The organism is Streptomyces sp. V1I1 (assembly GCF_030817355.1).
In the GTDB taxonomy this organism is placed as follows: Bacteria; Actinomycetota; Actinomycetes; order Streptomycetales; family Streptomycetaceae; genus Streptomyces.
In genome coordinates this window covers 1,017,592-1,130,520 of sequence record NZ_JAUSZH010000001.1, presented here as the reverse complement: position 1 = coordinate 1,130,520, position 112,929 = coordinate 1,017,592, and the positions used below count along the sequence as shown (strand labels likewise).

110 protein-coding genes, 2 tRNA genes, 4 pseudogenes and 1 riboswitch (2 of these 117 cut by a window edge) are annotated in these 112,929 nt (G+C 69.9%); of the genes and pseudogenes, 74 read left to right on the top strand and 42 right to left on the bottom strand.

What is annotated here, in order from left to right:
• The 7 genes from QFZ67_RS05610 to QFZ67_RS05580 form a co-directional block, all read left to right on the top strand.
• On the top strand, positions 1-247 hold the 3' portion of the coding sequence (locus QFZ67_RS05610) for a sporulation protein (RefSeq protein ID WP_307659975.1). The gene continues 1,151 nt to the left of window position 1, outside the view; only the last 247 of its 1,398 coding nucleotides appear in the window; its start codon lies off the left edge, out of view; it ends in the stop codon at positions 245-247.
• A 4-nt stretch (positions 248-251) separates the two neighbouring features.
• Positions 252-449, top strand: coding sequence for a hypothetical protein (locus QFZ67_RS05605; RefSeq protein ID WP_373429949.1), 198 nt, complete (start codon positions 252-254; stop codon positions 447-449).
• Positions 450-459: 10 nt separating this feature from the next.
• Positions 460-1,002 (top strand): NUDIX hydrolase, encoded by a 543-nt coding sequence (locus QFZ67_RS05600; protein WP_307659974.1) that lies wholly within the window; start codon positions 460-462, stop codon positions 1,000-1,002.
• A 92-nt stretch (positions 1,003-1,094) separates the two neighbouring features.
• Positions 1,095-3,071: a Xaa-Pro dipeptidyl-peptidase gene (locus QFZ67_RS05595; protein ID WP_307659973.1), complete on the top strand. Its 1,977-nt coding sequence runs from the start codon at positions 1,095-1,097 to the stop codon at positions 3,069-3,071.
• Entirely contained in the window at positions 3,068-4,348 is a 1,281-nt protein-coding gene (locus tag QFZ67_RS05590) for a M14 family metallocarboxypeptidase (protein WP_307659972.1), read from the top strand. The genes QFZ67_RS05595 and QFZ67_RS05590 overlap by 4 nt, the downstream gene beginning before the upstream one ends.
• Positions 4,349-4,470: 122 nt before the next feature.
• On the top strand, positions 4,471-6,153 hold the full coding sequence (locus tag QFZ67_RS05585) for a BCCT family transporter (protein WP_307665734.1): 1,683 nt from the start codon (positions 4,471-4,473) through the stop codon (positions 6,151-6,153).
• A 210-nt stretch (positions 6,154-6,363) separates the two neighbouring features.
• A complete protein-coding gene (locus QFZ67_RS05580) occupies positions 6,364-6,531 on the top strand; it encodes a hypothetical protein (protein WP_307659971.1) in 168 nt (55 codons plus the stop codon).
• 98 nt (positions 6,532-6,629) lie between these two features.
• Here QFZ67_RS05580 and QFZ67_RS05575 read toward each other — a convergent pair whose 3' ends face one another.
• Positions 6,630-7,583 (bottom strand): FAD-binding oxidoreductase, encoded by a 954-nt coding sequence (locus QFZ67_RS05575; RefSeq protein ID WP_307659970.1) that lies wholly within the window; start codon positions 7,581-7,583, stop codon positions 6,630-6,632.
• Positions 7,584-7,659: 76 nt separating this feature from the next.
• On the opposite strand from QFZ67_RS05575, the gene QFZ67_RS05570 reads away from it, so the two are divergent.
• Both QFZ67_RS05570 and QFZ67_RS05565 read left to right on the top strand, forming a co-directional pair.
• Complete coding sequence (locus tag QFZ67_RS05570) at positions 7,660-8,703, top strand: oxidoreductase (protein ID WP_307659969.1); 1,044 nt, start codon at positions 7,660-7,662, stop codon at positions 8,701-8,703.
• 760 nt (positions 8,704-9,463) lie between these two features.
• A complete protein-coding gene (locus QFZ67_RS05565) occupies positions 9,464-11,101 on the top strand; it encodes an ABC-F family ATP-binding cassette domain-containing protein (protein WP_307659968.1) in 1,638 nt (545 codons plus the stop codon).
• Between the two features lie 100 nt (positions 11,102-11,201).
• Here the strand turns inward: QFZ67_RS05565 and QFZ67_RS05560 are convergent, their stop codons facing one another.
• The 3 genes from QFZ67_RS05560 to QFZ67_RS05550 form a co-directional block, all read right to left on the bottom strand.
• Complete coding sequence (locus tag QFZ67_RS05560) at positions 11,202-13,634, bottom strand: Tex family protein (protein WP_307659967.1); 2,433 nt, start codon at positions 13,632-13,634, stop codon at positions 11,202-11,204.
• Between the two features lie 82 nt (positions 13,635-13,716).
• Positions 13,717-13,851 carry an LPFR motif small protein gene (locus tag QFZ67_RS05555; protein WP_307659966.1) on the bottom strand — a complete coding sequence of 45 codons (135 nt, stop codon included), beginning with the start codon at positions 13,849-13,851 and terminating at the stop codon, positions 13,717-13,719.
• 61 nt (positions 13,852-13,912) lie between these two features.
• Complete coding sequence (locus tag QFZ67_RS05550) at positions 13,913-14,776, bottom strand: hypothetical protein (protein WP_307659965.1); 864 nt, start codon at positions 14,774-14,776, stop codon at positions 13,913-13,915.
• 104 nt (positions 14,777-14,880) lie between these two features.
• Here QFZ67_RS05550 and QFZ67_RS05545 point away from each other — a divergent pair.
• Both QFZ67_RS05545 and QFZ67_RS05540 read left to right on the top strand, forming a co-directional pair.
• Positions 14,881-15,321: pseudogene (locus tag QFZ67_RS05545) on the top strand (DJ-1/PfpI family protein); the annotation flags it as partial.
• 22 nt (positions 15,322-15,343) lie between these two features.
• Entirely contained in the window at positions 15,344-16,006 is a 663-nt protein-coding gene (locus QFZ67_RS05540) for a DJ-1/PfpI family protein (protein WP_307659964.1), read from the top strand.
• Here QFZ67_RS05540 and QFZ67_RS05535 read toward each other — a convergent pair.
• On the bottom strand, positions 15,990-16,751 hold the full coding sequence (locus QFZ67_RS05535) for an enoyl-CoA hydratase/isomerase family protein (protein ID WP_307659963.1): 762 nt from the start codon (positions 16,749-16,751) through the stop codon (positions 15,990-15,992). The two genes, QFZ67_RS05540 and QFZ67_RS05535, sit on opposite strands and share 17 nt — an antisense overlap.
• Before the next feature lie 237 nt (positions 16,752-16,988).
• On the opposite strand from QFZ67_RS05535, the gene QFZ67_RS05530 reads away from it, so the two are divergent.
• Positions 16,989-17,459 (top strand): ATP-binding protein, encoded by a 471-nt coding sequence (locus QFZ67_RS05530; protein WP_307659962.1) that lies wholly within the window; start codon positions 16,989-16,991, stop codon positions 17,457-17,459.
• Between the two features lie 37 nt (positions 17,460-17,496).
• On the opposite strand, the gene idi is transcribed toward QFZ67_RS05530, so the two are convergent.
• The 4 genes from idi to galE form a co-directional block, all read right to left on the bottom strand.
• A complete protein-coding gene (gene idi, locus QFZ67_RS05525) occupies positions 17,497-18,090 on the bottom strand; it encodes an isopentenyl-diphosphate Delta-isomerase (RefSeq protein WP_307659961.1) in 594 nt (197 codons plus the stop codon).
• A gap of 142 nt (positions 18,091-18,232) precedes the next feature.
• Positions 18,233-19,480: a bifunctional class I SAM-dependent methyltransferase/N-acetyltransferase gene (locus QFZ67_RS05520; RefSeq protein WP_307659960.1), complete on the bottom strand. Its 1,248-nt coding sequence runs from the start codon at positions 19,478-19,480 to the stop codon at positions 18,233-18,235.
• Between the two features lie 191 nt (positions 19,481-19,671).
• The gene (locus QFZ67_RS05515; RefSeq protein WP_307659959.1) at positions 19,672-20,613 is read right to left on the bottom strand and encodes a cation diffusion facilitator family transporter; all 942 of its coding nucleotides are present in this window, start codon (positions 20,611-20,613) and stop codon (positions 19,672-19,674) included.
• A 142-nt stretch (positions 20,614-20,755) separates the two neighbouring features.
• Positions 20,756-21,739: a UDP-glucose 4-epimerase GalE gene (gene galE, locus QFZ67_RS05510; protein WP_307659958.1), complete on the bottom strand. Its 984-nt coding sequence runs from the start codon at positions 21,737-21,739 to the stop codon at positions 20,756-20,758.
• Between the two features lie 225 nt (positions 21,740-21,964).
• On the opposite strand from galE, the gene QFZ67_RS05505 reads away from it, so the two are divergent.
• The 19 genes from QFZ67_RS05505 to QFZ67_RS05415 all read left to right on the top strand — a co-directional run bounded on the left by QFZ67_RS05505 (position 21,965) and on the right by QFZ67_RS05415 (position 43,193).
• Entirely contained in the window at positions 21,965-23,917 is a 1,953-nt protein-coding gene (locus tag QFZ67_RS05505; RefSeq protein WP_307665733.1) for a DUF5941 domain-containing protein, read from the top strand.
• Complete coding sequence (locus QFZ67_RS05500; RefSeq protein WP_307659957.1) at positions 23,914-24,651, top strand: phosphocholine cytidylyltransferase family protein; 738 nt, start codon at positions 23,914-23,916, stop codon at positions 24,649-24,651. The genes QFZ67_RS05505 and QFZ67_RS05500 overlap by 4 nt, the downstream gene beginning before the upstream one ends.
• The gene (locus tag QFZ67_RS05495; RefSeq protein WP_307659956.1) at positions 24,639-25,700 is read left to right on the top strand and encodes an iron-containing alcohol dehydrogenase family protein; all 1,062 of its coding nucleotides are present in this window, start codon (positions 24,639-24,641) and stop codon (positions 25,698-25,700) included. Before QFZ67_RS05500 ends, QFZ67_RS05495 begins: the two co-directional genes overlap by 13 nt.
• Positions 25,678-26,457, top strand: a complete 780-nt coding sequence (locus tag QFZ67_RS05490) for a CDP-alcohol phosphatidyltransferase family protein (protein ID WP_307659955.1) — start codon at positions 25,678-25,680, stop codon at positions 26,455-26,457. The genes QFZ67_RS05495 and QFZ67_RS05490 overlap by 23 nt, the downstream gene beginning before the upstream one ends.
• Before the next feature lie 35 nt (positions 26,458-26,492).
• Positions 26,493-27,338 (top strand): glycosyltransferase family 2 protein, encoded by an 846-nt coding sequence (locus QFZ67_RS05485; protein WP_373430208.1) that lies wholly within the window; start codon positions 26,493-26,495, stop codon positions 27,336-27,338.
• Between the two features lie 96 nt (positions 27,339-27,434).
• A complete protein-coding gene (locus QFZ67_RS05480) occupies positions 27,435-28,364 on the top strand; it encodes an ABC transporter permease (RefSeq protein ID WP_307659953.1) in 930 nt (309 codons plus the stop codon).
• Entirely contained in the window at positions 28,357-29,163 is an 807-nt protein-coding gene (locus tag QFZ67_RS05475; protein ID WP_307659952.1) for an ABC transporter ATP-binding protein, read from the top strand. The genes QFZ67_RS05480 and QFZ67_RS05475 overlap by 8 nt, the downstream gene beginning before the upstream one ends.
• Positions 29,164-29,583: 420 nt before the next feature.
• On the top strand, positions 29,584-30,501 hold the full coding sequence (gene hpnC / locus QFZ67_RS05470; RefSeq protein ID WP_307659951.1) for a squalene synthase HpnC: 918 nt from the start codon (positions 29,584-29,586) through the stop codon (positions 30,499-30,501).
• An 8-nt stretch (positions 30,502-30,509) separates the two neighbouring features.
• Entirely contained in the window at positions 30,510-31,448 is a 939-nt protein-coding gene (gene hpnD / locus QFZ67_RS05465; RefSeq protein WP_307659950.1) for a presqualene diphosphate synthase HpnD, read from the top strand.
• A gap of 82 nt (positions 31,449-31,530) precedes the next feature.
• Positions 31,531-32,916 carry a hydroxysqualene dehydroxylase HpnE gene (gene hpnE, locus QFZ67_RS05460; RefSeq protein WP_307659949.1) on the top strand — a complete coding sequence of 462 codons (1,386 nt, stop codon included), beginning with the start codon at positions 31,531-31,533 and terminating at the stop codon, positions 32,914-32,916.
• A 38-nt stretch (positions 32,917-32,954) separates the two neighbouring features.
• Positions 32,955-34,022 carry a polyprenyl synthetase family protein gene (locus tag QFZ67_RS05455; RefSeq protein WP_307665732.1) on the top strand — a complete coding sequence of 356 codons (1,068 nt, stop codon included), beginning with the start codon at positions 32,955-32,957 and terminating at the stop codon, positions 34,020-34,022.
• Positions 34,023-34,163: 141 nt separating this feature from the next.
• On the top strand, positions 34,164-36,206 hold the full coding sequence (gene shc / locus QFZ67_RS05450; protein WP_307659948.1) for a squalene--hopene cyclase: 2,043 nt from the start codon (positions 34,164-34,166) through the stop codon (positions 36,204-36,206).
• Positions 36,206-36,865 (top strand): 1-hydroxy-2-methyl-2-butenyl 4-diphosphate reductase, encoded by a 660-nt coding sequence (locus tag QFZ67_RS05445; protein WP_307659947.1) that lies wholly within the window; start codon positions 36,206-36,208, stop codon positions 36,863-36,865. Before shc ends, QFZ67_RS05445 begins: the two co-directional genes overlap by 1 nt.
• Before the next feature lie 5 nt (positions 36,866-36,870).
• Entirely contained in the window at positions 36,871-37,893 is a 1,023-nt protein-coding gene (gene hpnH, locus QFZ67_RS05440; RefSeq protein ID WP_307659946.1) for an adenosyl-hopene transferase HpnH, read from the top strand.
• A 4-nt stretch (positions 37,894-37,897) separates the two neighbouring features.
• Positions 37,898-39,064: a flavodoxin-dependent (E)-4-hydroxy-3-methylbut-2-enyl-diphosphate synthase gene (gene ispG / locus QFZ67_RS05435; RefSeq protein ID WP_307659945.1), complete on the top strand. Its 1,167-nt coding sequence runs from the start codon at positions 37,898-37,900 to the stop codon at positions 39,062-39,064.
• 24 nt (positions 39,065-39,088) lie between these two features.
• The gene (gene dxs, locus QFZ67_RS05430; RefSeq protein WP_307659944.1) at positions 39,089-40,975 is read left to right on the top strand and encodes a 1-deoxy-D-xylulose-5-phosphate synthase; all 1,887 of its coding nucleotides are present in this window, start codon (positions 39,089-39,091) and stop codon (positions 40,973-40,975) included.
• Positions 40,972-42,384: an aspartate aminotransferase family protein gene (locus QFZ67_RS05425; protein WP_307659943.1), complete on the top strand. Its 1,413-nt coding sequence runs from the start codon at positions 40,972-40,974 to the stop codon at positions 42,382-42,384. The genes dxs and QFZ67_RS05425 overlap by 4 nt, the downstream gene beginning before the upstream one ends.
• 67 nt (positions 42,385-42,451) lie before the next feature.
• Positions 42,452-43,042 (top strand): helix-turn-helix domain-containing protein, encoded by a 591-nt coding sequence (locus QFZ67_RS05420; RefSeq protein WP_307659942.1) that lies wholly within the window; start codon positions 42,452-42,454, stop codon positions 43,040-43,042.
• A gap of 19 nt (positions 43,043-43,061) precedes the next feature.
• The gene (locus tag QFZ67_RS05415; protein WP_307659941.1) at positions 43,062-43,193 is read left to right on the top strand and encodes a DUF6126 family protein; all 132 of its coding nucleotides are present in this window, start codon (positions 43,062-43,064) and stop codon (positions 43,191-43,193) included.
• A 21-nt stretch (positions 43,194-43,214) separates the two neighbouring features.
• Here the strand turns inward: QFZ67_RS05415 and QFZ67_RS05410 are convergent, their stop codons facing one another.
• The gene (locus QFZ67_RS05410; RefSeq protein ID WP_307659940.1) at positions 43,215-44,027 is read right to left on the bottom strand and encodes a tyrosine-protein phosphatase; all 813 of its coding nucleotides are present in this window, start codon (positions 44,025-44,027) and stop codon (positions 43,215-43,217) included.
• 182 nt (positions 44,028-44,209) lie between these two features.
• Between QFZ67_RS05410 and QFZ67_RS05405 the strand changes: the two genes are divergently transcribed.
• From QFZ67_RS05405 to QFZ67_RS05395, 3 genes are all read left to right on the top strand, one after another.
• Positions 44,210-46,300, top strand: coding sequence for an alpha-galactosidase (locus QFZ67_RS05405; RefSeq protein WP_307659939.1), 2,091 nt, complete (start codon positions 44,210-44,212; stop codon positions 46,298-46,300).
• 696 nt (positions 46,301-46,996) lie between these two features.
• Positions 46,997-47,150: riboswitch (cyclic di-AMP (ydaO/yuaA leader) on the top strand.
• Positions 47,151-47,154: 4 nt separating this feature from the next.
• The gene (locus QFZ67_RS05400) at positions 47,155-48,117 is read left to right on the top strand and encodes a M23 family metallopeptidase (protein ID WP_307659938.1); all 963 of its coding nucleotides are present in this window, start codon (positions 47,155-47,157) and stop codon (positions 48,115-48,117) included.
• Positions 48,118-48,277: 160 nt separating this feature from the next.
• Positions 48,278-49,069 carry an SGNH/GDSL hydrolase family protein gene (locus tag QFZ67_RS05395; protein WP_307659937.1) on the top strand — a complete coding sequence of 264 codons (792 nt, stop codon included), beginning with the start codon at positions 48,278-48,280 and terminating at the stop codon, positions 49,067-49,069.
• A 52-nt stretch (positions 49,070-49,121) separates the two neighbouring features.
• Here QFZ67_RS05395 and QFZ67_RS05390 read toward each other — a convergent pair whose 3' ends face one another.
• The 5 genes from QFZ67_RS05390 to QFZ67_RS05370 are packed head-to-tail and all read right to left on the bottom strand — an operon-like array spanning position 49,122 to position 54,367.
• Positions 49,122-50,045, bottom strand: coding sequence for an STM4011 family radical SAM protein (locus QFZ67_RS05390; protein WP_307659936.1), 924 nt, complete (start codon positions 50,043-50,045; stop codon positions 49,122-49,124).
• A 9-nt stretch (positions 50,046-50,054) separates the two neighbouring features.
• Positions 50,055-51,404: an STM4012 family radical SAM protein gene (locus QFZ67_RS05385; protein ID WP_307659935.1), complete on the bottom strand. Its 1,350-nt coding sequence runs from the start codon at positions 51,402-51,404 to the stop codon at positions 50,055-50,057.
• The gene (locus QFZ67_RS05380; protein ID WP_307665731.1) at positions 51,401-52,207 is read right to left on the bottom strand and encodes an STM4013/SEN3800 family hydrolase; all 807 of its coding nucleotides are present in this window, start codon (positions 52,205-52,207) and stop codon (positions 51,401-51,403) included. The genes QFZ67_RS05385 and QFZ67_RS05380 overlap by 4 nt, the downstream gene beginning before the upstream one ends.
• Positions 52,208-52,262: 55 nt before the next feature.
• Positions 52,263-53,408: an STM4014 family protein gene (locus QFZ67_RS05375; protein ID WP_307659934.1), complete on the bottom strand. Its 1,146-nt coding sequence runs from the start codon at positions 53,406-53,408 to the stop codon at positions 52,263-52,265.
• A 5-nt stretch (positions 53,409-53,413) separates the two neighbouring features.
• Positions 53,414-54,367 (bottom strand): STM4015 family protein, encoded by a 954-nt coding sequence (locus QFZ67_RS05370; RefSeq protein WP_307659933.1) that lies wholly within the window; start codon positions 54,365-54,367, stop codon positions 53,414-53,416.
• A 219-nt stretch (positions 54,368-54,586) separates the two neighbouring features.
• Here QFZ67_RS05370 and QFZ67_RS05365 point away from each other — a divergent pair, with 219 nt between their 5' ends.
• Entirely contained in the window at positions 54,587-54,913 is a 327-nt protein-coding gene (locus QFZ67_RS05365) for a hypothetical protein (protein ID WP_307659932.1), read from the top strand.
• Positions 54,914-54,971: 58 nt separating this feature from the next.
• On the top strand, positions 54,972-56,024 hold the full coding sequence (locus QFZ67_RS05360; RefSeq protein WP_307659931.1) for a DUF6745 domain-containing protein: 1,053 nt from the start codon (positions 54,972-54,974) through the stop codon (positions 56,022-56,024).
• On the opposite strand, the gene QFZ67_RS05355 is transcribed toward QFZ67_RS05360, so the two are convergent.
• From QFZ67_RS05355 to QFZ67_RS05335, 5 genes are all read right to left on the bottom strand, one after another.
• Positions 56,015-56,872, bottom strand: a complete 858-nt coding sequence (locus tag QFZ67_RS05355; RefSeq protein ID WP_307659930.1) for a carbohydrate kinase family protein — start codon at positions 56,870-56,872, stop codon at positions 56,015-56,017. The two genes, QFZ67_RS05360 and QFZ67_RS05355, sit on opposite strands and share 10 nt — an antisense overlap.
• Positions 56,873-57,016: 144 nt before the next feature.
• A complete protein-coding gene (locus QFZ67_RS05350; protein WP_307659929.1) occupies positions 57,017-57,637 on the bottom strand; it encodes a TetR/AcrR family transcriptional regulator in 621 nt (206 codons plus the stop codon).
• A gap of 120 nt (positions 57,638-57,757) precedes the next feature.
• Positions 57,758-58,936 carry a Glu/Leu/Phe/Val dehydrogenase dimerization domain-containing protein gene (locus tag QFZ67_RS05345; protein WP_307659928.1) on the bottom strand — a complete coding sequence of 393 codons (1,179 nt, stop codon included), beginning with the start codon at positions 58,934-58,936 and terminating at the stop codon, positions 57,758-57,760.
• Entirely contained in the window at positions 58,933-60,732 is a 1,800-nt protein-coding gene (locus QFZ67_RS05340; RefSeq protein ID WP_307659927.1) for a thiamine pyrophosphate-dependent enzyme, read from the bottom strand. Before QFZ67_RS05340 ends, QFZ67_RS05345 begins: the two co-directional genes overlap by 4 nt.
• A gap of 286 nt (positions 60,733-61,018) precedes the next feature.
• Complete coding sequence (locus tag QFZ67_RS05335; RefSeq protein WP_307659926.1) at positions 61,019-61,588, bottom strand: carboxymuconolactone decarboxylase family protein; 570 nt, start codon at positions 61,586-61,588, stop codon at positions 61,019-61,021.
• A 139-nt stretch (positions 61,589-61,727) separates the two neighbouring features.
• Here QFZ67_RS05335 and QFZ67_RS05330 point away from each other — a divergent pair, with 139 nt between their 5' ends.
• The 7 genes from QFZ67_RS05330 to QFZ67_RS05300 all read left to right on the top strand — a co-directional run bounded on the left by QFZ67_RS05330 (position 61,728) and on the right by QFZ67_RS05300 (position 67,655).
• On the top strand, positions 61,728-62,177 hold the full coding sequence (locus QFZ67_RS05330; protein WP_307659925.1) for a PPOX class F420-dependent oxidoreductase: 450 nt from the start codon (positions 61,728-61,730) through the stop codon (positions 62,175-62,177).
• 165 nt (positions 62,178-62,342) lie between these two features.
• Positions 62,343-63,530 (top strand): MBL fold metallo-hydrolase, encoded by a 1,188-nt coding sequence (locus QFZ67_RS05325; RefSeq protein ID WP_307659924.1) that lies wholly within the window; start codon positions 62,343-62,345, stop codon positions 63,528-63,530.
• 306 nt (positions 63,531-63,836) lie between these two features.
• Positions 63,837-65,675, top strand: coding sequence for an ATP-binding protein (locus QFZ67_RS05320; protein WP_307659923.1), 1,839 nt, complete (start codon positions 63,837-63,839; stop codon positions 65,673-65,675).
• A 7-nt stretch (positions 65,676-65,682) separates the two neighbouring features.
• A complete protein-coding gene (locus tag QFZ67_RS05315; RefSeq protein ID WP_307659922.1) occupies positions 65,683-66,117 on the top strand; it encodes a roadblock/LC7 domain-containing protein in 435 nt (144 codons plus the stop codon).
• A gap of 2 nt (positions 66,118-66,119) precedes the next feature.
• Positions 66,120-66,491, top strand: coding sequence for a DUF742 domain-containing protein (locus QFZ67_RS05310; RefSeq protein WP_307659921.1), 372 nt, complete (start codon positions 66,120-66,122; stop codon positions 66,489-66,491).
• Positions 66,469-67,083, top strand: a complete 615-nt coding sequence (locus tag QFZ67_RS05305; protein ID WP_307659920.1) for an ATP/GTP-binding protein — start codon at positions 66,469-66,471, stop codon at positions 67,081-67,083. The genes QFZ67_RS05310 and QFZ67_RS05305 overlap by 23 nt, the downstream gene beginning before the upstream one ends.
• A complete protein-coding gene (locus tag QFZ67_RS05300; protein WP_307659919.1) occupies positions 67,080-67,655 on the top strand; it encodes a GAF domain-containing protein in 576 nt (191 codons plus the stop codon). Before QFZ67_RS05305 ends, QFZ67_RS05300 begins: the two co-directional genes overlap by 4 nt.
• Positions 67,656-67,745: 90 nt before the next feature.
• Here the strand turns inward: QFZ67_RS05300 and QFZ67_RS05295 are convergent, their stop codons facing one another.
• Positions 67,746-68,942 carry an acyl-CoA dehydrogenase family protein gene (locus QFZ67_RS05295; RefSeq protein ID WP_307659918.1) on the bottom strand — a complete coding sequence of 399 codons (1,197 nt, stop codon included), beginning with the start codon at positions 68,940-68,942 and terminating at the stop codon, positions 67,746-67,748.
• On the opposite strand from QFZ67_RS05295, the gene QFZ67_RS05290 reads away from it, so the two are divergent.
• Positions 68,910-69,101: a hypothetical protein gene (locus tag QFZ67_RS05290; RefSeq protein WP_307666124.1), complete on the top strand. Its 192-nt coding sequence runs from the start codon at positions 68,910-68,912 to the stop codon at positions 69,099-69,101. The genes QFZ67_RS05295 and QFZ67_RS05290 overlap by 33 nt on opposite strands.
• Before the next feature lie 336 nt (positions 69,102-69,437).
• On the opposite strand, the gene QFZ67_RS05285 is transcribed toward QFZ67_RS05290, so the two are convergent.
• Both QFZ67_RS05285 and QFZ67_RS05280 read right to left on the bottom strand, forming a co-directional pair.
• Positions 69,438-70,577, bottom strand: a complete 1,140-nt coding sequence (locus QFZ67_RS05285) for a mandelate racemase/muconate lactonizing enzyme family protein (RefSeq protein WP_307659917.1) — start codon at positions 70,575-70,577, stop codon at positions 69,438-69,440.
• Positions 70,577-71,614: a LacI family DNA-binding transcriptional regulator gene (locus QFZ67_RS05280; protein ID WP_373430207.1), complete on the bottom strand. Its 1,038-nt coding sequence runs from the start codon at positions 71,612-71,614 to the stop codon at positions 70,577-70,579. Before QFZ67_RS05280 ends, QFZ67_RS05285 begins: the two co-directional genes overlap by 1 nt.
• 144 nt (positions 71,615-71,758) lie before the next feature.
• On the opposite strand from QFZ67_RS05280, the gene QFZ67_RS05275 reads away from it, so the two are divergent.
• The 3 genes from QFZ67_RS05275 to QFZ67_RS05265 all read left to right on the top strand — a co-directional run bounded on the left by QFZ67_RS05275 (position 71,759) and on the right by QFZ67_RS05265 (position 74,553).
• The gene (locus tag QFZ67_RS05275; protein ID WP_307659915.1) at positions 71,759-72,622 is read left to right on the top strand and encodes an ABC transporter permease; all 864 of its coding nucleotides are present in this window, start codon (positions 71,759-71,761) and stop codon (positions 72,620-72,622) included.
• Positions 72,623-72,697: 75 nt separating this feature from the next.
• A complete protein-coding gene (locus QFZ67_RS05270) occupies positions 72,698-73,717 on the top strand; it encodes an ABC transporter substrate-binding protein (protein WP_307659914.1) in 1,020 nt (339 codons plus the stop codon).
• Positions 73,714-74,553 (top strand): ABC transporter ATP-binding protein, encoded by an 840-nt coding sequence (locus QFZ67_RS05265; protein WP_307659913.1) that lies wholly within the window; start codon positions 73,714-73,716, stop codon positions 74,551-74,553. The genes QFZ67_RS05270 and QFZ67_RS05265 overlap by 4 nt, the downstream gene beginning before the upstream one ends.
• Before the next feature lie 311 nt (positions 74,554-74,864).
• Here the strand turns inward: QFZ67_RS05265 and QFZ67_RS05260 are convergent, their stop codons facing one another.
• Positions 74,865-75,719 (bottom strand): sugar phosphate isomerase/epimerase, encoded by an 855-nt coding sequence (locus QFZ67_RS05260; RefSeq protein ID WP_307659912.1) that lies wholly within the window; start codon positions 75,717-75,719, stop codon positions 74,865-74,867.
• 13 nt (positions 75,720-75,732) lie between these two features.
• Positions 75,733-79,176: a ThuA domain-containing protein gene (locus QFZ67_RS05255; protein ID WP_307659911.1), complete on the bottom strand. Its 3,444-nt coding sequence runs from the start codon at positions 79,174-79,176 to the stop codon at positions 75,733-75,735.
• A gap of 225 nt (positions 79,177-79,401) precedes the next feature.
• Between QFZ67_RS05255 and QFZ67_RS05250 the strand changes: the two genes are divergently transcribed.
• Positions 79,402-79,767, top strand: a complete 366-nt coding sequence (locus QFZ67_RS05250; protein WP_307659910.1) for an MmcQ/YjbR family DNA-binding protein — start codon at positions 79,402-79,404, stop codon at positions 79,765-79,767.
• Positions 79,768-79,898: 131 nt separating this feature from the next.
• Here the strand turns inward: QFZ67_RS05250 and QFZ67_RS05245 are convergent.
• Positions 79,899-80,036 (bottom strand): annotated as a pseudogene (locus QFZ67_RS05245) (transketolase); the annotation flags it as partial.
• A gap of 276 nt (positions 80,037-80,312) precedes the next feature.
• On the opposite strand from QFZ67_RS05245, the gene QFZ67_RS05240 reads away from it, so the two are divergent.
• Positions 80,313-80,386, top strand: a tRNA-Pro gene (locus QFZ67_RS05240).
• Positions 80,387-80,494: 108 nt separating this feature from the next.
• Here the strand turns inward: QFZ67_RS05240 and QFZ67_RS05235 are convergent.
• Complete coding sequence (locus QFZ67_RS05235; RefSeq protein ID WP_307659909.1) at positions 80,495-81,313, bottom strand: rhomboid family intramembrane serine protease; 819 nt, start codon at positions 81,311-81,313, stop codon at positions 80,495-80,497.
• 249 nt (positions 81,314-81,562) lie between these two features.
• Here QFZ67_RS05235 and QFZ67_RS05230 point away from each other — a divergent pair.
• From QFZ67_RS05230 to QFZ67_RS05215, 4 genes and pseudogenes are all read left to right on the top strand, one after another.
• Positions 81,563-82,320: pseudogene (locus QFZ67_RS05230) on the top strand (sulfite exporter TauE/SafE family protein).
• A gap of 100 nt (positions 82,321-82,420) precedes the next feature.
• The gene (locus QFZ67_RS05225; RefSeq protein WP_307659908.1) at positions 82,421-83,644 is read left to right on the top strand and encodes a cytochrome P450; all 1,224 of its coding nucleotides are present in this window, start codon (positions 82,421-82,423) and stop codon (positions 83,642-83,644) included.
• Between the two features lie 93 nt (positions 83,645-83,737).
• Positions 83,738-84,481 carry an FAD-dependent oxidoreductase gene (locus tag QFZ67_RS05220; protein WP_373430206.1) on the top strand — a complete coding sequence of 248 codons (744 nt, stop codon included), beginning with the start codon at positions 83,738-83,740 and terminating at the stop codon, positions 84,479-84,481.
• Positions 84,482-84,522: 41 nt separating this feature from the next.
• Entirely contained in the window at positions 84,523-85,143 is a 621-nt protein-coding gene (locus QFZ67_RS05215) for a GntR family transcriptional regulator (RefSeq protein WP_307665730.1), read from the top strand.
• 19 nt (positions 85,144-85,162) lie between these two features.
• Here QFZ67_RS05215 and cobF read toward each other — a convergent pair whose 3' ends face one another.
• Positions 85,163-85,918: a precorrin-6A synthase (deacetylating) gene (gene cobF / locus QFZ67_RS05210; protein WP_307659906.1), complete on the bottom strand. Its 756-nt coding sequence runs from the start codon at positions 85,916-85,918 to the stop codon at positions 85,163-85,165.
• A gap of 72 nt (positions 85,919-85,990) precedes the next feature.
• Here cobF and QFZ67_RS05205 point away from each other — a divergent pair, with 72 nt between their 5' ends.
• Genes QFZ67_RS05205 through QFZ67_RS05195 form a run of 3 tightly spaced genes read left to right on the top strand, consistent with a single transcriptional unit; the run spans position 85,991 to position 88,754 of the window.
• Entirely contained in the window at positions 85,991-86,701 is a 711-nt protein-coding gene (locus tag QFZ67_RS05205; RefSeq protein WP_307659905.1) for a (Fe-S)-binding protein, read from the top strand.
• Positions 86,698-88,116, top strand: a complete 1,419-nt coding sequence (locus tag QFZ67_RS05200; RefSeq protein WP_307659904.1) for a LutB/LldF family L-lactate oxidation iron-sulfur protein — start codon at positions 86,698-86,700, stop codon at positions 88,114-88,116. Before QFZ67_RS05205 ends, QFZ67_RS05200 begins: the two co-directional genes overlap by 4 nt.
• The gene (locus tag QFZ67_RS05195; protein WP_307659903.1) at positions 88,113-88,754 is read left to right on the top strand and encodes an LUD domain-containing protein; all 642 of its coding nucleotides are present in this window, start codon (positions 88,113-88,115) and stop codon (positions 88,752-88,754) included. Before QFZ67_RS05200 ends, QFZ67_RS05195 begins: the two co-directional genes overlap by 4 nt.
• Here QFZ67_RS05195 and QFZ67_RS05190 read toward each other — a convergent pair.
• The gene (locus QFZ67_RS05190; protein WP_307659902.1) at positions 88,743-89,231 is read right to left on the bottom strand and encodes a DUF309 domain-containing protein; all 489 of its coding nucleotides are present in this window, start codon (positions 89,229-89,231) and stop codon (positions 88,743-88,745) included. The two genes, QFZ67_RS05195 and QFZ67_RS05190, sit on opposite strands and share 12 nt — an antisense overlap.
• Before the next feature lie 58 nt (positions 89,232-89,289).
• Complete coding sequence (locus QFZ67_RS05185) at positions 89,290-90,708, bottom strand: MFS transporter (protein WP_307659901.1); 1,419 nt, start codon at positions 90,706-90,708, stop codon at positions 89,290-89,292.
• Positions 90,709-90,882: 174 nt separating this feature from the next.
• Between QFZ67_RS05185 and QFZ67_RS05180 the strand changes: the two genes are divergently transcribed.
• The 10 genes from QFZ67_RS05180 to QFZ67_RS05135 all read left to right on the top strand — a co-directional run bounded on the left by QFZ67_RS05180 (position 90,883) and on the right by QFZ67_RS05135 (position 99,260).
• Entirely contained in the window at positions 90,883-91,407 is a 525-nt protein-coding gene (locus tag QFZ67_RS05180) for a helix-turn-helix domain-containing protein (protein ID WP_307659900.1), read from the top strand.
• Positions 91,408-91,773: 366 nt separating this feature from the next.
• Positions 91,774-92,592: a thioesterase family protein gene (locus QFZ67_RS05175; RefSeq protein WP_307665729.1), complete on the top strand. Its 819-nt coding sequence runs from the start codon at positions 91,774-91,776 to the stop codon at positions 92,590-92,592.
• Between the two features lie 57 nt (positions 92,593-92,649).
• Positions 92,650-94,479, top strand: coding sequence for a fatty acyl-AMP ligase (locus tag QFZ67_RS05170; RefSeq protein ID WP_307659899.1), 1,830 nt, complete (start codon positions 92,650-92,652; stop codon positions 94,477-94,479).
• Positions 94,476-95,513, top strand: a complete 1,038-nt coding sequence (locus QFZ67_RS05165) for an acyl-CoA desaturase (protein WP_307659898.1) — start codon at positions 94,476-94,478, stop codon at positions 95,511-95,513. Before QFZ67_RS05170 ends, QFZ67_RS05165 begins: the two co-directional genes overlap by 4 nt.
• Entirely contained in the window at positions 95,513-96,487 is a 975-nt protein-coding gene (locus tag QFZ67_RS05160) for an acyl-CoA desaturase (protein ID WP_307659897.1), read from the top strand. Before QFZ67_RS05165 ends, QFZ67_RS05160 begins: the two co-directional genes overlap by 1 nt.
• A gap of 122 nt (positions 96,488-96,609) precedes the next feature.
• On the top strand, positions 96,610-96,894 hold the full coding sequence (locus QFZ67_RS05155) for an acyl carrier protein (protein WP_307659896.1): 285 nt from the start codon (positions 96,610-96,612) through the stop codon (positions 96,892-96,894).
• A 33-nt stretch (positions 96,895-96,927) separates the two neighbouring features.
• Complete coding sequence (locus tag QFZ67_RS05150; RefSeq protein WP_307659895.1) at positions 96,928-98,031, top strand: fatty acid desaturase; 1,104 nt, start codon at positions 96,928-96,930, stop codon at positions 98,029-98,031.
• Positions 98,028-98,915 carry an alpha/beta hydrolase gene (locus QFZ67_RS05145; protein WP_307659894.1) on the top strand — a complete coding sequence of 296 codons (888 nt, stop codon included), beginning with the start codon at positions 98,028-98,030 and terminating at the stop codon, positions 98,913-98,915. Before QFZ67_RS05150 ends, QFZ67_RS05145 begins: the two co-directional genes overlap by 4 nt.
• On the top strand, positions 98,912-99,097 hold the full coding sequence (locus QFZ67_RS05140; protein ID WP_307659893.1) for a rubredoxin: 186 nt from the start codon (positions 98,912-98,914) through the stop codon (positions 99,095-99,097). The genes QFZ67_RS05145 and QFZ67_RS05140 overlap by 4 nt, the downstream gene beginning before the upstream one ends.
• Before the next feature lie 89 nt (positions 99,098-99,186).
• A tRNA-Pro gene (locus QFZ67_RS05135) sits at positions 99,187-99,260 on the top strand.
• Positions 99,261-99,367: 107 nt separating this feature from the next.
• Here the strand turns inward: QFZ67_RS05135 and QFZ67_RS39045 are convergent.
• The 6 genes from QFZ67_RS39045 to QFZ67_RS05100 form a co-directional block, all read right to left on the bottom strand.
• Entirely contained in the window at positions 99,368-99,850 is a 483-nt protein-coding gene (locus QFZ67_RS39045) for an HAD family hydrolase (protein ID WP_373429947.1), read from the bottom strand.
• Between the two features lie 49 nt (positions 99,851-99,899).
• Entirely contained in the window at positions 99,900-100,382 is a 483-nt protein-coding gene (locus QFZ67_RS05120) for a DUF6082 family protein (RefSeq protein ID WP_307659892.1), read from the bottom strand.
• A gap of 362 nt (positions 100,383-100,744) precedes the next feature.
• Positions 100,745-101,350, bottom strand: coding sequence for a bifunctional 2-polyprenyl-6-hydroxyphenol methylase/3-demethylubiquinol 3-O-methyltransferase UbiG (locus QFZ67_RS05115; protein ID WP_307659891.1), 606 nt, complete (start codon positions 101,348-101,350; stop codon positions 100,745-100,747).
• Positions 101,347-101,598 (bottom strand): hypothetical protein, encoded by a 252-nt coding sequence (locus QFZ67_RS05110; protein ID WP_307659890.1) that lies wholly within the window; start codon positions 101,596-101,598, stop codon positions 101,347-101,349. The genes QFZ67_RS05115 and QFZ67_RS05110 overlap by 4 nt, the downstream gene beginning before the upstream one ends.
• A gap of 130 nt (positions 101,599-101,728) precedes the next feature.
• The gene (locus tag QFZ67_RS05105) at positions 101,729-102,103 is read right to left on the bottom strand and encodes a hypothetical protein (RefSeq protein WP_307659889.1); all 375 of its coding nucleotides are present in this window, start codon (positions 102,101-102,103) and stop codon (positions 101,729-101,731) included.
• Positions 102,104-102,313: 210 nt separating this feature from the next.
• A complete protein-coding gene (locus QFZ67_RS05100) occupies positions 102,314-102,715 on the bottom strand; it encodes an ATP-binding protein (protein WP_307665728.1) in 402 nt (133 codons plus the stop codon).
• Positions 102,716-103,072: 357 nt separating this feature from the next.
• Between QFZ67_RS05100 and QFZ67_RS05095 the strand changes: the two genes are divergently transcribed.
• Entirely contained in the window at positions 103,073-104,209 is a 1,137-nt protein-coding gene (locus QFZ67_RS05095; protein WP_307659888.1) for a helix-turn-helix domain-containing protein, read from the top strand.
• 50 nt (positions 104,210-104,259) lie between these two features.
• Here the strand turns inward: QFZ67_RS05095 and cutA are convergent, their stop codons facing one another.
• Positions 104,260-104,586: a divalent-cation tolerance protein CutA gene (gene cutA, locus QFZ67_RS05090; RefSeq protein WP_307659887.1), complete on the bottom strand. Its 327-nt coding sequence runs from the start codon at positions 104,584-104,586 to the stop codon at positions 104,260-104,262.
• Between the two features lie 258 nt (positions 104,587-104,844).
• Between cutA and QFZ67_RS05085 the strand changes: the two genes are divergently transcribed.
• From QFZ67_RS05085 to QFZ67_RS39040, 4 genes and pseudogenes are all read left to right on the top strand, one after another.
• Complete coding sequence (locus QFZ67_RS05085) at positions 104,845-105,501, top strand: LuxR C-terminal-related transcriptional regulator (protein WP_373429946.1); 657 nt, start codon at positions 104,845-104,847, stop codon at positions 105,499-105,501.
• A 102-nt stretch (positions 105,502-105,603) separates the two neighbouring features.
• Complete coding sequence (locus QFZ67_RS05080; RefSeq protein WP_307659886.1) at positions 105,604-105,939, top strand: helix-turn-helix transcriptional regulator; 336 nt, start codon at positions 105,604-105,606, stop codon at positions 105,937-105,939.
• Positions 105,939-106,649: a cation transporter gene (locus tag QFZ67_RS05075; RefSeq protein WP_307659885.1), complete on the top strand. Its 711-nt coding sequence runs from the start codon at positions 105,939-105,941 to the stop codon at positions 106,647-106,649. Before QFZ67_RS05080 ends, QFZ67_RS05075 begins: the two co-directional genes overlap by 1 nt.
• Positions 106,650-106,787: 138 nt before the next feature.
• A pseudogene (locus QFZ67_RS39040) lies at positions 106,788-106,856 on the top strand (hypothetical protein); the annotation flags it as partial.
• On the opposite strand, the gene QFZ67_RS05070 reads toward QFZ67_RS39040, so the two are convergent.
• The 4 genes from QFZ67_RS05070 to QFZ67_RS05055 form a co-directional block, all read right to left on the bottom strand.
• The gene (locus QFZ67_RS05070; RefSeq protein ID WP_307659884.1) at positions 106,826-107,026 is read right to left on the bottom strand and encodes a hypothetical protein; all 201 of its coding nucleotides are present in this window, start codon (positions 107,024-107,026) and stop codon (positions 106,826-106,828) included. The pseudogene QFZ67_RS39040 and the gene QFZ67_RS05070 overlap by 31 nt on opposite strands.
• Positions 107,023-107,286, bottom strand: a complete 264-nt coding sequence (locus QFZ67_RS05065) for an SHOCT domain-containing protein (protein WP_307659883.1) — start codon at positions 107,284-107,286, stop codon at positions 107,023-107,025. Before QFZ67_RS05065 ends, QFZ67_RS05070 begins: the two co-directional genes overlap by 4 nt.
• A gap of 186 nt (positions 107,287-107,472) precedes the next feature.
• Complete coding sequence (locus QFZ67_RS05060; RefSeq protein WP_307659882.1) at positions 107,473-108,735, bottom strand: MFS transporter; 1,263 nt, start codon at positions 108,733-108,735, stop codon at positions 107,473-107,475.
• Complete coding sequence (locus QFZ67_RS05055) at positions 108,732-110,096, bottom strand: rhodanese-like domain-containing protein (protein WP_307659881.1); 1,365 nt, start codon at positions 110,094-110,096, stop codon at positions 108,732-108,734. The genes QFZ67_RS05060 and QFZ67_RS05055 overlap by 4 nt, the downstream gene beginning before the upstream one ends.
• Positions 110,097-110,184: 88 nt before the next feature.
• Between QFZ67_RS05055 and QFZ67_RS05050 the strand changes: the two genes are divergently transcribed.
• The 3 genes from QFZ67_RS05050 to QFZ67_RS05040 are packed head-to-tail and all read left to right on the top strand — an operon-like array spanning position 110,185 to position 112,336.
• Positions 110,185-110,853, top strand: coding sequence for a metalloregulator ArsR/SmtB family transcription factor (locus QFZ67_RS05050; RefSeq protein ID WP_307659880.1), 669 nt, complete (start codon positions 110,185-110,187; stop codon positions 110,851-110,853).
• The gene (locus tag QFZ67_RS05045) at positions 110,850-112,013 is read left to right on the top strand and encodes a cysteine desulfurase family protein (RefSeq protein ID WP_307659879.1); all 1,164 of its coding nucleotides are present in this window, start codon (positions 110,850-110,852) and stop codon (positions 112,011-112,013) included. Before QFZ67_RS05050 ends, QFZ67_RS05045 begins: the two co-directional genes overlap by 4 nt.
• Positions 112,010-112,336 (top strand): sulfurtransferase TusA family protein, encoded by a 327-nt coding sequence (locus tag QFZ67_RS05040; protein ID WP_307659878.1) that lies wholly within the window; start codon positions 112,010-112,012, stop codon positions 112,334-112,336. The genes QFZ67_RS05045 and QFZ67_RS05040 overlap by 4 nt, the downstream gene beginning before the upstream one ends.
• Positions 112,337-112,746: 410 nt before the next feature.
• Here QFZ67_RS05040 and QFZ67_RS05035 read toward each other — a convergent pair whose 3' ends face one another.
• On the bottom strand, positions 112,747-112,929 hold the 3' end of the coding sequence (locus QFZ67_RS05035; RefSeq protein WP_307659877.1) for a DUF418 domain-containing protein. It continues 1,041 nt past the right edge of the window; the window shows 183 of its 1,224 coding nt (coding positions 1,042-1,224); the start codon falls outside the window, past its right edge; its stop codon occupies positions 112,747-112,749.

Below are 112,929 nucleotides of genomic sequence, written 5' to 3'. Positions count from 1 at the left end.
CGGGGTGTTCACCCGCTCCGTCGGGATGCGGCTCGCGATCGTGGGGACCGCCCATCTGCAGGCCCGCGACCTCGACCACGGCCTCGAACTCGGCAATCGCAGCGTCGACATCCTCGTCCGCGTCCAGTCCACCCGCGCGAAGGACTACGTCCGCGAGTTCAACGCGGCACTGGCCCCCTGGCGGCGCGAGCCAGCCGTCCGCGAGTTCATCCACCGCACCCGCGCCGAACTCGGCGTCGTCGCCTAACAGAATGAGGCGCAACTACGCCGCAGTAAATTCCCGACTTTGTGATGAAAGTAGCCAGCCGTTCATCTTGCTCGTGCAGGCCGAGATACTCGCTGCTTCCGCCGCACTTGCCCGCGGCGGGTTCGACCCCGGCATGCACGAGATCAGTCCGACCGATCGCGCCGTCATCGCCGCGACCTGGCTCGACTATTTCAATCGGTGAGGAGCCCCCCGTGTCCATCACGCCCGACCATATCCGCGCGACCCTCGCCAATTACCTCGACGCCCACCCCGACGAGAAATGGCGGCTCGCAGCCATCCCGGAACTCCTCGACGCCGAGGCCAACCTCAGTAGCCGTAAGGAGTTCCGAGGCCATGTCACCGCCGGAGCGATCCTCGCCGACCCCGCTGGGCGCATCCTCCACGTCAAGCACCGCGCCCTGAACCGCTGGCTGCTGCCCGGCGGACACCTCGAAGGGGGCGACACCAGCCTCCTCGCCGCCGCCCAGCGCGAGTTGACCGAGGAAACCGGCATCCCGGCCTCGGTCGTCATCCCAGCCCGAGACCGACCGATTCACGTCGACGCCCACCACATCCCCGCCAACCCCGCCAAGGGCGAACCCGACCACCGGCACTTCGACTTCCGGTTCCTCCTCCGCACCTCGGCCGAGATCGTCGAGCTGCAAACCGAAGAAGTCACCGCCGCGGCCTGGCGATTCGCCGACACCATCGCGGACGAGATCTTGCGCAGCCGCGTCATGCAGGCGCTGCGCTGACGAGAGTGGCGGTCGCGTCGCATCCGCCGAGATCGATTGGGGCAGCCGAATGCCCTCTGTTGCACAGGAGTTGACCGGAGTACCTTCCGCCCATGCCGACACACGCGCGGGGCGCCCGCTTGACGTGCAGATCGCTGGTGGCGGCGGCCTCGGCCGCCCTGATGGCCATGACCCTGGCCCCGACAGGCGCACACAGCGCGCCCGTACGGGAGAGCAGACCCGTCTACTCGTACGAGAACGCCATCCGTGAGTCCATATGGGTGGACACCCGGCTCGACGGCGACGGAGACGGGCGGACCGATCGCGTCGCCGTCGACATCGTCCGGCCGCGTGAGCCCGCGCAGCAGGGCCGGAAGATTCCCGTGATCATGGACGCCAGTCCGTACTACTCCTGCTGCGGACGCGGCAACGAGAGCCAGAAGAAGACATACGACGCGAATGGCAACCCCGTCCAGTTTCCGCTCTACTACGACAACTTCTTTGTCCCGCGCGGGTACGCCTTCGTCGCGGTCGACCTGGCGGGCACCAACCGCTCCGACGGCTGCGTCGACGTCGGCGGCCGCTCGGACATCCAGTCCGCCAAGGCCGTCGTCGACTGGCTGAACGGCCGCGGCCGCGGCTACACCACCCGCACCGGCGGCGAGCGTGCCCGGGCCGGCTGGAGCACCGGCAGCACCGGCATGATCGGCAAGAGTTACGACGGCACGATCGCCAACGGCGTGGCCGCCACCGGAGTCGAGGGGCTCAAGACGATCGTCCCGATCGGCGCCATCTCCTCCTGGTACGACTACTACTTCGCCAAGGGCGCCCCGCTCTACAACTCGGGCCCCGACTGGCTCTCCAACTATGTCGAGAGCCCCGACGCCCGCGCCCGCTGCCAGGCCGTCCAGCAGCGGCTGGTCGACGAGGCGCCCCGCAGCGGTGATCTGACCCGGCTGTGGAGCGAGCGCGACTACGTTGCCGACGCGGACAATGTCGAGGCCAGCGTCTTCGCCGTGCACGGAATGCAGGACCTCAACGTCCGCTCCAAGCACTTCGGCCAGTGGTGGGACGCCCTTGCCGACGAGGGCGTGGAGCGCAAGGTCTGGCTCTCGCAGACCGGGCACGTCGACCCGTTCGACTTCCGCCGCGCCGAGTGGGTCAGCACCCTGCACCGCTGGTTCGACCACTACCTTCTCGGCTACGACAACGGCATCGACCGCGAGCCGATGGCCGACATCGAGCGCGCACCCGACCGGTGGTCCACCGACCGCGTCTGGCCGCCCCGGTCCACCGACACCACCAGCCTCCGCCCGGACAAGGGTGCGGCGGCGGGCGTCGGCACGCTGAGTCTGCAGCCCGCACGCCCCGGCGCGACCGAGACCTTCACCGACGACCCGACGCTCGACGAGACCGACTGGGCCGCCCAGATCGACCGGTCGACCTCCTCCAAGGCCGGGTTCATCACCAAGCCCCTCGGCCGTGACCTTCGGCTGTCCGGCTCCTCCAGGGTGACCATCACCGCCACGCCGTCCACCACCAGCGCCCATCTCTCCGCGGTCCTCGTCGACCTCGGCCCCGACACGATCCGCGACTACGCGGCAGCCGGCGAAGGCATCACCACCCTTGCCGAACGCAGCTGCTGGGGCGCGAGCACCCCGGGCGACAGCCCCTGCTTCAAGGCGACCAAGGCCCGCACGGCAGCCGTCGACTACACGGTCTTCAGCCGCGGGTGGGCGGACCTCGGCAACCACGCCTCCGACGCGAAGGGCCGCCCGCTGACCCCCGGCACGGCGTACACCATCACTCTCGATCTGCACGCAAGTGACCATGTCGTCCCGGCCGGGCACCGGCTCGCCCTGATCGTCGGCGGCACGGACAGGGACCTCATCGACCCGCCCGCGAGCACTCCGGCGCTCACCCTCGATCTGGCCCGTACATCGGCGAAGCTGCCGATCGTCGGCGGCCCCGCCGCCTTTGTGCGCGCCACCGCGGGGTCCACCGCGTCCGTCACCCCGCGCGGAGCCCGGCTCAGCGGTGTGGCCGAGCCGCGTCCCATCCGCCCGATCCCGGGAGGCGACAGCCGATGACGTCCCGTATCCGCACCCTGGCACTGACGGTCACGGCGGCAGCGCTTGCCGTGCCGCTGGTCACGGCGCCGGCCGAGGCGGCGCACAGCCTGCCCCGTACCGGCTTCGAGACCAGCCAAGGCGCGCGCTGGACCAGCCAGCCCGAGGAGCAGGCTTTCCTCGCCGCCGTCGACCGCGGCAGCGACCGGGTCTCGGTCGGCCGGATCGGCACCACGAAGCAGGGCCGGCCGCTCCAGCTCGTACACATCGGCGCTCAGCACGCCGCGAACACCGTCCTGCTGATCTGCACTCAGCACGGCGACGAGCCCTCGGGCCGCGACGCCTGTCTGACCACGATCCGCGATCTCGCGTACGCCAGGGACGGCGAAACCCGCCGGCTGCTGTCCCGTACGAGAATCCTCGTCGTCCCCACGGCCAACCCGGACGGGCGGGCGGCGGACACCCGCGGCAACTCCGACGGGGTCGACATCAACCGCGACCACATCGCCCTGAAGACCGCCGAGGCGCGGGCGCTGGCCGCCGTCATCCGGGACCAGCGCCCGGACATCGTCTACGACTTGCACGAGTACGGCGCCACCCCGCCGTACTACGACAAGGACCTCTTCGACCTCTGGCCGCGCAACCTCAACACCGACGCCAAGGTTCACCAGGAGTCGCAGACCCTCTCCGAGCACTACGTCCGCCCGGCCGCGCACGACAGCGGCTTCAGCACCGGCACCTACGGCATATGGACCGACCCGGTCACCGGCGACCCCGTCAAGCAGGTGGCGGGCGACGGCCAGGAGCGCATCCTGCGCAATGCCTCGGGCGTCAAGAACGCCCTGGGCCTGCTGATCGAGAGCCGCGTCGACCCCCTCACGGAGGAGGAGAAGGCCGACCCCGCGCTGAACAACCGTCGCCGGGTCGACAGTCAACTGACCGCCGTGGACGGTCTGTTGGTCTTCGTCGACGAACGGCGCGGCCGGATCGAGGTGGCGACCGGAGCCGCGAGGCTGGCCGGTTTCAAGGACCGCGGTCCGGTCTATCTGGGCGGCGCCGACAACGACCCGGCGACGGCGGAGGAGACCCTGGAGGATCCGCCCTGCGGCTACCGCCTCGACGCGGCGCAGTACGCGGACGTGCGGGACGAACTGGCGCTGCACGGCGTCGCGTCGAGGCCGGAGGGGGACGGGGCGTTCGTACCGCTGCGCCAGTCCCAGCGCGAACTGATCCCGCTGCTTCTCGATTCCCGTGCGGCATACCACCTCACAGCGGGGCAACCGGTCACCGCCTGTTGAGGAGGGTGGCGTGCATCACTTGTGGTAGGGGGTAGCGGAGGAGTGAAAGCAGGTCCAAACCTTGAAAGGTGCCACTCGTGTCGCACGACGAACAGCAACCGGGAAGCCGGGGAGAGCGGCCGGTGACGGCGGCTCTCCCCGGCCATCCTCAGGAGACCGAGCGCGCCAGGACAGACCGGGTGGTCTTCGGCGTCACTGCCATCCTCACCCTCGCCTTCGTGGTGTGGGGCGCCGTCGCCACCGACACCCTCGAGAGCGTCTCCAGCAAGATGCTGAGCGGGCTGATCCACAACGGCGGTTGGGCGTTCGTGCTCGCCGCCTCCGGCTTTGTGGTCTTCGCCCTCTGGCTCGCCATCAGCCGCTACGGCAAGATCCCGCTCGGGCAGGATGGCGAGGGCCCGGAGTTCCGGACGGTGTCCTGGGTCGCCATGATGTTCAGCGCGGGCATGGGCATCGGCCTGATGTTCTACGGAGTGAGCGAGCCGCTCGCCCATTTCATCAAGCCGCCGCCCGGCACCGCCCCCGCCGACTCGGCGCAAGCCATGCAGACGGCCATGGCCACCACGCTCTTCCACTGGACCCTGCACCCCTGGGCGATCTATGCCGTCGTAGGACTCGCCATCGCCTACAGCACCTTCCGCCGCCGCAGGCGACAGACCGTCAGCGCGGTCTTCGTGCCGCTCATCGGCAAGAAGAACGCCTACGGCGCACCCGGCCGGGTCATCGACATCCTCGCGATCTTCGCGACGCTCTTCGGCTCCGCGGCCTCGCTCGGCCTCGGCACCCTGCAGATCGGCAGTGGCGTCCAGGAGCTGGGCTGGATGGACAAGGTCAGCACCGGTCTGCTCGTCGGCATCATCGCGGTGCTGACCGTTGCCTTCGTCGCGTCCGCGGTCTCCGGCGTCGAGAAGGGCATCCAGTGGCTGTCCAACACCAATATGGTGCTGGCGCTGCTGCTCGTCGTCTTCGTCTTCGTCGCGGGGCCGACGATCATCGTCCTCGATCTGCTGCCGACGTCGATCTTCTCCTACTTGGGCGATCTGCCACAGCTCGCCGGCCGCACCGAGGCCACCGGCGGCGAGGGCGTCGCCGACTGGCTGGGCAGCTGGACGGTCTTCTACTGGGCCTGGTGGATCTCCTGGACGCCGTTCGTCGGAATGTTCATTGCCAGGATCAGCCGGGGGCGCACGATCCGTCAGTTCGTCGGCGGGGTCATCCTGGTGCCGAGCACCGTCAGCCTGGTGTGGTTCGCGGTCTTCGGCGGTACGGCGATGAAGCTGCAGGAGCGCAAGCAGCTAGGCGACGAGACGACGCCGGAGGGCCAGCTCTTCGCGGTGCTGCAGCAGTATCCGATCCCCACGGCGATGAGCCTGCTGGTGATGATCCTGGTCGGCATCTTCTTCGTGTCTGGCGCGGACGCCGCGTCCATCGTGATGGGGACGCTGTCGCAGAAGGGCTCGTTCGAACCGTCCAAACTCGTGGTCGTCTTCTGGGGCGTGGTGACAGGTGCCGTCGCGGCGATCATGCTGCTCATCGGGAACGGAAAGGGCGACGCACTGGCGGGACTGCAGAATCTGACGATCCTGGTGGCCGCGCCGTTCGTGATCGTCATGGTGGGCATGTGCGTGGCGCTGATGCGCGATCTGCGCCACGACCCGCTGATCGTGCGCGGCGAGATCGGGGTCGAGGCCGTGGAGTTGGCGGTGATCGCGGGTCACAAGAAGTACGACGGCGACTTCGAGATCCGGATCGGGCCGCCGGGCGCGGGCCCCGACGACCAGCGCAACCCGGTCGAGACCCCGTGATCACGTCGGCTAGGGTTACCGACTGGTATTGATCAAGTCTCTCAACGAGGCTGCACAGCCGTGCACTTGGAACGTGGTGCACGGGAAGGAAGAGGAACCATGCGTCGTACGACCACACTCGCCATCACCGCCGCCCTGGCCGGCGGTCTGCTGTTCACCGCCGCCCCCGCGTAGGCCGCCTCCACGGCGGATGTCCGCGCCGGCGGCATCGTGATCTGTGAGATCAACAAGATGCGCCACCAGGTCGATGAGCTCAAGTCGAAGGCGGCGAAGCTTGACCGGCTCGGCGCGCACGACGAGGCCAAGAAGGCGCGTGCGCAGGCCGCCGCGATCCAGCGCAAGATCAAGAACTGCCAGGACGCCGAGAACAACGCCTGACCCGGTCTCCGCCCCGGCCCCCGCATCCTCGGGAGCCGGGGCGGAGCTCGTCAGGTTCGTGACGGAGCCCCCGAGAGGTTCGTGACGGAGCACCCGGGCTACGAGGCGAGGGCCGCCGCAGCCTGGGCGCAGCCCCAGGCGACCGTCACCCCGGCGCCGCCATGGCCGTAGTTGTGGACCAGCAGACCGCCGTCCGGCAGCGGCTCGGCCTCGATGCGTACGCCCTGGGGCCTCGCCGGGCGCAGCGCCGCCCGGTGTCCGAGGATCCGCGCCCCGGCGATCTCCGGACGGATCCGCGCACAGCGCGCCACGATCTCCTCGGCCGTCGCCGGATCGGGCGCGAGGCGCCAGTCGCCGTCCTCCGCGGTGCCGCCCAGAATCAGCCGCCCGGGCTGCGGAAAGAAGTACGTCGTTGTGGCCGACGCATGGTCGGCCGCGGTGAACCACTCCTCGATCCCGGGGTTCTCCACCAGTACCAACTGCCCGCGCACCGGCCGCATTTGATCGTCCGGGGCCAGCTCGCGCGCGCCGAGCCCGGTGCAGTTGACCACGACCCGCGCCCGGTCCGCCGCCTGGGCGAAGGAGCTGACCGTACGCAGCTCCACTGTGCCGCCCGCGGCTTCGAACCGCCGCCGCAGCCAGCCCAGATGAACGGGCATGTCGATCAGCGGGATCCTGGCCCACAGCCCGTCGGCGTACCCCTCGGGCAGCTCGTCGGCCTCCGCCTCGCGCAACCCCTCGACCTGCGCGGCCCACGGCCCGAGATCCGACAGGCGTACATCGGCGTGTATGCCCGCGGCCAGCCGGACACCGGTCTCCTCGGGGCGATCGGCGAGCTTCTCGTACACCCGCAGCGAGGCGAGCGACCAGTCGCCGACCAACTCCTGCGGCTCGATGCGATACGGCCACCACAGCGCACCCGCCACCGCCGATGTCGTCTCCTCCGCCGGCTCCCGCGTCCACACGCGTACGCAAAGGCCACTCTCCGCAAGCACGATCGCGGTCGTCAGCCCGATGACCCCGCCGCCCACCACCAACACATCGCCGCTCATGCCGGGACGGTAGCGGAATGCCCGTTGCCGCGCTCAGCCGTGCTCAGAACACGGCACAGGTGGGGATACTCAGGATATGTCTGCCGTGTACGCGACCTTCGGGCTGGCGCCGGCGATGCGCGCCGGGGGAGTCCTCGCGGATGGTGGCTACCAAGTGCACCGGGACTTCATGGACTTCATCGTCGACGGGCGGCCGCTGCTGTTCCAGCTCTCCGACCTCGACGCCGTCTCGCCGCTGGCATCCGACGTGCCCCCGGCGATCTTCACCGCGCAGGTACGCACGCTGCTGCTGGACGCGGCGGCACCGCTGGAGGGCGGCCGCTGTGTGATCTACGGCTGCCCCGAGTGCGAGGACATCCAGTGCGGAGCGGTGACGGCCGTCATCGAGCGCGACGAGGACGACTTCGTGTGGCGGGACTTCGCCTGGCAGACGTCCGAGACGGCGGACCTGGAACTCAACGGCTACCACGGGATAGGGCCGTTCCGCTTCCGCGGTGATGCCTACCGCGTCGAGCTGGAACGCCTGCTGCCGGACGGCGACGGCGACGGCCACGACGACGCGGCGCCCGTCCGCCGCCGGGTCCTGCTGATCGGCGCGCGGGTCGCTGTACTGGCCAGGCTGGCCGCGGCCCTGCGGACCATCGGCATCGGCGCGGACATCACCGACGGCGCCACGGGGGTTCCGGCGGAGGAACTGCGCACGTATGGCGCGGTCGCGTTCGGCCGCGCGGTCACCGCGCGGGAGCGCGCGGGTGTGCGCGCGGCGTTCGAGGCGGCGGGCGTGGATGTGGCGTACGTGGACGGCCTCGCCCCGATAATCCCAGTACTGGTCGCCCAGATCGAACAGGCCCTGGACCGCGCCCCGTTGGAGTGTCGCAGGCTGACCCGACTGACGTCGACGGCCGGCACGGCGGACGTGGAGGTGACCTCGACGTGCCGGCTGCGACTGGTGGCGTACCGCCTGGACCGGCTGCACCGGACGCATACGCGGGAGGTGTTCGACGGGACGCTGGAGCCGGGCGAACACCGAGTCGCGGTGGACGGGCGGGCGGTGAAGGGCGAGGCGTTTCTCGTGGCGCGGACGACGGGGACGGTGCTGGTGACACGGGTGCCCCACTGACACGCGGCGCGGCGGGGGCGCGTCGCGGCGGGGGCGTCCCGCGCCCGCTGTACCGCGGCGAGCGCACGGGCCTCGCGTTCCCGCACGGGGGTGCGACCCTCTGCGGCGCGAAGCCGGTGCCCCCTGGGGGGCGCCCCGGCGTCTGGGGCTTGCCCCGCGTGCTGTTCCCGCACGGGGCGCAGCCCTCGCGCCGCGAAGCCGGCGGCCCGGGGGAGCCCGGTTCGGGAGGGGCATCATCCCGACGCCGTCCCCGCAGGGGAGCTGGCGCCCCGGGTCCGGGGGGCTTGCCCCGCGTGCTGTTCCCGCACAAGGGTGCGGCCTTCTGCGGCGCGAAGCCAGCGCCCTCGGGGGGCGGCCCGGGGTCCAGGGATTGCCGCGCCTGCTGTTCCCGCACCGGTGCGGCCCTCCGCGGCGCGAAGCCGGCGGCACCGGGGGGAATCATCCCGACGCCGTCCTCGCCGCGAACCAGGCGCCCCGGGGTCCGGGGATTGCCCCGCGTGCTGTTGCCGCACTGGTGCGGCCCTCCACGCCGCGAAGCCCGCGGCCCGGGGGCTCGGCCCACGCGTGCTGTTCCCGCACCGGTGCGGCCCTCCGCGCCGCGAAGCCGGCGGCCCCCGGGGGTCTGGGGGCTTGCCCCCAGTTCGGGAAGGGGCGGGGTGGGGAAAAGGCCCGCGCAGCGGCCCCCCGCACCGTCCCCCAGGCCCCCGCACCGTCCCCCGAAACACCCCCCCACCCCCGCGCGATTAGGATCAGCCCCCTCATGACTGCAACCCTCGTCGCCAAAGATCTCGCCGCCGGACACGGCGACCGCTCGCTCTTCTCCGGGCTCGACCTCGTCGTCGCCCCCGGCGATGTGATCGGACTCGTCGGTGTCAACGGCGCCGGCAAGTCGACCCTGCTGCGCCTCCTCGCCGGACTCGACCGGCCCGAGCAGGGCGAGCTCAAGCTCTCGCCGCCCGCCGCCACCGTCGGCCATCTCCCGCAGGAGCCCGGGCGCCGGGCGGGCGAGACCGTACGGGACTTCCTCGCCCGCCGGACCGGCGTCGCCGCCGCCCAGCGCGCCATGGACGACGCGACCCAGGCGCTCGTCGACGGCGCGCCCGGCGCCGACGACGCCTACGCCGACAGCCTGGAGCGCTGGCTCGCCCTCGGCGGCGCGGACCTCGACGAGCGCGCCGACGAGGTCGCCGACTCGCTCGGCCTGACCATCGGGCTCGACCTGCCGATGACCGCGCTCTCCGGCGGCCAGGCCGCCCGCGCCGGCCTCGCCTCCCTGCTTCTTTCGCGGTACGACGTCTTCCTGCTCGACGAGCCGACCAACGACCTCGACCTGGACGGCCTGGACCGGCTGGAGACCTTCGTCCAGGGCCTGCGCGCCGGCACGGTCGTCGTCAGTCACGACCGCGAGTTCCTGACTCGCACGGTCACCAAGGTCCTCGAACTCGATCTCGCGCAGCAGCAGATCACCCTGTACGGCGGCGGATACACCGCGTATCTCGAGGAGCGGGACACCGCACGCCGGCACGCCCGCGAGGACTTCGAGGAGTACGCCGACAAGAAGTCGGCGCTCGAAGGCCGCGCCCAGATGCAGCGCTCCTGGATGGACAAGGGCGTCAAGAACGCCCGCCGCAAGGCGACCGACAGCGACAAGCTCGGCCGCAAGTTCCGCAGCGAGGCGAGCGAAAAGCAGGCCGCGAAGGCCCGCCAGACGCAGCGCATGATCGAACGCCTCGACACCGTGGAGGAGCCCCGCAAGGAGTGGGAGCTCCGAATGGAGATCGCGTCCGCGCCGCGCTCCGGCTCGGTCGTCGCGACCCTCCGCGGCGCAGAGGTCCGCCGTGGCGACTTCACCTTCGGCCCGGCCTCACTCCAGATCGACTGGGCCGACCGGGTCGCCATCACCGGCGCCAACGGTGCGGGCAAGTCCACACTGCTCGCCGCCCTCCTCGGCAGCCTCCCCCTCGACGCGGGCCACGCCACGCTCGGCTCCGGCGTGGTGGTCGGCGAGGTCGACCAGGCCCGCGGGCTGTTCTACGGCACCGAGAAACTGCTTGACGCCTTCTGCGCGGCCGTCCCCGACACCGAACCGGCCGAAGTCCGCACCCTGCTGGCCAAGTTCGGCCTCAAGGCGGACCATGTGCTGCGCCCGGCGACCACGCTCTCCCCGGGCGAACGCACCCGCGCCGCGCTGGCCCTGCTCCAGGGGCGCGGCGTCAATCTCCTCGTACTCGACGAACCGACGAACCACCTCGACCTGCCGGCGATCGAGCAGCTGGAGTCCGCGCTGGACTCGTACACCGGCACGCTGCTGCTGGTCACGCACGACCGCCGGATGCTCGACGCGGTCCACACCACGCGCCGTATCGAGGTGTCCGCGGGCAAGGTAACCGAGGCCTGAGGCCCGAGCCGAGCACGGCCGCATACGTAGGCACTCATGCGTACGCACCCATGCGCGGGGCCCCGTCGCCGACCGGCAACGGGGCCCCATCTGTGCTTCCTCAGCGGCGCCGGTCGGGATCCGCGAGACCGGCCCGCCGCAGCGCGTCGGCCATCGCGCTGTTCGCCGGCGGCGGAGCCTGGCGGTCGCCGCCATGGCTCCCGCCGCGGTCCCCGCCACGGCTCCCGCCGCGGTCGCCACCGCGGTCCCCACCGCGATCGCCCCCGCGCCCGCCCTGCTGACGGCGCTGCTGCGGCGGACGCCCGCCGCGCTCACCCCGCTCCCGCTGCCTCGGGCCGCCGCCCTCCTGCTTGGGCGCGGCCTCGTCCTCCAGCCGCAGCGTCAGCGAGATCCGCTTGCGTGGAATGTCGACGTCGAGAACCTTCACCTTCACCACGTCGCCCGGCTTCACCACGTCCCGCGGGTCCTTGACGAAGGTCTTCGACATCGCCGACACATGGACCAGACCGTCCTGGTGGACGCCGACGTCCACGAAAGCGCCGAAAGCCGCGACATTGGTCACCACGCCCTCCAGCACCATCCCCGGCGCCAGGTCGCCGATCTTCTCCACGCCCTCCTTGAAGGTGGCCGTCTTGAACGCCGGCCGCGGGTCGCGTCCCGGCTTCTCCAGCTCCCGCAGAATGTCCGTCACCGTCGGCAGACCGAACGTCTCGTCCACATAGTCCGCCGGCTTCAGCGACCGCAGCACCGGCGCGTTCCCGATCAGTGAAGTGACCGCCTCGCCCGCCGTCTTCACCATGCGCCGCACCACCGGATACGCCTCCGGGTGCACGCTGGAGGCGTCCAGCGGGTCGTCCCCGCCCCGGATCCGCAGGAAGCCCGCGCACTGCTCGTACGCCTTCGGGCCGAGCCGCGCCACATCCTTGAGCGCCCTGCGGGAGCGGAACGGACCGTTCGAGTCGCGGTGCGCGACGATGTTCTCGGCGAGCCCGGTGCCGATGCCCGACACCCTTGAAAGCAGCGGCGTGGACGCGGTGTTGACGTCGACGCCGACGCCGTTCACACAGTCCTCCACGACCGCGTCCAGCGACCGCGACAGCTTCACCTCGGACAGGTCGTGCTGATACTGGCCGACACCGATCGACTTGGGATCGATCTTCACCAGCTCGGCCAGCGGGTCCTGGAGCCGACGCGCGATCGAGACGGCGCCGCGCAGCGACACATCCATGTCGGGCAGCTCCTGCGAGGCGAACGCGGACGCGGAGTACACCGACGCGCCCGCCTCCGAGACCATCACCTTGGTGAGGCTCAACTCCGGATGCTTCGCGCACAGTTCACCGGCGAGCTTGTCGGTCTCCCGCGATGCCGTGCCGTTGCCGATCGCGATCAGATCGACGGAGTGCTCCTTGGCGAGCCGCGCCAGTTTCGCCAGCGACTCGTCCCACTTGTTCGCCGGGACGTGCGGGTAGATGACGTCCGTGGCGACGACCTTGCCGGTCGAGTCGACGACGGCGACCTTCACGCCCGTACGGAAACCGGGGTCGAGCCCCAGCGTCGCCCGCGTGCCCGCCGGCGCGGCAAGCAGCAGATCCCGCAGGTTCGCCGCGAAGACCCGGACCGCCTCGTCCTCCGCCGCCGTACGGAGCCGCAGTCGCAGGTCGATCCCCAGATGCACCAGGATCCGCGTCCGCCACGCCCAACGCACGGTGTCGGCGAGCCACTTGTCGCCGGGACGTCCGCGGTCGGCGACGTCGAAGCGCCGGGCGATCATCCCCTCGTACGTCGAAGGGCCCGGCTGCTCGCCCGGCTCCTCCGGCTCCAGCACCAGGTCGAGGATGTCCTCCTTCTCGCCCCGGAACATGGCGAGTACCCGGTGCGAAGGCAGTTCCTTGAACGGCTCCGCGAAGTCGAAGTAGTCGGCGAACTTCGCGCCCGCCTCCTCCTTGCCGTCGCGCACCTTCGCCGCCAGCCGGCCGCGCGTCCACATCCGCTCGCGCAGCTCGCCGATCAGGTCGGCATCCTCGGAGAAACGCTCCGTCAAGATCGCCCGCGCGCCCTCCAGCGCCGCGGCGGCGTCTGCGACGCCCAAGGCTTCGTCCACGAAGGCCGCGGCGGCCGCGAGCGGCTCCACCGACGGGTCGCCGAGCAGCCCGTCGGCCAGCGGCTCAAGACCCGCCTCACGTGCGATCTGCGCCTTGGTACGCCGCTTCGGCTTGAACGGCAGGTAGATGTCCTCAAGGCGCGCCTTGGTGTCGGCGGCCCGGATCTGCGCCTCCAGCGCCTCGTCCAGCTTGCCCTGCTCGCGCACGGACTCCAGGATCGCGGTCCGCCGTTCCTCCAGCTCCCGCAGATACCGCAGCCGCTCCTCGAGCGTGCGCAGCTGCGCGTCGTCGAGCATCTCGGTCGCTTCTTTGCGGTAGCGCGCGATGAACGGCACGGTCGACCCGCCGTCGAGCAGCTCGACGGCCGCCGTCACCTGCCGCTCCCGTACGCCGAGCTCCTCGGCGATCCTGCCTTCGATGGACGTCGTCACGGTTCCCCGACTCGCCTTCTCATGCTGGCTGTGCTTGAGAGTGCATTGTGCCGGGTGGCCGGGGGCCGTGTCGCCTGCCGCTTCAGACGCGGCGAGTTCGGCCTCCGCCGCGCGAGGCTCCGCCGAAGAGTCGGGCGAGCATCCGGAAGGGCAGCGTCACCACGGTGGCGATCGCTGAGCCGATCATTCGGAGTGCGTCTGCGACTGCGCGGAACAAGGGCACCTCCAGGGTCGGTGACTGATGTCTCCCGGGTTGCCCTGGAGGGCCGTGGTAAACGTCAGCCCTTGCCGCTGAGGTCCGCGGGGAAGGCGCCGGAGGCCGCCGCGGTCGTCAGGAAGCCGCGCCCCAGCTCGGTCAGCCGCTCGACATCCTCGGCCCCCAGATGCTCGTACGGGGCGAGGTCGATGCGGTCCGTGTGCTCCTCCAGCTCCGCCCGCAGCCGTACGCCATCCTCGGTCAACTCGCCCTCGGCGTCCAGGATTCCACGCTCCCGCAGCCGCCCCTGGGCGGCCTCCCAGTCGGCGCGCCGCCAGCCGCGCGTGGCCAGAATCCAGCGCGGCGCCATGCCCTTGCCGGTGGCTGTGTGGCTCACCAGCGCCTCGACGGGGTCGAGCTCTGCGGAGAGCAGCGCCATGAGGTGGCCGTCGCCGCGGTGCTCGCGCAGCAGGGTCGCGGCATGCCAGTAGGCGAGATGCGGCTCCTCGGGGACCGTCAGGTCGGCATGCGCGGCGTACAGCGGCCGGGCGTGCCGCGTGCACGCCTCGGCGGCGCGCAGCGCGAGCCGCGCCGCTTCCGCCAGCTCCTCCGATGCGATGACCTCGTCGCCCAGCAGCCGCCGCAGCGTGCTGTCGGCGGCGCGCAGCCGGGCCTCCAGGACGGCCTCGGGGGACGCGATGTCCCACACGGCGGGCAGATGCCGGGCGACCAGTTCGTGGTTGAAGTTGTAGAAGGCCGCGGTGACCGCACCCGGCCCGACGGCGCCCATCGCGGCGCCGCGCCCGGCGAAGTAGGCGGCCCTCGCGTCCTCGATGCCGAGCTGCGCGAGCTGGTCGGTGAAGTCCGGCGAGAAGTAGACCGTCGAGTGCAGCGGGTTGAGGGCGTTGTGGCAGCGGCGTCCCGCGCGCGGAGGCAGAGAGGTCATACCCGGCACGTTACCGACTGGTCGGTACGCCGTGAAGACCGGGGCCCGGATGGCAGGAAAGGTGGGGTACTCCGTCATTGCGGCCATCTCCGCCGCCGCCAAGGATGGAAGCCATGACCCAGCGATCCGTACTCGTCATCCTCTTCGACGACCTGCAGAGCCTCGACGTGACCGTCCCGGTCGAGGTCTTCGCGGGCGCCGACAGGGCCGCCGGCCGCGCGTACGAGATCCGCACCGCGTCGCTGGACGGCGCCCCGGTCCGCACCTCGAGCGGCCTCACCCTCGTCCCGGACAGCAGCCTCGCCGAGGCCGCCGTCCCCCACACGCTGATCGTGCCCGGCGGCCCCGGCACCCGTACCCGCCGACGCCCGGGAAGCCAGGCGCAGTTCAGCGCCCAGCTGGCCGCCCAGACCGCGCGCCGAGAGCCGCTTCGCGACGTGCAGCACCACATCACCGAGCACCCGGAAGAGGATCTCTCCATCGAGGCTCTCGCCGCCCGCGCCAGGCTCTCGCCACGCCACTTCGCCCGCGCCTTCCGGGAGGAGACGGGCATGACACCGGGCCGCTATGTCGACCGGGTCCGGCTGGAACACGCTGGAGGAGACCGCCGACGGGGTCGAGGAGGTCTCGCGCGCGGCCGGCTACGGCACGCTGCTCGCCCGGCTGCCCGGAGCCGAGACCGTGTTCGTGGCGAAGGAGACCGGTCCGGTCCGGGGCGACCAGGGCAGCCTCGCCCTGGTCGCCGACCGCACCCTGGCAGAGGTGCCGCGCCCCGACATCGTCCTGGTGCCCGGCGGCCCCGGCTCCCGCGAGGCCATGCACGACGAGACGATCCTCAACTGGCTGCGTACGGCGGATGCCACCAGCACCTGGACCACCTCGGTGTGCACCGGCTCGCTGGTGCTCGCCGGCGCCGGTCTGCTGAAGGGGCGCCGCGCCACCACGCACTGGCTGGCGCTCGACGATCTGGCGCCCCTCGGCGCCGAGCCGACCGGCGAACGGGTCGTCTTCGACGGCAAGTACGTCACGGCGGCGGGTGTGTCCTCCGGCATCGACATGGCCCTGCATCTGCTCGGCCGGATCGCGGGCGACGAGGTCGCCCAGACCGTGCAGCTGCTCACGGAGTACGACCCGCAGCCGCCGTACGACGCAGGCTCGCCGGAGAAGGCGCCGGCCGAGATCGTCGCGCACTGGCGCGGCCAGGCGGAGAAGATCACACACTCCAGGTGAAACGGGGTGCCCTGCGCTCCAGGAAGGCGGCGACCCCCTCCGCGGGGTCGCCGCTCGCGCGCGCCAGCTCAGCCCAGTGGGCGTCCCGGTCGGTACGGCCCGTGGCGAACTCCTTCGCCGCGGCCTGGGTGAGCTGCGAGCGCGAGGTGACGACCCTGGTGAACTCCGCGGTGCGCTTGCCCAGTTCGCCCCTCGGCAGCACCTCGTCCACCAGACCGGTGCGCAGCGCCCGTTCCGTGTCGATCAACTCGCCCGAGAAGAGCAGATACTTCGCGGCGGCGGGACCCACCAGCGAGACCAGCCGCCGGGTCGTCGAGGCCGGATAGACGATCCCGAGCTTCGCCGGAGTCACCCCGAACAGCGCGTCCTGTTCCGCGAACCGCAGATCGCAGGCCGCGGCGAGCTGGCAGCCGCCGCCCACGCAGTAGCCGCGGACGGCGGCGAGCGTCGGCTTCGGGAACGCGGCGAGCGCCTCCTCGGCGCGTACGGCAAGGGTCTGAGGGGTCTCGCCGGGCTCCCGCAGCGAGGAGATGTCGGCGCCGGCGCAAAAAGTCGCGCCCTGGCCGGTCAGCACCAGCGCGCGTACCGCCGTATCCGCCGCCAGCCGCGCGAGCAGTTCGGGAAGCGCCCGCCACATCCCCGCGGTCATGGCATTGCGCTTGTCGGGATTGCTGATGACGACGGTGGCGACCCCGTCCGCAACGGTGTGGGTCAACTGCGGCTGCGACCGCTCCCTCTGCTCCATGCGCCGGATGCTATCCGCCGATCCGGCGGCCGCCGGATCGGCAGTATGGTCACAGAGCCGGAGAACCGGGCAGAAGAAGATCAGGAACAGTCGAACCACTGATGCTGTCATACGCACACGGCCAGAAAGCGTCGATAGGTGCTTACTTCTGTTCAGCGGGCCGGTCCGGACCAACCGACTCCCAACACTAATTACTCGAGGGTCGGGGGCAGTCGAGCCGAGGGTGGGTGCCGGACTATGGAGAGCCGCGGGAGCGTCCCGGCCCGGCCACTGTCGTACGAGGGCGTCTGGCGTTTCACCGCCCCTGCCCTCGACGTGTCCGTCCCGCAGGCCCGGCACGCCGTACGGGATCTGCTGAACCGCCAAGGCGTGCCCGCCGAGGACGATCTCGTCCAGGGGCTGCTGCTGATCGTCTCCGAGCTGGTCACCAATGCCGTACGGCACGCGGCCCTGCTCTCGCCCGAGATCGCCGTCGAGGTCGCCATCGGCGCGGAGTGGATCCGGGTGTCCGTGGAGGACAACCACCCCTACCGGCCCAAGGCGCTGGTGACCGATTACGGGCAGACCGGCGGCCGTGGTCTGCTGCTCGTGCGCGAGATCACCCTGGAAGCCGGCGGATCCTGCGACGTCGAGCACACCGCGAGCGGCGGCAAGATCATCTGGGCCGCACTGCCGCTGAGACCGACCGGCGGCACCACGCCGCTCTAGCCGCTCCAGCCGCTGTTGGGCGCCGTGCCCGTCCGTCTCACCAGCCGCCGGAGGGGCCCGTGAGCTCCTTGATCGCTGGGCGGGCCGCGTCCAGCACCGTCATGAACCACGCCGAGAACGGCGCCTCGGCATGCCGGTCCGTCAGTTCCTTCGGCGTCACGAAGGCCGTCTCACCGACCTCGTCCGGGTCCGGCCGCAGTGGAGCCTGCACCAGACCCACGAAGAGGTGGTTGTACTCCTGCTCCACCAGCCCCGAGTCCGGGTCCGGGTGGTTGTAGCGGACCGTGCCCGCCTCGGCGAGCAGTGAGGGCGAGACCCCGAGCTCCTCGTGCGTACGCCGGGCGGCGGCCGCGAAGGGGGCCTCACCCGGGAACGGATGTCCGCAGCAGGTGTTCGACCAGACGCCGGGGGAGTGGTACTTGCCCAGTGCACGGCGCTGCAGCAGCAGCCGCCCGTGCTCGTCGAAGAGGAAGACGGAGAACGCCCGGTGCAGCTGCCCGGGCGCCTGATGGGCGGAGAGTTTCTCCGCGGTGCCGATGGTATTGCCGTGCTCGTCGACCAGCTCGAGCAGGATCGCTTGGGGAGCGCCGTTCGACGAGCTGTTCGCCGCGGTGGCTGGTGAGATCGGCATAACCATCCTTCGCATCGGTCCTCGGCCCATCGGGGGCCTGCCCAGTGTGCCGTACAAAAGCGGCTTGTCCGCACTTCGGCAGCCTGGGCATGTCCCCCGCCGCGTCGGCTCGCGGCGGGGGGACATCACTCACCAGAACTCATCAGACACCGAAGGCCGCCGGATAGCGGATCGTGCCCTGCGGCACGCCTCGGGAACCGTCCAGCACAAGGGCCAGCATGGCCGCGTCGGGCACCTGGAAGGTTGGCCTGATTCCGTACCGTGACGCCGGCTCGAAGCCGAACCTCGGGTAGTACCCGGGATGCCCGAGGACCAGGACGAGCCGCTCCTGGCGGATTCTTGCCACATCGAGCACCGCCCGGACGACCGCCTGCCCCGCGCCGCCCCGCTGGTGTTCGGGAGCCACCGCGACCGGAGCCAGCGCCACCGCGGGGACGTCCCCGACATGGCAGCGGGTGAGCAGTGCGTACGCCGCGACCGAGCCGTCCGCCGCCTCGGCGACGTACGACATCCCGGGCAGCCACGCATCGCCGTCCCGGCGCAGCTCGTCGACAAGGCCCGCCTCCTCGGCGGTCGGGAAGGCCGCGGCATTGACGGCACGCACGGCCGGAATGTCGGCCGTCGTCTCCGGCCTGGTGCGCCAGCGCCGGTCGGCGGGCCGCAGGACATAGCCCGTGTAGCCGTACTCCGTGCCGTGGTCACGGCGCATCGCGATCTCCGCCCAGGTGGCGGCAAGCGCCTGCGCCATGCCCGGAGCCGAGGCGTCCGCCGCGTCGGCCCGCTCGCCGAGCGGGCCGTAGTACTCCTCCCAGTCGCTCTCGGGCTGCCGGTGCACCCCGAGGACGGTGTAGCCCGCCGCGACGGCCGCCGAGATGTTCGCGGCGCTCGTACGCAGCGCATAGTGCTGGTCCCAGAAGGCGCGGGCTTGGGCCGAGGGATCCCCGGCCGTCCACTCGCATTCGGTGATGACGAGCGAGCCGCCCGGGGCGAGCAGCCGCCGCCACTGCCGCAGAGCGGTGTCGAAGCCGATGTTGTACGCGGAGCTCTCCGCCCAGACGAGGTCGAACGAGCCGTCGGGGCAGGGGAGTTCGGCCATATCGGCCTTGACGGTGCGGATCGCGTCGCCGAGCCCGCGGGCCTCGGCGGTGTGGCGCAGTTCGTCGAGGAACGGCTCGTGCAGATCGACGGCCGTCACCTGTGCACCGGCCTCGTCGGCCAGCAGCAGCGCGCTGCGGCCGGGGCCGCAGCCCAGATCGAGCACGCGGGGACGCGCCGGCAGCGGCCCGGCGAGGGCGAGCAGCCGACGGGAGGTGGAGTCGGAGCCGGGACCCTGCCGCGGAAGGCCGTGGTGCAGGGCGAAGAAGGCGTCATGAAGAGCGTTGTCGGACAACGTGGGAACCCTTGAGTGTGTGCGGGCTCCGGCCGACGTACGAGAAGACGTACGAGCAAAGGGTCAGCCGGCAGCCCGGAAGCCGAGGATGGACCGGGCGCTGCGCTGGGCAGCGTTCGCCGCGACGGTCATCAACCTCAGCTCCTCTCAAGCGTGCTGGCAAGACTGGCCGGTAAGACTAACAGCCGCCCTCAGTGACAGAGCCTGGCCTCGTGCTCCGCATGGCCGACCGGCTCCAGCTGGAAGGTGCAGTGCTCCACGTCGAAGTGGCCCCCGATGCACCCCTGCAGATCGTGCAGCATCTTCTCGTGCCCGACCGCGTCCAGGATGTGCTGGCTCACCACCACATGCGCGGAGAGCACCGGCATCCCGGAAGTGATCGTCCAGGCGTGCAGATCGTGGACGTCCTCCACGCCGGGGAGCGCCACTATGTGGGCCCGTACCTCGCCCATGTCGACGCCCTTCGGAGCCGCCTCCAGCAGGACGTTGAGGGTCTCCCGCAGCAGCTTCCAGGTGCGCGGCACGATCATCAGGCCGATGACGAGTGATGCGATGGGGTCGGCCGGCAGCCAGCCGGTCGCGAGGATGATGGCGGCCGAGACCAGCACCATCAGCGAGCCGAGCGTGTCCGCGAGCACCTCCAGATACGCCCCGCGCACATTGAGGCTCTCCTTCTGACCCCGCACCAGGATCGAGAGCGAGACCATGTTGGCCAGCAGGCCGACCACGGCGAACGCGATCGTCAGCCAGCCCTTGGTCTCGGCCGGGGTGATGAAGCGCTCCACCGCCTCGAAGAGCAGATAGCCGCCGACGCCGAGCAGCAGCAGGCAGTTGGCGAGCGCGGCCAGGATCTCGGCCCGGGCGAAGCCGAAGGTGCGGTTCAGTCCGGCGGGCCGGTTGGCGAAGTGGATCGCCAGCAGCGCCATCGCGAGACCGACCGCGTCCGTCGCCATATGGGCGGCGTCGGCGATGAGGGCGAGGGAGTCGGAGAGGATGCCGCCGACGATCTCCAGGACCATCACGCTCAGCGTGATGGCGAGCGCGATGCGCAGCCGTCCCTTGTAGGCCGAGGCCGCGGTGCCGGTCGGCGGCGGCCCGCCGTGCGAATGCCCGTGGTCGTGCCCAGCCCCCATGCGAGACGCCTCCAGGTCGTCGGATGATCTGCCGAGACCTCAGTCAACTACGGGTGGGGGGTATCAGGCAACACGGCACTGAACACCGTTGTCGTAACGCCTGACCTGCGGAAACGACCTGCAGGTCAGGGCGCTGACAAGATCACTTGATGCGGGCTCCGGGGTGCCGCAGGCACCAGCCCTCCCAGGCCGACTCGACCATCTCGCGCACCCCGCGCGACGCCGTCCAGCCCAGCTCCTTGGCGATCAGATCTACCGAGGCGACGGCCTTGGCGGCATCGCCCGGACGGCGCTGCTCGATCACCGGCGCCTCGCCGTACCCCGTGACCTCGCCCACCAGATCGGCCAGTTCGCGCACCGAGACGCCGACGCCCCGGCCGATGTTGACCGTCAGATCCCCGGCCTCGTCCTGCTCGGCCAGCCGGCGGGCCACCGCGAGATGGGCGTCCGCCAGGTCCGCGACATGGATGTAGTCACGGATGCAGGTGCCGTCCGGCGTCGGGTAGTCGGCGCCGAAGATCCGCGGGGCCTCACCACGGGTGATCCGGTCGAAGAACATCGGGATGATGTTGAACACTCCGGTATCGGCCAGCTCCGGCCGGGCAGAGCCCGCCACATTGAAGTAGCGCAGACAGGCTGTGGCCATGGAGTGCGCGTGGCCTGTCGCCCGTACCAGCCACTCGCCCGCCAGCTTGGTCTCGCCATACGGACTGATCGGTTCGCACGGAGCGGACTCGGGGATCAGGTCCATCTCGGGCACGCCGTATACGGCGGCCGAGGAGGAGAACAGGAAGCGCCGCACACCTGCCGCGACGACCGCCTCGAGGAGCACCGTCAGACCGTGCACATTCTCCCGGTAGTAGCGCAGCGGCTGCTCGACGGACTCCCCGACCTGCTTCTTCGCCGCGAGATGTACGACACCGGTGACGGCGTGCTCGGCGAGGGTGCGGTCGAGCAGCTCCCGGTCCAGGACCGCGCCGCGGACCAGCGGAATCTCCTGGGGCAGTCGCTCGGGTATGCCCGACGAGACATCGTCGAGGACGACGACCCGCTCACCCGCCGCTGTCATGGCCCGCGCCACATGCGCGCCGATATACCCCGCTCCACCTGTGATCAGCCAAGTCATGCCGGTCAGCCTAGGCCCTGCGGACCCGCGGTTTGTGGGCCGAGGCACCGATCGACGATGATGATCTCGGCGGGCCCTCCTGGGCCCCGGCCATGTCGAGCGGGACGTAAACGGCCAGTGAACTCCCGCCTCCGTGCATCCGATAGCCTCTGCCGACGTGCCGCCGCCCGCATACGGGCCGAGCCGCCGCGCACCCGCACTGTCAGTTCCAAGGAGTGAGTTCGTCTGTCGACCGCCATCGTCACCGGTCCGCCGGTACCCGGATCGTCGCTCGAGGGCGATCTGCGGTCGCTGGGCTTCGACGTCCGGGTCGCCTCGGGCGCCCAGGACACCGCAGCGCTGGTCGCAGCGGTGCCGGGCACCGACCGCGTCGCCGTCGTCGACCCCCGCTTCGTGGGGCACGTTCACGCCCTGCGGCTGGCGCTGACGGACCCCCGCTTCCCGGCCGCCGCGGTCCCGGGCGCACTGACAGTGCAGCCTCAGGCACGGGCTGCTCTGACCCGGGCTCTGTCGGTCGCGGTGGGCACAGGGACCCCGTCCGGCGTGGCCGGACCCGCACCGTCCGATGCCGCCGAGGCGGCGATCGCCGCAGGGGCAGGCGACGCGGCCGACGACAGTGACTCCCTGTCGGCTGTCCGGGCCGCGGTGCGGCCCGCCGCAGGCAGCACGGGCGCGGGGACGCCGGTAGTGCCCGACGCGCTCGCCGACGCGCTCGACGCCGAGGGCACCGCCGTGCACCGGCCCGAGCTGGGGTCGCTCGTGGCGACTGTGCCCGCTGATCCCCAGACCCGTAACGAGGCCCGGCAGGCCGTCGCCGCGGTCGACGACGAGGCGGTACGGCTGCGCTCCGCCGTGAAGGCCCGCGACGGCTTCTTCACCACCTTCTGCATCAGTCCGTACTCCCGCTATCTCGCCCGCTGGTGTGCGCGGCGCGGACTGACCCCGAACCAGGTCACCACCGCCTCGCTGCTCACCGCCCTGATCGCGGCCGGCAGCGCGGCCACCGGCACCCGCGGCGGCTACATCGCGGCGGGCGTGCTGCTGCTCTTCTCCTTCGTCCTGGACTGCACCGACGGGCAGCTGGCCCGTTACTCGCTGCAGTACTCGACGATGGGCGCCTGGCTGGACGCGACGTTCGACCGCGCCAAGGAGTACGCGTACTACGCCGGTCTCGCCCTCGGTGCCGCCCGCGGCGGCGACGACGTATGGGCGCTGGCACTTGGCGCGATGGTGCTGCAGACCTGCCGCCATGTCGTGGACTTCTCCTTCTACGAGGCGAACCACGACGCGACGGCCGTTGGTAAATCCGTGACTGGCAGCCCCACCGCCGCGCTCTCCGAGAAGCTCGACAGCGTCGGCTGGACGGTCTGGCTGCGACGCATGATCGTGCTGCCGATCGGCGAGCGCTGGGCCATGATCGCCGTGCTGACGGCCGTGGCCACGCCCCGGATCGTCTTCTACGCCCTGCTCATCGGCTGCGCCTTCGCCGCCTGCTACACCACGGCGGGCCGCGTCCTGCGCTCGCTGACCCGCAAGGCGCGCAGGACCGACCGGGCCGCCCAGGCGCTCGCCGACCTGGCCGACTCGGGCCCGCTCGCCGAGAGCGCCGCGCGCGCCTTCACGACGGCCGCCCGGAAGCTTCCCGCGTTCGGGCCGCTCGCGATTGCGCTGGCCGGCGGCGCCGCTCTTGTGGCAAGTGCCACGTTCACCGACTACGGCTCACTCTGGCCGGTCGTCGCAGCTGTGGCGTATGTCATCACCTCGGGCACAGCCGTCGCCCGCCCCCTCAAGGGCTCCCTCGACTGGCTCGTCCCGCCGGTGTTCCGGGCCGCCGAATACTGCACCGTCCTGGCGCTCGCCGCCCGGGCAGAGGTGAACGGAGCGTTGCCCGCGGCCTTCGGACTGGTGGCGGCGGTCGCCTACCATCACTACGACACGGTGTACCGCATCCGCGGCGGAACGGGCGCGCCGCCGCACTGGCTGGTGCGGGCGACCGGCGGGCACGAGGGGCGGGTCCTGGCAGTCGCGCTGCTGGCCGCGGTGGTCGCCGACGCAGACTTCACCATCGCGCTGACGGCCCTCGCTGTGGTCGTCGCACTCGTGGTGCTTGTGGAGAGCATCCGCTTCTGGGTGTCCTCCGGAGCACCCGCCGTACATGACGAAGGAGAACCCGCATGATCGGCCTCGTACTGGCAGCCGGTGCCGGACGGCGTCTTCGCCCCTACACCGACACGCTCCCGAAGGCCCTCGTGCCCGTCGACGGCGACACCACCGTCCTCGACCTCACCCTGGGGAACTTCGCCCAGATCGGGCTCACCGAGGCCGCCGTCGTCGTCGGCTACCGCAAGGAGGCCGTCTACGAGCGCAAGGCAGCCCTGGAGGCGAAGTACGGCCTGAAGCTCACCCTCGTCGACAACGACAAGGCCGAGGAGTGGAACAACGCCTACTCCCTGTGGTGCGCCCGTGACGTCATAAAGCAGGGCGTCATCCTCGCCAACGGCGACACCGTGCACCCCGTCTCCGTCGAGCAGACCCTGCTTGCCGCCCGCGGCAACGGCCAGAAGATCATCCTCGCCCTCGACACGGTGAAGCATCTCGCCGACGAGGAGATGAAGGTCATCACCGACGGCGACAAGGGTGTGCAGCGCATCACCAAGCTGATGGACCCGGCCACCGCCACCGGTGAGTACATCGGCGTCACCCTCATCGAGCCCGAGGCCGCCGACGAGCTCGCCGACGCGCTGAAGACCACCTTCGAGCGCGACCCCGACCTCTACTACGAGGACGGCTACCAGGAGCTCGTGAACCGCGGCTTCACCGTGGACGTGGCCCCCATCGGCGACGTCAAGTGGGTCGAGATCGACAACCACGACGACCTCGCGAAGGGCCGTGAGATCGCGTGCCTGTACTGACCCGACTGATCCCGTCCCCGGTCGTCGTCGACATCGCCCGCGGCGCCCTGGACGATCTGGCCGGCCTCCTCGCCGACCAGCGGATCTCCTCCTCCGGCAAGCTCGCGATCGCGATCAGCGGCGGCTCGGGCCAGGCGCTGCGCGAGAAGCTCTCGCCGGTGCTTCCCGGCGCCACCTGGTTCGAAGTCGCCGGCGGCACCATCGACTCCGCCGTCAAGCTCGCCGACGACATCAAGGGCAAGCGGTACGACGCCGTGGTCGGCCTCGGCGGCGGCAAGATCATCGATGTCACGAAGTACGCGGCGGCCCGTGTCGGCCTGCCGATGGTGGCCGTCGCGACGAACCTCTCGCACGACGGCATCTGCTCCCCGGTCGCCACGCTGGACAACGACAACGGCCGCGGCTCCTACGGCGTCCCCACACCCATCGCCATGGTCATCGACCTCGACGTCATCCGTGAGGCACCGGTCCGCTTCGTACGCTCCGGCATCGGCGAGGCGATCTCCAACATCTCGGCGATCGCGGACTGGGAGCTGTCCCACCGCGTCAACGGCGAACCCGTCGACGGCCTCGCCGCCGCCATGGGCCGCACCGCCGGCGAGGCCGTACTGCGCCACCCGGGAGGAGTCGGCGACGACGAGTTCCTCACGGTCCTCGCCGAGGCGCTCGTGCTCTCCGGCATCGCGATGTCGATCAGCGGAGACACCCGCCCCTCGTCCGGCGCCTGCCACGAGATCAGCCACGCCTTCGACCTGCTCCACCCCAAACGCGCCGCCAGCCACGGCGAGCAGGTCGGCATCGGCGCCGCCTTCGCCATGCACCTGCGCGGTGCACGCGACCAGTCCGGACTCTTCGCCGAAGTGCTGCGCAGGCACGGCCTGCCGGTGCTGCCGGAGGAGATCGGCTTCAGCGTGGACGAATTCGTCAGAGCCGTCGAATACGCGCCGCAGACCCGTCCGGGCCGCTTCACCATCCTTGAGCACCTCGACCTCTCCACCGACCAGATCAGGGACGCGTACGCCGACTATGCCAAGACCATCAGTAGCTGAACTCCGTCCGGTCGTTCACCCGGAGGGAGTGAAGGACCGGCGAAGCGGCGAGCACTGGGCCGGGCGCCTGTACATGCGAGAGATCTCGCTGCACATCGACCCGTACCTGGTGAACACCAAGATCACGCCGAACCAGCTCACCTACCTCATGGTCGTGGTGGGTGTGCTCGGCGGCGCTGCCCTGCTGATCCCGGGACTGACCGGCGCGATACTCGCCGTGGTGCTCTTCCAGATCTATCTGCTGCTCGACTGCGTGGACGGCGAGGTCGCCCGCTGGCGCAAGCAGACCTCGATCACCGGCGTCTACCTCGACCGGATCGGCCACTACCTCTGTGAGGCGGCCCTGCTGGTCGGCTTCGGCGTGCGCGGCGCGGACGTGTTCGGCGACGGACGGGCCGAGTGGCTGTGGGCCTTCCTCGGCACGGTCGCCGCCCTCGGCGCGATCCTGATCAAGGCCGAGACCGACCTGGTCGACGTGGCCCGTCAGCGCAGCGGTCTGCCCGCCGTGAAGGACGAGGCTTCCGTGCCCCGTTCCTCCGGTCTGGCGCTGGCCCGGCGTGCCGCGGCCGCGCTGAAGTTCCACCGGCTCGTCGGCGGCATCGAGGCCAGCCTCTTCATCCTGGTTGTGGCCATCCTCGACATGATCCAGGGCGATCTGTTCTTCACCCGTCTCGGCATCGCGATCCTCGCCGGTATCGCGGTCGTCCAGACGCTGCTGCACCTCGTGTCGATCCTCGCGTCCAGCAGGCTCAAGTGACGGCGCCGCTGAAGCTCGGCGCGGTCATCATCACGATGGGCAACCGGCCGGACGACCTGCGCGCCCTCCTCGACTCGGTCGCCAAGCAGGACGGCGACCCGATCGAGGTGGTCGTCGTCGGCAACGGCGCCCCGGTGGTCGACGTCCCCGAGGGCGTACGCACCGTGAACCTGCCCGACAACCTGGGCATCCCCGGCGGCCGCAACGTCGGCATCGAGGCCTTCGGCCCGTCCGGCTCCGGGGTCGACGCGCTGCTCTTCCTCGACGACGACGGTCTGCTGCCGAACAGCGACACCGCTGAGCTGGTGCGCCAGGCCTTCGCGGCCGATCCCGGGCTGGGCATCATCAGCTTCCGGATCGCCGACCCGGAGACCGGGCTCACCCAGCGCCGCCACGTCCCGCGGCTGCGCGCCTCCGACCCGCTGCGCTCCTCGCGGGTGACGACCTTCCTCGGCGGCGCCAATGCCGTGCGTACGAAGGTGCTCGCCGAGGTCGGGGCACTGCCCGACGAGTTTTTCTACGCCCATGAGGAGACGGACCTCGCCTGGCGGGCGCTGGACGCCGGCTGGGCGATCGACTACCGCGCGGACATGGTGCTGTTCCACCCGACGATGCCGCCGTCCCGGCACGCGGTCTACCACCGGATGGTGGCCCGCAACCGGGTCTGGCTCGCCCGCCGCAATCTGCCCGCGCCCCTGGTCCCCGTCTACATCGGTGTCTGGGTGCTGCTCACACTGGCCCGGCGCCCCTCGCTGCCCGCCCTGAAGGCATGGTTCGGTGGCTTCAAGGAGGGCTGGCGGACGCCCTGCGGTCCGCGCCGTCCGATGAAATGGCGTACGGTATGGCGGCTCACCCGACTGGGCCGACCTCCCGTCATCTGACAAGCTCGGTTCTGAGAAAATCGGGCGTACCTCCGGGACCTGGCCGCCACCTGAGAGCCCTACTGCCGCGCATCTTGAACACGAAAGTTTCAACTTGTGAGTGACACGACCCAAGACGGCGCGATCGCGACCAGCGTTCGCCCGTCGCCCGACGACGGTCTGACCCCGGCGGAGCTGGCCGCCAAGTACGGCCTGTCGGTGAGCGGTGCCCGACCGGGGCTCGCCGAGTACATCCGGCAGCTGTGGGGCCGGCGCCACTTCATTCTGGCCTTCTCGCAGGCCAAGCTGACGGCCCAGTACAGCCAGGCGAAGCTCGGCCAGCTGTGGCAGGTGGCGACGCCGCTGCTCAACGCGCTCGTCTACTACTTGATCTTCGGGCTCATCCTGGGGACCCGGGAGGGGATCCCCAACGAGGTTTTCGTCCCGTTCCTGGTGACCGGCGTCTTCGTCTTCACCTTCACCCAGAGCTCGGTGATGGCGGGCGTCCGGGCGATCTCGGGCAACCTCGGTCTTGTCCGCGCGCTGCACTTCCCGCGCGCCGCCCTGCCCATCTCCTTCGCGCTCCAGCAGCTCCAGCAGCTGCTGTTCTCGATGCTGGTGCTGTTCCTGATCGCGATCGGCTTCGGCAGCTACCCGAAGCTCTCCTGGCTGCTGATCATTCCCGCGCTGGCAATGCAGTTCGTGTTCAACACCGGCATGGCGATGATCATGGCCCGTCTTGGCAGTAAGACGCCCGACCTCGCCCAGCTGATGCCGTTCATCATGCGCACCTGGATGTATGCGTCCGGCGTCATGTTCTCCATCCCGATGATGCTCAAGGACAAGCCGGCCTGGATCGCCGATGTCCTGCAGTGGAATCCGGCCGCCGTCTACATGGACCTCGTCCGGTTCGCGCTGATCGACGGTTACGGCTCCGAGAACCTGCCTCCGCACATCTGGGCCTTCGCGCTCGGCTGGGCGATCCTGTTCGGCATCGCCGGGTTCGTGTATTTCTGGAAGGCTGAGGAACGGTACGGCCGTGGCTGATCTCGAAAAGAACGACCAGAGAACCGGCGATGGCACCCGCGTTCCCACCGTGATCGCCGACGATGTGCACATCGTGTACCGCGTGCACGGCGGCAGCGGCGGCAAGGGCAGCGCCACCGCCGCGCTGAGCCGGATCGTGCGGCGGGACAAGGGCGAGTCGCGGGGAGTGCGCAAGGTGCACGCCGTACGCGGCGTCTCCTTCACCGCGTACCGCGGCGAGGCGATCGGCCTGATCGGCACCAACGGCTCCGGCAAGTCGACCCTGCTGCGCGCCATAGCGGGTCTGCTGCCGACGGAGAGCGGCAAGGTCTACACCGACGGCCAGCCTTCCCTCCTCGGCGTCAACGCCGCGCTGATGGGCGATCTGACCGGTGAGCGCAATGTCATCCTCGGCGGTCTGGCCATGGGCATGACGCGTGAGGAGGTCCGCGAGCGCTACCAGGGGATCGTGGACTTCTCCGGGATCAACGAGAAGGGCGACTTCATCACCCTTCCGATGCGCACGTACTCCTCCGGCATGGGGGCCAGACTCCGCTTCTCCATCGCCGCGGCCAAGGACCACGACGTCCTGATGATCGACGAGGCGCTGGCCACCGGTGACCGGAAGTTCCAGCGGCGCTCCGAGGAGCGTATCCGTGAGCTGCGCAAGGAAGCCGGCACGGTCTTCCTGGTCAGCCACAGCAACAGCTCGATCAGGGACACCTGCGACCGCGTCCTGTGGCTGGAGAAGGGCGAGCTGCTGATGGACGGCCCGACCGACGAGGTCATCAAGGCGTACGAGAAGGAGAGCGGCAGGTAGTCCGCCGCCGGTTCCAAAGGCCCCCGCCGAGGCATCCGGGCGGGGGCCTGCTGCGTCTCTGGGAGCAGCGGCACCCTCGCCGGGGCGCGGCGATCGGGCCGGATCGTCAAGTGGAGGTCAATTCCCAGGGCCCGGGGGAAGGTTGGCGACGATTGGAGTGTTCTTGTAATGCGCGCAACACCCCGGCGTATCACTGGGCGTTGTACAACGTAAGCTGTACCGGTGCTGAATCGCGGCAAGTGGGGCGATACACCCTAGGCATCCCGTCCGCCAGGCGGCGCCCCCTCAGTCGGGAGGACCGGCGGCGTGTCCGAAATAGGATGTATTGGGTCGGCAGTGTAGAACGGGAGATGTGACGGCAATGACGGAAAATCTCCAGGTCCGCGAGGCTTTCGCCGTCCCCGCACCGGGCTGTCCCGTATGACGGGCACCCGGCAGGCGCGCCGCGAGGCCTCCGCGCGCGCCACCCTCGACAAGGCATCCGACGAGAACTTCCCGGTGGCCCCCTTCTTCCTGCCGCGCGCATGGCGCGACGACCTGATGGCGGTGTACGGCTACGCCCGCCTCGTCGACGACATCGGCGACGGTGACCTCGCGCCCGGCGGCGCCGACGCCCGCCACCTCGGCGTCGACCCCGCGCAGGCCGACGACCGGCTCGCGATGCTCGACGCCTTCGAGGCCGATCTGCGCCGCGTCTTCGCCGCCGACGCCGACCCGCGTCACCCCCTGTTGCACTCCCTCCGACCGAGTGTGCGCCGCTGCTCGCTCACCCCCGAGCCCTTCCTCGGCCTGATCGAGGCCAACCGCCAGGACCAGTTGGTGCGGCGCTACAAGACGTACGACGAACTCCTCGCGTACTGCGAACTGTCCGCCAACCCCGTCGGCCGCCTGGTGCTGCAGATCACCGGGACCGCCAGCCCCGAGCGCGTCCGCCGCTCCGACGCCGTCTGCACCGCCCTCCAGATCGTCGAGCACCTCCAGGACGTGGCCGAGGACCTGAGGCGCGACCGGATCTATCTGCCCGCCGAGGACATGCACCGCTTCCATGTCACCGAGGCCGACCTGGCCGCGAGGACCGGGGGCGCGTCGGTGCGCTCACTGGTCGCGTACGAAGCGGAACGCGCCCTGCAACTGCTGAATGAAGGCACACCGCTGGTGGGTAGCGTCCACGGCAGACTGCGGCTGCTGCTGGCCGGGTTCGTCGCCGGGGGGCGCGCGGTGCTCACCGCGATCGCGGCTGCCGGAAACGACGTCCTGCCCGGACCGCCCAAGCCCACCAAGGCGCATCTGCTGCGTGAGGTGGGAGCTGTCTTGCGAAGAGCGCGTAGAGAGAGGTGAGCCGGACGATGCAGGGACCGACGGAGGTACCCGCGCCGGTGCAGGCTGCGTACAGCTACTGCGAGGCCGTCACCGGGCAGCAGGCGCGCAATTTCGCCTACGGGATCAGGCTCCTGCCGACCGACAAGCGGCAGGCCATGTCGGCGCTGTACTCGTTCTCGCGGCGGGTCGACGACATCGGCGACGGCACGCTCGCCCTGGAGGCCAAGCGAGACCGGCTCGAAGGGACACGGGAACTTTTGAAGCGGATCCGCCAGGGCGCGGTCGACGAGGACGACATCGACCCGGTCGCGGTCGCCCTCGCGGACGCGGCGCGCCGGTTCCCGCTTCCGCTCGGCGGGCTCGACGAGCTCATCGACGGCGTGCTGATGGACGTACGCGGCGAGAGCTACGAGACCTGGGACGACCTCAAGACGTACTGCCGGTGTGTCGCCGGCGCGATCGGGCGGCTCTCGCTCGGCGTGTTCGGCACCCAGCCCGGCGCGCGTGGCGCCGAACGCGCCCCCGAGTACGCCGACACGCTTGGACTCGCCCTCCAACTCACCAACATCCTCAGGGACGTTCGCGAGGACGCGGGCAACGGCCGCACCTATCTGCCCGCCGACGACCTCGCCAAGTTCGGCTGTTCCGCGGGCTTCCGCAGCGCCACCCCGCCGCCCGGCTCCGACTTCGCGGGCCTTGTGCACTTCGAAGTACGGCGCGCCCGTGCCCTGTTCGCCGAGGGCTACCGGCTGCTGCCGATGCTCGACCGGCGCAGCGGCGCCTGCGTCGCCGCGATGGCCGGCATCTACCGCCGCCTCCTCGACCGCATCGAACGCGACCCCGAGGCGGTGCTGCGCGGCCGCGTGTCCCTGCCCGGGCGCGAGAAGGCGTACGTCGCAGTGCGCGGGCTTTCCGGACTCGACGCCCGGCATGTCACCCGGAAGAAGCTCAGGGGGCGTGTCTGATGCGGGCGAACGCGGACAAGCGGTGCGCAACCCTCCGGTGCGGCGCGGCGTCCCAGACTGCAACGGCCCGAGGGGAGGTCGCATGACGGACGACGACACGCGGTCCCGGCACGCGGTGGTTATCGGCGGAGGACTCGCCGGAGTCACCGCGGCGCTGCAACTCGCCGACGCGGGAGTCGGCGTCACCCTCCTCGAAGGCCGCCCGCGTCTGGGCGGCCTCGCCTTCTCCTTCCGCCGCGGAGACCTCACCGTCGACAACGGCCAGCATGTGTACCTGCGCTGCTGCACCGCGTACCGCTGGTTCCTCGACCGAGTGGACGGCGCTCATCTCGCCCCGCTCCAGGACCGGTTGGACGTGCCCGTACTGGACGTCGCACCGGCTCGCGGACCGCGTCTCGGACGGCTGCGCCGCACCGCGCTGCCCGTACCGCTGCACCTCGCCGCCGGACTCGCCACCTATCCGCACCTCTCGCTCGCCGAGCGCGCGTCCGTCGGGCGCGCCGCACTCGCGCTCGGGAAGCTGGACCCGGCCGACCCGGCGCTGGACGGCATCGACTTCGCCACCTGGCTGGGCCGCCACGGCCAGTCCCAGCGCACCGTCGAAGCCCTCTGGGACCTGGTCGGCGTGGCGACGCTGAACGCCACCGCGCCGAACGCCTCGATGGGCCTCGCCGCCATGGTCTTCAAGACCGGACTGCTCTCCGAGCCCGGCGCCGCCGACATCGGCTGGGCCCGTGTGCCGCTCGGGGACCTGCACGACACGCTGGCCCGCAAGGCCCTCGACTCGGCCGGCGTACGCACCGAGCTCTCGACCCGGGTACGGAGCATCTCCCGCGCGGGCCTCGGGCGTTGGCAGGTCGAGGTGGACGGCGAGCAACTGGACGCGGACACCGTCGTCCTCGCCGTACCGCAGCGCGAGGCCCATGCGCTGCTGCCCGAAGGGGCCCTCGACGACCCCGACCGGCTGCTCGACATCGGCACCGCGCCGATCCTCAACATCCATGTCCTGTACGACCGCAAGGTGCTGCGCCGCCCCTTCTTCGCCGCGCTCGGCACCCCGGTCCAGTGGGTCTTCGACCGCACCGAGGCCTCCGGACTGCGGGACGGCCAGTATCTGGCGCTGTCCCAGTCAGCCGCCGAGGACGAGATCGATGCGCCCGTCGCCGCACTGCGCGAGCGGTATCTGCCCGAGCTGGAGCGGCTGCTGCCCGCCGCGCGAGGCGCCCGGGTAAGCGACTTCTTCGTCACCCGGGAGCGGACGGCGACCTTCGCCCCGGCCCCAGGCGTCGGCCGGCTGCGACCGGGTGCGCGCACCCGGGCCCCCGGCCTGTACCTTGCGGGCTCGTGGACCGCCACCGGGTGGCCCGCGACCATGGAGAGCGCCGTACGCAGCGGATTCAGCGCCGCGGGCGCCGCACTCTCCGCGCTCGGCCGCCACCATGAACATCCGCTCAAGGAGGCGGCGTGAGCTTCAGTACTGGAACAAGAGGAGAGACCGTGCCGACTGTGCCCTCGGCGAGCCCTGCTGATGACACCGCAGCGGGAGTCGACATCGTCGCACTGCTGGAGCGCGGGCGGACCATGTCCACCCCCGTGCTGCGCGCAGCCGTGGACAGGCTCGCGCCGCCCATGGACACCGTCGCCGCCTACCACTTCGGCTGGATCGACGCGCAAGGACGGCCCGCCGACGGGGACGGCGGCAAGGCCGTACGCCCCGCGCTCGCGCTGCTGTCCGCCGAGGCGGCCGGCGCCGCCCCCGAGGTCGGCATCCCCGGCGCCGTGGCCGTGGAGCTGGTGCACAACTTCTCGCTGCTGCACGACGACCTGATGGACGGCGACGAGCAGCGCCGCCACCGCGACACCGTCTGGAAGGTGCACGGACCGGCCCAGGCGATCCTCGTCGGCGACGCGCTGTTCGCGCTCGCGGGCGAAGTCCTGCTGGAGCTCGGCACCGTCGAGGCGGGCCGCGCCACGCGCCGGCTGACCACCGCCACGCGCAAGCTCATCGACGGCCAGGCCCAGGACATCTCCTACGAGCACCGCGAGCGGGTCACCGTCGAGGAGTGCCTGGAGATGGAGGGCAACAAGACCGGCGCGCTGCTGGCCTGCGCCGTCTCCATCGGCGCGGTGCTCGGCGGGGCGGACGACCGCACGGCCGACACGCTGGAGGCGTACGGCTACCACCTCGGTCTCGCCTTCCAGGCCGTGGACGATCTGCTGGGCATCTGGGGCGACCCGGAGTCCACCGGCAAGCAGACCTGGAGCGATCTGCGCCAGCGCAAGAAGTCCCTTCCGGTCGTCGCCGCGCTCGCCGCGGGCGGACCGGCCTCACAGCGCCTCGGAGAGCTGCTCGCGGCCGACGCCAAGAGCAATGACTTCGACAGCTTCTCCGAGGAAGAATTCGCTACCAGGGCGGCCCTGATCGAAAAAGCGGGCGGCCGCGACTGGACCTCCCAGGAGGCCCGCAGGCAGCACGCCGTCGCGATCGAGGCGCTGGGCCGCGTCGACATGCCGGAACAGGTGAGGGCGCAGCTCATCGCACTCGCGGACTTCGTCGTCGTACGGAAGAGATGATCACCATCGCCCGTATACGCGTGTCTTCTGGGGGCTAGCCCCCAGGCCCCCAAGCAGTCGCCGGCCGGTGCACGGGAAACCGGGCGCCGGCCGACGTCAGACCCCAGCACAGCAGAGAGCCACTGCAACGAAGGGGAAGCCATGACAGCGACGACCGACGGAAGCAGCGGGCCCGCGGGGGCCGGCGCAGCCGCGGCCAGCAGAACAACCGACACTCATCCTGCCGACCGCCCCGCTGCGAGTGACGTCCTCGAAGCCGCCGGACGGGCCGCACAACGCTCCGTGGAGCATCTGCTCGGTCGCCAGGACGCCCAGGGCTGGTGGAAGGGCGACCTCGAGACCAATGTGACGATGGACGCCGAGGATCTGCTGCTCCGTCAGTTCCTCGGCATCCAGGACTCGCGCATCACCGAGGCGGCCGCCCGCTTCATCCGGGGCGAGCAGCGTGAGGACGGCACCTGGGCCACCTTCTACGGCGGGCCCGGCGAACTCTCCACCACCATCGAGGCATACGTCGCGCTCCGGCTGGCCGGCGACAGGCCGGACGATCCGCACATGGCGCGCGCCTCCGCCTGGATCAGGCAACGGGGCGGCATCGCGGCGAGCCGGGTCTTCACCCGGATCTGGCTGGCGCTGTTCGGCTGGTGGAAGTGGGACGACCTTCCCGAACTGCCGCCCGAACTGATCTTCCTGCCCAAGTGGTTCCCGCTCAACATCTACGACTTCGGCTGCTGGGCGCGCCAGACCATCGTGCCGCTCACCGTCGTCTCGGCGAAGCGGCCGGTGCGGCCCGCGCCATTCGCGCTCGACGAGCTGCACACCGACGCCCGGGTGCCGAACCCGCCCAAGCCCCTTGCTTCCGCGGCGAGTTGGGACGGATTCTTCCAGCGCGCCGACAAGGCGCTGCATGCGTACCACAAGGTCGCACCGCGCCGGCTGCGCGGAGCGGCCATGAACGCCGCAGCGCGCTGGATCATCGAGCGCCAGGAGAACGACGGCTGCTGGGGTGGCATCCAGCCGCCCGCCGTCTACTCCGTGATCGCCCTGCATCTGCTCGGCTACGACCTTCAGCACCCCGTGATGCGGGCCGGTCTTGAGTCGCTCGACCGGTTCGCCTTATGGCGCGAGGACGGTGCGCGGATGATCGAGGCCTGTCAGTCGCCCGTCTGGGACACCTGCCTGGCCACCATCGCCCTCGCCGACGCCGGGCTGCCGGCGGATCACCCCGCGCTGGTCAAGGCCGCCGACTGGATGCTGGCCGAGGAGATCGTACGGCCCGGCGACTGGGCCGTACGCAGACCTCAACTCTCGCCCAGCGGCTGGGCGTTCGAGTTCCACAACGACAACTACCCGGACATCGACGACACGGCCGAGGTGATCCTCGCCCTGCGACGGGTCAAACACCCCGATCCGCAGTCGGTCGACGCGGCGGTCGCGCGGGCCGGCGCCTGGACCCTCGGGATGCAGTCCAGGAATGGTGCCTGGGCCGCGTTCGACGCCGACAACACCAGTGCTTTCCCCAACCGGCTGCCGTTCTGCGACTTCGGTGAGGTCATCGACCCGCCGTCGGCGGACGTCACCGCGCATGTCGTCGAGATGCTGGCCTACGAGGGCAAGGCCCAACACCCCCGTACCCGGCGCGGTATCGAGTGGCTGCTGGCCGAACAGGAGCTCAGCGGCGCCTGGTTCGGCCGCTGGGGTGTCAACTACGTGTACGGAACAGGCTCGGTGGTCCCCGCGCTGACCGCGGCCGGACTGCCGGTCTCGCACCCCGCGATCCGCCGGGCCGTCCGCTGGCTCGAATCCGTCCAGAACGACGACGGAGGCTGGGGCGAGGACCTGCGCTCCTACCTCCCCCAGAGACTTCGTCCTGGGGGGACCCCCATGCAGCAGTGGATCGGCCACGGCGCCTCCACCGCCTCCCAGACCGCCTGGGCGCTGCTCGCGCTGCTCGCGGCGGGGGAGCGGGAGAGCAAGTCGGTCGAGCGGGGCGTGGCCTGGCTCGCCGAGACCCAGCAGGCGGACGGGTCCTGGGACGAGCCGTACTTCACCGGCACCGGTTTCCCCTGGGACTTCTCCATCAACTACCACCTCTACCGGCAGGTCTTCCCGCTCACGGCCCTGGGCCGCTACGTGCACGGGGAGCCCTTCGCCGACCGCGCAGACAGCCGCGAGGGGGGCTGATGGAAGGATCCCCGGAGCCGTCGTCCGGCTCCGCCGCGCCGCTGCTGATCGCCTGTGCGCTCGGCATCGAGAAGCTCGCCCTGCGCAGCGGCGACCGCAGCGGCGCACTCGGCCCGGTGACGGTGCTCCGTACCGGCATGGGGCCGCACAACGCGGAGCGTGCCGTGCTGGGCGCGCTGGGCGGTGACGGGCCGCTGCGGAACGCGGCGGTCGTCGCCTCCGGCTTCTGTGCCGGGCTCGCCCCCGGGATGCACCCCGGGGACCTGGTCGTCGCCGACGAGACCCGGCACGCCGCCGGCGCCACGGCCTGTACGGATACGGAACTGCTGGTCAAGGCGGTGGCCAGGGCCGTGCCCGGACGCACCGTGCACACCGGCCCGCTGATCGGGTCCGACCATGTCGTGCGGGGTCACGAGCGGGCCGACCTGCGCGCCACCGGGGCGATCGCCGTGGACATGGAGTCCGCGGCCACGCTGCGCGGTGCCCTGAGCACCGGATCCCGTCCGGTTGCGGCCGTCCGGGTGGTCGTGGACGCTCCCGAGCATGAACTCGTCCGGATTAGCACGGTCCACGGTGGAATATCAGCTTTCCGTGTTCTTCGTGCCGTCCTTCCTGCTTTCTTTGAATGGCACCGTTCTTTTCTGCTCCCCAGGAGGTGAGCTAGATGGCCATGCCGCTCCGTCAGACCATCAGGGTCGGGACGTACCTCATTGAACAGAAGCTCCGCAAGCGTGAGAAGTTTCCGCTCATCGTCGAGCTGGAGCCGCTCTTCGCCTGCAATTTGAAGTGCGAGGGCTGCGGGAAGATCCAGCACCCGGCCGGGATTCTGAAGCAGCGCATGCCGGTCGCGCAGGCAGTCGGGGCGGTGCTCGAGTCAGGGGCCCCAATGGTCTCGATCGCGGGCGGCGAGCCGCTGATGCACCCTCAGATCGATGAAATCGTGCGGCAATTGGTGGCCAAGAAGAAGTACGTATTCCTCTGCACCAATGCCATGCTGCTGCGCAAGAAGATCGAGGAGTTCACCCCTTCTCCCTACTTCGCCTTCGCCGTGCACATCGACGGGCTGCGCGAGCGGCACGACGAGTCGGTTGCCAAGGAAGGCGTGTTCGACGAGGCGGTGGAGGCGATCAAGGAGGCCAAGAAGCGCGGCTTCAGGGTCACCACCAACTCCACCTTCTTCAACACCGACACCCCGCAGACCGTCATCGAGGTGCTCAACTACCTCAATGACGACCTGAAGGTGGACGAGATGATGATCTCGCCCGCGTACGCCTACGAGAAGGCGCCCGACCAGGAGCACTTCCTCGGCGTGGAGCAGACCCGCGAGCTCTTCAAGAAGTCCTTCGCGGGCGGCAACCGGCGGCGCTGGCGGCTCAACCACTCGCCGCTCTTCCTCGACTTCCTCGAGGGCAAGGCGGACTTCCCGTGCACGGCGTGGGCGATCCCGAACTACTCGCTCTTCGGCTGGCAGCGCCCCTGCTATCTGATGAGCGACGGATACGTCCCCACCTACCGGGAGCTCATCGAGGAGACCGACTGGAGCAAGTACGGCCGCGGCAAGGACCCGCGCTGCGCCAACTGCATGGCGCACTGCGGCTACGAGCCCACCGCCGTCCTCGCCACCATGGGCTCCCTCAAGGAGTCCCTCAGGGCGGCCCGCGAAACCGTCTCGGGAAACCGCGGGTGACGTGATGTCCGCAGGAGAGCCAGTCGCACTGGGGCTCCCGGAGCTGCCGGCCCGGCCGATCGCGATGCGCCGCACCTCGCGGCGTATCCAGGTCGGGCCGGTGGCCGTCGGCGGGGACGCTCCCGTATCGGTGCAGTCGATGACGACCACGCGCACTTCGGACATCGGCGCGACGTTGCAGCAGATTGCGGAACTGACCGCGTCCGGCTGCCAGATCGTACGGGTGGCGTGTCCGACCCAGGACGACGCGGACGCGCTTGCCACCATCGCGCGCAAGTCGCAGATCCCGGTGATCGCGGACATTCACTTCCAGCCGAAGTACGTGTTCGCGGCGATCGACGCCGGGTGTGCGGCGGTGCGGGTGAACCCGGGCAACATCAAGCAGTTCGACGACAAGGTCAAGGAGATCGCCCGCGCCGCGTCGGATGCGGGGATTCCGATCCGGATCGGGGTGAACGCCGGTTCGCTGGACCGGAGGCTGCTCGCCAAGTACGGGAAGGCGACGCCGGAGGCGCTCGTCGAGTCGGCGCTGTGGGAGGCGTCGCTCTTCGAGGAGCACGGCTTCCGCGACATCAAGATCTCGGTCAAGCACAACGACCCGGTCGTGATGGTGGGCGCCTACCGGCAGCTGGCGGCCGCCTGCGACTATCCGCTGCATCTCGGCGTGACGGAGGCCGGACCCGCCTTCCAGGGCACGATCAAGTCGGCCGTCGCCTTCGGCGCGCTGCTCAGCGAGGGCATCGGCGACACCATCCGGGTCTCGCTGTCCGCCCCGCCGGCCGAAGAGGTCAAGGTCGGCATCCAGATCCTGGAGTCCCTCAACCTCAAGCAGCGCCGCCTGGAGATCGTCTCCTGCCCCTCCTGCGGCCGTGCCCAGGTCGATGTCTACAAGCTCGCCGACCAGGTCACGGCCGGCCTCGAAGGCATGGAGGTGCCGCTGCGCGTCGCCGTCATGGGGTGTGTCGTCAACGGCCCGGGCGAGGCGAGGGAAGCGGACCTCGGAGTGGCGTCGGGCAATGGGAAGGGTCAGATCTTCGTCAAGGGTGAGGTCATCAAGACCGTGCCCGAGTCGAAGATCGTCGAGACCCTCATCGAAGAGGCGATGAAGATCGCCGAATCCATGGAGGACGCAGGGGCGGCCTCAGGGCCGCCCGCCGTCACCGTGAGCTGAACAGCATGTGAAGGGGGTCCGACCGTGACGATTCTTGAGAGCATCCGGGGGCCGCGCGATGTCAAGGCGCTGACCGATGGCGAACTCGAAGAACTCGCCAAGGAGATCAGAGAGTTCCTGGTGCACGCGGTGGCCAGGACTGGGGGGCATCTGGGTCCCAACCTCGGGGTGGTGGAACTGACCGTCGCCCTGCACCGGGTCTTCGACTCGCCCGTCGACCGCATTCTGTGGGACACCGGGCACCAGAGCTACGTACACAAACTGCTCACCGGCCGACAGGACTTCTCCAAGCTGCGGGGCAAGGGCGGGCTCTCCGGCTACCCCTCCCGCGAGGAGTCCGAGCACGACGTCATAGAGAACTCCCACGCGTCGACGGTCCTCGGCTGGGCGGACGGTCTTGCCAAGGCGCATCAGGTGCTGGGCAGCAGTGATCATGTCGTCGCGGTCATCGGGGACGGCGCGCTCACCGGCGGCATGGCCTGGGAGGCGCTCAACAACATCGCCGCGGCGAAGGACCGGCCGCTGATCATCGTCGTCAACGACAACGAGCGCTCGTACGCCCCGACGATCGGCGGACTCGCCAACCACCTCGCCACACTCCGTACGACCGACGGCTACGAACGGGTGCTGGCCTGGGGCAAGGACGTTCTGCAGCACACCCCCGTCGTCGGGAAGCCGCTGTACGAATCGCTGCACGGCGCGAAGAAGGGGTTCAAGGACGCCTTCGCGCCACAGGGAATGTTCGAGGATCTCGGCCTGAAGTACCTGGGGCCGATAGACGGGCACGACATCGCGGCCGTCGAATCCGCGCTGCGCCGGGCCAAGCGCTTCCACGGGCCCGTACTGGTGCACTGCCTGACCGAGAAGGGCCGCGGCTACCAGCCGGCCCTGGAGGACGAGGCCGACCGCTTCCACACCGTCGGGGTGATGGACCCGCTGACCTGCGAGCCGCTCGCGCCGTCCAACGGGCCGTCCTGGACTTCGGTGTTCGGGGACGAGATCGCCGCGATCGGGGCCGAGCGGCCGGACGTCGTGGCGATCACGGCCGCGATGCTGCACCCCGTCGGTCTGACGAAGTTCGCCGAGCGGTTCCCCGACCGGGTGTGGGACGTCGGGATCGCCGAGCAGCACGCCGTGGTCTCCGCGGCCGGGCTCGCCACCGGCGGGCTGCATCCCGTCGTCGCTGTGTACGCCACCTTCCTCAACCGTGCCTTCGATCAGCTGCTGATGGACGTCGCCCTGCACAAGTGCGGGGTGACATTCGTACTCGACCGGGCGGGCGTCACCGGCGTCGACGGTCCGTCCCACAACGGCATGTGGGACATGTCGATCCTCCAGGTCGTGCCCGGGCTGCGGATCGCCGCGCCGCGCGACGCCGACCGGCTGCGTGCGGAGCTGCGCGAGGCAGTCGATGCGGACGACGCGCCGACCGTGCTGCGCTTCCCGAAGGAGTCGGTGGGCGAGCCGGTCGGGGCGATCGGGCGGATCGGCGGGATGGACGTACTGCACCGGGCGGACGACGCCGATGTGCTGCTGGTGTCGGTGGGCGCGCTCGCGTCCGTCTGCCTGCAGAGTGTCGAGCTGCTCAAGGGCCGCGGCATCGCCTGCACCGTTGTGGACCCGCGCTGGGTCAAGCCCGTCGACGAACAGCTCGCGCCGCTCGCCGCGCAGCACCGTCTGGTGGCCGTGGTGGAGGACAACAGCCGCAACGGCGGGGTCGGTTCGGCCGTCGGACAGGCACTGCGGGACGCCGGCGTGGATGTGCCGCTGCGTACCTACGGCATCCCCGAGCAGTTCCTCGCGCACGCCAAACGCGGCGAGGTACTCGCCGACATCGGGCTCACCCCGGTGGAGATCGCAGGACGGATCAGTGCCGCCATGGCGGTCAAGGAGAGGAGAGCTGAGGAATGACCGAGCCGCCGACGGGCACCGAGCCGCTCAAGGGCTTCGATCTGGCCGGACTCCTCGCGGAGCGCGGGGCAGAGCGCTATGAGCTGCATGCGCGACATCTCAACCACCAGCTGCCGCGCATGCTGCACACCATCGGCTTCGACAAGATCTACGAACGGGCCGAGGGCGCGTACTTCTGGGACGCCGACGGCAACGACTATCTCGACATGCTCGCGGGCTTCGGGGTGATGGGGCTCGGCCGGCACCACCCGGTCGTACGCAAGGCGCTGCACGACGTCCTGGACGCCTCGCTCGCGGACCTCACGCGCTTCGACTGCCAGCCGCTGCCCGGGCTGCTCGCGGAGAAGCTGCTGGCGCACAGTCCGCACCTGGACCGGGTGTTCTTCGGCAACAGCGGTACGGAGGCGGTGGAGACCGCGCTGAAGTTCGCCCGGTACGCCACCGGGAAGCCGAGGATCCTGTACTGCTCGCACGCCTTCCACGGGCTGACCACCGGATCCCTGTCGGTCAACGGGGAGGCGGGGTTCCGGGACGGATTCGCGCCGCTGCTGCCCGACACCGCGATCGGGCTCGGCGATCTGGCCGCGCTGGAGCGGGAGCTGACGCGCGGCGATGTGGCGGGCTTCGTCGTGGAGCCGATCCAGGGCAAGGGCGTGCACGCGACGCCCCCCGGGTTCCTGTACGCGGCCCAGGAGCTGCTGCACAAGCACAAGGCGCTGCTGATCGCGGACGAGGTACAGACGGGCCTGGGCAGGACCGGCGACTTCTACGCGTACCAGTACGAGGAAGGGGTCGAGCCGGATCTGGTCTGTGTGGCGAAGGCGCTCTCGGGCGGTTACGTACCGGTCGGAGCGACCCTCGGCAAGGACTGGATCTTCAAGAAGGTCTACTCGTCGATGGACCGGGTGCTGGTGCACTCGGCGAGCTTCGGATCCAACGCCCAGGCGATGGCCGCCGGGCTCGCCGTCCTCTCGGTGATCGAGGACGAGCAGGTCGTCGCCAATGCGCGGGTGACCGGCGAGCTGCTGCGCTCCCGGCTGGCGGCGCTCGTCGACCGCTATGAGCTGCTGCACGAGGTGCGGGGGCGCGGCCTGATGGTCGGCATCGAGTTCGGCCGGCCCGACTCGATCAAGCTGCGCAGTCGCTGGACCATGCTTCAGGCGGCCCGCAAGGGTCTCTTCGCGCAGATGGTCGTGGTGCCTCTGCTGCAGAAGCACCGGATCCTCACCCAGGTCTCCGGGGACCATCTGGAAGTGATCAAGTTGATTCCGCCGCTGACCATCGGTGAGCGGGAGGTCGACCGGTTCGTGGCGGCCTTCACGGCCGTGATGGACGACGCCCACGGCGGCGGCGGGCTGATGTGGGACTTCGGCAAGACGCTGGTCAAGCAGGCGGTCGCCAACCGCTGACTTTCGGCACTTTTGCCCCTGAGGCAATAAATTTGCCTCAGAGGCAGGTTCCTGGCCCAATGGGCATATGAGCACCCCTGCCGGAGGGGCGGCGGACACCTCGCTGCCCGATGTCGCACCACGGCTGCGCGAACTGCGCCGCCGTCGCGGTCTCACCCTGGAAGCGGCCGCCCAGCGGGCGGGCCTCTCGCCCGCCCACCTCTCCCGACTGGAGACGGGACACCGCCAGCCGTCGCTGCCGATGCTGCTGGGACTTGCCCGTATCTACGGTACGACGGTCGCCGAGCTCCTCGGCGAGTCGGCGCCGGAACACGAGCCCATCATCCGCGCCGGTCGCGGGGAGACCGCGGCGGCCGACGGCTGGACGTACCACCGGGCAGGCGGCCCCGGCCGGGCGATGCAGGCCCTGCGGCTGGTGGTCCCGTACGGCAGCCAGGGCGATGTGGTCCGGGTGCATCCCGGCGAGGAGTGGCTGTATGTCCTCGACGGGCGGCTGCGGCTGGGCCTGGGCGAAGCGGTGCACGATCTGAGCCCCGGGGACAGCGCGCACTTCGACTCCATGACCCCGCACCGCATCGCGGCGGCCACGCCCGACGGGGTCCGGCTGCTCTTCGTACACACGCTGCTGCAGAGCCCCGACATCCATCCGCATGCCTGACACACGTGAGAGGTCTGCTATGTCCAAGCACAACGAAGAGGGGAAGTTCCCCCGAGGGCTGGTGATCCGGCTCTTCGCCTACCTGGTGGCGGGTCATCTCTTCGCCGCCTTCCTCTATCTGCTCTTCCTGCTGGGCGGCCAGAACCAGTAGCGCGGAACCGGTGAGCCCGGCTCAGGCCTCGTCGAGGAGCCGGTCGCGCAGCCGCTCGCGCGTCTGCGGGCTCACCTTCAGGCCCTCGGTGAGGTAGCGCTCGGTGGTGCCCCAGGTCTGCTCGATCGTTTCGAAGGCCGCGCTCAGGTACTCGGCCCGCGCGTCGAAGAGCGGGGACAGCAGCTCCATCACTTCCGGGGACGTCGCGGCCGGGGAATTGTCGCTGCGCCGGACGAGGTAACGGCGGTGCGGGTCATTGGACTTGAGGTAGTCCGCCTCGATGGCCTCCCGCTCGACGCCGACCGCCAGCAGCGAGACGGCTACCGACAGACCGGCGCGGTCCTTGCCCGCCGCGCAGTGCATCAGGGCCGGGACGCTGTCCTCCGCGAGCGCGTGCAGGACCCTGCTGTGCTCGGCGGTGCGCTGCTTGATGATCGTCCGGTACGAGGCCGACATCCGCCCCGCCGCCTTGCCGTCCGCGAGGATCGACCGCAGCTGGTCGAGGTCGCCGTCCCGGACCATCTTCCAGAACTCGGCGCCGTCGGCCGGGTCGGTCAGCGGCAGATTCACATTGCGTACGCCGGGCAGCTCGACGTCGGGGCCCTCCAGCCGCATGTCCGCCGCGTTGCGGAAGTCGAAGATCGTGTGCAGGCCCAGCGTGCTGAGGAACGAGGCGTCGGACCCGGTCGCGTGCGCGAGATGGCCGCTGCGGAAGAGCCGGCCGTGCCGCACTTTCCTGCCGTCCACTGTCGGCAGGCCGCCCACGTCCCGGAAGTTGCGCACTCCGGCCAGTTCCGGCTCTGTCGACGGGACCTGCGGCAGCTGCTGCGTCACGGGGGCTCCTGAAGTGAACTGCCGTCGGCGCTGCTCGCCGACGATGGCGCGTTCCCGACGATACGACACCGCTTCATCAGGCAATCATCTCGACCGTCTCCCGCAAGGCCGTTGCACCGGCAGCGGTCCACGTCGGATGATGTGCGGGCCTGTGCGGACCTGTGAGTATCTGAGGGGTCGGGATGATCGAGAGCGTTGGCAAGGGGCGTACGTGGGTTCTCTCCGGACCCACGAGCAGTTATGCGCTGCACCTCACGGACGACGACGAACTGCTGCATCTCCATTGGGGCTCCCGGATTTCCGGCGCCGACGCGGAGGCGCTCGCGGACCGGGTACTGCCGCCCTACTGGCCCTTCGAGTCGCAGCTCGACGGGCACGAGGAGTACCCGGTCGAGGGCGGACCCCGCTTCGTACGCCCGGCGCTCTCCGTCCGTACGCCAGAAGTACGCGGCACGGAGTGGACCTTCGCCGGTCACGCGGTGGACGGCGACGAACTGCGGCTCCGCTTCACCGATGCCGTACACGGCCTCGGCCTCACCCTGCACCACCGGATGCGCGACGACGCGGACATCATCGAGCGCTGGGTCACCGTCGCCCACGAGGGCGACGGCCCCGACCTGGAGCTGCTGCGGGCCGACGCCGCCGCCTGGACGCTGCCGCAGCGCGACCGCTGGCGGCTCAGCCAGCTGCACGGCCGCTGGGCCGCCGAGTCGCTGCTCGTACGGTCGGAGCTGACGTACGGCGAGAAGGTGATCGGCAGCCGTCGCGGCCACACCGGGCACCAGCATCTGCCGTGGGTCGCGCTGGACGCGGAGGGGGCCACGGAGGAGCGAGGCGAGGTGTACGCCTGTGCCCTCGGCTGGTCCGGGTCCTGGCGGATCTCCGTACAGCAGCTGCCCGACGGTCTCGTGCAGATCACCGGCGGCGCGGGCTACGACGAATCGGGACTGCTGCGGCTCGCGCCCGGGCAGTCGTACACCTCGCCCGTCTTCGCCGGGCTGTGGACCGACGGCGGATTCGGCGGGGCCAGCCGGGCCTGGCACGCCTGGCAGCTGGCGCATGTCATCCCCGACGCGGCGACCGAGCGGCCCGTCCTTTACAACTCCTGGGAAGCGACCGGTTTCGACATCTCCGAGGAGCAGCAGCGGGCGCTCGCGCAGCGGGCCGCGGCCATGGGCGTCGAGCTGTTCGTGGTGGACGACGCGTGGTTCGGGCAGCGCACCAGCGACCGCGCCGGGCTCGGCGACTGGACGCCCAACGCCGAGCGCTTCCCGAAGGGGCTGGGGCCGCTCGCCGACGAAGTGCACGCGCTGGGAATGCAGTTCGGCATCTGGGTCGAGCCGGAGATGGTCAACGCAGACAGCGACCTCTACCGCGCGCACCCCGACTGGGTGCAGCACCACCCGGGCCGCGCCAGGACCGAATTCCGCAACCAGCTCGTGCTGAACCTCGCGCGCGAGGACGTACAGGCCTATCTCTGGGAGCAGTTGGACACGCTGCTCAGCAGCGCGCCCATCGACTATGTGAAGTGGGACTTCAACCGCTGCTTCACGGACGCCGGCTGGCCCGGCGAGGAGTACCCGCAGAAGCTGTGGGTCGAGCATGTGCACGCGCTGTACGCACTCCTTGACCGGCTGCGGGCCGCGCATCCGTCCGTCGCCTTCGAGTCGTGCTCGGGCGGCGGCGGCCGGATCGACCTCGGCATCCTCTCCCGCACCGACCAGGTGTGGACCTCCGACAACACCGATCCGCTGGACCGCCTCGCCATCCAGCAGGGCTTCACCCAGCTGCACCCGGCTCGGGTCATGGCGGCCTGGGTCACCGACAGCCCCAACGTCCAGCTCAACGGCCGGTTCAGCACGCTCCGCTTCCGCTTCGTCAGCGCGATGGCCGGTGTTCTCGGGGTCGGCGGCGACCTCACCGAGTGGACCGATGAGGAACTCGCCGAGGCACGCGGCTGGGTGGACCTGTACAAGAAGATCAGGCCGCTGGTGCAGCACGGCGAGCTGCATCGGCTGCGGGCGCCCGAGGGCGGGCTGAGCGCCGTGCAGTACGTACGCGGCGACGAGAGCGTTGTCCTCGCCTGGCTCCAGGCACAGCACTACGGCGAGCAGCCGCCCAGGCTCAGGCTGCGCGGCCTCGACCCGGCAGCCGCCTACGAGTGCCTGGACACCGGCGCCGTACACCGGGGGGCCGTACTCCTGCACCACGGATTGCACCCCGGGCTCAAGGGCGACATGGACGCCACCGTGATCCGGCTGCGCCGCCGCTGATTCGACTCGCCGGGGCGCGGCTTACCTCCGTAGCCCGCTGCAACGAATTTCGGCGACTGCTCCGGCTCAAGCCTGCCGCGGATTTCGAGGAACCGATTTTCGCCTTCGGCGACACCGAATTCAGGATCTTCGTCCTGCACTCATCCCGCGCGCCGCGGGCACCTCCGGTTCGGCGCGATCGCGGCGTCCTTCGCTACGACGCCCCCGTGGCCTCCGCGGACCGGCTCCACCCTTCGGAGACCCCGTCGATCGTCGACGACGGCATTTTGTCCAGTTTTGCGGTAGAGGAGGGGGGCTAGTCGCCGAGCGGGGGTGGCGGTTCGCGGAAGAATTCCTGCGATGCTGGCAGGAATAGGGGGCAAGTGAGAGTGATCGGTCGATCGTCATTAAATGACGCTTCTGTCCGAATTGGCCCGTTCGGCATAACGTGCCCCGTATACAGGGGAGATGGGGTCCGGCCCGTGAGCAGGATCATATCCGTGACGGTGTGTGGTGGTCCGTCGGAGCCGAACTCCGTTGCCGGAAGGGTAGTTGAGATCCGGTCGAGATCCACATTTTACGGAGCGTAACCGGAATTCTGCGGCGATATCGCACGGATCATTGGCCCGGGAAAGTGATGGCTTGTACCCGCCCGTCCGTCTCGCTTACGTTCCCGTCAATCCGGACGGACCGCCTAATCCTGCCGCCGACCGGAATTCGAAAAATCCACCCACGCGTGGCAGGAGCGGGGGACCCAGGTAGTTCGCCATTCCGGAGTTCCGGACGGCTCGGGGTTAAGTCGCGCATTTGCGCGGCCGGGCATCTCCAGCCCGAACCCGACAGCTCACCTCGTAGGCGCCGGAGAGGAATGCGCCATGCCCGCAAAGGGTAAGCACCGCCGTCCCAAGACCAGCCCGATCACGCGCGGCTTCGTCGCCGCCGGCACGGGTGGCGCCGCCATCGCGCTTCCGCTGATGGGTGCCACCGGCGCCCACGCGGCGGGCAAGGCCGCTCCCGCCGTGGCGCCCGCTACGGCAGTGACCGCCGCCGCGGCCCCGGCGGCAGCCAAGCCGGCCGCCGTCCCCACCACGTACTCCGTCGTCTCCGGTGACTACCTGGCCAAGATCGCCAAGGAGCACGATGTGCGCGGCGGCTGGAAGAAGCTGTACGAGGACAACCGTGAGCAGGTCGGCGACAACCCGTCGCTGATCCACCCGGGCCTCAAGCTGACCCTCGGCGCGAAGTCGAAGGCGAAGGCTCCGGAGAAGGCGCAGCCGCGCCAGGAGAGCCAGGACCGGTCCGAGTCCAAGGCCGAGTCGAAGGCCGAGTCGAAGGCCAAGTCGAAGTCCAAGGGCTCCTCCGACTCCGGCTCGGACTCCTCCGCGCAGTCCTCCTCCGGCGACTCCGCGAGCGCCTCGCAGATCAGCAGCTCCGGCTTCACCGCCCCCGTCGACGGCGCGAACGTCACCACCCCCTACCGCATGACCGGCGCCATGTGGTCCAGCGGCTACCACACCGGTGTCGACTTCGCGGCCTCTTCCGGCACCACCGTCAAGGCCGTCGGCGCGGGCACCGTCGTCTCCGCCGGCTGGGGCGGCGCGTACGGCAACGAGGTCGTCATCCAGCACAGCGACGGCACCTACTCGCAGTACGCCCACCTCTCCTCGCTCGCCGTATCCGCCGGCCAGAGCGTGAGCGGCGGCCAGCAGATCGGCCTCTCCGGTTCCACCGGCAACTCCAGCGGCCCGCACCTGCACTTCGAGATCCGCACCGGCCCGAGCTACGGCTCGGACGTCGACCCGCTGGCGTACCTGCGCCAGTACGGCGTCTCCATCTGAGGCACAGACAGCACACCGTTCTCGACTCCCCCCGTCCGGCGGCGCGGGGGAGTCGGCGTATTCCGGGTTGGACGAAACTTGACCGGTGGCAAAGATCACCCCTCGTCAACCCTTCCTTACGGTCGCGTAGGTCACATCCGTAAGGGAAAGATGTGGCCTCGTGGCAGACGATTCGAGAACAGGGAAAAAGGGTGCATTCGGGTCGTACGCGGCTATCGGTGACAGCTTCACCGAAGGCGTCGGAGACCCGGGTCCGACCGGGATGTACGTCGGCTGGGCGGACCGGTTCGCGGTCCTGCTCGACGACCGGACGCCGGAGCACACCTTCAGGTACGCGAACCTCGCCGTACGCGGGCGTCTCCTCGACCAGATCGTCGAGGAGCAGGTGCCGAGGGCGAAGGAACTCGCCCCGGATCTGGTGACGTTCTGCGCCGGCGGCAACGACATCATCCGGCCTGGCACCGACCCCGACGACGTGGCCGAGCGCTTCGAGCGCGCCGTCGCCGACCTCACGAGCGCGATCGGCACGGTCATGGTGACCACCGGATTCGACACGCGCGGGGTGCCGGTGCTGCGCCATCTGCGCGGCAAGATCGCCACGTACACCGCGCATGTACGGGCCATTGCCGACCGCTACGACTGCCCCGTGCTCGACCTCTGGTCGCTCAAGTCGGTCCAGGACAGGCGGGCCTGGGACACCGACCGGCTGCATCTGTCGCCCGAGGGACACACCCGGGTCGCGCTGCGCGCCGCCCAGGTACTCGGACTCGATGTGCCCGCCGACCCCGACCAGCCGTGGCCGCCCCAGCCGCCGCGCGGCCCGCTCGAAGTGCGCCGTGACGACATCCACTGGGCGCGCGAGCACCTGGTGCCGTGGATCGGCCGACGGCTGCGCGGCGAGAGCTCCGGCGACCACGTCGAGGCCAAGCGCCCGAACCTGCTGCCCCTGTGACGGCAGCGGGGCGGGGTGCGCGGCGCCCGCGACCCCGACCGCGGCACGGCCGCTATGCACCGGCTGCGCGCCGAGGTGCTGTGAGGCTGACGGGGATCGGCTTTCCCGCTCCGCACGACGGCTGAGTAGCGGCGGGCACGGCCGGGATCCGCTCCAGGACACCGCCCGCGAACACGTCGTACAGCGGCAGCGCCTCCAGATGGACATAGCCGATATGGCAGTCGCAGACGGCCGACGGACAGCCGCGCGGGCGCAGCGCCCGCCGGTAGGAGCCGTCGTAGAGATTGCCCAGCTCGTCCCGCACGAAGTGGCAGCGCCGCACCGTGCCGTCACCGTCTACCGAGATCACCGATTCGCCCGTCCGGCACGGGAGCCCTGCCGAGCGGTGCGGATCGCGGCTGTACGGGAAGAACGGGTCGATGTCCGTCCACTCGGCGGCCTCGGCGTCGGTGTAGCTGCGTCCCTCGGCCGCGTTCACCCAGAGGTAGACGGGCGAGGGCAGATCGGCGCGCAGGCGGCGGGCCTGGGCCAAATGCCCGGGGAAGCCGACGACCCCGACGCTGAACCGGACCCCGCGCCCGGACAGGTCACGGCACTTGCCGAGGAAGCGGTCGTACGGAGTCTGGCCCGGGTGGTACGTGCACCAGAGCGCGAGGGCGTCGAGATCGGCGTCCGCGACCCAGCCGGTGCGGCAGCTGAGGTTCGTCTGGATGGCGACCCGGCGGATGTGCGGCAGCCGGGAAAGCTCGGTGAGGGTGCGGCGGTACCAGGAGCGGACCAGACCCTCGCCCCACGGCGTGAACAGAATCGACAGCTGGTCGTCCGTCTGCTCGGACGCCCAGGCGGCGAAGCGTTCGAGCGCGGAGCGGTCGGCACGCAGTTGCTCGGAGCTGTCGTGCCGCTTGGCGAAGGGGCAGTACGGGCAGTCGTAGTCGCAGGAGGCCAGCGGGCCCCGGTAGAGGATCGTCAGGTCCACGGCTCAGCCTCACTTGAGTTCGTACGCGGCCATGTCGGCGCGCACGGCGGGGGAGAAGAGCTCCGGGCCCACGGCGTCGGAGTAGGCCAGACCCTCGGCGGTCAGCCTCAGCCGGTCGGGCCCAGCGTTCTCGTCGAGCCAGCCGAGGGCGGCGAAGCGGTCGAGCTCGAACCGGAAGTCCTCGACCGGGTGGCGGCCGAACCGCTCACGGTATCCGGCCACTTCCATGCCTTCGGCCTGGAGGAGCGACTGGAGGAGATGGCGGCGGCGCGCCTCGCCCTCGTCGACCTCGCGCCCCACTTCGGCACGGCTGAAGTCCTCGGTCGCCGTGTAGGTGTCGATGATGCCGCGTATCTCGCGCATGTCGACGGCGTAGTCGAAGGAGTAGTGCAGGGTCGAGGTGTAGGAGCGGGCGCCGCAGCCGAGACCGATCATGCCGTCGGTCTGGCAGGCGTAGTCGTCCGCGCCCTGCGGTGGAGCGTCCGTGCGGCGGAACATCCGCATCGACACCTGCTCGTAGCCGTGCGAGAGCAGATGGTCGCGGCCCTTGCGGTACAGGAGCAGCCGCTGGGCGTCCCACGCCTGATCGCCGGCCTCGCCGGCACGGCCCAGACCGGTCAGCGGCCGCACATACAGGGGGTAGAGATACAGCTCCTCGGGCTGCCAGGCGAGCGCCGCGTCCAGTGACCGTCGCCAGGTGTGCTCGGTCTGGCCGTCTATGCCGTATATGAGATCGATGTTGAGGACGGGGATGCGGGCGTCGCGGATCCGGGCCAGGGCCGACTCGACATCGGCGCGGCGCTGCGGGCGTACGGCCGCCCTGGCCTCCTCGTCGACGAAGCTCTGCACGCCGATGCTGAGCCGGGTGGCGCCCCGGTCGGCGAGGACGGTGAGCCGGTCGGCGGTCGCGGTGGCGGGGGACGTCTCGACGGAGAGCGGGACAGCGCGCAGATCGGCGCCCATGCGCTTCTCGGCGATGTCGCAGAGCCGGTCCAGTTCCCCGGCTGTGAGGAAGGTGGGGGTGCCGCCCCCGAACGCCGCCGCGGCGAAACGTACCGGCTCGGCGTCCCCGAGGGCGTCGCGCACCGCGGTCGCCTGGCGGTCGAGCGCGTCGAGATAGCGCGTGGTGAGCTCGTCGGGAGCGCCGATCCGCGTGAAGAGATTGCAGAAACCGCAGCGGACCTCGCAGAACGGTATGTGGAGATAGAGGGCGAGCGCGTCCTTGCGTTCCCCCGCCCAGCGCTCGCGCAGCGCGGGCCGTCCGCCCTCCGGGAAGGGCCGGTAGGCCGTCTTGTGCGGATAGGCGTAGACATAACTCTGGTACGGGCGGGGTGCGCCGCTCCGGGGAATGCTGCTCATGCTGCGGCCTCGAGGAAGAAGTGGGCGTAGGGAACCGTCCAGACCACGTCGTGGCCGAGCCGGTGGCCGGTGAAGCCGTCGTCCCCGTACGCCGTGCCATGGTCGGAACAGACAATCGCGAAGCAGCGGCGGCGGCTGCTCGCGGCGGCGAAGAGACGCCCGATGTGCCGGTCGACGTACTCAAGGGCGGCAGCGTGCGTCTCGCGCGAATCACCCGCGTCCCGAGTGGCGCCGGGGAGGTGGAACCAATTCGGCTGGTGCAGCGACGGCACGTTGACGAACAGGAACAGCCGCTGGTCGTACGGGAGTCCGGCGACGACCTTCTCGGCCAGGTCCACCTGGGCCTCGAAGGAGGTGGGTGACGCCACCCCGAACTCCGGGTCCCAATGGCTCTCCTGGAACATTCCCGGCAGTACGGAGCCGAGCGGTCCCAGCTTGTTGAAGAAGCCGACGCCACCGATGCAAACCGTGCGGTAACCGGTGTCCGCGAGACCCGAGACAAGGTCCGGGTTGTCGAAGACGAAGGTGCGGGCTGCGGTGGTCTCACTGCCCGGGAAGCGCGCGGCGAACAGACGTGGATGCGGCCCCGGGGCCGCCGGAGTGGGCAGGAAGCCGGCGAAGATCGCCTGGTGGGAGGCGTAGGTGAAACTGCCCGGGGCGTGCCGTTTCTCCCAGACGCCGCCGGGCAGATGGCGGGCGAGATTCGGGATCCGGCCCGCGGCGGCCAGCTCGGCGGCGACGTCGAAGCGCAGTGTGTCGAGGGTGACGAGCAGCAGGTCGTCGCGGCCGACGACCTCGGTCATGTCCGGGGCGTCGGTCATGTCCCCGGTGGCCGGGCCGTCCTGGCGCGCGGGGGTGTCAGGCGCTTGCACGATGGCGGTTCCTTGCTCTGCTCAGTACGGCGGCAACCTGCGCCGCATAGGTGTCCTGGCCCTCGGCGCCGCTGCCCGGCAGGCCGGTGAGGCGCGGCAGCAGATCCCCGAAGGCGTTGACCTCGCCGACGGCGAAGCGGCGCCACCCGATGGCGGGCAGCAGATCGACGCCCACGCGCAGGGCTCCGGGGAAACAGGCCGCGGCCCGTTCGCAGATGCCGAGCGTGTCGGCCCAGCTGCCGCCGGCGGCTTCGGTGGCCGCTCGCGCCGCGATGAGGTCTCCCCGGGCGCCGCCGAGGTGGAGGTTGGTCATGGGGGAGCGGCTCGTCCTGACGACCGCGTGGGTGGCGCGGCCCGCGATGACGACGACCCGCAGATCCGCGACCCGGCCGTCCTGCGATGCCTTGGGCAGCCAGCGCTCGATATGCAGACCGTCCGGCGCCAGGGCATCGATCAGCGCGCCGACCTCAAGCTCGGTCGAATATCGGCGCACGCGCAGGGAGTTGAAGAGCCGACCGTCCACGTCACGCTCGACCGAGGTGGCCGCTTGTACCCGCCCGCGGCCCGCCGTCTCCACGGCGAGTACGCCGGAGGCCGACGAGCCGTGCGCCAGTTTGACGAATATCCGGCGCAGACCGGTCTGCTCCGTCAGCGCACGGACGTCGTCCCACCCGCGTACGGCAGGGGCGCCGGCGCCGGACGTGGGCGACTTGGGCACGGGCACCCCGGCCCGCCGCAGCACGCCATGGCACAGCCGCTTGTCGAACAGCACCGCCAGCTCGTGCGGATCGTCGAGCAGCATTGCCCCGCCGGCCGCCGTCAGATCGGCCACATCCCGCACGGCAGAGGTGAAGCGCGCGTACCAGCGGGCAGTTCCCTCCACCCGGGTCGGGTCGTTCGTACCGCGCAACTCCCGTTCCACCAGTGGGTCCTCGCCGGGCGAGTCGATCCGCACCCGCTCGCCCGGCCGGAACTCCGCCCGCCCCCGCAGCACATCGAGCCAGGGCACGACGCGTGCGGCGGGCAGCCCGGCGGCGCGCACGGCGTCCTGGAGGAGCGCGACGCGCCGGTTGGCCGGATTGCCGACGACGGCGAGACGGAGGTCTGTTCTCAGGCCCGGTAGCGCCCGCATCCCGGTCATTCCGCGACAGCGGTATAGCGCTCTTCCCCGCCTTCGGAGTCCCTCTCCGCAACCTCGCTTTCGGAGAGGTCGACCTCCACGCCTGCGGCTTCGAAGGTCTTGGTCAGGCGCTGCACCATCGGCTCGCTGAGGAAGTGATGGTGGAGGTCGAGCTTCTCCAGATGGGTCAGCGGCTGTCCGTTCAGCAGGGCCTCCGCGCCTTCGTCGCCAAGGGTGCCCATCGACAGATCGAGCGTGCCCAGACCGGCGACGACCGGGGCGCCGGAGATTGCGACGGCTATCTGGTCCTGGATCTCGCTGTTGCGCAGGGCCAGAGACCGCAGACGAGGAAGGCGGACGCCGGAGAGGATCGGCTCCAGATCGGACACCTCGGCGTTCCCTCCGTACCAGGAGGTGCCGAGCCAGACGTCGAGATGCTCCAGCGCGGGCAGGTCGCTGGCCGCGATGCCGCGCACGACCTCAGCGTCGAGCCCGCCTGTCTCGACGGTCAGCGAACGGAGCTTCTCGTGCCGGACGGCGGGGAACTTCAGCTCCTGGCCGCCGCGAACCCCGAACTGCAGCAGCTCGGGGAACGCGTCGAGCAGCGGCGTCACCAGCCCCTGGTTGATCCAGGAGATCTCGCACTCCTCATAGGTGATGTCCCCGAGGAAGAGCGCCCGCAGAGCGGGCAGTTGCTCCCGTGCGTCGAGCAGCGCGGTGATGACGGCGTCGGGCGCCGAGTCGTACACATCGCTCCACGCACCGACGACCAGCGCCCGCACCTGGGTGGTGTCCACCGCGGCGAGGAAGCGGGCGAAGGCTCCCTCCCACTCCTCATCGCTGTCGTACGCATCGACAGTGATCCGCCAGGCCACGGAAGCCGCTTGCGGCAGCTCGACCTTCGACTCGGCGTCGGGGAAGTCGAACACGGGCAGGCCGTGCAGCTCCTGCAGATGGTCCGAAATGGTCATGACGGGCTCCAGACACCGGACAGTGTTGATCGGCTGATGTGCCAGCAGTTCTACCAAGCCGCACTGACAACTGCCGTCACGGGGCCGGTCGGGGGACGGCGGAGCCTGTGCCGGGCCCGGGTCCTGTGCCGCGGCCTGCGCCGGGCCCGTTGTCAGACCCTCCCGTTAGCGTCTTTTCCAGGTTCGGCGCACTCGGTGCCGGGCGTGGAGAGGAGAGCCATGTACCGGCAGGGAGACGTGCTCATCGTGCCCGTCACGGACGAAGCCGTGCCGTCGCATGCCGTGGACGCGCCGAGCGAGGCAAGGGACGCGCGAGGGCGTCTGGTGCTCGCACTCGGTGAGGTCACGGGTCACGCGCACGCCGTGGCCGGCCCGGGCCGACTGGTGCGCGAGCCGGGCCCGTTCGGCCCGATGCTTCTGCATCTGCCCGAAGGCGGCCGGGTGGTGCACGAGGAGCATGCGGCCATACCGCTGCCGAAGGGCTGGTACCGCGTGGTGCGGCAGCGCGAGTACCTGCCGGGCGCGGTCCGCATCGTCGCCGACTGAATGACGACGAGCGGCAAAGCAACAGACCGATTCAGGACGACAGGGGACGGGGCATCACATGCAGTACGTGGACAAGTGGCGGGCCGTTGCGGCGGCGACCGGACCGGCGGACCGGGCCGCCGCCGAGGAAGGTGTGCGCCTCGCCTACCGCACGGCCGGGCTCGCCGAACCGGAGCGGATCGTATGGGTGGGCTCTCCGCGGTCCGGTGTGGCCGCCGTCCGCTCGCTCGACGACCCCGGCCGTTCGGTGCGCGACGAGGTGCGCACCCGCCCCTGGGCGGAGGAACGCCGCCGTATCCACGACGAGTTGGGGCCGGCCGGCTGGGCCGAGCTGTGGAGCCTCACCGGCGCCCGGCTCTGGGACACCACGCGGGCACTGGCCGAGCGGATACGGGCAGGGGTGGTGGACGCGCTGGCCGTTCAGGACACAGCAGACACGGCACACACGGTGGATACGGCGGACATCGGGGACGCGACGGCGACAGAGACCGAGGTCCGGCTGACCCTGCTCGACGCGGTGCTCGGCCAGCACGACGCGGCCTGGCTCGCCGGTTTCGACGGCCGTAGCGACCGGCTCCAAGGGCTGGTCAGGGTCGCGGCCCACGCCGGCTGGTGGTGGCCGTACGAAAAGGCGGTGGTGATCTGCGAGCGGCCGGTGGAGCTCCACCGGGACGAGGCCGGCCGGCTCGACAGGGGCGACGGTCCGGCGCTGGCATTCCCCGACGGCTTCGCCCTGTACGCCTGGCGCGGCATGCCGGTGCCCGCAGACTTCCTCGGCGAACTGACCTCGCTCACCCCACAGCGCATACGCAGCGAGGAGAACGCCGAACTGCGGCGCGTGATGCTCGAGTACTACGGCTACGACCGCTATCTCGCCGAGTCGGACGCCCAGCCCGTGCACCGGGACGAGACAGGCATTCTGTGGCGGATCGCGCTGGACGACGACGAGGACGTGGCGATGGTCGAAGTGGTCAACTCCACCCCCGAGCCGGACGGCACCCACCGCACCTACTGGCTGCGGGTGCCGCCCACGACCCGGACCGCGAAGGAGGGTGTCGCCTGGACCTTCGGGCTGGAGGCGGAAGCGTACGAACCGGTGCGTCAGACCTGAGGCGAGACGAGTCCGGCGGGGCCGATCAGTGCCCCGCTGCCCTCGGCCGTGCAGGCGTGGGCGCCCGCCAGTGCCCCCAGCCTCGCGCTCTCCTCCAGGTCGAGGCCGGACAGCCGCCCGTACAGGAAGCCGCAAACATATGCGTCACCCGCGCCGTTGGAGTCCACCACCGGTGCGGGTGGAACCGCCGCGGGGATCGGGCGTGGGGTGCTGCTGCCGTCGCGGGTGAGAAGGTACGAGCCGCCGGCGCCCGCCGTCGCGACCACCGCCTGGGCCCTTCCGTCGCGCAGGATCTCCCGCATCACCGAGGCTATCCGCTCGCGCGCGCCCACCGTGCTCAGGAAGACCAGGTCCGAGCGGAGCGCGAACTCCCGGTGGTGGTCGGCCAGTCCGTCCCAGTCGTGCAGGTCGGTGGAGACGGGTACGCCGAGCGCCTCGATGTCGTCGTAGAGGAACCGCGCGAAGTTCACGATCGAGAGATGGACGTGGCGGGCCCGCCGCAGATGCGGGAGGTAGAAGTCCCGCGGCATCCGCAACTCCCCCGGATCACGGGCGTCGTAGAAGGACATGCGGCGGCCCGCGGGGTCGACGAGGTTGACCGCGCGGCGGGTCCCGGTGGGGGAGAGGAGCGGCTCGAAGGCCACCCCGCCTTCGGCGAGCCGTGCGCGGACCTGCTGGCCCGGCCAGTCGTCGCCGATGTAGTCGAGGAGGGTGACATTCAGCCCGAGGGCCCGGCAGCCCAGGGCCACATTGCCGCCGGTGTGGCCCGGCGATTCGCGGATCGGGCCGACTCCGACGGAGTCCGAGAGCGGGACCGGCAGGGAGTCGACGCGGACGACCGTGTCCACGCCGCTGCCGCCGACGACCAGTACATCGTGAGGGAGAGGATCTGTCTGCTGAGAGTGAGAGTGAGAGTGAGAGTGAGACGGAGACCGCGGCTGCTGAGACACAGTTGCCAAGTATGGGGGAAGAGCCTGTGCGCGTACGGCCGTTCAGCGAGCGGCGGCAGTGAGCTCGGCGCGATCCACGCCAAGCTCACGGGCGAGCGCGTCGTCGGTCCATTCCAGCATCGCCGCGCGCGACAGCGATCCCGCGTACGAGGTCATCTGCACGGCGAGCCCGTCCAGAAACGCCGTCAGCCGCCAGGCCGTTGCCGCCGGGTCCTCGCACGGGAACTCGCCCGCAGCCGCGCCCTCCGCGATGACCTCGGTCAGGGCGGCCTTCCACTGCTGGTCGAGATCGCGGGCGACCTCCCGCAGCGTCGGCTCGCGCAGCGCGGCCGCCCAGCCCTCGATCCACAGCCGCCAGCCCTTGGCCGTCCCCGTCGGCGCGTACCAGCGGACCGCGGCCCGCAGCCGGCGCAGCGCGGATGTGCGGCGGCCCAGCAGTTTGCTCAGATGGGCAAGGTCACCGTCGGCGGCGTAGGTGAAGGCGGCCGCGACGAGCTTCTCCTTGGTCGAGAAGTGGTAGAGAACCAGGGCATTGCTCACGCCGAGGGCGGAGGCGACATCGGCGATGCGCACGGCCGCCACACCACGTTCCTCGATCTGCTCCACGGCAGCACTGAGCAGCTCCTCACGCCGCTCCGCCACACTCAACCGGACTCTTGACACGGCATCACCCTACACAGCCGATCTTGGCTGGCGTTGTGCGGCGGCTGCGGCTGCGGCTGCGGCTGTCCGGCGGTGCCCGCACTCCGTGCGCGTGGAGTTCGAGCGAGGCCCCCGGCGCCGTCATCTGTACCAGCCGAAGCGCTCGGCGATCACCGGCAGCCGGTCGGCGACGATCGCGTGCGCCGCGGCCCGCGGAGTCGTCCCGTCCGCCTCCGCGCGCGCCAGCATCTGGTCGATCAGGGCGCGCATCGAGCGACGCGTATACGCGAAGGCCTCGTCCGCGTCGGCGTCGATGTCACCGAACAGCGTCCACCACCACCACGCGTTCGTACCGGAGTTGACGACGACGTCCGGCAGTACGGTGATGCCGCGCCGCGCGAGCAGCTCCTCCGCGTCCGGCAGCACCGGCATGTTCGCCGCCTCGACGATCCAACGGGCCGTGATCTGCGCCTGGTTGGCGGTGTCGACGGCGTACGAGACGGCAGCCGGCACCAGTACTTCCGCGTCGATCGACAGCCACGCGTCGCCCGGCAGCTCGAGGTCGTCCGGCCGCAGGGCCGTCCGGTCGACCGTGCCGTAAGAGTCGCGGGCCGCCAGCAGCGCATCGACGTCCAGGCCGGCCGGGTTGGCGACGGTGCCCTTGACGTCGGCGACAGCGACGATCTTCAGCCCGGCGCGGGCGAGGAAGCGGGCACTGGCCCCGCCCATCGTGCCAAGTCCCTGGACACTGACGCGCGTTCCTTCGTACGCGACAGCCGCCCGGTCGAGCGCGACCAGCACGGACTCGGCGACGCCGCAGCCGCCCACGAGCTCGTCGAGCCCGATGCCGTCGACCTCGACGGCGAAGGCGTCCGCGAGCCGCCGGCGCGCGGTCACCTCGTCGTCGAGCAGCGGGTAGACGGCCTGGATGGAGGAGACGAGCCCTGCCTCTGCGGCTGCGCGGTCGACGATGTCCTGGGTGAGGCCGAGGTCTTCGCCGGTGGTCCACATCGTCTCGATGTACGGACGTACGGCGCGCAGATAGCGGACCAGGATGCCGTACGCCCGGGGGTCCTGCGGGTCGCAGTCGATGCCGCCCTTCGCACCGCCGAGCGGGATGTACCGGCCGTCGGGGTTGTAGTGCAGGGCCTCCTTCATCGTCATCCCGCGGGCCAGCCCGGCCACCTCCTCCAGCGTGCAGCCCTCGCGCATCCGCAGACCGCCGCTGGAGACCCCGCGCACGAGCCGGTCGACGACCAAGTGGCCCTGGCGGCCGGTGACATGGTCGGTCCAGGTGAGCGACAGCAGGGGAGTGGTCATCGGGCGGTCTCCTCGGGGACGGTGATCACGGTGGGGCCGGGGGTGCCGAGGGCCCGGGTGAGGGCGGCGGCGAGCGCTTCGGGGGTCGCGGCGCGCTCGCCGTGTCCGCCGTAGGCGCGGGCGAGGGCGGGCAGGTCGACGGGCGCGAGGTCGACGGCGGCCGGGGCGTCGCCGCGCGCGGCCATCTCGTCGCGGATCTCGCCGTAGCCGCCGTTGTCGAACACGACGACGGGCAGCGGGAGCCGGAGCTGGGCGGCGGTGGCCAGTTCCTGCACGGAGAACTGCAGTCCGCCGTCGCCGCTGAGCGCGACCACCTGCCGGTCCGGGTCTGCGGTCTTGGCGCCGATCGCGGCGGGCAGCGCGTAGCCGAGGGTGCCGAACCCGGTGGGGTGCAGATAGCGGGCGTCGGGTCCGACGGGCAGATGCGGGAGCGCGCCGTAGTAGCAGCACTGGGCGCTGTCGGAGGTGATGACGGCATCGGCTGCGAGGACGGCACGGATCGCCCGGAGGCACGGCAGCCAGCGGGCGTCCCGGTCCCGGGTCTCGGCGTCCCGCGCGAGGCGCAGCTCGGCGACCTGCTCGGCGGCGCTCGGGGCGGCGGCTTCTTCGGCGCGGGCGTCGGGAGCGAGCCGCAGCTCGGCGGCGCCGGCCGTTCCGCTTCCGGCGTCCGTGTCCCGGTCGCCGCTCCCGGTGTCGCGTACGAGCCGCAGTTCCGCACCGCGCGGCATCATCACCCAGGCATCCCGCGCCGGACGCTGCGCGCTGACGCCGCGCCCGCCCGGCTCGCCGCCACCCCCTCCGCCGCTCCGGTACACGGACAGCAGCGTGCCCACCACCCGCTGCGCGTCGCCCACCAGCGGCACATCCGCCGGGATCGCCGCGTACATCTGTGCGGGGTCCAGGTCGACGCGTACCAGCGTGCCGTTCAACGTCGGTGGCGCCGACCACAGATCGGACTCCGCCAGCTCGGTCCCCACGGCCAGCACCACATCACGCCGCGCCAGCCACTTCTGGACGACCTGGCTGTGCAGCGAGACACCGAGCGACAGCGGATGGGACTCGTCCATGACGCCCTTGCCGTTGGCGGTGGTGACCACCGGCGCGGCCAACTCCTCGGCCAGGGCGAGCAGTTCAGCTGCGGCCCCACGCGCACCTCCGCCCAGTACGAGCGCGGGACGCCGCGCCGCGCGCAGGGCATCGACGGCCCGCCGGATCGCGCCCGAAGTGGGCGCGGCGGACCCGGCCGGCGGGGCGGTCCGTACCGCTCCGACCGGCTCCGCGGCCTCCAGCAGATCCAGCGGAATCTCGATGTGCACGGGCCTCGGCCGCTCCGTGGTGAAGAGCGTGAACGCCCGCGCGACCGCCACGCCGATCTCGTCGACCGTCGACACCCGGTGGCTGAACGCCGCGACACCCCGCAGCGCCTCGCTCTGGCTGCGCATCTCGTGCAGCAGCCCGGTCGACTGGCGCGGGTGGCGCAGCGGCATCCCGGGGGAGACGACGAGCAGCGGCACGCTGTCGGAGTAGGCCTGGCCGACCGCCGCCGCGATGTTCAGCAGGGCGGGCCCCGTGGTGGTGATCGCGACCCCGGGCCGCCCGCTGACCCGGGCGTACCCATCGGCCGCGTACCCCGCGCCCTGCTCATGGCGCGGCGTCACATGCGCGACCCCGTAGGCGGCGAGATGCCGGTAGATCTCCAGGTTGTGCGTGCCCGGAATCCCGAAGGCCTGGGTGACGCCGTGCGCCGCCAGCGCCCGTACGACGGCTTCGCCGCCCGTCAGAGTCGTCGACGCCATGTCACATGCTCCTCGAGATGATCAGCCGCATGGTGTCCGAGGTGCCTTCCTCGATCTCCTCCAGCTTGGCGTCCCCGCATCCACGGCTCCACGGGGAACTCGCGCGAACACCCCCATACGCGTCCGGCCCTGAGCGGGACCAGCTCGGTGGGGAGCTCGGACATGGTGCCTCCAGGCACGACGACTGACGCAGTAACTGAACCGTCAGTCAGTATCCGGAGGAGCGAGCTCCCCTGTCAACATGATCGTCAACAAACTCGCCGAGCGGACCGCACGGTCGTCGCGGTCAGGCGGCCGTCGAGCGCCGACGGGCCGGAATCTCGCAGTGGTCCTTGAAGCCCTGGCTGGTCAGCCCCAGTGCGGAGTTCATCCGCGAGCGCAGGTTCTCCACTGCCACCATCGCGGTCAGCTCGACGAACGCGGCCTCGCCGAGAGCCGTGAGCAGCTGCTTCGCCAGCTCGTCCTCGACCCGCGGCGGATTGGCCGTCATCGCCTCCGCGTACTCCATGACATCGCGCTCCAGCGGAGCGTAGACATCACTGTCGCGCCACATCGGCACATCCTGGAGCTTGCGCACGTCCATGCCGTGCCGCCGGCTCTCCCAGTGGCCGAAGTCCATGCACCAGCTGCACCCGATCGAGGCGGCCGACGCCATCACAGCCAGCGTCTTGAGGGTGGGGTCGAGGTTCTTCCACTTCGCCACCGACTGCTCGAAACGGAGATCCGACCACAGCACCCGCGGGTTGTGGGCCAGCGCCCGGGCGGGGTCGAGGACCTTTCCGTACACGCGCTTGGAGTACCACTCCGTGGCACGGAAGAGGAGCGAGCGGCGCGGGGTGAGCGAGATACGGGCCATGACGAGCCTCCTGACGTGTGGTCGACGCCCCATGGCGACGGCCTTTCACGCCTACGACGGACGGCTCGGCCCGGATGTGACATCGCAGGGGGTAAGGAATTTCAGGAACACCGGCACGGAGGCAGGCGTTCCTGTGGTCATGACGGACATCGACGCAGAGCAGGACGCGGAGGACGCCCTCCTCGAGCTGATCGCCGAGTACGACGGAGGTGTGCTGGTCACCATCAAGCGGGACGGCAGGCCACAGCTGTCCAATGTGAACCACGCCTACTACCCGCACGAGCGGATCATCCGGGTGTCCATCACCGACGACCGGGCCAAGACCAGGAACCTGCGCCGCGACCCGCGCGCCGGCTACCACGTCACCAGCCCCGACCGCTGGGCCTGGACGGTCGTCGAGGGCACGGCCGACCTCTCCCCGGTCGCTGCCGACCCGCACGACGCCACCGTCGAAGAGCTGATCACCCTCTACCGCGACGTGCAGGGCGAGCACCCGGACTGGGACGACTACCGGCGCGCGATGGTCCGCGACAAGCGCCTCGTTCTGCGGCTGCGCGTCGAACGGGCCTATGGCCAGCCGCGCCGCTGAGCCCTTCACCGGTGCCGGTGGCCGCCACCGCCGCCCGCACACCCAGGGTGACGGCTGACACACCCAGGGTGACGTCGACCAGCACGAGCACGGTGTGCGGTCCCGGCGCGTTCGCACTGTCGTACCCCCCGCACATAATGAAGAGACCCGACACCTGGAGGTGCCGTGACCGGCGCTGACTCCCCCCACCCCCCTCTCAGCTCCCGGCTGCGCTCGCTGCGACCCGCCGCGTTCGGCGCCGACCCGGCCGGAGAGCGGTGGGAGCGGATCCGCCGCTCGCCCAACTTCTCCGACGGGTCCTTCCAGAACCCGGTGGGAGCCAGAACCCGGCCGTCCGGCGGCTCCATGATCGAGTTTGCCAAGATCTACTTCCGCAAGGAGACGCGGGCGCGCCGGTCCCCCATCGGCGTGGTGCCCGTGCACCCCACGACCCTCGCCGACCTGGCGAAACCGCCGGCCTCCGGGCTGCGGCTCACCTGGATCGGTCACTCCAGCGTTCTCGCCGAGATCGACGGTCGGCGGGTTCTCTTCGACCCGGTCTGGGGCGAGCGCTGCTCACCCTTCTCCTTCGCCGGCCCCAAGCGGCTGCACCCTGTTCCCGTGCCGCTCGCGGACCTGGGTCCGGTCGATGTCGTCGTCATCTCCCACGACCACTACGACCACCTCGATCTGCCCAGCATCCGCGCCCTGGCCTCCACGGACACGGTCTTCGTGGTGCCTCTGGGCGTCGGCGCGCACCTCGAGCGCTGGGGCGTGCCCGCCGACCGCCTGCGTGAGCTGGACTGGAACGAGTCGACGGAAGTCGCCGGTATCCGGCTGACCGCCACCCCGGCCCGCCACTTCTGCGGCCGCGGGCTGCGCAACCAGCAGCACACACTCTGGGCGTCCTGGGCCGTCACCGGCCCGGAGCACCGGATCTACCACAGCGGCGACACCGGATACTTCCCCGGCTTCAAGGACATCGGCGCCGAGCACGGCCCCTTCGACGCCACCATGATCCAGATCGGCGCGTACAGCGAGTACTGGCCGGACATCCATATGACGCCCGCCGAGGGAATGCGCGCCCACCTGGACCTCCAGGGCGGGCAGCCGTCCGGCGTGATGCTGCCGATCCACTGGGGGACGTTCAACCTCGCGCCGCACCCGTGGGCCGAGCCTGGCGAGGGTACGGCCGCGGCCGCGGCCGCCGCGGGCGCGCCCATAGCCCTTCCGCGACCGGGCGAGCCGTTCGAGCCGACCGCCGAGGGCGGCGTTCCGTCCGAGCTGTGGTGGCGTGCGGTGGCGACCGTGCCCGTCGAAGGCTGGGCCACTTCCGGCGGCACGGGCAGCCCAGAGGTGGCGCCGACCGCCTGATCCGCGAGTGTCCGGCCCCTGCCGGTCCGGCCCCCGCCGCCGCCGACCCGCGACGGGGGCCGGCCGAGCGTTTTCGGGCAACAGTGCGGGGCCTCATACCAGAGCGGGACGAATGTCGGGCAAGTTTGTCAACTGCCCGTCGCACGTGCCCGCTTGGCGACTACCGTGTGTGGCCGGTGATCAACGGGCGGCTCATATTGCGTACCGATTTTTCGTTCGATATCGCGTATGCCGAGCCGTCCGCTGAGCCGAAGCTGACCACGTGCAGTACGCCGATTCCTGGGGCCCCACGTACCAAGGACGCTGATGTCTCAACTACGCGCACCCGCCGCGCGGCCAGACCGCCGCGAGGGCGGGCGCCACGGCCGGCCAGGCGCCCGCTCCCTGTCGTCAGCGGGAAGGTCGCATCCCGTGCCGTCGTCGCCGGAAGCCCGTATACGCCCTCAACTCCTGCGGACCGCAGCCCTGCCGGCGGTCGTCGCCGCGCTCAGCGGCGCAGCCGCGGTGATATTCACGATCCGCATCGCCACCCCTCAGCCGTCCGCCAGTCTGTGGGCCGTGCTCACCGCCTCCGCCCTGGTCGCCATGGCCGCCGTGGCGGCGGCGGCCATGAGCGCGGACCGCATGGCCAAGTCCGTACTCGACCGGTGCGCCGACCTGCGCCGCTCCAGCGCGCGCGGGCAGGCGGACCTGCGCACCGTGGTCGAGCAGCTCAGACGGGGGGAGGGACCGCCTGCCCGCGATACGCCCTCGCCAGCCCCGCCCGGCGGGGACGAATTCGACCTGCTGACCCAGGAGTTGAGCCGTTCGCACGAAGCCGCGGTGGCGGCGGTGGTGCAGGCGTCCCGTCTCTCCAGCAGCGTCGGCAATGAACAGAAGGTCGAAGTCTTCGTCAATCTGGCCCGGCGGCTCCAGTCGCTGGTCCACCGGGAGATCCAGCTCCTCGACGAGCTGGAGAACGAGGTCGAGGACCCCGAGCTGCTCAAGGGCCTCTTCCACGTCGATCACCTCGCCACCCGCATCCGCAGGCACGCGGAGAACCTCGCCGTCCTCGGCGGCGCGATCTCCCGGCGGCAGTGGTCCAACCCGGTCACCATGACGGAGGTGCTCCGCTCCGCGATCGCCGAGGTGGAGCAGTACCCCAGGGTCAAACTGGTGCCGCCGATCGACGGCACACTGCGCGGTCACGCCGTCGCCGACGTGATCCACCTGCTGGCCGAACTGGTCGAGAACGCCACGCTGTTCTCCGCGCCGCACACCCAGGTGCTGCTGCGCGCCTCGCACGTCACGGCCGGACTCGCCGTCGAGGTCGAGGACCGTGGCCTCGGCATGCCGGTCGGCGAGCAGAACAAGATGAACGCCCTGCTCGCCGATCCCGACCAGGTGAATGTCGCCCATCTGCTGCAGGACGGGCGGATCGGCCTCTTCGTCGTCTCGGCGCTGGCCCGCAGACACGGCATCGCGGTCCGGCTCCAGTCCAATATCTACGGCGGCGTCCAGGCCATCCTCGTACTGCCGCAGGGGCTGCTCGGATCCGAGCCGGAACGACTCGCTCAGGAGGCCGATGTGGCGGCCGCGGCGTCCGAAGCCGGGCACGACGCAAGCGGCCGGACGGCCGTCCCCCGGGCGGCCGCGGCGCAGTCCCCCTCGATCCCGCAGCAGCCGCACTCCCCGCCGTACCTGGATCAGCTCCAGCCGCAGCACCGGCAGCAATCGCAGCCACAGCCACAGTCACAGCCGCAGCGCGAGACGGCGCACGCCACACTTGGCGCGGGACCCCTTCCTGTACGTGGAGAGCACGCCGACAGGCCCAATCCGGCTGCCGCCCTCCCAGGCGCCGACCACTCGGCGCCCCAGGGGAGTTCGCCCGCCGAGTCCGCCCACACCACCCCTGAGCCGCCCGCAGGCGGGGTGGTCCGCGGCACCATGGGCCGCCCCCAACTGCCCCGACGCCGCAGTCAGGAACACCTCGTCCCCCAGCTCAGGGACGCCCCGTCGCCCCGCAAGGACGACGACCACGCCCTCCACGACCCGGGCTTGATGGCGGCCTTCCAGCGGGGCATCGGACTGGCCGAGTCCCATTCCCCCGCGGACCCCGGCCCACAGCCCGGACCGCAGCGCCACGACAACACCTCCAAGGAGTAGATGCACCATGGCGAGCGATGTGCCGAACGGTCATGTCTCGGACCTCGACTGGCTGCTCAGCGGCCTGGTCCAGCGCGTGCCGTACACCCGTAACGCGGTACTGCTCTCCTCCGACGGGCTGGTGAAATCCGTGCACGGCCTGGACCCCGACAGCGCCGACCACATGGCGGCACTCGCCTCCGGCCTCTACTCCCTGGGCCGCAGCGCCGGAGCGCGCTTCGGCGACGGCGGAGAGGTACGCCAGGTGGTGGTGGAGCTCGACTCCACACTGCTGTTCGTCTCCACCGCCGGCTCCGGCACCTGCCTCGCCGTACTCGCCGGGCGCGAGGCGGACGCCGCGGTCCTCGGGTACGAGATGGCGATGCTGGTCAAGAGCGTACGGCCCTACCTGACCACGCCGGCCAGACAGTCGGCGGTGGCGCCGAGCGCCGCAGGACAATGAGAGTGCCGTCCCCCAAGGACGGGCCGTTGCTAGACGACGCGGCCGGCCGACTCATCCGCCCGTACACGGTGAGCGGCGGCCGCACCCGTCCGACAACCGCGCTGGACCTGCTCTCGCTGGTGATGGCCACCGGGACCGTGCCACAGAAGCACTTAGGTCCCGAGCACGCCCTGGCGCTCGGCCTGTGCGACGGGCCTACCTCGGTCGCCGAGATCTCGGCGCACCTCAGGCTGCCGGCGGTCGTCACCAAGGTGCTGCTCTCCGATCTCGTGGACTGCGGCGCGGTCACCGCGCGGGCGCCCCGCTGCGGCAACACACCCACAGACCGTTCTTTGCTGGAGGCGGTGCTCGATGGCCTACGACGACGGCTCTGAACTCGACGGCCTCTTCCCCACCGCGCTGAAGATCCTCATAGCGGGGGGATTCGGGGTGGGCAAGACGACCTTCGTGGGAGCGGTCAGCGAGATCGAACCGCTGAGTACGGAGGAGCTGCTGACGCAGGTCAGCGTGGCCACCGACAGCCTGGACGGCATCGAGTCCAAGACCACCACGACGGTCGCCATGGACTTCGGCCGGATCAAGCTGGACGAGAGCCATGTGCTCTATCTCTTCGGCACCCCGGGCCAGGAGCGCTTCTGGTTCATGTGGGACGAACTCTCCGAGGGCGCGCTCGGCGCGGTCGTCCTCGCCGACACCCGCCGGCTCGAGGACTCGTTCTCCGCCGTTGACTTCTTCGAGCGACGCGGCATCGGATTCGTCGTCGCCGTCAATGAGTTCGACGGCGCGTACCGCTACGAACCGGAGGAAGTGCGGGCCGCGATCGGCCTGAAGCCCCAGGTGCCGGTCGTGCTGTGCGACGCGCGGATCGCCGGCTCGGCGACAGGGACGCTGGTCACCCTCGTCCAGCATCTGCTCACCACCACCGCGGTGCCGGCTCCGGCACCGAGCTACGGAGCACCGACATGACGTATGACCCGACCGGTCATCTGCTGCTGACCCCCGTCGACCGCGAAGCGCCCGTCCGTGTGCGACGGCTGCGCCAGCTCGGCTTCGGGGACCGGCCCGACCCCGCCTTCGACGAATTCGCGCACAGGCTCGCGGAGGTGACCGGCGCGCCGTACTCGATGGTCAACTTCATCGATGAGAACCGGCAGTTCTTCGCCGGGCTGCACACCCCGGCCGGTACGCACAGTGGCAACGATCTGGGCGCGGCGGCCGCGGCGGGCGGCGGTGACGTCAGCCGTTTCATGGCGCGCGACCACGGCTACTGCCCGCATGTGGTCGTACGGCGCAAGGCGCTCGTGCTGGAGGACGTCTGCGACTATCCGAGGTTCGCGGGGAACCCGGTCGTCGACGAGATCGGCATCCGTTCCTATCTGGGGGCGCCCTTGATCGACCGTACAGGGATCGCGCTGGGCACGATCTGTGTCGTCGACACCGAGCCGCGGCCGTGGGGGCGTGCGGGTCTGGAGACCATCAAGTCGCTGGCCGCGGAGCTGATCGAGCAGATCCACCGGCGCGAGGACGGCCGCATCTGAGCCGCGCACTCCCCCTACGCCACGCACTCCCCCTACGCCCGCAGGGCGTAGGGGGAGTGTCTTCAGTCGGGTCCGGGGCGGAGCCACGGGTCAAAGCGCCGGCTCCAGCCTGACCTCGTCGGCCAGCCGCTGCGACCACTGCCCCTTCGCCGTGCCCAGCGCGACCTCCGCCAGGCGCAGCAGCTGAATGTCGGAGGTCCCGGCGGGGGCGAACATATGAAGCGCGTCCCGCAGATACCGTTCGATGGGGCGGTCGGTGAAGAGCCCGGCAGCGGCATGGATCTCCATGGCGTTGCGCGCGGAGTCGATCGCCGACTCGACATTGACCAGCTTGGCGTTCATCAGCTCCGCGTCGCACGGCAGTCCCTGGTCGAGCAGGTGCACGGCGTGGTACGCGGCGAGCCGGGCGGTCATCAGCCGTGACTGCAGCTTTCCCAACTTCAGCTTGATGGACGGAAGTTCATGGAGCGGCTCGCCATACCGGTGCCGTTCCGCGCAGAAGCGGGTGGTCTCCTCCAGGATTGCCTGGTGGATGCCGAGTGACACGGCGGTGAGGTTGGCGCGGCCGTACAGCACGCTGGAGGAGTACGCCACGGACAGACCGTCGCCCTCCTCGCCGAGCCGGTTCGGGGCCGGGACACGGCAGTTGTGGAAGTGCAGCTCACCGAAGCTGAAGCCGTGCAGTCCCATCGTCGGCCGCTGCTCGCCGACTCCGAACCCCGGGCGGTCCGACTCGACCAGGAAGGCCGTCAGCCCTTTCGATCCCGGAGCGGTCCTGACCACCACGCCGTGCAGATCGCCCACGTGGCTGTTGCCGACGAACACCTTTCGGCCATTCAGGATGTAGTCGTCGCCGTCCCGCACCGCGGTGGCTCTCATGCCCAGCACATGGCCGCCCGACTCGGGTTCCGTGACCGCGATTGTCGGCAGGCATTCGCCGGCGGCGATGGATGGGAGCCAGGTCTTCTTCTGCTGGTCGCTGCCGAAATGGACAATCTTGGCAACGCCCAGCTGAGAGGCCTGGATCATCGCGCCCATCGCCCCGCTGACCCGGGACAGTTCCTCGATGATGATGGTCTTGGCGAGGTGGCCGACACCCATCCCGCCGTGCTCCTTGCTGATGGTGGCGCCGAGCCAGCCCTGCCGGGCTATCAGCCGGGACAGATCGCGGTGGACCGAGCGGGCGGCCTCCATCGCGGGAATCCTCGGACGTACCTCCCTCTCCGCGAAGTCGCGGACATGGTCACGTAATTGATGATGCAGTCGACTGGCGAAGTATCCGTCCATCGCGAGCCCTCCTCTGCGAAACGCCTGCTCGGGCTGTTGTTCGAGCAGGTGGTGCATCGGCAGTGGTCCCGTCCCGAACAGGCCGACCACATTATGGTGTTGATCGTTTCCAAGTGGCACAAGATCGACGCCAACCTTGTCCAAAAAGCAGTCCGTTGACGTTTGATTGAGGGTGTGTCCCGTGTGGTACACGCCCGTCCGGTCCTGCCGTACGGCATTCCCCCTGTGCTTGTTTCTGCCACATGCCATCGGCAAAGGTTTCGTGGGCATATGGCACTGAGGGACAAGACGAAGCCTCAGACGTGCACAACGGTGACATCCCGGAACACCGGAAGAACCGATCCGGCGCAGACCCAGACCGAAAAGAACGCTTGTGGGCAGGGGCGACGGATTTGAAGGTCGGCCGTACCGGCGTACGGGAGTGCTGCCCGGCGCGCGAAGCGCACAAGGGGTGCCAGGGGCGCGCGACTCGGTGTACTCGCGCGCCGGGCGCTGTCACGCGCGATGCTCCAGTACGTCGACGGCCAGCTCACGCACCACTGCCTCGTCCACCTCGACCCCCAGCCCTGGGGAGTCGGGCACCTGAGCCACTCCCTTCTCCACCCGCACCGTCTGCCCCGCGTACGGAGATTCAATGAACTGACGGCCATTCAGATCGACCGGGGTGTCGATCCCGTACGCCGCGAAGAGATGCAGCGATGCTGCAAGCCCCAGATCGGAGTCGGTCAGCCCGGACCCCATCAGCCGGACCCCGCAGTCCTCGGCGAGCGCACACAGTCGCCGTGACAGCGTGAGCCCGCCGCTGCGCTGCACCTTGGCTATCGCCACGTCCACCGCCTCAAGACGGACGAAGGTCGCGAGATCGGTGGGGTGCCGCAGACTCTCGTCGAGCGCCACCGGCACGGGGGAGTGCTCGCGCAGCCGCCGCAGCCCCGCGATGTCGTTGGCGGGCAGCGGCTGCTCGAAGGCGGTGATCCCGATCGCGTCCAGCCGCCGCGCCATGCGCAGCGCGGCGTCCACGATGTACGCCTGGTTGGCGTCCACCCAGACCGGCGCACCCGGCGCGTGTTCGCGCACCGCCGCCACCACGGCCGCGTCCGTGTCCTCGTCGTGCAGCCCGATCTTGACCTTGAACGCCCGGTATCCGGCGTCCGAGCCCTCCGCAACACTGTCGCCGACTTCGGCGGGGGACTGCCCGGACACGATCCACCCCAGCTCGATCGACTCCGACCTGCGCTGACCCCACAGCACGCCGAGCGGCACCCCGGCGGCCCGCCCCAGCAGATCGTGCAACGCCACATCCACCGCGCTCTTGGCCAGCGGCGCGCCGATGGTGAAGCCGCGGCTGATGGCACGGTCGAAGGCGCTGTCGACGGCGTCCAGGTTCCAGGCGGGCCTGCCGACGATGGCCGGGGCGAGATAGCGGTCGACCGTGGTGACGATGGACTCGGCGGTCTCGTACGTCCAGGCAGGGATGGGCGTCGCCTCGCCCCAGCCGTGCACACCGTCCGTGCTCACCTTCACCAGCACCCGCAGCGACGGCTGTCCGGCGACGGCGACCGCGCCACCGGAAACGCCGAAGGAGCGGCGGGTGGGCAGGGCGACCGCGAAGGTCTCGACGCGCTCGATGTTCATCAACTGGTCCTTCCAGTAAGCGGGGTGGACGGTGGGGCGGTGCTGGCGCGCAGGACGACCTCGCCGCCGACCCGCAGCATCCGCGAACGCGGGCCGCGCGGTTCGCGCAGCGCGAGGGCGATCACCTCCTGCCCCATGGCGGTCAGCGGCAGCGCCACCGTGGTGAGCGGGGGAGTCAGCTCCCGTACGAGGGGAATGTCGTCGAAGCCCGCGAGCGAGATGTCCCGCGGCACCCGGACGCCCGCTTCCCGGAAGGCGGCGAGCGCGCCCACCGCCATCACATCGGTGACCGCGAAGACGCAAGTTGGCCGGGTGGAACGGGCGAGGAGTTCACGGGCGGCCGTATGACCGCCCTCGCGGGTGAAGGCGCCGCGCACCACCCTGTCGGGCCCGAGCGTGATCCCGGCCTGTGCCAGGCCTTCCCGGAACCCGGCGAGCCGGTCGGTGACGGTGGTGAGCTCGGGCGGCCCGCTGAGCACCGCGAACTCCCGGTGTCCCAGGGCCAGTAGGGCACCGGCGAGGGCGGCGGCTCCGGCCCGGTTCTCCGGCAGTACGGCATCCACCCGCAGGCTGCGGTGCCGGCTGACGACCGCGACCCGGCCGCCCGCGCGGACATACGGTTCCAGCTCGGCCGCCAGCGCCCGTTCCCAGGCCCGGTCCTGGAACCCCGAGCCGATCAGCAGGATGGCCCGGGCCCGCTGTGCGCGCAGGGTGGAGACGTACGCGATCTCCCGGGCCGGTTCCCGGAAGGTGCTGGCGAGCATGACGAGCAGATCCTGCTCGGCGGCCGCCCGCATCACGCCGTCCGCGATGGCGGCGAAGTACGGATCGCCGACGTCGTGGCAGATGAGGCCCACGGTGTTGTTGGAGGCGCTGGCGAGCGCCTGGGCATGGGCGTTGGGGATATAGCCGAGCAGATCGGCCGCCGCACGCACGCGCCGGCGCAGATCCTCCCGGACCCGGGTGGTGCCGTTGAGGGCACGGGACGCGGTGGCCAGGGAGACGCCCGCTCTGCGGGCGACGACGTCCAGCGTCACATGGACAGGTGTTGCTTGCCGTTCACTCACTGCACCCCCCGAAACTTCGGGACGACCTATTGACCGTGCGTACAGGCAGTCATTAGCGTGGCGACACCTTATCAGAAAGCGCTTTCTGAAAGCGTTTTCCCAGAGGAGTCGACAGTGAGCCAGAGCGCCATCAAGGCGGCACCCCGGAAAGTGGCGGGAGTTGCCACGCGGAACAGGCCGGGCGCGGGGGAGCGCGCCGTCCGTGCGATCGAGCAGAGCTGGCGGCCCGTTGCGCTGCTGCTGGTCTGCTTCGGCGTGTGGTGGGTGATCGCCGCGGCCGAACTGGTCGAGCCGTACCTCGTCCCCTCACCCGGCGCGACGCTGGACGTGCTGACCGGGAAGACCGACTACATCTGGCAGCACACCTGGGTGACCACCTACGAGACGCTCCTCGGTTTCCTGATCGCCGTCGCGGTCGGCGTGCTCGCCGCGGTGATCATGGTCTACTCGTCGACCGTCGAGAAAACGCTCTACCCGATCCTGCTCTTCGCGCAGGTCGTCCCAAAGATCGCCATAGCCCCTCTGTTCGTCGTCTGGCTCGGTTTCGGCATCGCGCCGAAGATCCTCATCGCCGTCCTCATCGCCTTCTTCCCCGTTGTCATTTCGATGGTGACCGGACTCAAGGCCGTCGACCCGGAGATGCTCCAGCTGTCGTCGACCATGGGCGCGAGCCCCTGGCAGACCTTCGTCAAGATCCGCCTCCCCGCCTCCCTGCCCCATCTCTTCTCCGGCCTCAAGGTCGCCGTCACGCTGGCCGTGACCGGCGCCGTCGTAGGCGAGTTCGTCGGCGCGAACGAGGGACTCGGCTATGTGATCCTCCAGGCCAACGGAAACCTCGACACCCCCATGCTCTTCGCGGGACTGCTCGTGATGTCTCTGATCGGCGTGATCCTCTTCGTCCTCGTCGAGATCGCCGAGAAGCTTCTGCTCCCGTGGCACGCCAGCCGCCGCGAGGCAGGCGTCACCACCAGCTACTGACCGGCCCTACCGACCGGCCCACCTACCGGCCCACCTACTGACCGGCACGATCCACGCTGACGAGAAGGACCAGCAATGACTGCGCGCAGACTTCTGATCGGCCTCGTTCCGCTGCTCCTGGTCGCCACGGCCTGTGGTGAGGACGGCTCGGACAAGACCACCAGCGACTCCGGCAAGGAACTCGACAAGGTCACTCTGACGCTCAACTGGTATCCGTACGGCGAACACGCGCCGTTCTACTACGGCAAGCAGCAGAAGATATTCGAGAAGCACGGCATCGACATCAACATCCAGGCCGGGCAGGGCTCCCAGAAGACCGTCCAGGCAACCGGCGCCGGACAGACCGACTTCGGCTGGGCCGACACCCCCGCGCTGCTCTCCGGTGTCGACTCCGGCGTCAAGGTGAAGAGCCTCGGCGTCTTCCTGCAGACGACGCCCTCCTCCGTGCAGTTCTTCGAGTCGAAGGGCATCAAGACGCCCGCCGACCTCAAGGGCAGGACCATCGCGGGCACCGCGGGCGACGCGCTCTCCAAGACGTTCCCGATCTTCCTGAAGAAGAACAATCTCGCGGAGTCCGACGTCAAGGTGCAGAACACCGACCCCGCGGGCAAGATCGCCGCGGTGATCTCCGGCAAGACGGACGGACTGCTCGGCTACGCCAGCGACCAGGGTCCGACCATGCAGAACAAGGCCAAGAAGCCAATCGGTTATCTGCGCTTCTCGGAGAACGGGCTCAACTTCTACTCCAACGGCCTCATCACCGGCCAGAAGTTCCTGACCGGCAAGAAGGATGTCGCGGCGCGCATGGTGAAGGCGGTCAGCGAGTCCTTCGCCGCCGCCGAGAAGGCGCCCGAGCCGGCCGTCGCCGCGATGCAGGGCGCCAGCGAGCAACTCCCGCCCAAGGAAGTCCTGTCCGAGCAGTTCAAGACGACCCTGACGCTGCTGCACACCCAGGCGACCGAGGGCAAGGCCCCCGGTGTCAACACCGACGCCGACTGGCAGCAGACCATCGACGTCTTCGCCGAGGCGGGTCTGGTCAAGAGCCCCAAGACCGTGACGGACTACTGGGACAGCGCCACCGCACTGAAGGGATGACGATGGGCGAAGACACGACGGTGCGGGAGCCGGCAGTGACGGTCAAGGACAGCCACCAGGGGCCCACCGCGGCGGTCGGCATCGAGGACGTCGCTGTACGGTTCCGTACCAAGAACCGGGACGTCACCGCGCTCACCGACGTCTCCCTCGATGTCGCGATGGGGGAGTTCGTCGCCATCGTAGGACCCTCGGGCTGCGGCAAGTCCACGCTGCTCAAACTCGTCGCCGGCCTGCTCAAGCCCTCCATCGGTGACGTCCGGCTGCACGGCGAGCGGGTGCAGGGTCCACGGCACGACATCGGATACGTATTCCAGCGCGCGGCCCTGCTGGAGTGGCGGTCGGCGCGGCGCAACATCCTGCTCCAGGCCGAGATGCGGAGGATGCCGGGCGCCGTGGCCCACGGGCGCGCGGACCAACTGATCGCCATGACCGGACTCGACGGCTTCGAGGACGCCTATCCGCACGAGCTGTCCGGCGGTATGCAGCAGCGGGTGGCGCTGTGCCGCGCGCTGCTGCACGAGCCGCCGGTGCTGCTGATGGACGAGCCGTTCGGCGCGCTCGACGCGCTGACCCGCGAGCAGATGAACATGGAGCTCAATCGCATCTGGCGCGAGACCGGCACCACAGTGCTGCTGGTCACCCACTCCATCTCGGAGGCGTGCTATCTCGCCGACCGGGTCGTGGTGATGAGCCCGCGGCCCGGCACCATCACCGAGATCATCGAGGTCGGACTGCCCGCCGAGCGCGACTACACCGAGACGATGGGGCGACCTGAATTCCGCGAGGCCACCACCCATATCCGGGGTCTGCTCGGCGCGGCGTCCGCGCAGGACTAGCCGATGCCCGGCGGGGCTGTTCCCCTCCCCGCCCCTTCCCGCTGTATCGATTTGCGGCTCCGCCGCGTGGGGGGCTCCGCCCCAGACCCCCGGTACGCCCTTCGGGCGTTGTCCTCAATCGCCGGACGGGCTTGAAGTTCCGCCCGTCCGGGCGGAACTTCAAGCCCGTCCGGGCAAATCAAGCCCCGTGGGGGCCCCCGGACGAAGTCTGGGGGAGATTGAGGAGCGGGGTCCGGGGCGGAGCCCCGAAAGCCAGCCTCGCCGGCGATTGAGGCGCGGGGTCTGGGGCGGAGCCCCCGTTCGGGACTCCGTCAGTACCTGAGGTTCGCCAGGTACGTGTAGCTGTTCTGCGCGGTCGTGAACGGGTCGGCCGGCGAGTCGTGCTCGACCAGCCACTGCTTCACACGGCCGCTGCGCGCCGTGTCGAACATCGACGGGAAGTCCAGGGTTCCGGAGCCGACATCGGCGAAGCCGCCGTCCGGAGCCATGTCCTTGACGTGCAGCGCGGGGAAGCGCCGCCGGTGGCGCACGAACAGCGAACGCGGATCCGCCCCGCCCTTCGCCGCCCAGTAGACATCCAGCTCGAAGGCCACCAGCTCCGGGTCGGTCTCGTTGAGGAGGATGTCGTACAGATTCTCTCCGTCGACGACCTCGTGGTCGAGGCCGTGATTGTGGAAGAGCAGCGGACCGAGACCGGACTCGCGGGCGGCGAGCCCGGCCTTGTTGAACTGCCGTGCCGCTTCCCGGAATCCGGCCGGAGTGTGCATCGAGCCGGGCAGGCTCGGCACCACGATCCATCGCGCGCCGAGGGTGTGGATGTCATCGAGTGCCTGCGGCAGACCGTCGCTGGTGACGACGGTGTAGCCGACATGCTCGAGCACCGCCTTGAGGCGGGTCTCCTCCAGCATGCCCCGGATCGCGGCCGCGCTGTTGCCGTGCCGGCCGCTGACCCCGACCGTCGCGTACCCCATGCCCGCCAGTCGCGCGAGGGTCCCCTTGAAGTCCTTCGCCAGGGGCGTGCGCATCGTGTAGAGGTGCATGCCGATGCCGGAGGGCGGGATGCGTCGTCGGCGGCCGCCCTCGGCGGCGTACGCCGGGCGGCTCAAGGCCGTCGCCGCAGCGGCGCCCAGCGCCGTGCCGAGGAACGCACGTCGTGTGCCGTTCATGTCTGCTTCCCTCTCAACTCGCGCTGATTCGGACGTAGTTGACTGTCGTGTCGCCCTTGTTGTCGGTGACGGTCAGATGCGCGGTGTACGCACCGGGGCGGGCGTAGCTGTGCGCCGCCGTCGCTCCCTCAGGAGCGGTGGGCTTGGCGTTGTCGCCGAAGTCCCAGTGGTACGAGGCGATGGTGCGGCCGGGCAGCGGCTCGACCTTGCTCGCGAGCTGCACCGCGAGCGGCGCGGTCCCGGTCGCGGGCGTCGCCGTCAGCGAGACCTTGGTCGCCGGGTGCTTCTCGACGCCCCTCCCGTTGAAGTGCAGCCAGTCGAGGGCGAGCAGATCGGGCTTCTCGGCCGACCACTGCGGGTTGGTGAAGACCGCGTACAGCTTCACAGTGCCGCCCGGGTTCCTGAGGGCGGTCGTGGGCGAGACGACGTTGCCCCAGTCCCCGGTGTTCGGGACGGTCACCTTGCCCAGCAGCGGACCTGTCGGTGATCCGGCGCGGAACTCCACGTCCCCGCCGAGGCCGCCGGAGGCCGCCCCGACCGTCACCGACTCGATCCCCTTCAGGTGCACGGGGTCGAAGCTGATCCAGTCGCCGTCCTCGATCTCGGCCAGCCGCCTACCGCCCGAGGCGTCGGCGCGGCTCGCCACCACCACCCCGGCGTGTGCGCCGCCGGTGGTGGTCATGTGCTCGGCCTCACGGAACGTCGTACGCAGGGTCAGCGAGCTGGAGCCGGTGAGCGCGGGCACGCCCGGTACTCCCTTGTCCTCGTACTGCGCGGTGATCCCGTAGTACAGATTCTGGCCGGGACCGTGGCTTTCGCCCGCGTCGGTCGCGATCTCGCCCGTGCAGCCGGTGTAGTTGTCCAATGGATGCAGATGGGTGTCATGGCCGAGCTGCGACTGGACGACCACTCGCGAGCAGTCGATCCGCCGACCGTCCTCTTTGTCCCTGACCTTCACCGTGAAGGGGATGGTGTCGCCGAAGCTGAACATCCCTCCGTTCGACGGCTGTTGGATGGTCACCACGGGCCGGGTGTTGCCGACGGTGATGTCCTGGACGGCGAGTCCCGTCAGATCTCCCGGTCCGGTGACCGTCAGTCGCGCGGTGAAGCGTCCCTTGGTCCGGTAGACGTGGGTCGGGTTCGCCTCGGTCGAGTCGGTCGTGCCGTTCCCGTCGAAGTCCCACGCGTACGTCACCGGCTTGCCGCCCGGCAGTCCGGAGCCCGCACTGGAGAACTTCACGGTCAGCGGCACCGAGCCGGTGTCGGGAGAGGCCGTGGCCTTGGCGTCGGGCAGCCGGCCGTCACCGACGTAGTCGATGCGGTAGATGCCCGAGCCCTCGTTGCTGCCGCCCCGTCCCGTACCGCTGCCGAGGCCGAAGTCGATGACGTACAGCGCTCCGTCGGGTCCGAAGTCGGCTTCGAAGGGCTGGTTCCACGTCATGTCGGCGAAGACGGAGTTGATCGACTGAAGATCGCCCGCCTTCGCCGGTGCGAAACGCGGATCGGTGAAGGTCTGGTCCTGCCGCTGAATTGAGAAGGACTTGAACCACTTGCGGGTCAGCTCGTAGTTCAGCCACTTCCCCTCGAAGTACTCGGGGAACTTGGTGCGGTACGTGTTCGCCGCGTCGTAGTCGTACACCGGGCCGCTCATCGGCCCGCCCCCGCCCGTACCGAGCTCGGGGAACTGAGCGGACGCCGAGTACGCGTACCAGACCGTGGCGGGCTGAGCCGGCGGCAGCTCGGCCAGGCCCGTGTTGTTGGGCGAATCGTTGACCAGCTTCGCGCAGTCGAACTTCGGGCCAGGTGTCCTGGTCGCGAAGTCGTAGTCGTTGAACGGGGTGTTGTCGCCGATGCAGTACGGCCAGCCGAAGTTGCCCGCCTTGGTGATACGGGTGAACTCGACGGTGCCTTCAGGACCGCGGTCCGGCTTGGCGGCGCGTGCGTCGGGTCCGTAGTCCGCAACCAGCAGCGCGCCGCTCAGCGGATCGGTTGTGATCCGGAACGGGTTGCGCATCCCCATCGCGTAGATCTCGGCACGCGTCTTCTCGGCGCCGGGGGCGAAGAGGTTGCCCTCGGGGGCGGTGTACGTACCGTCGTCCTTCGGCGTGATGCGCAGGATCTTGCCGCGCAGGTCATTGGTATTTCCCGCGGTGCCCTGAGCGTCCCAGGCACGGCGTCCCTCGCCCTCGTCGATCGGAGCGAAGCCCTCGGAGGCGAACGGGTCGGTGTTGTCGCCGGTCGCGATGTACAGCTCGCCCTTCTTGTCGAAGGCGATCGAGCCGGCCATATGGGAGTTGGCCCGCCCCTCGCCCCGCCAGGTGGGAATGGTGAGGAGCCGCTTCTCGGAGGCGGGGTCGATCGTGTTGCCGGTCACCGTGAACCGCGAGAGGTTGAGCCGTTTCTCGGTCTTGTCGGAGTTCAGCAGATAGAGCCAGTTGTTCTTCCCGAATTCCGGATCGAGAGCGAGTCCGAGGAGACCGTCGGACTGGCTCGTCATGTCGGGCGTGTACGCGAAGTCCAGCGCGGTGGTGACCTTCAGCGTCTGCTGGTCGATCACCTTGACCTTGCCGGTGCGCTGGATGAAGAAGACCCGGCGGTCGGGCGCGACGGCGAGTTCGAAGGGGTCGGCGAGATCGCTGGTGACCAGCGGTGTGCGCTGGAAGGCGCCGGTCTTCGTGGCGGTGCAGTCGCCGGGCTTGTTGCCGGCGGCCCATTGGATCCCGCCGAGGATGTGCTTGAGGAAACCCTCTTCCTGGAAGGCGGACTTGGCGTGGCCGCCCGCGGTGAACCAGGAGCGTCCGCCGTCGTAGTTCTGGCACCAGGACCACGGGTGGTCGACACCCTCGTCGAGCCCGGTGATGCCGTCCCGCACCTTGATCTGGGCGAGGGTGTGAACCTTCCCGGTCGGATTGGTGCGCCAGTTGTACCACTCCTCCGTACGCTCCCAGAGCTCGGGAAGCCCCTTGGTGGAGGGGTGGGCATGGTCGAGCACCTTGATCCGCCCGGTCTGCACGGCCGGGTGCTTGTCGAAGATCGCGCCGACCAGTCCCTCGTACCAGTCCCAGTCGCGCTCGCTCGCGGAGGCGGCGTGCAGTCCTACCCAGCCGCCGCCGCCCCGGATGTACTTCTGGAGCGCGGCGCGCTGCTCGGCGCCCAGCAGATCGCCCTTCTCAGGCGTGGAGTTGGTGTTGTTGAAGACGATCGCCTGGAAGCGCGCGAGGTTCGTATCGCTGAACGCGGCGGCGTCGTCGGTGGCTTCGACGTCGAAGCCGTTCTCGCTGCCGAGCTTCTTGATCGCATCGATCCCGGCGGGGATGGAGTCGTGGTAGAAGTTCGTGACTTTGGAGAAGACCAGTACGCGATAGGGCGCGGCGTCGGCGCGGGGCGGCGAGGCGATCCCGAGGGCGACGACGAGCGCCAGCAGTGCGGTGATGACGGTTAAGGGGGAGAGGGGCATGCGGCTGAGCGGTGCTCCTGGACTGAGCCGTGCTCTTCGACTACTCATTGCGCTCCCGGTGCTGGTGGGCGGACCGCGGCTCGGGCGTTTAGAAAGCGCTTTCTGAATTCGTTGCACAGCGTAGGTTCCCGCCTTACAGGGGGTCAATGGGTCGGAAGAGCCCGGTGTGAGCGCGGTGTTGCAAGGAGCAGGGCGAGTGTCAGTGCTGCGTCGTACGGTCTTCACATGGCCACTGCCGACGACGTACGCAGACTTGCGCTCTCGCTTCCCGGTGCGATGGAGAAGCTCGCCTGGGGCATGCCCACGTTTCGCCTGGACGGCGGGGGCAAGATCTTCGCCTCGCTCGATGACGACGACAAGGTGATGGGTGTGAAGTGCCCGAAGGAGGACCGGGAGGAGCTGATCGCCTCAGAGCCGGAGAAGTTCTTCATCCGCGCGGGGCACGACGACAACTACGCCTGGCTGCGGGTGCGGCTGGCGGCGCTGGAGGACGAGGAGGAGCTGTACGCGATCCTGCTCGACTCGTGGCGCCAGGCAGCACCGCGCAAACTGCTGGACGCGCACCCGGAGTTGGCCGAGCGGACGGGGTGACCGGGCGGCGGGGCGCGGTGCGTGGCGGGACCGCGTTGCACGGCGGAGCCGCGTCAGCCAGGCCCCCGGCTGATCGCCGCCAGCGCTGAGGAATCCCGTGATCCGTTCGGGGAGCCCCTCGGGTCAAGCCCGCCCGCGCCGAGCATCAGCTGTGCCCGGATCCCCACATTGATCATCCGCTCCGGGGGCCGCCGTCCGGCCAGGTCGAAGCCGTCTCTGCTGATCTCGGCCAGTACGACCGCGAGCCGCGGGTCCGTGGTCCGGACGCGATCCCGCCGGGCCGGCCGTGGGTCGCGGCGGGGCCCGCAGCCCGAGCGCGGTGCCGACGGCCAGCGGTAGCCCGTGTCCCCCTTGGGGGCAGGAAACGATCACGGTCGGGCGCGTCGATCGTCTCGGCTGTGACGCGCGTCACGCTGTCGTGGAAGGCCCACGGTGCGTTGCGCCTGGTCGGCGGGCGGGCGCAAAGCGGTTCGTGACCACCGGTCGAAGTGCGGTATTGTTCTCATGCGCGTTCGGCCAGGGGAAACCCCAGGTCAGACGGGCACCGGGACGTGGCGCAGCTTGGTAGCGCACTTGACTGGGGGTCAAGGGGTCGCAGGTTCAAATCCTGTCGTCCCGACGGTGTTGAGGGTCTTCACAGGTCAGAGCCTGCGGAGGCCCTCTTCTCATGCTCCGGTTCAGGGCTCCCGAAGACCTGGGAGGGCTTCCTGCGCGACTGGCAATGAGCTCACCAGTGCGGTGGTACCTGCGGCGCTTTCTGCAGCCGCCGCGGTTCGGGCGGGGGAGGGGTATTGGCCCGCAACGGAAGCGCCAGCAACGCCCCGGCCACGAAACCGGCCACATGGGCGAGATAGGCAACGGTGCCGGCCTCCGCGACGCCGTAGCCGACCGAGTAGAACGCCTGCAGGACGAACCACAGTCCGAGCACCGCCCAGGCGGGGAGCCGCAGAGGGAAGAAGAACAAGAAGGGCACCAGGCCCCACACCCGAGCCCGCGGGTAGAGCACCAGGTAGGCGCCCAGCACGCCGGCGACTGCCCCGGACGCCCCGATCAGCGGTTCGGCGGAATCGGGGTTGGCGAGCGCGAAGCCGTACCCGGCCACGTACCCGCAGAACAGGTAGAACAGCAGGTACCGCACCCGGCCCAACCGGTCCTCGATGTTGTCGCCGAAGATCCACAGGAAGAGCATGTTGCCCAGCAGGTGCAGCCAGCTGCCGTGCAGGAACATCGAGGTCAGCACAGACAGCGGAGGCACCTTGTCGTAACTGGGCGGTCCAAGCAGGCAACCCTGCCCCTGGGGACCCACCGCAGGCGTCCCGGTCGGGACCAGATCCGGCACCCGGTTGTGGATCAGCTCCCGCGGGACGGCGGCCCACTGCTCGAGGAAAGCCTGCAGATGGCACAGTTGCGCGAGGCTGCTGTCGCCCACGATCGAGGACACGGCCACGGGCGTGCGCAGGAACACCACCACGTTGGCCACGATCAGCGCGTAGGTGACCCAGGGGGTGCGCCGCACCGGATTCGAGTCATGAACGGGAATGACCACATAGCGAGCCTGCCCTGATTGGCAGGGAGAATACGGCCCGGCCCCCTGCCACGTCAGCCGCCAGGCCGTAGCAGCCGGGGCTCCTCGCGCTGCCGATCTGATGTCAAGCGCAGCGGCATGGCTCTCTGCCTCCGGTGTCGCCGTGGTGCACCGCTCCCTGATCCGACCGGACCTGCCGAGGCCGCCGGCGCTGGTGCCTTGACTCCGACGAGATGCCAGGGGTCCGGGCGCATAGCATCAGCTCCTGGCATGGACATCATCATCAGCTGGGAAATGGGTGCGCTCGCCGCGGCAGCCGTACTCGTCGGCTTCTCGAAGACCGCCGTGAGCGGTGCGAACACGGTCAGCCTCGCGATCTTCGCGGCGGTGCTGCCGGCGCGCGAGTCGACAGGGGTGCTGCTGCCCGTACTCATCGTCGGCGATGTGGTCGCCGTACTCATCTATCGCAGGCACGCCCACTGGCCGACCCTGCTGCGACTGTTTCCCGCGGTCGCCGCCGGTGTGGTGGCGCCGGCACGCTGTTCATGTTCTGGGCCGACGACGACGCCGTACGCACATCGATCGGGGCGATCCTGCTGCTGATGGCCGGGGCCACCGTGTGGCGCAGAAGGCCGGGCGCGGACGAGGCGCTCGCATCGCAGGAAGGTCTAAGAGGCCGGCTGAAAGCACGCTCGTACGGCGTGCTCGGCGGATTCACCACGATGGTCGCCAACGCGGGCGGGCCCGTCCTGTCGCTGTATCTGATTTCCGCGGGCTTCCGGAAGCTCGGCTTTCTGGGGACCTCGGCGTGGTTCTTCCTGATCGTCAACACCTCGAAGGTGCCCTTCAGCGTGGGCCTCGGTCTGATCGACCGGCGTTCTCTCCTGCTGGACGCGGTGCTCGCGCTGTTCGTGCTGCCCGGAGCGTTCATCGGGAAGGCGTGTGTGGACCGGATCGACCAGGTGCTCTTCGAGCGGCTGGTCATCGCGGCGACCGTGCTCGGCGGTCTGCAGCTGCTGCTGTTCTGAGCGGGCTGAGGGCCCCTTCCCGACGAGGCGGGGCTGGGGCACGATGGCCCGACGTACCGCGAGACCACCGTGCAGAATCCTTCCGACCTGGAGGCGCCGCGTGACGAGCAAAGATCACACCAGGCTCGACGAGCTGCAACGCGATCCCTATCCGCTCTACGCGCGGGCGCGCGGGTCCGAAGGCCTGACCTTCGTTCCCGAGCTCGACGCCTGGCTCGTCGCGCGGGACGCGGATGTACGGGAAGTCCTGCGGCGGCCCGAGGAGTTCTCGTCCGTACGCGCCCTGCTCCCCGACGTCATGCCCTCGCCCGCCGCCCTGGAGGTGCTGGCCAAGGGGTACGGCAAGCGGCCCACCGTCGTTTCCACCGACGGCCCGGCCCATCAGCGCCACCGGGCCCCGCTCAACCGCGGACTGTCCGCCGGACGGAACGCCGCACTCGTCACATACGCGGCGGAGCGCGCCGAGGCGCTCGTGGACGGCTTCGCTGCGGACGGCGGCGTCGAGCTGATGGAGGCGTACGCGAAGAAGCTGCCCGGCCAGGTGATAGGGCGGCTGATCGGACTCGACCCGGCGGACGTCGCGGCGGCGGTGCACGGCGGCTACCGCGCCGAACAGCTGCTGTTCCGGCCGCTCGACCCGGACGCGCAGGTCCGCGCGGCCGAGGACGTCGTTGCGCTCCAGAGGCTGCTTGATACGTACATACGCGAGCGTCGGGAGAGCCCGCGTGAGGACCTCTGTTCGGGGATGGTCGCCGCGCTCGCGCCCGGTGACGGCGAACTCACGCTGGACCAGCGCCATGAACTCGTGTCGAACCTCCAGAACTTCCTGATCGCCGGGCATCTCACCACCACCGCTCTCATCGGCACGACGCTGCTCCATCTGCTGAGCGACCGGCGGCAGTGGGAACTGATATGCGCCGACCCGGAGTTGATACCGGCCGCCGTCGAGGAAGCCGCCCGGTACGACACCGCGGTCCAGGGCTTCCGGCGGACCACCACCCGGCCGGTCACGATCTCCGGGACCGAACTCCCGTCCGGAGCAACCGTGTTCGTGGCGTACGGATCGGCCAATCGCGACGAGGACCGCCACGACCGGCCCGACGTCTTCGACATCACCCGGCCGGTCTCCCGGCAGCATGTGGCCTTCGGCCACGGGGCGCACGGCTGCCCCGGCTCGCAGCTCGCGCGCGAACAACTCCGCCTGACCATTGAACTGTTCGCCCGCAGGATGCCCGGCCTGCGGCTCGATGAGGACAAGCCGCCGGTCGTGATGCGGCCCACCTTGATCCACCGCTCGCCCGAAGCGCTCCATCTCGTCTGGTGAACTGATCCATTCAGGACAGAAGATGACGGCACTGTGGCCCACAGCTGTGGCATGTGACATGGTACTGCCGTGAACACTCGTCTGACCTGCGATGTGGTGATCGTCGGGGCCGGAATGGTCGGCGCCGCATGCGCCTTGTACGCGAGCCGTGCAGGACTGCGCACCGTACTCGTGGACCGCGGGCCGGTCGCCGGCGGCACCACCGGAGCCGGTGAGGGCAATCTGCTGGTCTCCGACAAGGAGCCGGGACCGGAGCTCCAGCTCGCCCTGCTCTCCCTGAGGTTGTGGCGCGAACTCACGGCTGGGACCGGTGGGTTCGGCACGGCCGTCGAGTTCCACGCCAAGGGCGGCCTGGTGGTCGCCGCCCGCCCCGCCGATCTCGCCGCGCTGACGGCGTTCGCGGGGGGTCAGGACGAGATCCCAGCCGCGGGACTCTCCCTGATGGCGGCCGTCAACGCCGACGAACCGCCCGTACACCCCGAGGACCCGACCATCACCGGCTGCCACCATGTGCAGTTGCTCGCCCCCGGATCGACGGCCGAGCGCTCGCGGCATGCGATGGCCATCCACCCCGGCTGGTTCGACCGTTCCCCCTGCGGCACCGGAACCTCCGCGCGCATGGCGCAGCTGTACGCCCGCGGCGAACTCCCGCTCCACCAGGACTTCGTCAACGAGTCCTTCATCGGCACCGCTTTCACCGGCCGCCTCACCGGAGTGGCCGAAGTCGGCGGGCGCCCCGCCGTGCTGCCGACCGTCACCGGACGGGCCTGGATCACCGGCACCGCGCAGTATCTGCTCGACCCCACCGACCCCTTCCCTGGAGGGTTCCTTCTGTGAACCGCCCCACACCCCCGCAGCTGCCCTCCCTCACCGGCCGTATGAACTACCGCGAACGCGTCGCCGACGCCCTGCGCGCGGCGCTGATCGCGGGCCAGTTGCTGCCGGGCGAAGTCCATTCGGCCCCCGCCCTCGCCGCCCGCTTCGGCGTCTCCGCGACACCCGTACGCGAGGCGATGCTCGACCTCGTCAGGGAGGGCCTGGTCACCGCCCTGCCCAACAAGGGCTTCCGGATCACCGAGGTCACCGAGCGGCAGCTCGACGAGTACCTGCACATCCGTGCCCTCATCGAGATCCCGACGGTCACTGCCCTGACATCCGCCGCGGACCCTTCGGCGCTCGAGGCGCTGCGCCCGGTCGCCGACGAGATCGTGACGACGGCCGCCTCCGGCGACCTCATCGGCTATGTCGAGGCCGACCGCCGCTTCCACCTGGCGCTGCTCGCCCTCGCCGGGAACGGGCATCTGGTCGAGGTGGTCGGCGACCTGCGCAAACGCTCCCGGTTGTACGGACTGACGGCGCTGGTCGAACGGGGCCTGCTGGAGGACTCCGCAGAGGAACACCACGAACTGCTGGACGCGCTGCTGGCCAGGGACGAGGAGGCGGTACGGGAGGTGATGAGCCGCCATCTCGGGCACGTACGCGACCTGTGGGCGAAGTAGCCCTCAGGCTGTGGTGGCCTCAGCCCCGCCGCAGCAGATAGGTGTCCATGATCCAGCCCTTGCGGGCACGCGCCTCGGCACGCAGCTCCTCGATGCGGTCGGACACCTCAGAAAGCCGCCCCGACACCAGGATCTCGTCCTCGGTGCCCACATACGCGCCCCAGTAGATGAACAGATCCTGATCGAGATGGCGGGTGAACGCCTGCCGCGCGTCGAGCATCACGACCACGTCGTCCACGCCTTCAGGCCAGCCGTCGGCGAGCCGCCGGCCCGTGGTGATCTGAACCGGGCGGCCCACCCGGTTCAGACCGGTGCGGTGCTTGGCCAGCAGCGCCGAGACGCTGCTGATGCCGGGCACCACCTCATGGGTGAAGGCGACCGTGCCCCGTTCGAGGATCTCCTCGAGAATGCCGAGGGTGGAGTCGTAAAGCGCCGGATCGCCCCACACCAGGAACGCGCCGCACTCGTCATCGCCCAGCTCCTCGGCGATGAACCGCTCGTACAGGTCGGCCCGGCGGTGGCGCCAGTCGTCGACCGCGGGGGAGTAGTCCGATGTTTTCCGGTCCCTCTCCGGATCGCTCGCCACGACCAGACGGTACGAAGGGTCCTCGACATGCGCGTCGAGAATGTCCCGGCGCAGCTGCGTCAGATCCGACTTCTCCTCGCCCTTGTCGAGGATGAAGAACGCATCCGCCTTGTTCAGCGCCTTGACCGCCTGCAGGGTCAGCTGGTCGGGGTCGCCCGCCCCGATGCCGATCACATAGATCCTTCTCACGCTGACGAGTCTGCCCCATCCGGCTGATCGCGGGACCTACCGGGGTCGCCGGTGGCGGCATATCCTCCGACCATGCGTGTCGCACTCTTCGTCACCTGCGTCAACGACGCGGTGTATCCGGCCACGGGCATCGCGACCGTGAGACTCCTGGAGCGGCTCGGGGTGGCGGTGGAGTTCCCCGCCGCGCAGACCTGTTGCGGACAGCCGCAGTTCAACACCGGCTACCGGCGTGAGACCGAGCCGCTGGTCCGCCGCACCGCGCGGGCCTTCGAGGGGTACGAATACGTCGTGACCCCGTCCGGATCGTGCGCGGCGATGGTGCGCGAGCACTACCCGAAGTTCGGGGAGTCGGGGCTCCCGGCCCGTACGTACGAACTCACCGAGTTTCTCGTCGACGTCCTCGGCGTCACCGATGTCGGCGCGTACTTCCCGCACACCGTCACCTACCACCCTTCCTGCCACGGCCTGCGCCTGCTGGGGCTGGGGGAGCGGCCGCGCAGGCTCCTGGAGGCGGTGAAGGGACTCGAGCTGCGCGAACTGCCCGGCGCCGACGAGTGCTGCGGCTTCGGCGGCACCTTTGCCGTCAAGAACTCCGATGTCTCCGCCGCCATGGGCCAGGACAAGGTCCGCAGCGCCGCCTCCACCGGAGCCGATGTGCTGTGCGGCGCCGACAACTCCTGTCTGATGCACATCGGTGGCATCCTGCGCCGCCAGGACGCTCCGCAGCGCGCCCTGCACATCGCCGACATCCTCGCGAGCACCGAAGAGGAGCCCCTGCTGTGAGCGGTACGTATCTCGGCATGCCGTCCTTCCCGAAGGCCGCCAAGGACGCCGTGCACAATGTGACGCTGCGCGCCAATCTGCGGCACGCCACCCACACCATCCGTGACAAGCGTGCCAAGGCCGTCGCGGAACTCGACGACTGGGCGCTGCTGCGCGAGGCCGGAAAGCAGATCAAAGACCATACGCTCCGTCATCTCGACCGCCACCTGGAGCAGTTGGAGTCGGCGGTCACGGCGGCAGGCGGCACCGTCCACTGGGCGGCCGACGCCGAGGAGGCCAACCGGATCGTCGCCGGTCTGGTGAAGGCGACCGGCGAGAGCGAGGTCGTCAAGGTCAAGTCGATGGCCACCCAGGAAATCGGCCTCAATGAAGCCCTGGAGGCCGAGGGCATCTCGGCGTACGAAACCGATCTCGCCGAACTGATCGTGCAGTTGGGGGAGGACCTGCCGAGTCACATCCTGGTCCCCGCCATCCACCGCAACCGCGGAGAGATCCGCGACATCTTCGAGCAGAGGATGGAGAGCTGGGGGCGGCCCGCGCCCGACGGGCTCTCCGACTCCCCTGCCGAACTCGCCGAGGCGGCCCGCCTCCACCTCCGCGAGAAGTTCCTGCGGGCCAAAGTCGGTATCTCCGGCGCCAACTTCATGGTCGCCGAGACCGGCACCCTCGTCGTCTTCGAGTCCGAGGGCAACGGCCGGATGTGCCTGACGCTCCCCGAGACCCTGATCTCCGTCGTCGGAATCGAGAAAACGGTCCCCACCTGGCGCGATCTGGAGGTCTTCCTCCAGACGCTGCCCCGCTCCTCGACCGCCGAACGCATGAACCCGTACACCTCGATGTGGACCGGCACCGCCGACGCCGACGGACCGCGGACCTTCCACCTGGTCCTGCTCGACAACGGCAGGACCGACGCGCTGGCCGACGAGGTCGGCCGCCAGGCGCTGCGGTGCATCCGCTGCTCCGCCTGTCTCAATGTCTGCCCGGTGTACGAACGGGCCGGCGGGCATGCGTACGGCTCCGTCTACCCCGGTCCGATCGGCGCCATCCTCAGCCCCCAACTACGCGGCATCCAGAGCGAGATCGATGCCTCCCTGCCGTACGCCTCCTCCCTGTGCGGGGCATGCTACGAGGTGTGCCCGGTCGCCATCGACATCCCCGAAGTCCTCGTCCACCTCCGGGAAAAAGTCGCCGACCAGGGTGGCAAGGGCCACCGTCTCGAGAAAGCCGCGATCAAAGCGGCGGGCTGGATCCTCGACCATCCGGCCGCGCTGGCCGCCGGCGAGAAGGCAGCATCCAAGACCCGCGGGCTGCATCCGAGGAAGCCGCCGGGCGCCGGGGCCTGGACCGCCGACCGCGAACTGCCCGAACTGCCCGCCCAATCCTTCCGTGACTGGTGGAAGAAGAACCGCACATGAGCACCGAAACCGGCTCCCGCGACCGCATCCTCGCCCGGATCCGCGCCGCCGTCGCCGACGCGCCCGACGCCCCCGAGGCCGCCCGCGACTACCTGGACAGCCACACCCCCGACGACCCCGCCGCGATCCTCGACCTGCTGCACGAGAACCTCGCCGACTACCGGGCGATCGTGCACCGCGCGAGCGAGGCCGAACTGCCCGCTCTGGTCGCGCAGTTGCTCGCCGATCGCGGCGCGCGGTCGGTCGCCGTGCCGGACGGGCTGCCCGCCGCCTGGCTCGCCGCCGCCGACGCCGATCAGCGCACGGACGACGGCCCCCTCAGCCCGTACGAACTCGACGCCGTCGACGCCGTGGTGACCGGCTGCGCCCTCGCGATCGCCGAGACGGGCACGATCGTCCTCGACGCGGGCCCGGGACAGGGCCGCCGGGCGCTCACTCTCGTCCCGGATCTGCACATCTGCGTCGTACGGACCCCGGACCAGGTCGTCGCGTCCGTACCGCAGGCGATGCCCCGACTCGACCCGACCCGCCCGCTGACCTGGATCTCCGGCCCCTCCGCCACCAGTGACATCGAGCTCGACCGGGTCGAGGGCGTGCACGGCCCCCGCACCCTCGAGGTCGTGCTGCTACAGGACTGAGATCAGCCGGGGAGCCTCGGCGCCCGCGTCCACCTCTGTGTCCACCGGCCCTTCGAGACGGGCCGCGAGCTCCCGCGCCCAGGCCGTCAGACCGGCCACATCGATGGCGTACGGATCCCGGTACCCGGAGATCCGGTCCGCGCCCCGGAGCAGCAGCCGCGCGCCGCCCGCCCTGTTGCCGCGGGCGGCGTGCGTGAGCCCCACCGCCAGCTGCGCGAGCCCGCGCCACAGCTCACGCTCCGCCGCGGGCCCTGACTTCCACGCGTCCTCGAGGACCTCGTGGGCATGGAAGGGCATGCCCGCGTCGAGCAGCCGCTGTGCCTCGGCCAGCGTCTGACCCGGCGCGCGCACCACCCCCTCGGCCTGCCGCTCCACTCCCGGACTTCCGTACGGAAGGGGGCGTCCCAGCCCGTCACGAGGGCGTGCGTTGCGTGCGCGCCCCTCGGCGTCGCGGTCCCTGCCTGATGCCTTGTCCACGCCTCGATTGTCCCCCGGGGCGCGGCGGCCGTTTGTCCCCGGGGGCGCGGCGTCGTTCTCAGGCGTCGGCGCGGGCCGCGGGCTTCGTGTGGGGCAGGAGCAGGCAGCAGGCCGCCGCCGCGGCGACCGTCGCCACCAGAGTGAAGATCCAGCCGTGGCGGAAAGCGTCCATCACGGCGGTGCCGTACGGCTTGCCGAGCACGGCGACCAGGCCCGCGACACCCACCACGCTGCCGGCCTGACGCGCCATGGTCACCACGCCCGAGCCGGTGGAGAAGTTCGTCGGCGGGACCCGGGTGACGGCCGCGCCCACCAGGGTGGGCAGCGTGAAGCACACGCCGATGCCGGTCAGCACCATGCCGGGCAGCAGCCCCAGTACGTAGTCGTGGTCATCGACGCTCAGGGCCGCGATCCACCAGACGAGGCCGACCGCGAAGAGCGCACAGCCGGCGGTGGACACCCCGGCCGCGCCGAAGCGCTGCACGAGCATGCCCGCGTACTTGGACAGCAGCGGCACCATCAGCGGCCCGGGGCTGATCGCCAGACCGGTCTGCAGCGCGGACCAGTGCCATACGTCCTGGCACCACAGGGCGGCGGAGAGCAGCATCGCGCCGAACGCCACCGCGAACAGCAGATTCGCCAGCATGGCAGGGCCCATCGCCGGAATCCGCAGCAGATCCAGCGGGAGAACCGGCGCCGGATGCTTCGCCGAGCGCCAGACGAACAGGGCGAGCAGAACGACCGCGGCCGCCAGCGTGATCGCCACGGAGCCCGAAGACCAGCCCCAGTCGGGGGCTTTGACCAGCCCGAGGGCGACCGCGCCGATCCCGGCAGTCAGGAGCGCCGCGCCGATCAGATCGCCGCGGCCTGTGTCCTTACGGCGGGGGGAGGGCGCGATCGCACGCCGGCCGACGACGACGGTGGCGACGCCGACCGGCACGTTGATCAGGAAGATCCAGCGCCAGTCGGCCTGGGCGAGCGCACCACCGATGACCGGGCCGAGAGCTGCGGCCAGTCCGCTCAGGGCCGCCCAGTTGCGTACGGCCGCGCCGCGCCGCTCCGGCGGCGCGGCGGCCAGCAGAATGCCGAGCGAGGCGGGGATCAACAGCGCGGCTCCGGCCGACTGGACGACCCGCGCCGCCACCAGGAACCACACGCTCGGCGCGACCGCGCACAGCACCGAGGCCACGGTGAAGACGGAGATGCCCAGCAGATACGCGCGCCGCGCCCCGGTGCGGTCGGCGAAGCTGCCCGCGGGGACAAGCAGCGCGGCGAAGACCACGGCGTATGCGTTGAGCACCCACGACAGCGAGGACAGCGACGCCTCGTCGAAGTGGCTGCTGATGTTGGGGATCGCCACATTCACGACGAAGAGGTCGAGGTTCGACATCGCCACGCCTGCGGCGACGACGGCGAAGACGAGGCGGAAGCGGGAGATCGCTGCCTTGTCCTCGACGGTTGAGGCCTGTTGGACCATGTTCTTCACTCTCTTCAGGAGGGTGCGGCTTGGCCGACCGGAACCGGCAGCTGCGCGAAGGGGTTCGCTCTTCCTTCAGGGGTGCGGATCTGACGCGCTGTGGTTTGGATATCAAACTGACTACTCGGCACGGGATGCTAGAGGGAGTGAGTTGGATGTGGCAACCTAGGGGGTATGAAGGCACGCACCGCGGAGGACGGCGCACTCCCCGCTCTGGCCCTGGACTCGCGCGGCAGGCCGTGCTCGATCGCGGCGTCGCTTCAGGCGGTCGGCGAGAAATGGTCGCTGCTGGCCGTCCGGGAGATCAGCTTCGGCAATCACCGCTTCGCCGCGATCGCCCGTAACACCGGCGCTCCCCGCGATGTCCTCACGGCGCGTCTGCGCCATCTGGAGTCGGTGGGCGTCCTCGCCCGGCGGCCGTACAGCGAGCACCCCCCTCGCTTCGAGTACCACCTCACCGAAGCGGGGCGGGACCTGCTGACCGTGCTGACCACGCTGCGCGCGTGGGGCGACCGATGGCTCGTCGACGAGCCACCCGCGGTGTTCAGCCACTCCTGCGGCGAGGAGCTGGACATGGTCCACAGTTGTCGCCACTGCGGCGGGGAGGTTGCTCCCGAGGAATTGCGGCTGCAGGTGCGCGCACCCGGCTGGGACTGGAACGGGCCGGTCGCGCCCGAGGACGGCTCCGCCCAGGTCTGAGGGCGGTATCCCGCTGTTCGTCGACCGCGGCTTGTTCTGGCCGTCGCAGTGCTCCCCGAGTTCGGCTGAATATCGACCGTGTGTCGTTCATTACCTATGGGTACATTGGTTCAGGTCAGCACCTCCGGTCATATGACGCCGAGGCTTTCATGGCAGTCCGGCCCGGCCTGCCGGAGAGCGCAGAGTGCACGATCATGTTCCGGATGCTCATTTCTCGTACCACCTGCTCGTGGGGCTTCTGAATTATTTCCTGACGTTACGTTCAGGGGGCGGACCAATTAATTCCCGTGCAGGCGGTACTGGGTGTGGCGCGCATCACAAAGCTTTTTCTTGTTGACTGGATCTGGTGCGCTTATCGTCGTGTTCATGCCAAATATCATAGTTGATCACGATGGCCTTGGAGAGTTGATCCCGCCCGGCGTTCTGCTGCGAAAGCCCACTGGGGAATGGGTGGAAGCCGCAGGTCATCTCAACGGCTTCGGGGGGTTTCACGGCGGTCTCACCCTCGCCGTGCTGGCCTCCGCCATGGAGTCGCACGCTCCCGGCCTCGAGCTGCGGAGCATCACCGGAAGATTCGGCAGGCCGATTGATTCCGGATTCCGTATTACGAGTTCGCTGGTGCGGGCCGGGCGCAATACGTCAACGGTGACGGCGTCCGCAGAGACCGACAAAGGCGTGCACGTCGAGGCGTCCGCTATTTTCGGTGCGGGAAGCGATGCGGACTGGCCGCTCGTCGCTCCCGCGGCTCCCGAATCGCCGGCGCCCGAGGATCTTGAAGTATTCGCCATTCCCAAGGAATTCCTGCCCATCGCCACCAGCATGGAAATCAGGCCGGTGGGTGTTTCACGTCCGTATGCGGGCGGAAAGGAACCCGAACTGACGGCGTGGATAAGGATCGTCGAGGACGACGATCCACCGGACGTTCTGCGCTTTGTCTTTCTCATGGACGCCCTTGCGCCCTCGTACACGGCGATCTTGTCCACGCTCGCATTTGTGCCGACGGTCGAGCTGACGGTCAGGCCCGGCGTCGGGCTCGCCCAGACCTCGTCGCCATGGATCCTGCTGCGGGCGAGGACGCTCGCGGCGAGCCCGAGCGGCTGGGTCGACGAGCAGATCGACGCCTGGGGCCGCGACGGCACCCACTTGGGCACCGCGCACCAGCTCCGCCTCGTCCGTCAGGGCTGACCGCCAAACCGCCCTGACCCCGATCCAGCAGACCCTTGTCCAGCAGAAAGGCCCTCTGTGGAAACGCCGTCAGCGGAATCGTCGTCCCCGAAAACGCCACCGAAGCCCCTGGAGACGAAGCCCCTGGAGACGAAGCCCCTGGGAACGTCTCTGCCCGAGATCCTTCAGGAGCGGGCGAGGACGCAGCCGGACCGGCTCGCGTTCCGCTTTCTTCAGGACGGCACGAGCGACCAGGCTGTCGACTGGACCTATCACGAGCTGGCCGTGCGCGCCGAGGCGGTGGCGGCCGAGCTTGGCCGGCGGGGTCTCGACGGCGGCCGGGTGGTCCTCGCCGTCGACCCCGGACTCGACTATGTGGCCGGGCTGTTCGGAATTCTGAGGGCCGGCTGCACCGCCGTCCCCTCCTTCCCGCCCATCGGGAAGCGCGCCATGGCGCGCTTCCTCTCCATCGTGGTGGACTGCGCGCCCGACGCCGTCCTGACCGATCCGCGCTTCAGCGGCCAGGCCGGGCAGTTCGACGAGCAACTCCCGGGCGGCTCCCCGCAGATCGAGTGGATCTTCCCTGAGGAGGAGTTCTACCTCGGCGCCGGGGAAGCCGCGGCCCCGCTGCGCCTCGCTGACCAGGCGCTGCTTCAGTACAGCTCCGGTTCCACCGGGGACCCCAAGGGAATCGTGCTCACCCACGACAACCTGGTCAGCAACTGCCGGGTGCTCGAAGCCCACATGGGGATGGAGCCCGACCGCGTCGGCTGCTCCTGGCTGCCGCCGTACCACGACATGGGTCTGATGGGGACGATCATGCTGGCCGTGCACGGCGGATGGCCGCTCGTCATGCTCTCCCCGGTGCACTTCGTCCAGGACCCCTACCGCTGGCTCAAGGCCATCACGGACCACCGGGTGACCATCACAGTCGGGCCCAACTTCGCCTTCGACCTGTGCGCCTCGTCCATCGGCGACGACGAGCTGCGGACCCTCGACCTGAGTACGCTGCGGCAGGTCTTCTGCGGCAGCGAGCCGGTCTCCGGGGCGACGCTCGGCACATTCCACGAGCGCTTCGGCCCTGTCACCGGCTTCAACCCCTCATCGGTCATCCCCTGTTACGGACTGGCCGAGGCGACGCTCTTCGTCTCCGGCAAACCCGAGAGCGAAGGCGTACGGACCGAGTGGCTGGACGGCACTGCGCTGGAGCTGGGCGAGGTGCGCCGCGCCCCGGACCGCGAGGCCGCGGGAGCGGTGGGCGTCGTCAGCTGCGGCGTCATCGCCACCGGTCACGAGGTCGTCGTCGTCGACCCGGACAGCGCACAGCCGGTGCCGACCGGGAGGATCGGAGAGATCTGGGTCAGCGGCCGGAACGTGGCGAGCGGATATCTGAACCGGCCGGAACTGACGGCGAAGACGTTCGGCGCGACGCTGCCGGGCAGAGCGGGACAGACGTATCTGCGCACCGGCGACCTCGGTTTCCTGCTCGACGGGGAGCTGTTCGTCACCGGACGGCTCAAGGACCTGATCGTCATCAGCGGTCGCAACCTCTACCCGCAGGACATTGAGGACTCCGTCCAGAAGTCCCACAGCGCACTACGCAGAACGGCCGCCTTTTCCGTGCGCAGCACGCGCAGGGAGGAGGAAGAGGTCGTTGTCGTCGCCGAATTCCGGGGTACGCCAAGAGAGTTCGCGGCCGAGGAGGACCGGCTGCGGGAGCGGGTGACGGCCGCGGTGACCGCCGAACACGGAGTAAAGCCGGGTGCGGTGCACTTCGGCCCGCCCGGGGTCGTTCTGATGACCACCAGCGGCAAGATCCGCCGCAACGCCACCAAGGCCGCTTTCGTGAACGGAAGCCTCAAGGCCTTCCCGCCCTCGCCGGCCGAAAGCCAGGTGTCCGTGCGATGACCACCGACCACACGACGACCCCTACCGACCACACGACAACTTCCACCGACCACACGACAACACCCGCGGACCACACGACAGCCCCCGCCGAATCACCGCCCGTCGAGGAGTTGGACACGGCGGCGAGGAGGCTCGCCTACGTCACCGTCGGGGTGCCCACCCTCGGTTTCGCGGCGGCCGTCGCCTTCTCCTGGAACTACGGATTCACCCTTGTCGACGGCCTGCTCCTGCTGATGATGTACGCGGTGACCTCGCTCGGCGTCGAGGGCGGCTTCCACCGGTTCTTCTCCCACAAGTCCTTCACCGCCGGGCCCGGCATGACCGCCTTCTGGGGCATCGCGGGAAGCATGGCGGCCCAGGGACCTGTGCTGTTCTGGGTCGCCACCCACCGCCAGCACCACGCCTTCACCGACCGCGACGGCGATCCGCATTCGCCGCGGCCGCTCGGCGGCGGCCGGTTCCCACGGCTGCGCGGGTTCTGGCACGGACACGTCGGCTGGCTGTTCCAGGTACGCCGGCAGAACTGGGCCAAGCGCGTGCCCGACCTCGTACGGGACCGGCTGGTGATGCGCCTCAACCAGTACTACTTCGGCTGGATCCTCGCGGGTCTCGCGCTGCCCGCTCTGCTGGGCTGGCTGGCCACCGGGAGTGTGCGCGGGGCAGTGGGCGGCTTCCTTTGGGGCGGGCTGGCGCGGATCTTCCTGCTCGACCATGTGACCTGGGGCGTCAACTCCATCGGCCACAGCATCGGCAACCGGCCCTACCGCACCCGTGACAACAGCAGAAACGTTGCACCGCTCGCCGCGCTGTCGGTCGGCGGCTCGTGGCACAACAACCACCACGCCCGCCCGGCGCTCGCGCACAACCGGCACGGGCTCTGGCAGATCGACCCCACGGGGGCGGTCATCCGGGCACTCGACGCGCTGGGCCTGGTGTCCAACGCGCGCTATCCCGACCGGGAACGCGCGCTGGGCCTGGTGTCCAACGCGCGCTATCCCGACCGGGAACGACCTGACAAGGAAGGAGTCGACTGATGTCCTCGGCCACGGCCACCTCCGGGGCACTCTCCGGCGCCATCGTCACGCTTGATCCCGCCAGTCTGCGGATCAAACGCTTCTCCGCGCTGACGACGATGACGCTGCCGCTCATCGGCACGGCAGCCGCCGTGTACTTCTTATGGACCGGAAACTTCACGGCAACGGACCTGTGGCTCTTCGGGGCCATGTACTTCGTGCACATGTTCGGCATCACCGTGGGCTTCCACCGCTACCTCGCCCACAAGGCGTTCAAGACCTCGCCGGCCTTCGAGGCGGTGATGATGATCACCGGTTCCATGGGCGCGCAGGGACCGCTGATGTTCTGGGTAACCACTCACCGCAGACACCACCGCTTCAGCGACCAGGAGGGCGACCCGCACTCGCCCAATCTGCACGGCAGGGGCTTCAAGGCCCGTATGCACGGCCTGTGGTACGCGCACATGCCGTGGATGCTGAGCGCGGAGACCACCAAGTGGACGGTCTTCGGCCCCGATGTGCTCAAGAACCGGCGGCTGATGTACTTCCACCGCACCTATCCCCTGTGGGTGGTCAGCGGACTGGTGCTGCCCGCCCTGATCGGCTTCGCCGTCGAGGGGACCGCGATGTCCGCGCTCACCGGCCTGGTCTTCGGTGGGCTCGCGCGGATCTTCGTCGCCAACCAGGCGGCCTGGTGCGTCGGTTCCGTCTGCCACGCGTTCGGCGGCCGCCCCTTCCACAACAAGGACCGCAGCGCCAACAACTGGCCCGTTGCCCTGCTCACCTTCGGTGAGGGCCTGCAGAACAACCACCATGCATTCCCCGGCTCCTACCGCCACGGAGTCACCTGGTGGGAGCCGGACATGAGCGGTTGGCTGCTGGCCGGACTCGGCAAGGTCGGCGTCGTCTGGAGCCTGCGCGAGCCCGACGCGGAAACGATCGCCAAGCGCAGGGAAGAGGCGAGGACCGCGGCCGTCCGCCAGGCCGTGCCGTAGCCGCCGTACCCCGCCGTACCCCGTCGTGTCCCGCGGTACCTCTTCCAATCCCGCCGGATCACTCCGCACATGAGATCACCCCCATCGTCCGCCCAGGACAGAGGCAAGACAGGAGCTGGCAGTTGTTCAGGAGGAAGAAAGCCGTCCCGAAGCCGGACGGCCCACTGACCGAAGAGTCGCTCAGACAGTGGCTGACCGACTACCTGGCCGCGCAGATCGAGGTCCCGGCCGGTGAGATCGACACGAAGAAGACCTTCGAGTCCTACGGGCTCGACTCGCGGGTGGCTGTCCAGGTCTCCGGCGCGCTCGAGAAGATCGTCGAGCGCCGCCTCTCCCCGGGCCTGCTGTACGAATACCAGTCCATCGACGACCTCAGCGCCTACCTCGCCAAGGAACTCAGGCTGTAGGACCGGACGTCCGCAAAGGAGACGACAGACGACATGGGTGCGTTCAACTTTCCTTCGGCGCCTGACGAACACTTCGAGAAGTTCCTCCGGCAGTCCGAGCAGATCGAGGGGGAGCGCCTCGCCGGCGCGATCCCCAAGGACTACTTCGAACCCCGGGTCGCCCGCGGCATCGCCGGCTTCGCCGTCAGCTGGCTGCTGTACTTCGGCGCGATCCTCGGCGTGGCCTACGCCCCGCACTGGCTGCTCTGCATACCGCTGTGGATCGTGGCCGGGCTCGGCGGGTGGGGCCTCCACTGCATCGCGCACGACTGCGGGCACGGATCGTTCTCACGCTCCCGCAAGTTCAACTACGCCATCGGGCACCTGTCACTGCTGCCGCTGGCCTACCCCTTCCACGCCTGGCGACATGTTCACAATATGCACCACAGCAGCACCAACCACCTGGAGCTGGATACCGACTGGCGCCCGCTGCCGGCCGGTATGTACGACCGCATGACGGTGTGGGAGAAGGTCGTCTACATGTCCACGCGCACCTGGGCATTCTGGGGCGGCACCATCAACTACTGGCTGGAGTCAGGCTTCCGGCCCGGCTTCTTCCCCAAGCAGGGACAGCGGCGCGAGGTGCGGCGCTCGATCGCCTTCGTCCTCGCCTTGGGCGTCCCCTACTTCGGACTGCTCATCCACTTCACCGGATTCCAGGGCGTGCTGCTGTACTTCGTCGCACCCTGGATCGCCACCCACGCGTGGTTCAGCGCCACGACGCTGATGCACCACAGCGCCAGCGACGTGCCCTATCTGACCGCCGACTACTGGACGCGCAACGCCAGCCGGCTGCTGCTCACCACGGACTACGTCTACCCGAAGTGGCTGCTGTTCCTCACCCACAACATCTCCATCCACACCGCGCACCATGTGGCGCCCGTCGTGCCGTACTACAACCTCCCCAAGGCACAGGAGGCACTCAAACGGCAGTACCCGGGCATGGTCAGGGAGAAGAAGTTCAGCTTCAGCCAGATGTGGCGCATCGTGCGCCATCTGCACTTCTACGACACCGAGTCGGGCTTCTACACCGACCGCACCCGCGCCAAGGTGGCGCCGGGGGAGAAGGCCATGGCGTCCGGCAAGGGTGCCTCGTGACGGCGCGAGCCCTGCGCAGATTCGCCCACACCGCCCTGGGCGCCGTCGCGCCCGGGGCGGGTGCGCGCGTGGCGACCGATGTCTTCAGCAGCACGCGCACTCTCGGGCTGCGCCCCGACAACGTACTGCCGCTGGGCGCACGGAATTTCACCGTGCACGACAGCCCTGACGCGCCCAACGGATACCTGTGGGGCGAACAGGGCGGTACGGAAGGCACCGCGCTGCTCGTCCACGGCTGGGCGTCCGACAGCAGCAGCATGTACTCGCTCGTCGCTCCGATGCGTGAACTCGGCTTGTCGGTCGCCGCGTTCGACGCTCCCGCCCACGGGGTGCGCAAGGGCTCGCAGGCCACCATGACCCAGTACACGCGGGCGGTCCGGGCGGTCCTCGACACCCTCGGGGACGTACGTGTGATCGTCGCGCACTCGCTGGGCACGATCGCCTCGGTCGGGGCGGCCGTGCAGCGGACCGTGCGGCGGACCGCGCCGCCGCTCGACTGCCTTGTCGCGATCGCCCCCGCCTGCACCCTGGGCGGCGTGCTGGAGCGATGGGACGGCGCGGGACTTCGGCTGACCCGCACCGTGGTCGACGGCATCTACCGCGAACTCCACCTCCGCAACGGCGTGCCCGTCAGCCACTGGGACGCCGTCGCGCTCGGCATCGGGCTCGACACCCCCGTCCTGGCCGTCCACGACCCGGGCGACCCGATGGTGCCGTACTCCGACGCCAAGGCCGTCGCCGCAGGTCTGCGCCATGTGACCCTCGAAGAGGCGCCGGGGACCGGTCACGCCGGGATCCTCATGGACAGGGAGGTCAAGGCGCTGGTGTCCGCGTTCGTCTCCCGGAACATGGACTGGAACAGGAACAGAGAAGGGATCTCATGAACGACCAGTCGTCCGGCAAGCGGTCGTGGATGTGTCTCCTGTGCGGCTGGGTGTACTACGAGGAGCTCGGCCTGCCCGAAGAGGGAATCGAGCCGGGTACGCGATGGGAGGACATCCCCGACACCTGGGAGTGCCCCGACTGCGGCGCCATGAAGGCCGACTTCGTCATGGAAGAGCTCTGACGCCGCAGGCCGGAGGTCCGGTGGCTCCCGGGGAGTGGGGTAATGTTCTCTTGCGCCCTTCGGCGGGGAAACCCGGAGGAACGGCGTATCGGGACGTGGCGCAGCTTGGTAGCGCACTTGACTGGGGGTCAAGGGGTCGCAGGTTCAAATCCTGTCGTCCCGACTGGAGACAGTCGCAGGTCAGGGCTGGTTTCGGAGGAATCCGAAACCAGCCCTTGACCATTCTTGGGGACCAGTTGGGGACCGGCGTCCTTGACCGAGGTCACCGGGTCACAACAATCGGGCTCGGCAGCGAGCGTGGTGCGCGCAGCACGCTGAGGTGTGCGGAGAGCGCCGCCCCGGCGGCCGTGATCTTGTGCACGTCCGGGTGCAGGTAGCCAGCAGCCAGTCCGCGGAAGCGAAGGCGTGCAGAACCTCCGCGATGCCGGCGAACTGACGGGCGAGGTGCGAGGCGGCCCGGGACGCTGTCTCGTACGTCTCGTGGACGAGATCGGCGTCCCTCACCCCGAGGCGGCGCATGATGTCGTTGAACTCACGCCCCAAGTGGCGCTCGTACGAGGCGAACGGCATGTCAAGGCCATGAGTCGCCTGGACCTCGCGCCACGCCGTCTCCATGACCGGCCGGGTGTCGAGCAGAACGCCGTCGAGGTCAAGGAGAAGGGCACGCGGCGCGCAGTTCGCGTGATTCCTCTCTCCCGCTACGACTTCGGATGCGGCCGGAGCCGGTGGTGCTATCGGGGTGGGGGCGGTCATGGATGTCCTCCTGGTCGGGGCGGCTGTCGGCACCTGGAAACGGCGCGGCTCAGAGGGCCGAGGCCGGTGTGAGTTCGCACTCGGGGTACTGGCTGGGCCCGTCGGCCTCCTCGAACGCCGCATTGAGCAGCGCCACATGCATGCGGTCGTGGCGGCTTCTGGACTGCAGGGCGCGTCCGTGGCGGGTCAGGGCCCACGCCTTGAGGGCCGTGGGTTCCTTCATGAAGTTCTTGGCGTTCTGCCGCAGCACGGCCGGCGTGAACACCCCGAGGTTGAGTCCGGTGCGCCAGAACTCGAGCCACCACTGGCACATCAGCAGCGGACCGGACTCGTCCTCCTTGACGTGATCGGGGTGGTTTCGCACCCAGATCGGGTCCAAGTCGGGGTGTGTCGTAGCGACTTCGAGCATGCGCCCATGCGCCTTGTGCATCTCCAGCTCAAGGAGCCGCTTGTGGTGCAGGTGTCGCTGGACGGTGTGCACCGTGGACGCGACGGCAACGCCAGCGGCCAGAGCGAGAACGGGACGGTTCATCTGCTACCTCACTTGCTCGCGGGTGGATGGGTGGTGCCGTGGGCGACTCGCACGCCGCTGACGGACCGCGCGATGGCGGAGGAGGCCGCGGTGGGGCGGCAACCCACATGCCGGGTGCCGACCGGATCGACGATCCCGGTTGTGGATCCCGCTGCTACGGACTTGGCCTTTGGCGGCCCGGGGGTCGAATCGAGCCGGGAAGGGAAGGAAACCGCTGTCAGGCACCGTGACGGGATGATGAAATCGGATCACTCACGGTTCACTCATCCACTCAACCGGCGGGAGTTCCCTTCCCCCACCGGCTCGACTGGAGGTGGGGGAGTGCTGAGCGGGCGAGTGGACGCGCCGGTGCCGGCGAACGGTCACAAGGCCCGACGGCGCTGGTCGGACAGGAACAGTGCGGTGTGCCTGCCGAGCCAGCAGCGTTCCTGTTCGGCCCACCCGTTCTGGAGTTCTTGCACTTGTTTCTCGGTGAAGCCGCGTTGCCACGGCCTCTCGTCCGGTTCGCCGCCGCGCTCGGACCAGACACGAGCAAGGACGTACAGCTGCCCGCCAGGGCGCAACCAACGGCGTGCGTCGACCATGAAACGCGTGTGGTCGATGAACGGCAGGATGTTGCGGCAAACGATGAGGTCGAGCGAGCCGGGCTGCAGCCGGGGCGGGATCGACTCCGCGTCGAAGTCGTGAACGCCGTAGTCCAGCCGACCGTTGACGCCTTGCCGATGCGCAGTCCGGATCGCGACCGGCGAGAAGTCCAGGCCCAGCACGTCATAGCCCCAACGAGAGAGCTGCCGGCTAAGGCTGCCGATGCCGCAGCCGACGTCGAGTACGGATGCCCCGGCGGGCGGGTTGACGTGCTGGAGGAAGCGGTCGGCCTCGGCGTCAGTCACGAGGCGGTCTATGGCCCGGCCCTCGCTGTACCAGGTATCCCACTGGGCGGGGCTGAGGCGGTCCAATACCGACGTCACGCTGCGTCCTGCGGGTCACTTGAATCCGGGGACGCCGCGTTCCTCGAAACCGGCAGGCGGGAGAGCCGGTGAAAGCGGGAGAGGTCAAGGCTGCCACCCTGCACCTCGCCGGCGGGGACGGCGAAGAGATCGATCCCGGCCTCGCTAGGCAGTTCCGGGGCGGCCTCCTGGATGGCGAGGAGGGCCTCGCCCTGCTCGCGGTGCGGCAGGAGCCGCGGCGCCCGGTCGGTGTGTCCCTCGAATGTCATGGTGGCCCCCTGATCAGGTCAAGTCGTAGGTGATGGCGAGCACGGCAAAGACAGCGGCGATGAGGAGGACCTGAGCGCTGATCTGTCTCCAGCCCCAGCCCTTCTCGTCCATCCAGCGCAGCGGACGCCTTCAAGTCGGCGCAGTAGGCTCCTCGGGGATCACGAGGTGTACGAACGCCTTGTACCGCTCGCCCAGATGCTTGATCACGGCGTGGTATTCGTCGTCATCGGAGCTGATGTTGTGCCGGTCGAGGACGATCACGCCCTCCGCGAATCCGCCTCGGATCTGTCTCTCGACTTCCCTCCAGCCAGGGCGATGCCAGGGGGGCGTGTAGACGCTCCGGCCCGTGCGAGAGCTGGGGAAGTACGTCGTGGGCACGGGGACGGCAACATCGTGGAGCCTTGCTCCTATCGCGTAGCCGTGCTGCTCGGCCTCGGCCTGGAGGGTGTTCCAGTCCTCGTCGGGGCTGGCCCCCGGACTCGGCACCAAGCTGTACGCCAGCACGCGGAGCTGCTGGTCGCTGCTTTGACGATCGCGCTTTCCGACAGCCTCTCGATGGAAGTGCTGGCGGAGCTTACGGAGCTGCCCAATTGCGGGACTGGCGCTCCAACGGGTCGGGTCCGCGGTGCCGCCACCGGATCCGGTCATTGCCGGCATTCGGCCAGTCGCCGGACGACTGCACCTCCCGATCCAGGCCAGGGTCGGCCACGGGGCTCAACACGTCGGATCCAAGGTTGGTTGCGTCGTGCGGCGACATGGGGGTGCCTCCGGAAGAGTGGGAATGACCGCATATGTAGTCCGGCCGCTGTCGGCCACGCCCCACCGATGTGACACGTGCGCGACTAGGAGCAGCCCTCGCCCGCCCGGGTCGTTGGCACCTGCGCGTCGTCGCTTGGCCGGGGTGGTGCTCCCGTCGGTGACCTCGATCCGGAGCTGGTGGTTGCCGTACCGCACCCGTAGCCGCACAGCCCCAGAGCCGTGACTGATCGCGTTGGTCACCAACTCTGAGACGACAAGCTGGGCATCTCCTGACGGTGCGTCCGGCAGAGCCCACTGCCTCAGCAAGGCCGCTGTGGTACCTCGTGCTTGAGCGACGTGAATACTCGCCGGCGTCATGACCATCTCGAAGGCACGGGACGCCAGCGGAGACACGGCCGGTGCGCTGCCGGCGGCGGTGGGTCCGCCGTCAGTCATCCCAGGTTGGGGAGGCGTTGCTGCACGGTGCGTGGTCATGTGCCCATCGCACCGTGGTGTCGCGATCCGGAACAGGGGAAACCTGAGGGGGGAAAACTTTGTCAAGGGGGGAAAACTAGGGGGGAGTTGGGGTCAGGATTGGATTCCCCCACCGATAGAGGTCACACTCATGCCAGCAGATCCGTTCGCCGAACTACTTCGTCAGCTGCGCCGTAACGCGGACCGATCGCAGGATGAGCAGGCGGACGCGATCAACACGGCCTCGGGGGCCGGGCGACGGTGACCCGCCGCGAGGTCAGTCGGTACGAGAACGGTGAGAACGTCCCTACGAACCACACGCTTGGGCACATCGCTGTGGCCTGCGGCGTCCCGTTGGAGCCGCTCCTGCGGGAGGCGAAGGCCGCCCGGGTCAGGCGGAGGAAGAAGGACGACGCTGAAGGGGAGGACCTGGACGACGTGAAGCGCCGAACGCTGCTGGGGGGCGCCGTCGTCGGCGCAGCTGCCGCTGCCGAGCCTTGGGGCCGACTCGCGTACGCGCTCAGTAAGGGAGCCAGGATCGACCCCGAGTCCGCGTCCGTGCTCATCGATCACGCGGCTGGGTTGCATGTGGACGAGCTGAGTGAAAGCGCACGCAGTCTGCAGAACCGAGTCGAGTCACACCTGGACGCGATCACCGCGGCCCTTCCCCGTGCCGGCGCCCACGAGCGAGCGCTGACCATTGCGGCGGGGGAAACCGCAGCCCTTGCCGGATGGGTCGCCTGGGACCTGGGGGAACACGACAAGGCTGCTGCCTATTACCGGGTGACCTCGGAGTGCGCGAAGGAGGCCGGGCACCCGCCTCTGCGCGCCCTGGCGCTGGGCTACGCGAGCTATGGTGCCGCTACCCCGGGTAAGGCGCTGGAGATGCTGTCACAGGCGGCTCAGGATGTGCGTGGGCATGGCAACGCGACCGCTGCGGCGTGGGCATTGGGACGGTATGCGGAGGAAGCGGCTCAGTCAGGGGACGATGCCGGTGCTCTCCGGGCCCTGGAGCAGGCGAGATTCGCGTATGACTTTGCGAATCACACGAGCGAGCAGGCGTGGGTCCGATTCGTGACGCCATACCGGATGGACTCACTGGCGCTCTCGGTATACGGCGAACTCAAGCGCCAAGAGCTGACGGTCACAGCCGACTCCGCGGTCGAGCGCCTCGGTAAGGAACTGCCTGACTCTGGAGTGGTGGTCCTCGGGGACCTGGCGTCGGCGCTTCTGCGCGGCGGCGACGTAGACCGTGGGGTCTACGTCGCGCGCAAGTTCGCCGCAGCAGCGGAGTCAAAGCCGAACACCATGGGACGTCAGCGGGCGCAGAACATCGCTGCCTGGCTCCCCGACACGGAGCGCGACCTGGCCGGCCACTTGCTGGCGTTCGCATCGTGAGCCATCGCGGCGCGCAGGTTCGGTGACGGTGAGGCGCCGGGTGGCGTGTCCTACTGCGGGTGAGTCTCCTCGACCACCCAAGACAGGTACGCGTCGGACCCGCCCGTAACTGGCAGCGTGATCCACTCGGGAACATCGTAGGGGTGCTCGCCCGCTACCCACGCCTGCAGTGCCGGAAGACGATCAAGGGTCGTCTTGTACGAGATCCGCCACTCCTGTGCCGTTTCGATGGCGCCCTTCCAGCGGTAGACCGCGCTGAAGGGGGCGTCGATGTGGGCACACGCCGCCAACTGGCTCTCGACGGCGCCCCGTGCCAGCCCCTTCGCCCGCTCCGCGTTGTCGATGGTGGTCTGCGCGATCACGATCTCGCTGGCCATACAACTACCTCTCCCACTCGGTGTCACTCGACCCTACCCAGCCCGTTGGTGCATCGTCGAAGGGCTGGCGACGGCCGGGAAACGGGGGAAGCCGGGACGTCCATATTTGTACGCATACGGCTAATTTGATCCTGCTGCCGGTTCCAATCTTGAGGGTACGAACCAAAGGCCCCAAGTGTCCGTAATTTCACTGTGGTTGACTGCCCGACTCCCTTGGTGGTGCACAGCCAATCCAAGATCTTCGAAGGCGGGACGTTCGTGCGTGTGCCAGTGCCTGAGTTCCGTCTCCACCTCCGCCCACAGGTCGCGCGGCCCCCCACTGGTACACGGTGTGCGGCGGTTGGCAGAAGATCACGGCGCGGGAGCGGGCGCCGTCGTCGAGGTGAAGGCGATCGGCGACTCGCGCTCATCGACATCCAGATGCCGGTCGTCGACGGCATCGAGGCGACCCGGCGCATTGCCGCCGACCCGGCCCTGGCCCAGGTGCACGTCGTCATCCTGACCAACTACGACTTCGATGAGTACGTCTTCAACGCGCTGCGGGCCGGCGCCGCCGGATTCCTCGTCAAAGACATCGTGCCGGAAGACCTCCTGCACGCCGTACGCGTCGCCGCCCGGGGCGACGCCCTGCTCGCACCGTCGATCACCCGCAAACTGATCAACCGGTACGTCACCCAGCCGCTCCACACAGGCGCCGACGCGGGGCTCGAAGAACTCACCAACCGCGAACGCGAGGCCGTCGTCCTGGTCGCAGAGGGCCTGTCCAACGACCAGATCGCCGACCACATGGTGATCAGCCCACTGACCGCGAAAACTCACATCAACCGGGCCATGGCCAAGCTCCACGCCCGCGACCGCGCCCAACTCGTGGTCCTCGCCTACGAATCCGGCCTCGTCGCCCCACGCAACCGCTGACACCGACGGCCCGCAGCCGCCGTCCCGCTCCGCCGTCGTCGTTGAGGAGCCGTGCCAGGGTTCAGGATTGCCTGAATTCACGTAGGCTTGTACGGTCAGTGTGTGCTGACTCTTGCTCCCGAGGTTGAGCTACTGGCCCGCTTCGGCCGTGCGCTCGCCGATCCGATTCGCTGCCGGTTGCTGCTCGCCCTGCGCGAGGCGCCGGCCCATCCGTCTGATCTGGCTGAGCTGTTGGGGATCTCCCGGACCCGGTTGTCGAACCATCTCGCCTGCCTCCGGGACTGCGGCCTGGTCGTCGCCGTGCCTGTGGGACGGCGTACCCGGTACGAACTGGCCGACCCCCGGCTGGGACATGCCCTCGACGACCTGCGCAGCGCCATGCTGGCCGTCGAGGCCGACCGCACCTGCCCGGACGCCGCCGAGAAGGGCTGCTGCTGATGGCGGCCGGGATATCCCTCGGTCCGTCCCCGGCCCGGCGGGACGTGCTGGCCCGCCGGATACGCATGCTGGTCGCGGCAACTATCGCGTACAACGTGATCGAGGCGGTCGTCGCGATCACGGCGGGCACCATCGCTTCGTCCACGGCCCTCGTCGGCTTCGGCCTGGACTCGGTCATCGAGGTCTCCTCCGCCACAGCGGTGGCCTGGCAGTTCTCCGCCCGCGACCACGCGGTGCGCGAGTCGCGCGAGCACATCACCCTGCGGATCATCGCCATCTCCTTCTTCGCGCTCGCCGCATACGTGTCCGTGGACGCCGTACGGGCGCTGACCGGTACAGGTGAAGCGGATCGCTCGATCCCCGGCATCGTGCTCGCCGCCCTGTCGCTCGCGGTGATGCCCTTCCTGTCCGCCGCGCAGCGCAGGGCGGGGCGAGAACTCGGCTCGGCCTCTGCGGTCGCGGACTCGAAGCAGACCCTGCTGTGTACCTACCTGTCGGCCGTCCTGCTGGTCGGCCTGGTCGCCAATGCCACGCTGGGCTGGTCCTGGGCCGACCCGATCGCCGCGCTGGTCATCGCAGCTGTTGCGGTCAAGGAAGGCCGAGACGCCTGGCAGGGCAAGGGCTGCTGCGCACCCGCGGCGACAGTGACGCCCGCCAGGCGTGAAGAGGCCGATGCCTGCGGTTGCCGGCCGGGCTGCGACTGCTGCTGACCGTGGTACGAAAGCGCGGTCGGCTCATCTATCCCTTCCTTGGCCTGTCGCAGCGCCGCCCTGGCGCGTGCGGTCGTCGAGGCTGTCTGGTCGCTGACGCCGGACTACGGTGGGTCCACGGCGGTACCGCTGGATGTCGTGGTGGGCGCGGGCCGGACGGGACTGGCCCTCACGGCTCAGCTACGCGCGTACGGCACCCGGTTCCGCATCGTCGACCGCAGCCTCGACCGAGCCCGCGAGTCACGCGCGCTGGCCGTCCAGCCGCGGCCGGGCCGACCGAAGTCGCTGCCCGCGACCCACACGATCGAGGCGATGAGCATGGCCACCGCAGCGACGAGCACGGTCAGGGGCAGCCAGCGGCCAGGCAGCCTGGTCACTGGGGCCTCGGCCGGTGGGCGGCGAGGCGTTTGCGCGCCTCGGAGTAGGTGTCCGCGTCGATCTCGCCGGAGGCAAAGCGGCGGTCGAGGATCTCCTCCGGCGTCTCCTTCTGAGGCAGCCAGGGGCCCATGCCGTCGTGGCGACCGGCAGAGTGCTGCGTGAGGCGGACTACCGCCCACACCACAAGGCCGATCAACGCGATCCACAGCACGGGCATCAGGGCCATCCAGACCCAGCCACCGCCATCCCAGTACATCACCGTGGCTCACCTCCCGGGAGGCTTCCTCTTCACTCTCCACCCGGACCGGGAAGAACGCCAATGTCCTTCCCGGTCCCGCTCACCGGGCCACTCGGGCACCCTGGCTGCCGGTAGGTGCTCGGCCCGTCACTGGTGCAGTGCCGGGCCGAGCAAAATCCAGTCGGCGACATCCGGGCACGTGGTGGCTCAATTGCGTGGGTGCGTTTCGTACATGCGCACCGCCACGAGGAGCCCTGATGCGGCGGTGAGCGCGGCGATGGCCCAGATCGCGGTGGTCAGGCTGTAGATGTCGGCGAGGGCTCCGGCGAGGAGGGCGCCGACGGCGAAGCCGCCGTCGCGCCAGAGCCGGTAGACGCCGACGGCGCGGGCGCGCCAGGCGGGGTGGGCGATGTCGCCGATGACGGCGAGCAGGGTGGGGTAGACCAGGGCGGTGCCGATACCGAGGAGGACCTGGGCGGTCGCCCAGACACCGAAGGAGGTGCCGGCGGCGACGACGGCGATGGCGGCGGCCTGCAGCAGCATCCCGGTGGTGATGAGGTGTTTGCGGCCGATGTGGTCGGACCACCAGCCGGTGAGCAGCTGGCCCGCGCCCCAGACGGCCGGGTAGAGCGCGGCAAGCACGCCGATCTGCGCGATGGACAGGCCGTGGGCGGCGAAGAGCAGCGGGAAGATGCCCCAGGCGAGGGCGTCATTGAGGTTGTTGACCATGCCCGCCTGGCTGGCGGCGGACAGGGCCTTGTCGGTGAAGCTGGTACGCCAGGCAATCTGTCCGGTGCTCAACTCGGTTTCAGCGACGGTCTGCTGTGGGTGGAGCGCTGCTTCGGCCAGGGCGTGACCGCGGGTCTCGCGGACGACGAAGACGGACAGTCCCAGGCCCAGTGCTGCGTAGGCGGCGCCGAGGAAGAAGGGTTCGGGGCGCAGTCCGGCGTGGGCGGCGATGGCGCCGGTGGCCATGGCGGTGGCGGCGACCGCGCCGTATCCGGCGGCTTCGTTGAAGCCCATCGCCAGGCCGCGGCGCTCGGGTCCGGCCAGGTCGATCTTCATGATGACGGTGGTGGACCAGGCCAGGCCCTGGGAGATGCCGAGCAGGATGTTGGCGCCGACGATCCAGCCCCAGGAGGGGCCCCAGGCCAGCATGGCCGGTACAGGGAGTGCGAGGAGCCAGCCCGCGATCAGGACAGGTTTGCGGCCGTAGCGGTCGGAGAGAGTGCCGGCGAAGAAGTTCGTGATCGCCTTGGTGGTGCCGAATGCCAGGATGTAGGTCAGCGCGGAGGTGTATGCGGCGAGACCGAAGACCTGGTCGGCGAGCAGTGGCAGGACCGTGCGCTCTTGGCCGAGCATGCCGCCGACCAGGGCGTTGACCGCGACGAGCAGGCTGAACTGGGCGAGGTTGGCGCGTAGTCCGAGCCGTATGCCGGAGCTGATCCCGCCGGTGGCATGGGCGGTCACGCGGTCTTCTCCAGGGGGCTGCCGGTGGCCTCGGACCAGTCGCCCGGTCCGCCGTCGAGGACCGCGAGCCCTTGATGTCCGGCGCGCTGGAGCAGGCTGGCGGCGGTCATGGCGCGTTCACCGTGGCCGCACGCGACCACAGCACCGTTCGGTGCTTCATCGGTACGGGCGGCAAGGTCACCGAGTTCCACGTGAACCGCGTCAGCGATGTGCCCTGCGGTGTGCTCGGCCCTCTGCCGGATGTCGAGGACCGGACGGCCGACGATGCGGTCGGCGGTGAGTAGCTCTATGGCCTGCTGCGGCCCGCCGTCAGAGATCCAGGCAGCCATGCCGCCGTCGAGATACCCGGCCAGTCGCTCGTATCCGATCTTCAGTGCCTGCCATGTGACTTCGGCGAGATCCTGCTCAGGTCCGGCGAGGAAGACGATGGGGGAGTCGTCTGGCAGCAGCCAGCCCAGCCAGGTGGCGAACTGGTCGCGGAGCGGGATGGAGACGGCGCCGGGGATATGGCCGCCTGCGAAGTCCACCACGGGTCGTACGTCGACGAGCTGCGCGCCCTGCCTGAGCAGCGCCCGCACCTCTGTCACCGTAAGTGAGGCAAGGCCGGGCGCGGCGGTGAGGACGCCGGGTCCGCGTCGGTTGATCTCGCCGAGCCGGTCGAAGTACGCGGGGTAGGTGCCGAGGCTGCCGAGCAACTGCCGTACGAAGGTGTCCTCGTCGGGCGCGGCGAGCAGCGGGTTGGCCTGCTTCTGGGCGCCGATGGTGGTGGTGCGCTCGGCACCGGGCGGGGCGGAGCAGAAGGACCCGGCACCGTGGGTGGGCCATACGGCCACTGTGTCCGGCAGTTCGGCGAGCCGCTTCAGCGAGCGGTACTGGGCGCGGGCCAGTTCCTCCGCGCGGTCGGCGCCGAGCAGGTCCGTACGCGCTGCCGAGCCGACGATCAATGAGCCGCCGGTGAACACGCCCAAGTCGCGTGAGCCGTCCAGGAGGAGGAAGGACAGGTGCTCGTCGGTGTGGCCGGGGGTGGCCAGCGCTCGCAATGTCAGCCCGCCCAGGTCGGTCTCGTCGCCGTCGGCGAGCGCGGTGTGCGGGAAGGCGCGGCGTCCGGCGGCGGAGGCCAGCACGGTGGCGCCGTCGTCGGCTGCGAGCTGGAGTGCGCCGGTGAGGAAGTCGGCGTGCAGGTGGGTGTCGGCGGCGAAGGCGACCGTCAGACCGCGCCGCTCGGCGGCGGTGCGCAGGGCGCGCAGGTCCCGGCTCGCGTCCACGGCCAGGGCTCGGCCGTCGCCGAGGTCGACGAGGTAGGCGCTGTTGCCCAGCCCCTCATCGACCAGTGGTATCAGGTGATCGTCGGCGAAGCCCATCAGGTCCTCCAGGTGTCATTCGGTAGGGGCTGAGTGGTCACAGCACCTGCCTACAGATATAATATTCCATGGATCTATGGAGGATGCCATGGGAGATGCCACCCGCAAGTCGGCGCTGTACGACGCCTTCGCTCACACCGGTAAGGCTCTGGCCAGCGGAAAGCGTCTGGAACTGCTCGATCTGCTCGCACAGGGCGAGCGCACCGTCGACGCACTTGCGAAGGCCGCGGGGCTGAACCTGACCACCGCATCCGCCCATCTGCAGACCCTCAAACAGACAGGACTCGTGGCCACCCGCCGCGACGGCGTACGCATCCACTACCGGCTGGCAGGAGACGACGTCACCGCCCTGTACGCGCTGCTGCGCCAGGTCGCCCAGACCCACCAGGCGGGCGTCGAGGCCGCGCGCACCGCCTACCTCGGCGACGCGGGTGAGGCGGAGGAGGTCGGCCGGGAGGAGCTGCTGGCCCGGGCGCAGGCGGGTGAAGTCGTCGTCCTCGATGTTCGCCCGGCCGAGGAGTACGCCGCAGGGCACATCCCCGGCGCGCTCTCCATTCCGGTCGAGGAACTCGCCGAGCGGATCGCCGAGTTGCCGGACGATGCCGAGGTGGTCGCCTACTGCCGGGGCGCCTACTGCGTCCTCGCGTACGACGCTGTACGGCTGCTGCACGAGCGGGGCCGTAAGGCGGTCCGGCTGAGCGACGGGATGCTGGAGTGGCGGCTGGCCGAGCTGCCCGTGGACAGCGGGACCGCATGATCCCCGCGCACACCGGGCTGCAGGATGGACCGGTCTATCTGGACTACAACGCCACCACCCCCATCGACCCCCGGGTGGCCGAGGCGATGCGGCCGTATCTGGCGGACTGGTTCGGCAATCCCTCCAGCGCCCATGCCTACGCGGCCCAGCCCAAGGCGGCTCTGGCCCGCGCCCGTACCCAGGTCGCCACGCTCATCGGGGCGGACGAGGAGATCGTGTTCACCGGCTCCGGATCCGAGGCCGACAACCTCGCCATCCGGGGTGCCGTACTCGCCGCCAAGAGCGACCGTCCGCATGTGATCACTCAGGTCACCGAGCACCCGGCCGTCCTGGAAACCTGTCGCGCGCTGGAGCGCCTGCACGGCACCGAGGTGACTTACCTGCCCGTCGACGGCGACGGCCTGGTCGACCCGGCGGCACTGGCCGCCGCACTCACCGAGCGCACCGTCCTCGTCTCGGTCATGGCCGCCAACAACGAGACCGGCGCGCTTCAGCCGATTGCCGAACTGGCCCGCATCACCCGCGCCCACGGGGCACTCTTCCACTGTGACGCAGCCCAGGCGGCGGGGAAAATCCCCCTGAACGTAAGGGACTTGGGCGTCGACCTGCTGACGATCGTCGGCCACAAGATGTACGCACCGAAGGGCATCGCCGTCCTGTACATCCGCGCAGGAGTCGCCCTCGAACCGCTGGTCTACGGCGGCGGGCAGGAACGCGGCCTGCGCGCCGGCACCGAGAACGTCGCGCTCGGCGTCGCCTTGGGCGCCGCCGCCCAACTCGCCGTCGAGGAGCTGGCCGACGGCGGCGACCGGCGCATCGCCGCGCTCCGCGACCGCCTCCACGCCGGCTTCGCCGCCCGGCTCCCCGGCCGGATCCACCTCAACGGCCCCGCCGATGGCCGCCTGCCCAACACCCTCAACATCAGCATCGACGGCGTCCAGGGCCATGAACTCCTCGCGGCCGTCCCCGAGATCGCCACCTCCACCGGCTCGGCCTGCCACAGCGGCGACCACACGCCCTCGCCCGTACTTCGCGCAATGGGTCTGGACGACGACCGCAGCCTCGCGGCCCTGAGGCTGTCGCTGGGCCGCTGGACCACCCCCGACGAGATCGACCGCGCGGCCGACCTGCTGGTGACCGCCGCGCGCAGGGCCGCATGACCGCGACCCTGCCCGCGCCACCGGACCGGCCCCTGGTCATCGACGGCACCGGCATGCTCTGCGTGGTCCTGCTCCTGCACCTGCGCGCCCGGATCGCCGATGCCCCGCCCGGAATGGAGGTCCACCTGATCGCGGACGATCCTGCCGCACTCCTGGACCTGGCCGCCTGGTGCCACCTGACCGGGCACACCTACCTCGGCCCCCTCTCCAAGGGCGGCCACGGCCCGGTCTACAGCTTCACCGTCACCGGTACCGCGAAGCCGACCCAGCCCACCTCGCCGTGGCGGCTGGACGGCGGCGAGAACTCCGCCCCTGAGCAGTAGCCATGGCGGTGGCGCGCTGGTGCGAGCGGAGCCGTTACGCGGCGAAGAGGTCCACGTAGCCGGCGAGGCAGTGATCCCTTCCCTGCGGGGTTTGACCGCCCCGCGCACCGGCGGGGCACCCGCGCTTGGCGTGCGAAGTGCCGGTGCTCGAGTTCCCCCCGGGTGCGCTGGGTTCGCACTCACCCTGCTCGCCACACCGCTCAGCCTGTTCGTCCTCCTGCAACGAGGGCGTTGCGCTCGTCGTTGACAGCCCCCGGCCCACAGACGCGGTCACTGCTCAGCGGCTCGATCCGCAGGAGGAGAGGAGTGGCCACACCGCGGCAGCCGGGTCCTTGGCGCTGATTGCGTGGCCTTCGGCGCATCGGTGCCGGTGCACTGACACCCCAGCCTCGGCGTTGTCAGCCGCCCGATCATTTGATCAGGCGGGCGGGCATGGTGGCGGCGTGTAGCAGGTACTCCAGTGGCCCGCGCCGGAAGACCCATGTCCAGGCGAGGGCCAGCAGCATGGCCGCGACGGCGAAGCAGATGAACACCGGCAGGGCGGCGGAGTCCGGCAGGTCCTCGACGCCCAGAACCCTGATGGCAATGATGTG

Bases quoted from the DNA above. Each gene is read 5' to 3' on its own strand.
- QFZ67_RS05605 (WP_373429949.1), top strand. From the start codon at position 252: ATGAGGCGCAACTACGCCGCAGTAAATTCCCGACTTTGTGATGAAAGT.
- QFZ67_RS05595 (WP_307659973.1), top strand. From the start codon at position 1,095: ATGCCGACACACGCGCGGGGCGCCCGCTTGACGTGCAGATCGCTGGTG.
- QFZ67_RS05590 (WP_307659972.1), top strand. From the start codon at position 3,068: ATGACGTCCCGTATCCGCACCCTGGCACTGACGGTCACGGCGGCAGCG.
- QFZ67_RS05575 (WP_307659970.1), bottom strand. From the start codon at position 7,583: ATGAGCGGCGATGTGTTGGTGGTGGGCGGCGGGGTCATCGGGCTGACG.
- QFZ67_RS05570 (WP_307659969.1), top strand. From the start codon at position 7,660: ATGTCTGCCGTGTACGCGACCTTCGGGCTGGCGCCGGCGATGCGCGCC.
- QFZ67_RS05565 (WP_307659968.1), top strand. From the start codon at position 9,464: ATGACTGCAACCCTCGTCGCCAAAGATCTCGCCGCCGGACACGGCGAC.
- QFZ67_RS05550 (WP_307659965.1), bottom strand. From the start codon at position 14,776: ATGACCTCTCTGCCTCCGCGCGCGGGACGCCGCTGCCACAACGCCCTC.
- QFZ67_RS05540 (WP_307659964.1), top strand. From the start codon at position 15,344: ATGTCGACCGGGTCCGGCTGGAACACGCTGGAGGAGACCGCCGACGGG.
- QFZ67_RS05535 (WP_307659963.1), bottom strand. From the start codon at position 16,751: ATGGAGCAGAGGGAGCGGTCGCAGCCGCAGTTGACCCACACCGTTGCG.
- QFZ67_RS05530 (WP_307659962.1), top strand. From the start codon at position 16,989: ATGGAGAGCCGCGGGAGCGTCCCGGCCCGGCCACTGTCGTACGAGGGC.
- idi (WP_307659961.1), bottom strand. From the start codon at position 18,090: ATGCCGATCTCACCAGCCACCGCGGCGAACAGCTCGTCGAACGGCGCT.
- QFZ67_RS05515 (WP_307659959.1), bottom strand. From the start codon at position 20,613: ATGGGGGCTGGGCACGACCACGGGCATTCGCACGGCGGGCCGCCGCCG.
- galE (WP_307659958.1), bottom strand. From the start codon at position 21,739: ATGACTTGGCTGATCACAGGTGGAGCGGGGTATATCGGCGCGCATGTG.
- QFZ67_RS05500 (WP_307659957.1), top strand. From the start codon at position 23,914: ATGATCGGCCTCGTACTGGCAGCCGGTGCCGGACGGCGTCTTCGCCCC.
- QFZ67_RS05490 (WP_307659955.1), top strand. From the start codon at position 25,678: ATGCCAAGACCATCAGTAGCTGAACTCCGTCCGGTCGTTCACCCGGAG.
- QFZ67_RS05485 (WP_373430208.1), top strand. From the start codon at position 26,493: ATGGGCAACCGGCCGGACGACCTGCGCGCCCTCCTCGACTCGGTCGCC.
- hpnC (WP_307659951.1), top strand. From the start codon at position 29,584: ATGACGGGCACCCGGCAGGCGCGCCGCGAGGCCTCCGCGCGCGCCACC.
- hpnD (WP_307659950.1), top strand. From the start codon at position 30,510: ATGCAGGGACCGACGGAGGTACCCGCGCCGGTGCAGGCTGCGTACAGC.
- hpnE (WP_307659949.1), top strand. From the start codon at position 31,531: ATGACGGACGACGACACGCGGTCCCGGCACGCGGTGGTTATCGGCGGA.
- shc (WP_307659948.1), top strand. From the start codon at position 34,164: ATGACAGCGACGACCGACGGAAGCAGCGGGCCCGCGGGGGCCGGCGCA.
- QFZ67_RS05445 (WP_307659947.1), top strand. From the start codon at position 36,206: ATGGAAGGATCCCCGGAGCCGTCGTCCGGCTCCGCCGCGCCGCTGCTG.
- hpnH (WP_307659946.1), top strand. From the start codon at position 36,871: ATGGCCATGCCGCTCCGTCAGACCATCAGGGTCGGGACGTACCTCATT.
- ispG (WP_307659945.1), top strand. From the start codon at position 37,898: ATGTCCGCAGGAGAGCCAGTCGCACTGGGGCTCCCGGAGCTGCCGGCC.
- QFZ67_RS05425 (WP_307659943.1), top strand. From the start codon at position 40,972: ATGACCGAGCCGCCGACGGGCACCGAGCCGCTCAAGGGCTTCGATCTG.
- QFZ67_RS05420 (WP_307659942.1), top strand. From the start codon at position 42,452: ATGAGCACCCCTGCCGGAGGGGCGGCGGACACCTCGCTGCCCGATGTC.
- QFZ67_RS05415 (WP_307659941.1), top strand. From the start codon at position 43,062: ATGTCCAAGCACAACGAAGAGGGGAAGTTCCCCCGAGGGCTGGTGATC.
- QFZ67_RS05405 (WP_307659939.1), top strand. From the start codon at position 44,210: ATGATCGAGAGCGTTGGCAAGGGGCGTACGTGGGTTCTCTCCGGACCC.
- QFZ67_RS05400 (WP_307659938.1), top strand. From the start codon at position 47,155: ATGCCCGCAAAGGGTAAGCACCGCCGTCCCAAGACCAGCCCGATCACG.
- QFZ67_RS05385 (WP_307659935.1), bottom strand. From the start codon at position 51,404: ATGAGCAGCATTCCCCGGAGCGGCGCACCCCGCCCGTACCAGAGTTAT.
- QFZ67_RS05380 (WP_307665731.1), bottom strand. From the start codon at position 52,207: ATGACCGAGGTCGTCGGCCGCGACGACCTGCTGCTCGTCACCCTCGAC.
- QFZ67_RS05375 (WP_307659934.1), bottom strand. From the start codon at position 53,408: ATGCGGGCGCTACCGGGCCTGAGAACAGACCTCCGTCTCGCCGTCGTC.
- QFZ67_RS05370 (WP_307659933.1), bottom strand. From the start codon at position 54,367: ATGACCATTTCGGACCATCTGCAGGAGCTGCACGGCCTGCCCGTGTTC.
- QFZ67_RS05365 (WP_307659932.1), top strand. From the start codon at position 54,587: ATGTACCGGCAGGGAGACGTGCTCATCGTGCCCGTCACGGACGAAGCC.
- QFZ67_RS05360 (WP_307659931.1), top strand. From the start codon at position 54,972: ATGCAGTACGTGGACAAGTGGCGGGCCGTTGCGGCGGCGACCGGACCG.
- QFZ67_RS05345 (WP_307659928.1), bottom strand. From the start codon at position 58,936: ATGACCACTCCCCTGCTGTCGCTCACCTGGACCGACCATGTCACCGGC.
- QFZ67_RS05340 (WP_307659927.1), bottom strand. From the start codon at position 60,732: ATGGCGTCGACGACTCTGACGGGCGGCGAAGCCGTCGTACGGGCGCTG.
- QFZ67_RS05335 (WP_307659926.1), bottom strand. From the start codon at position 61,588: ATGGCCCGTATCTCGCTCACCCCGCGCCGCTCGCTCCTCTTCCGTGCC.
- QFZ67_RS05330 (WP_307659925.1), top strand. From the start codon at position 61,728: ATGACGGACATCGACGCAGAGCAGGACGCGGAGGACGCCCTCCTCGAG.
- QFZ67_RS05320 (WP_307659923.1), top strand. From the start codon at position 63,837: ATGTCTCAACTACGCGCACCCGCCGCGCGGCCAGACCGCCGCGAGGGC.
- QFZ67_RS05315 (WP_307659922.1), top strand. From the start codon at position 65,683: ATGGCGAGCGATGTGCCGAACGGTCATGTCTCGGACCTCGACTGGCTG.
- QFZ67_RS05305 (WP_307659920.1), top strand. From the start codon at position 66,469: ATGGCCTACGACGACGGCTCTGAACTCGACGGCCTCTTCCCCACCGCG.
- QFZ67_RS05300 (WP_307659919.1), top strand. From the start codon at position 67,080: ATGACGTATGACCCGACCGGTCATCTGCTGCTGACCCCCGTCGACCGC.
- QFZ67_RS05290 (WP_307666124.1), top strand. From the start codon at position 68,910: ATGATGCAGTCGACTGGCGAAGTATCCGTCCATCGCGAGCCCTCCTCT.
- QFZ67_RS05295 (WP_307659918.1), bottom strand. From the start codon at position 68,942: ATGGACGGATACTTCGCCAGTCGACTGCATCATCAATTACGTGACCAT.
- QFZ67_RS05285 (WP_307659917.1), bottom strand. From the start codon at position 70,577: ATGAACATCGAGCGCGTCGAGACCTTCGCGGTCGCCCTGCCCACCCGC.
- QFZ67_RS05270 (WP_307659914.1), top strand. From the start codon at position 72,698: ATGACTGCGCGCAGACTTCTGATCGGCCTCGTTCCGCTGCTCCTGGTC.
- QFZ67_RS05265 (WP_307659913.1), top strand. From the start codon at position 73,714: ATGACGATGGGCGAAGACACGACGGTGCGGGAGCCGGCAGTGACGGTC.
- QFZ67_RS05260 (WP_307659912.1), bottom strand. From the start codon at position 75,719: ATGAACGGCACACGACGTGCGTTCCTCGGCACGGCGCTGGGCGCCGCT.
- QFZ67_RS05255 (WP_307659911.1), bottom strand. From the start codon at position 79,176: ATGCCCCTCTCCCCCTTAACCGTCATCACCGCACTGCTGGCGCTCGTC.
- QFZ67_RS05250 (WP_307659910.1), top strand. From the start codon at position 79,402: ATGGCCACTGCCGACGACGTACGCAGACTTGCGCTCTCGCTTCCCGGT.
- QFZ67_RS05215 (WP_307665730.1), top strand. From the start codon at position 84,523: ATGAACTACCGCGAACGCGTCGCCGACGCCCTGCGCGCGGCGCTGATC.
- QFZ67_RS05205 (WP_307659905.1), top strand. From the start codon at position 85,991: ATGCGTGTCGCACTCTTCGTCACCTGCGTCAACGACGCGGTGTATCCG.
- QFZ67_RS05195 (WP_307659903.1), top strand. From the start codon at position 88,113: ATGAGCACCGAAACCGGCTCCCGCGACCGCATCCTCGCCCGGATCCGC.
- QFZ67_RS05185 (WP_307659901.1), bottom strand. From the start codon at position 90,708: ATGGTCCAACAGGCCTCAACCGTCGAGGACAAGGCAGCGATCTCCCGC.
- QFZ67_RS05180 (WP_307659900.1), top strand. From the start codon at position 90,883: ATGAAGGCACGCACCGCGGAGGACGGCGCACTCCCCGCTCTGGCCCTG.
- QFZ67_RS05175 (WP_307665729.1), top strand. From the start codon at position 91,774: ATGCCAAATATCATAGTTGATCACGATGGCCTTGGAGAGTTGATCCCG.
- QFZ67_RS05165 (WP_307659898.1), top strand. From the start codon at position 94,476: ATGACCACCGACCACACGACGACCCCTACCGACCACACGACAACTTCC.
- QFZ67_RS05160 (WP_307659897.1), top strand. From the start codon at position 95,513: ATGTCCTCGGCCACGGCCACCTCCGGGGCACTCTCCGGCGCCATCGTC.
- QFZ67_RS05150 (WP_307659895.1), top strand. From the start codon at position 96,928: ATGGGTGCGTTCAACTTTCCTTCGGCGCCTGACGAACACTTCGAGAAG.
- QFZ67_RS05140 (WP_307659893.1), top strand. From the start codon at position 98,912: ATGAACGACCAGTCGTCCGGCAAGCGGTCGTGGATGTGTCTCCTGTGC.
- QFZ67_RS39045 (WP_373429947.1), bottom strand. From the start codon at position 99,850: ATGACCGCCCCCACCCCGATAGCACCACCGGCTCCGGCCGCATCCGAA.
- QFZ67_RS05120 (WP_307659892.1), bottom strand. From the start codon at position 100,382: ATGAACCGTCCCGTTCTCGCTCTGGCCGCTGGCGTTGCCGTCGCGTCC.
- QFZ67_RS05110 (WP_307659890.1), bottom strand. From the start codon at position 101,598: ATGACATTCGAGGGACACACCGACCGGGCGCCGCGGCTCCTGCCGCAC.
- QFZ67_RS05100 (WP_307665728.1), bottom strand. From the start codon at position 102,715: ATGACGCCGGCGAGTATTCACGTCGCTCAAGCACGAGGTACCACAGCG.
- cutA (WP_307659887.1), bottom strand. From the start codon at position 104,586: ATGGCCAGCGAGATCGTGATCGCGCAGACCACCATCGACAACGCGGAG.
- QFZ67_RS05075 (WP_307659885.1), top strand. From the start codon at position 105,939: ATGGCGGCCGGGATATCCCTCGGTCCGTCCCCGGCCCGGCGGGACGTG.
- QFZ67_RS05055 (WP_307659881.1), bottom strand. From the start codon at position 110,096: ATGGGCTTCGCCGACGATCACCTGATACCACTGGTCGATGAGGGGCTG.
- QFZ67_RS05050 (WP_307659880.1), top strand. From the start codon at position 110,185: ATGGGAGATGCCACCCGCAAGTCGGCGCTGTACGACGCCTTCGCTCAC.
- QFZ67_RS05045 (WP_307659879.1), top strand. From the start codon at position 110,850: ATGATCCCCGCGCACACCGGGCTGCAGGATGGACCGGTCTATCTGGAC.
- QFZ67_RS05040 (WP_307659878.1), top strand. From the start codon at position 112,010: ATGACCGCGACCCTGCCCGCGCCACCGGACCGGCCCCTGGTCATCGAC.